We start from the raw sequence: 115,343 nt of genomic DNA on the forward strand, positions 1-115,343 counted from the left end.
GCCCACTATCTTGCGTGAGTACGCATCCGTCACCAGGCTCAGGTACAGCGGTCCGCTCCTGGCTGGCAGATAGGTGATATCAGCGACCCAGACCTGCTCCGGGGCCACCGGTGTGACCTGCTCTGGCCCCGCCTTGAGCAAGTTGGGATGACGGTAGAAACGGTGAAAACTGTGGGTGGTCTTGTGATACGCCCGCCTGGGCAGCACTAGCAGGCTGTGCTCGGCCAATATCCGAAACAGCCTGTCCCGCCCGACCTTGAGCCCGCCATCATCCTGACCCTGCAGCAGATAATGCAGCTTGCGAGTACCCACCCGAGGTTGTCGCAGTCGAACCTGACGCACAAAGCGCACCACCTGCAGCCCTTGAGCATGGCGCTCGTCGGCGACCCGATTGCGCTTGTAGTAAGCCTGCCGGCTTATCCCCAGAAACAGGCAAGCCCTGACAATGGTCAGCCTCTCGACTTGCCGCTGCGAGAGGACTTGCCGGGTCGCTTTTTTACGATGGAGACGCCGTAGTCATTCTTCAGTACATCGACGACGGCCTCAAAGAACTGGGCCTTCTGGCTCATCAGCGCCAGCTGTTGCTCAAGTTCCTTGATGCGCTGTTCGGGTGTCTGGTTGTCGGGGTCAGGCATGGTGATGCTCCTGCCGGCGCGCACAGAAGCCCCCTGGCTCCAATCTTGCCGACCATGTTTACGCAACCATACCAGAACGGTGGAGCGGCCCTGAATGCCATAACGCACCTGAGCCTGTTTGTAGGTGAGCTCGCCTTTTTCAATCTGCTCGACCAGTGACAGTTTAAAAGTCAGCGAGTAATCGCGCTGTGTCCGTTTCACACCTTGTCCCATCGGGTTCTCCATTTATTGGGGGAAAAGGTGTAAACCATATTCAGGACGGGACAGCAGGATCAAAAAAGGCCGATTAGTCGGCCTTTTTTCGTTTTACTGCCTGTGCATCCGCACAAACTTCTCCATCAGCTGATCTTCGGTCTCCACGTGGGCGGGATCCCAGATGATGCAGTCGATAGGGCAGACACTGATGCAGGTCGGCTTCTCATAGTGACCGACGCACTCGGTGCAGCGACTGGGGTCGATCTCGTAGATCTCCTCACCCAGGCTGATAGCCTGGTTGGGGCACTCGGGATCGCACATGTCACAGTTGATACACTTGTCGGTGATGAGCAGTGCCATTTCAGGCGGCCGAGTGGGGCTGACGAGTATCCTCGCGCTCGCCCAGATTGCGCAGCAGGATGCCGTAGTTCACATCCAGATCTTTCGGGACCGGCACATAGACCACGTGACCGTTGCCCGGCGCGGTATCGATAAGCTCGCCCTTGCGGTTCTCCATCTGCTCCAGATTGAAACGGACGTTGCCCTGCGGGGTCATCAGCTCCAGGTTGTTGCCCACCAGGAACTTGTTCTTCACCTCGACCTCGACCATGTCACCTTTGCGACCGGTGATCTCGCCGACAAACTGCTGAGTGTCGGAGACGGAGTAGCCGTAGTCGTAGTTCTGGTATTCGCTGTGGTTGTGACGGCGCAGGAAGCCCTCGGTATAGCCGCGGTGGGCCAGATTTTCGAGGGTGCCCATCAGGCTGCGGTCGAACGGACGACCCGCCACCGCATCGTCGATGGCCTTGCGGTAAACCTGAGCGGTGCGGGCGCAGTAATAGAAGGACTTGGTGCGCCCTTCGATTTTCAGGGAGTGCACGCCCATCTTGGTCAGTCGCTCGACGTGTTCGACGGCACGCAAGTCCTTGGAGTTCATGATGTAGGTGCCGTGCTCGTCCTCGAATGCGCTCATGTACTCGCCCGGGCGGTTGGACTCTTCCAGCAGCACCAGCGCATCGGTCGGTTTGCCAAGGCCCAGGGTGTTGTCCGGACGCACTGCGATGGGCTCCTGACGGTGGACGATCTGGCCCACGTCATCTTCTTTACCCTCGTGCACTTTATACTCCCAGCGGCAGGAGTTGGTGCAGGTGCCCTGGTTGGGGTCACGCTTGTTGATATAGCCGGAGAGCAGGCAGCGGCCGGAGTAGGCCATGCACAGCGCGCCGTGAACGAACACTTCCAGCTCCATCTCCGGTACCTGCATGCGGATCTCTTCGATCTCGTCCAGCGACAGCTCGCGGGAGAGTATGGCGCGGGTCAGGCCCATTTGATGCCAAAACTTCACCGTGGCCCAGTTGACCGCGTTGGCTTGCACCGAGAGGTGAATGGGCATATCCGGGAAGGCTTCACGCATCATCATGATAAGACCGGGGTCGGACATGATCAGCGCATCCGGCTTCATCTCCACCACAGGGCGCATGTCACGGATAAAGGTCTTGAGCTTGGAGTTGTGGGGCTGGATGTTGGCCACCACATAGAACTGCTTGCCCAGCGCATGGGCTTCGTTGATGCCCAGCTGCAGGTTTTCATGATCGAATTCGTTGTTGCGCACCCGCAGGCTGTAGCGGGGCTGACCGGCATAGACGGCATCAGCGCCATAGGCATAGGCATAACGCATGTTCTTGAGGGAACCTGCGGGGGAGAGCAATTCTGGTTTAAACATGGCGGACTCTTTATATCTGATTGCAAATCAGGACGATGCCACCTGATGGCATCGTAGTGGTTGAGTTGTGGTGCAAGATGCCCTCCGAGAGGAGGCTCAATGCAGCGCGACCCGATGACGGCATATCCGGGCCTATCTACAGACGATGCGCCGGATATTCGGGGTGCGAGATTGTACTCGCCCCCACGTCATCATGCAATTTGGCAGGAAATTGTTGGCTGCGCGAGCCGATAGGATGCCGAAATGAAACCGCCGCTCAGGCCCAACGGGAGAGGGGGGAGGGCATGGCGTAGGCGTAACCCTGTTGATAGTCACAGCCGAGCTGATCGGCAATCTCGATATGGGTCTGGTTTTCCACCCCTTCGCACACCACCTTCATGCCGAGTCGCTGCAGGTACTCCACCAGTCCGGTCAGCATGCGCAAGGCATGGCTACTCCTGGTCGCTTGCAGCAGCAGGGAGCGATCCAGCTTGATGACCTCGTAGGGGAGCGCCATCACTCGCTGAAAATTGCACTCCTGGGTGCCAAAGTCATCGCAAGCGATATGGGCACCGTGGCTGCGCAGTACCTCGATCAGGGCCAACTCCTTGCGCTCTAGCGGGGCATACTCCACCACCTCGAACCAGATTGCGATATCCAGCTTGCGGGCCTGCAAGAGAGTGAGCAACAGCAGGTTCTTATATGTAGGGCTCTCAAAAGCGGGGTTGAGGTTTATCGAGAGGGTACAAGGAGCATGGCGTGCCAGCGCGGTCAGATCACGCCAAATGGCTCTGAGCATAACGATATCCACATGCAGGGACTCTTCATCGCTGAGAGAGGGAAAGTCTATTCCCTGATAGCGCTGCTGGCGGGGTTCCCAGCGTCTGGCCAGCGCCTCAAAGCCGATGATCTGGCGATCCCGGTTAACGATTGGCTGATAAAAGGGCACGGCAATGTCCGCTGTCGTCAGGGATGCCACGTCACCGACCGGAAACTCTTCTTTAAACGCAAACATGTCACTTCCCTGCTGACTGAGATGATTTCGAATAATAGGGGAGGATGTTGAAAGCTGGCTGTAGGAATTGTCTGATTGTTTGCAGAAAAAATACTTTGGCAGTATCGGATTATTCCGATTAAGTCCGGTGCATGGATTATCTAGACTGACCTCAATGACGAATCGCTGAGCCAAATATGATAATTGGGCGATTTGCATATATGGAACCCATATATTTTTCGGAGCCTGTAATGAAGGCACCACTCTCTATTGTTTTTACAGTGTGATTATTATTCATGAATAAGGTTTTTACTGTGTTGCTGCTTATATTCAGCAGCAATATCTTGGCATCACCGGATATTAGCGTTGGCACCTTATATGACTATATGTCAGCAGAAAAAACTACGCTGCTCAAGCGGGTTAGAAATCTTGGCGATGAGACGGCCTTTGTCAAAATAACCTTAGCCGAAATTATATATGGTGCCGATGGCGTGCCGAAGGAGCAGGAGTTACCGGAGGAGGGCGTTCGCCAGCTGGTGACAAGTCCATCACGGTTGATTATTCCGGCAGGTGGCATCCAGGCTACCCGTTTTATCTATATGGGAGAGAGGGAGCACGAGCGTTATTTTCGGGTGCGCTTTGTGCCGGTCAAACCACAGGGGGATGAAATAACCGAGCTGCCCTTGAAGTCACATATCAGCGCCGGTGTCAGCATGCTTACCGGTTTTGGCACCATTTTGTTTGTAGCCCCCAAAGTGCCTCGTTATGACACCCGGATTGACCGCCATAATGGTGCCCTCTATGTGGAGAATCGGGGCAATGCCACCGTTATTCTCGATTATCTGGAGGTGTGTGACAAATCGTCATGCAGCCAACCGGAGAAGTTGCATCTGCTGCCCGGTGTTAAAAAGCGGGTCAGCCAAGATGCCGCCAGTTCGGTTCGTTTTGAACTGATCGAAGGAAAGCAATCGGTATTCAAGGAGTTCAAGGCCTGAATAGCGAAATGCCAATGAATATCATCAAAGAATAAGGAGTGGTTATGAAGAGGTTGTGGTTTGCCCCCGTACTGTTGCTGACAAGCGGTACCCTAATGGCGGCAGAGCGTGTTGAGCATGCAGTACAAGTAACAGCACAAGTTCCTGCATCAACCTTTTATGTTGAGCCCGTAGGTAACTGGCTAAATACTCCGCAGAAACTGGAATATGACCCTTTTAGCAAGAAGTTGGCAACGCTAACCAAGCAGTTTGACGTCAAGAGCACCATCGGGCCTGTCAAAGGCTACTTGAGCCATCCTGCAATAATGACAAGTGGTAAAGAGAGCATCAATCTGAAGGTCATGTTTGCTGGCGTTGAATTGACCTCCACGTCTGCGGAGCTGTTGAATCAGGCAGATGCCAATGCCGGCAAGCAAGTCGGATTGGAGATTATTCCCGTGGCGGCGCCAACCGAAGGCTACAAGCCCGGCAACTATCAGGGCGTTGTCAGCATGATCTTTGAATCTGAAGCACCGCCTGCCCAAGGTGGTTGACATGAATATAGGGGGCCATCAGGCCCCCTTTCATTGAGATGATAAGCATTGGGATTGTAAGCAATGGGCCATTTTCTTCTTCTCTTTTTTGGGTTGCTGCTCTCGTGTACTGTGATAGCGGTAGAGCCAGCACTGTTGCTGCAACAGGCGCGGCAATTGCCGGAAGGGTTTGAAGAGCATTTTTTTGGCGTCCCGCTGATGGTGCGAGTAACCGTTGACGGTCGCCTGCTGGGGGATGGGGAAGTGCTGCTCGGACGGGATAACTCGGTACAACTGCTCTCACTGATGGATGTGCAGGAGAGCGAGTTTGACGAGGGGGCGCGTGAACGCTGGCTGACCCGACTGGGAACCCGCCTGTCGCTCGGTGAGTGCGGCCGGGCCTGCCCTGAAGGCATAGTAGGGCTGCAATACAGCCTGGAGGAGTCCCAGCTGTCTGTATTGACTGATGAGGTGGAGCAGGCGGCTCGGGAGCAACGCTTTATGGCATTGCCTCAGGAGAGCAAGGGGTTGCTGGTCCAGAACCAGCTGAACCTGGTACAGGGCAGCCAGCGCAGCGGTCACTACAACCTGCAACTGGAGGGCAACTGGGGACAGTGGACTCCCTTTATGGAGGGGGATGCGACTTGGCAGGAGGGGCAATCGAGTGAAGTGGGCCTGGCTCAGCTTTATGGCGAGCGGCTCCATGAGGCCAATTTTTATCGCCTTGGTTTCTTCTTTCCCTCGGCTCAAGGGCTGTTGCGTCAGCCGAACTACTACAGTGGCGCGACCCCTACCGTACTCGGGGTGATGTGGGGCAGCTCGGATCTGCTGCGCCGAGAGCGCGGGGTGCCCAGCATGACACCCATTCAGGTGGCGCCGGCTCGGCCAGGTATGGTGGAGATATATCGCGACGATCGTTTGATCCAGTCCCAGCCGGTGAGTGCAGGCTTGCAGGCCCTCGACACCCGCTCGCTGCCCGGCGGCATCTATGAGGTGGAGTTGCGGCTGCTGGAAGATGGTCAGGAGAGCCGCCGCTGGCGCGAGATGATCTACAAACCCTCCAACTGGCAGACGCCGGAGGAGCCGTGGCGCTTCAACTTCTTTGCCGGGCGTCAGACCCGCTGGCTGGTACGACAAGGCGATAGCGATCTGGAAGGCGCCAGTGGTGGTATTGCCGTTAACCATCTGCTGCTCCCCTCGCTGGTTGTGGGGGCGGGTAACCAGTATGTGGACAAGCGTGCTCAGCACTCCCTCTCGCTCGACTGGGAGGCGACCAGCCAGCTCCACGGTTTTGCCTCCCTCAACCAGAGTGTTGGCATGGGGTGGGGTTACGACTTGCAGGGGATCTACTGGCAGGGCAATAGCAGTCTGGTGGCCAGCCATTCGCGCAATCTGCGCAAGCAGGGGGAAGCAACTGCGGTGTCCAGCCTGTCACTGCAGCAATCGCTGGAAAAATGGGGAACGCTCGGTCTCTATGTCTCTCACCAGTCCGGCCGCGGCAATGGCATGGATCTCGGATGGCACTACAGTGACAGGTTGTGGGGGCGCTGGGTGACCTGGGGCGTTACCCTGTTCGATCGCCCCGGCAGCGAGAGCACGGCGCAGCAGCGGGATCGCGGCAGTACGCTGAGTCTCACTATCAACTTGGGGGGGGATGATCGCCAGTTGTCGCTGGGGTTGGGCAGCAATACCTCACGCTCGGGTGGTGCCCAGCGCAGCGCCTATCTCAATTATCAGCAGGAGGTGGATTGGGGCCCGCTGCGTCAGGTCAGCGTGGGCAGTACCCACGACAGCTATGGAACCGGTCTGTCAGGCTATGGCCGTTTTGCATCGCCTTGGCTCGGTGGGGATCTGTTTGCCCAGCACTCCTCTTATAACGAACAGGTGACCGGCGGTGTCAATCTGGAGAGCGTAGTGGCACTGGGGCGTGAAGGGGAGTTGGCGCTCGGTTCTCGCGAGATGGGCAGTATGGGCAATGAGGCTGCGATGATCCTCGATATCGACGCCGATGATGAGGCGGCACGTATCCAAGTCAGCGATGATCAAGGAAGCCTACAGACTCTGGGACCCGGTCGCCATCTGGTCTCGGTGCCAGCCTTGCAAAGTGGCACCTTGCAACTGGAGATGGCCGACCACGAGGGGACACCGCTTACCATCAGGCCAACCGTACTCCCTTACCACCTTAATCGCGGTGGGGTAGGTTATGGCCAGGTCAATGCCGTACGCACAGTCACAGTGATTGGCCGACTGCTGGATAGACAGGGGCACCCCCTCAAGGGGGCCATGGTGCTGAACCATTCTGGCCGTACTGTCAGCGAGGCCGACGGTTTCTTTGCGCTGGAGATGAGTGAACGTAATCCCGCCATGAAGGTGGAGTATCGGGGGGCGCATCAGTGCGACTTGTCACTCAACACTGCCAGAGTTGACCGCCAGTCAGGTGTATTGCTGGTAGGCAATCTGGTCTGCGTTCCGATGACCTTGTCCAGCCAATAAATTTTTAAACGAGAATATGTGATGAAAATAGGGCGATATTATTGTGTGTTATTAATTATATTTCTTTGTAGTTTTCATGTATACGCGGCGACACTGCATATTACAGCAGAATATAACCCAGCGGCCTATGAAGCTGAGGGGGCTCAGTTTATTAATACAACCCCTTGCCTTCAGTTTCCTGGTGCTGAAAGTAATTTTTGGTGCAAAACAACACCGACGATTGATGTGCCACAGGCAGTTTATTTCAATATTGCCATGAGTCGAACGATAAACAGCTCTAAAAAAGAGAATTCATTGTTTTATGTAAAGTATCCTGGTCCTCGCGATGTATTCTTGACGAAACAGGGTGGGAATAAATCATTTAAGATGAGTTTTATCACCACTAATGTTGGCACACAAATGGACGTTGGTAATTATTATACGCAGAAACCACCAATACCAGAGCAGGGTGATTGTTTCGGTAGCAAGACATTTGCAACCTACACATCGCTTTTTCTATTTAGGAGAACAACGCAAGATGGAGTAGGGGGAGAGTGCTATGGTAACTCTATCAACCCTTCAATCAATAACAAATATATGAGTGTTAGTGCTATATATCTAGGGTATAAACTTAAAGCTCCAAATCCATACACGTTGGAAAATGGAACCTATACAGGTACATTAATGTTGGACATAGGCAGCCAAGGGGGATTTAACTTTGGCTCAGGTACTCCGAAAACTCAATTAATCATTACGTTTGAAATAAAGGTTCGCCATCAACTTAAAGTTTCTTTCAGGGCTGCCAGTGGTGAGCACGGTGTAAATTTGGAACCTCCAGGAGGATGGCGTGAATGGACGAATAGAGTTCCCCCCTTTATGAAAGCTTCTACTCCATACCAGATTTGGTTTTCATCAAGAATCAATGTTAGTAAAATTTGTGAGCACGGAATTGGTCCACTTTGTTATATTAGAAATATCAGAGACGGACATTTAGTTCCGATTGAGGTAAGTGTTGATAATTTGGCAGGTAACAGGTTAGTACTTAGCGGCCAACCTGTGGGCCTATATCCATCACAAATTCCCAGTACGGCGGGTGAGTTACATACACTAAATTTTAGCATAACAAGACAAGAATATTTGGAGCAGATGATGAAGCGACCAGGTGGGTTTTATATGGGATATGTAACGGTTATATTTGATGCATCAATATAACCAAGGCATTTAAACCAGTAATAAGGTAAACTCAAAGTAAACCATACTCCCTGGCATAGTGGAATAATTCGCTATCGCTATTTATCCCTAGTCTTGCCATAGCATTTTTCTTTTGGGTACTGATGGTCTTGACGCTGCGATGAAGGTGTTCCGCAACCTGGGTGACCGACATGCCGCTGGCCAATAGGCGTACCACCTCGCTCTCTTTTGGGGTGAGCGGAGTGATCTCGGTGTGACGGGATAGTCCGGCTTCGGCCAGTAAGGTTTTCACCGAATGGCCGAGGTAGGTGTGGCCTAGTAATACTTGACGCACGGCCTCTGACAATTCAGTAATAACGGATTTTTTCAGTATCAGGCCATCTACACCGAATTGCAGCAGGGCATGTAATATCGCATTGTTGTGCAGTTGGGTGAGCACGATGATGGCCAGGTGAGGATATTCCCGGCGCACCTGTTCCATCATCACCAAGCCGTCACTGCGATCATCTCCCGGCATGCTGAAGTCGGTGATCAGCAGATCGCACGGGTGTTGTTTTAATAACAAAAACAAATCAGATACATTATATGCTTCTGCCACTATGTCACAGCTTGGAGTTATTTTTTCAATCAGGCTGCGTATGCCAGCTAAAATCAATGGGTGATCATCAGCAATTATCAGTTTGAAAGACATGAATTAGCCTTTTATAAATCACAGAATAATATTAAGTCCATTAAATTTAGCACGTCTATACTACACTATGCACCCTTTTATAAGGGATGCTCTCATTTTGAAGCGGTATTTAACTCTGATGAATATATATTGCGTGGGGTTGTCGCGAATAAACCGGCTTATCCTGGCAACATGGATCATTTTGCTGATGCCCATTTCGTTGGCGGCAGCGGCGCCGACCCGCCCGACCATAGATGTCGGCATCATGGCCGGAGGGTGGGGAGCATTTCAGCAATGGGATGGTCAGGCACCCTCCGGTTTCAGTGTCGATCTGATGTTGCTGCTGGCGGCCAGGCTGGATTATCAGGTGGTCTGGCATGTCTACCCCAGCTGGCGCAAGATGTATCAGGACGCCTGCCGGGGCAAGGTGGATATCCTGCTCGATGCCTTCAATACCGACACCCGGCCATGTATCTCGTTCAGCTTACCCTATTACACTTCGCCGACCGTGGTGGTGGTGCGCCAGGACAGTGCCCTGTTTCAGGATGTTAGCCGTTTGCCACAGGCAAGCGTGGCCATCGAAAAGGGCTTCTTAACGGAAAAGCTGATCAGACTGCACTACCCGAATGTCTCTCCCTTGCTGGTGGTGGATACCCACAGCGCCTTGATGGCCGTTGAGCAGAGGGAAGCCGATGCCTATATCGGCAACCTGCATGTGGTCAATCTGTTTATCAAGAACCATCCGGGACTGGTTGTAGTGGCCCAGTCCCCCCTGTTGATGGAGACGCTGCATCTTGGGGTCAACCGCAATAAGCCCGGTTTGGCCATCCGGCTGAATACGGCCATCCAGTCGCTGACGGTTGAAGAGCGCAGTGCGCTGGAACAGCGCTGGTTAGGGGAGAGCATCAGCCCTCAATTTATGGGGCACAGCGGCTTTTTGCTGCGGCCTGACGAGCGAACCTGGTTGTCAACGCTCCCCCCCATGAAGCTTGGCCTGATCCCGGGGTGGAGCCCCTTCTCCATGCAAGATAAAGAGGGGGTATGGAGCGGGTTGATTGCCGATTATCTCTCGCTGCTGCGAGAGAAGCTGGGTTTGGCTTATCACAATGTGTCCGTGAAGAGCTGGCCCGATCTGCAGCAGTTGCTGCTGCACCACGAAATCGATATGACTGTGTTGCCTGTTCGGATTGTCGAGCGGTTGGCAGGATGGCACGGGAGTACTATTTTTACCGCTTTTCCAATGGTGCTGGTGACGGCTCGCGGTAGCATTCCGATCGGGGATCTCTCCGATCTGTCCGGTAAAGAGCTGTTGCTGACCGACAGCATGCTGATCCCCGAGCTGAAGGCATTGGTGCCCGACCTTAAACTGACCACGACCAAGAGTGCCAGCGAGGGGCTCGCCCAGGTTGCAGCAGGGCAGGGGGATGCCTATATCGGCAATCTGGTGGTGGTTTCCCGTCTTATCACCGAACAGTTTGATGACCGACTTCATATTGCCGCGCCCACCCCCTTCAAGGATGAGTTGGCCGTTGCGGTACGTGAGCCTTACGTCCCCTTGCTGCCCCTGGTCAACCGGGTGCTTGCCAGCATGAGCGACAAGGAGCAGCGCCAGATCCGCAACAGCTGGCTGGCGCTCAATTACAGCGAAGGTATCCCCAGAGCGAAGCTGGTGCGCACTCTGTTGCCCGCCGGGGGAGCGATTACGCTCTTTATTCTGGTGCTGTCGGTGGCTTACTGGCGGCTGCGTCAGGAGATAGTCCGTCGCCATCAGGTTGAGGCAGCACTCGCCAGAGCCAAGGCCAAAGCAGAGTCTGCCGCCACCCAGAAAGGGGAGTTTCTGGCCACCATGAGCCACGAAATTCGCACGCCCATGAATGGCATTATCGGTATGGCGGAACAGCTCACTTTTACCGAATTGACTCAGGATCAGCGCCAGATGGTGGAGGTTATCAACCGCGGTGCCCAGGGATTGCATGCGCTGATCGACAACGTGCTCGACTTCGCCAAGCTGGAGGCGGGCAAGATGCAACTCGAAGAAGCGCCGTTTCTTGTCCGCGAGCTGCTTGACAGCGTGCTGACCATGACGGTGAGCGAAGTACATCGCAAGGGGTTGCGCGTCTATCTCTGGGCGGATGCCGGTGTGGCGGCTCGGGTAAGTGGTGATGCGCTGCGTCTGCGCCAGATCCTCTTCAACTTTGTCAGCAATGCCATCAAGTTCACCGAGCGGGGCTTTATCGAGATTTCGGTGCAACTGCTGGTACAGGAGGAGGGGCAGCAGCAATTGCGCTTCGGCGTGCGCGACAGCGGCATCGGTATGAGCCCAGAGGCGCTTGGCCGGATCTTCAATGCCTTTGAACAGGCAGAGAGATCCACCACCCGCAGTTATGGTGGTACCGGCTTGGGCCTGAGTATTTGCCAGACCCTGGCCACCTTGATGGGTGGCGAGATCCGGCTGGAGAGTGCCCCTGGGCTAGGCACTTTCATCAGCCTGACGGTTACGTTGCCAGAGCTGGCACAGCGAGAGCCGGATCTCCGTCTCAATGGCGTGCAAGCCCACATCGATCTCCATGACGATAAGCTGTGCCACACCCTGTTGTTGCATCTTGATGCCTTGGGGGTAACACGAACGTTGGAGTCTGTTGATGCTCAGTTGCGTTTCACAGACCATGAGCTGGCAGGCAATGGGCTCATCCGGGTGCTGCCGCTGGCAACCCCCCTCGGTTATCGTTGTGATGAGGAGGGTTACACCCTCAACAGCAATCCCATGACCTGGCATGCGGTGCGGGAAGTCTGCTATCGCCAGCTTGGCTTGAGCGATGGGACGGCAACGAAAGCGATGCGAAAGAGCGCACCCATGCAGCCCTGCCGGGTATTGCTGGTGGAGGATAATCCCCTCAATCAGTCGCTGGTGATACGCCAGCTCAGGCAACTGGGGATGAACTGCGATGTGGCAGAGCATGGCCAGCAGGCTCTTGAGATGGTCGCGCAGCATCCCTATGAGCTGGTGCTCTGTGACTGTCAGATGCCGGTGATGGATGGTTATGAGTTCACGCGCAGGATACGGGCTGCAGAGAAAGGTGAGCGGCTACTGATCATCGCCATGACGGCCAATGTGTTGCCAGAGCAGTCTGAACGCTGTTCTGCCGCGGGCATGGACGATCTGTTGGGCAAACCGGTGCTGCTGGATACTCTGCGCCAGATGTTGCAGAAGTGGCAGATCTTACCCGCGCCAACCTTGATTGATATTGCGGCCATGGAGGCATTTTTTGGTCATGGTGAAAAGTTGCGGCAGATGTTTCCGCTTTTTCGCCAGGAGCTTGAACAGTCGATGGCGCAGGCGCCACTTGATGACAATGCATTGGCCAATTGGGTGCATCGTCAGGCGGGGACCATCAGCATGATGATGGCGCCGGAATTGGCGGAACAGGCATGGCGATTGGAAGAAAAAATCCGTCAATTTGGATCGCCAGCTTGTACAGATGAGCTGACACGCTTTCGTGCCCAATTACAGCAAATCATCGATGAATTGACGTTATTGAGCGAAAGAGAGGGGCATTCAGTTATCGAGGGAGAGCTGGAGTAAGGGGAACTGTTCGCTCATAAAATTGCGGGGGCTGTGGCCATTGCCTGCAGTGGCCAGCCACTCCCAATCCAGTTTTGGCGAGCCCGCTTTGAAGCGCTGATAGGCAACGCCCTGATGAATGGTCAGAAAGAGGGTCGTGGGGAGTCCCAGCTTGTTGCTGTAGCGCACCATCAGATCGCCCTGATAGTCGTTGCTGATTCTGACTTTGAGCGCCTGCAATGTCAGACCGGTGGCGTGACCATGCTCGTCCCAGACTTCAAACATGATATGAACACTCTGATGTCGATGATGCCACGATGAGCAAGATGGGATGCAATTGCAACTGTCAGATCTGACAAGGTCGGAAAAATGTGATGAGAATGGCAGAAAGCGAAAACCCGGCGCTAGGCCGGGTTTTCTTGAATGATGGTGGAGGGAGAAGGATTCGAACCTTCGAAGGCAGAGCCGTCAGATTTACAGTCTGATCCCTTTGGCCGCTCGGGAACCCCTCCACAGGGGCAAAGCAAATTGTATTCAGCCATTGCAATCAGGGAAATGGTGGAGGGAGAAGGATTCGAACCTTCGAAGGCAGAGCCGTCAGATTTACAGTCTGATCCCTTTGGCCGCTCGGGAACCCCTCCACGGGGTATTTCCTGATTGTCACTACTTTGCACTTGAATGGTGGAGGGAGAAGGATTCGAACCTTCGAAGGCAGAGCCGTCAGATTTACAGTCTGATCCCTTTGGCCGCTCGGGAACCCCTCCCCAAGTGCGAGGCGCATACTATCAGATCCAGAGGCTTTGTGAACCCCTTGATGAGGCATCTGGCAGTAAAAAATGACTGTTCGTCGATTTTTTGATACATCCAGCTCAAAATTCAAGCTTATCAGCAAGTTGTGCGCTGCTTTTCTGCACAAAACAGCATCCGTGCAATTTGGCGATCGCGCTGAAGAGAAGGCAGATAGCAGAAGACCGCCAGCGTTGGCGGTCTTCCCGGGCATCACATTTAGCGCTGGAACGGGTAGACCGAACCCAGTTTCAGGATCTGGGTCAGCTCGTCCAGTGCGCTGCGGGACTCCTGCACCAGTGCCGGATCCCGCAGGTCATCGAGGGTCAGGCGGTCGCGGTAGTGGCGATCGACCCAGCCATCGAGGCGGGCAAACTGGCTGTCGTTGATAAGGCAGGCCGGATTGACCGCTGCGAGTTCCTGATCGTTCATGGCAACCCGCAGTCGCAGGCAGGCCGGGCCGCCGCCATTGCGCATGCTCTGTTTCACATCCATATAGTGGACCGCCTTGATCGGGGTCTCCTGCGTCAGCAGCTTGCCAAGATAGGCAGAGACAGCCGGATTGTCGCGGCACTCGGTGGGGGCGATGATGGCCATCTCGCCGCTCGGCAGGGTGAGGATCTGGGTGTTGAACAGGTAGGATTTCACCGCATCCAGCACGGATACCTCGGCAGTCGGCACTTCGATAAAGTGCAGATCTCCCTCGCCAAACTTGCCGCTGATCTCGGCCAGCACCGCTTCGGTGTTGAGGAACGCTTGTTGGTGGAAGAAGAGCAGGTTCTGGTTGCCCACCGCGATCACGTCGTTATGGAACACCCCCTGATCGATCACCTCCGGGTTTTGCTGAATAAACACCACGCTCTCCTCGCCAAGGCCATGCAGGCGGGCGATGGCTTGGCTTGCCTCCAGAGTCTGGCGGGCCGGATAGCGCTTCGGCGCCGGGCGGGAGTAGTCAAAGGCACTGCGGCCATAGACGAACAGCTCGACACCCGCCTCGCCATAGGCGCGGCAGAGGCGGGTATGGTTAGCTGCCCCCTCGTCGCCGAAGTGGTCATTTTCCGGTAGATGGAGGTGGTGGCTGAAGTGGCGATCATTGTTGAACACTGCGCGCAGGATGTGACCTGTGACGTCCGGTTCCAGAGAGCGGTGAAACTTGTTGGTCAGGTTGGCGGGGGTGAAGTGAATGCGGCCATCTTGGGTATCGGCACTGGGGGAGACGGTGGCGGCGTTGGCGGTCCACATGCTGGAAGCCGAATAGCAGGCAGCCAATACGGCGGGAGCCTGTTTGGCGGCCTGCTCCAGCACCCGGGCATCGTTGCCGGTGAAGCCTAGGCGGCGGAGGGTGGCGAGGTCGGGGCGCTCTTGTGGCGCCAGTACCCCCTGGGTCATGCCAAGCTCGGTCAGCGCCTTCATCTTGCGCAGCCCCTGTTTGGCGGCCTCTTTCGGATTGGAAGCCTCCTGGGCATTGCTCTGGGAGGCAACATTGCCGTAGGAGAGGCCGGCATAGTTATGAGTCGGGCCGACCAGACCGTCGAAATTGACCTCGAAGTGCTTCATTGAGTACATCCTTTCGATTTTTATGATGGGTAGCGGTTCCTTCCGCGCGCAATGCGTCGGGGTTGGGCCATTATAAAGAGATTTTATGTCTTTGTAACAAGCTGGTAACCAGCAGACGTTTTTATGTCGTTTCAGATATAAAAAGAGGGGCGGTATGGCAGAAAATTGAAAAAGCGGTTGCGTCCGGCCTGTTGCCTTCGCATTAATAAATAAAGAAGCAATAAAAGAAGCCGTGTGGTTCGGGCTGGTCAGGCAAATTTGCTCACAAGATTGCTTTTTCGCGCCAAATCTCTTATACAGCCCCACAAAACCGCACACCAACCCCGTCGGGTGCAATGAGGATAATAGTTACAGCATGGGCAAATCACTGGTCATAGTGGAGTCTCCGGCCAAGGCCAAGACGATCAACAAATATCTGGGCAAGGACTACGTGGTGAAATCCAGCGTTGGTCATGTTCGCGATCTGCCCACCAGCGGCAGCGCCAGCACCGAGCCCAAGAAACCTGTCATTCGCGGCATCAAGTTGAGCGAATCCGAGAAGGCTGCCAAGGATCGCAAGGCCCTGTTTGCCCGGATGGGTATCAATCCGACCGCTGGCTGGCAGGCTAACTACCAGATTTTGCCCGGCAAGGAGAAGGTGGTCAGCGAGTTGCAAAGTCTGGCCGAGAAAGCCGACACCATCTATCTCGCAACCGACTTGGATAGAGAAGGAGAAGCGATCGCCTGGCACCTGCGCGAGATCATCGGTGGCGACGACAGCCGCTACAAGCGCGTGGTGTTCAACGAGATCACCAAGAGTGCCATCAAGGAGGCGTTCGCCCAGCCGTCCGAGCTGAATATTGACCGCGTCAATGCCCAGCAGGCCCGTCGTTTCCTCGACCGCGTGGTGGGTTACATGGTCTCCCCGCTGCTGTGGAAAAAGCTGGCTCGTGGCCTCTCCGCCGGTCGGGTACAGTCCGTTGCGGTGCGTCTCATCGTCGATAAAGAGCGCGAAATCAAGGCGTTCGTACCGGTCGAGTTCTGGGATCTCAATGCCGACCTGCTGACCGCCGACAAGAGCGATCTGCGGATGGAAGTGGTCAGCCGAAACGGTGCCGACTTCAAGCCGGTGACCCAGGCCGAGACCTTCGCCGCTGTCGCTGCCCTGGAAGGGGTCGACTACAAGGTCGTTAACCGGGAAGACAAGCCGACCGGCTCCAAGCCCTCTGCGCCGTTTATCACCTCCACCCTGCAGCAGGCGGCCTCTACCCGTCTGAGCTTCGGGGTCAAGAAGACCATGATGATGGCCCAGCGTCTCTATGAAGCGGGTTACATCACCTATATGCGTACCGACTCTACCAACCTCAGCAAAGAGGCGGTTGAGGCGGTGCGTGAATATATCGGCGAGCAGTATGGCGCGGCCTATCTGCCAGCCGAACCGAATCTGTATGGCGCCAAGGCCAATGCTCAGGAAGCGCACGAGGCGATCCGCCCCTCCAACGTACAGGTGACAGCCGAGATGCTGGAAGGGATGGAGCCGGATGCCATGCGTCTGTACGACCTCATCTGGCGTCAGTTTGTCGCCTGCCAGATGACCCCGGCTCAGTACGACTCTTCCACCCTGACCGTCAAGGCGGGTGAGTTCGAGCTCAAGGCCCGTGGCCGTACCCTGCGCTTCGCCGGTTGGACCAAGGCACTGCCGCCGATGGGTCGCAAGGGCGAAGATAGCCAGCTGCCTGCGGTCACCGTGGGCGAGGTGCTGAAACTGGTCAAGCTGGATCCGCGCCAGCACTTCACCAAGCCGCCTGCCCGTTTCACCGAAGCGGCGCTGGTGCGCGAGCTGGAAAAACGTGGCATCGGCCGTCCGTCAACCTATGCCTCCATCATCTCCACTATCGTCGATCGCGGTTATGTACGGGTTGAGAGCCGCCGTTTCTTCGCCGAGAAGATGGGCGAGATTGTCACCGATCGTCTGGTGGAGAACTTCGTCGAGCTGATGAACTACGAGTTCACCGCCAAGATGGAAGACAAGCTCGATGGCATCGCCGAAGGGAGCTTGGAGTGGAAGAAGGTGCTGGACGCTTTCTACGCCGAGTTTACCCAGGAGCTGGAGAAGGCTGACAAGGCGCCCGAAGAGGGCGGCATGCGTGCCAACCAGATGGTGATGACTGACATCGACTGCCCGGATTGCGGCCGCAAGATGGGTATTCGTACCGCCACCACCGGCGTGTTCCTTGGTTGCTCCGGCTATGCCTTGCCGCCGAAAGAGCGCTGCAAGAAGACCATCAACCTGGTCTCTGCCGACGAGTTTGTCTCCGCCACTGACGGTGAAGAGGCGGAAACCGAAGCGTTGCGCGCCAAGCACCGCTGCGGTGTCTGTGGCACTGCGATGGATGCCTACATCATCGATGACAGCCGCAAGCTGCACGTCTGTGGTCGCAACCCGGATTGCGATGGCTACGAGATCGAGAAGGGCCAGTTCAAGCTCAAGGGCTACGAAGGGCCGAGCATCGAGTGCGACCGTTGCGGAGCCGAGATGCAGCTCAAGAACGGCCGTTTCGGCAAGTACATGGGTTGCACCAACGAGACCTGCAAGAACACCCGCAAGATCCTGAAAAACGGCGACATCGCGCCGCCGAAGGAGGATCCGGTGCCGCTGCCGGAGCTCAAGTGCACCCAGTCCGATGCCCACTTTGTGCTGCGTGACGGGGCTGCCGGTCTGTTCCTGGCGGCCAGCAACTTCCCCAAATCCCGCGAGACCCGCGCGCCGCTGGTGGAAGAGCTCAAGCGCTTCAAGGATCGCATCTCCGCCAAGCACAAGTATCTGGCCGGTGCCCCGCTCACCGATCCGGACGGCAACCCCGCCATCGTGCGCTTCAGTCGCAAGACCAAGGAGCAGTACGTGATGAGCGAGGTCAACGGCAAGGCGACCGGTTGGACCGCTCACTACGACAACGGTACCTGGCAAGAGAGTTTGCCAAAGGCTAAAAAAGCCTGATGAAAAGAGGCCCCGACAAGGGGCCTCTTTGCTTATGGATAGCGGTATACTGAGACAGCTGCAAGGAGTGCAGCTGTCATCAATCGCGAAGTAGACAAGGAGGTTGAGATGGAGATAAACGAGATCCGGCCGGGCATGAGCTGCATGACTCGGGAAGGGGCGGCCTATGTGCTGGAGGTTGACCGGCAGAGCCTGCTGGTGCTGCTGCAGCGCGCGGATGAGACCATACCGGTGCAGGTGCGCAGCGAAGAGATCCTTGCGCCGCTGGAGTGATCCGGCCGTGACCCCCTCAAAACGGCAGTAGAAAAAGCAGCTCGGCCAAGTCGGGCTGCCATTGCCACTCCTTCATTCTGACCCGCCCCCCGATCACCACGACTCCCTCCTGCTGCAATCGTCCCGTCTGCTCGGCAAAGCCTGGCGATCCTTTGGGTAACGAGATAGTGCCCGCCGCGCCCAATACCCGATGCCAGGGCAGTACCTTGTCGGTTTCCCGCAGCACCTTGCCCACCAGTCTTGCCCGTCCGGGCAGCCCGGCCAGATCGGCCACCTGACTATAGCTGACCACCCGGCCTGCCGGGATCAAGGCGATGATCGCTTCGATACGGGCCGTTTTGTTCAATGGGGATGGACTTGGTTCAATGCTCATAGACCCGATTCGTCAAAAACAACAGAAGCGCCATTGTGGCGCTTCTGTCATGGGGCTGGCAATGATTCAGCCGAAGGTCTGGCTAAGCCCCTTCAGTTGCTTGGCCCGTTCCAGCAGAGCCTGACTGGAGTGATCGACATCCAGCATCTTCTGACTGTTGGCGTGGGAGTACTCGGAGATCTGGTGGATGCTGCGGCTGATCTCCTCCACGACCGCTTGTTGCTGCTCAGCAGCGGCGGCGATCTGGGTGGAGTGTTCGGTGACCAGCTCTATCTCTGCCAGCACGGTATGGAGGCTGCTGGCGCCCTGGCGGGTCATCTCGGCACATGTGCGGGTCTGTTGCAGGTTCTCCTGCATCATCCCCTTCCAGCGTCCCAGCGTGTGCTGGATCTGCTTGATGCTGACCTGGATCTGCTCGGTCGCCTTGTGGGTGCGGGTCGATAGAGTTCGCACCTCGTCTGCGACCACCGCAAAACCACGGCCCTGCTCCCCAGCGCGAGCAGCTTCGATGGCCGCGTTGAGGGCCAGCAGGTTAGTCTGCTCGGCGATGCCCTGGATCTCGCCCATGACACTGCCAATCCGTTCGGATTCGCTGGCGAGCTCTACCGCCGAGTTGAACGCCAGCTCTGCCTGTTTGGCGAGCTGTTCGATCTGTTGCTCGGTCTGGTTCAACTGCTGGTTGGTTTGTTCACAACGATTGCGAGCTTCGTTGACCTGACCGTTGGAGTCCTGAATGTTGCGGGCGATTTCGTGAGCTGTGTTGGCCATTTGAGTCATAGCCGTAGCCATCTGCTGGGTCTGGGCATCTTGCTCGTTGATATCGAGACAGGCCTGATGAGAGGCCTGCTTCAGATTGATGGCCAGGGTTTGCAGAGGTGCCGTGGCATCGTTGATCCGCCCCAACACGGTTCGGATGCGGGCCTGAAGCATCTTGATATGAAAATCGGCAATGGCGCCGGGGTTGTCACCGGAGTAGACCAGCCGGGTCAGACTGTCATATTCACGGCCCAGCTGCTGTAGATAGTGGGGCAGGGCAAAGAGCTCGCGCCAGTAGGCTCCGCCAAGAAGCAACAGGGGCAGCAGCATCAGCAGGACGGTCATGGCCCCTTGGCTGACGAAGGTCCAGCCCATCATGCCGAGCAGCAGCAGGGTAATGGCCGGGGTGCGCACTCTGGCAAGAGAGGGAAGGTTGCTGCTGTTGCCGCGCTCGGCCTTGAGCAGGGCTTGGTAGGTCTGAGCGGCGATGAGTTTGAATTGGGGCTCGGGCTTGCAGCGTACCGACTGGTAGCCGCTGATCCTGTTGCCTTCATAGATGGGGGTCACATAGGCATCTACCCAGTAGTAACGACCATCCTTGCAGCGATTCTTGACGATGCCGCGCCAGGGTTTGCCCTCCTTGAGGCGGGCCCAGAGATCGGCGAAGGCGGCCTTGGGCATGTCGGGGTGGCGTACCAGATTGTGGTTGTGACCGACCAGCTCGTCGGCGCTATAGCCGGCGATGGTGCAAAAAGCCGGATTGGCATAAGTGATCACCCCGCGCAGGTCAGTGGTGGAGACCAGTTGTACGTCGGCAGGAAACTCCACTTCGCTATCCAGGGTATGGACATCTCTGCGGGCCATAGGAATACGCTCCGATGTTCTTGTTGATAATGTTGTCGTTGTTATTGTGGCAGATCTGGAGGTGGCCGCAGGCTCGCGCCAGCAGGAGGCAGACCAGCTTCATTGGGGGCTGGATTTTGCCAATAATGGCGGATGAATGGTAGGGGGAAGTTGATGTTTTGTTGGCTAATCGTAAAAAAGGCGGCCGATTGGCCGCCAAAGTAGAGACAACATTACCTCTGTGGCATCCGGTAGCGCACCTGCAACTGATCGAGGATCTGCAGCTGACCCGGCAGGCGGGCGGCGAAGTGCTCCCAGCCCTTGTGGGCGGGATCGCTCCAGGCCACCTCGGCCGTGGCCAGCATGCGCGGGAACAACATGTAGTCGAGACGATCACGGCTGGTGATCAATTCTGACCACAAGGGGCTCAGCACCCCGAGGATGTTATCGTTGGCATGGAAATCTGCTGGGGCAGGATCGCAAGCATAAACCTGCTCCAGATTGAGGGTCCCCGCCCAGTAGAGGCCGGGTTCATGAATATCGGCGCTCCAGGCGAGATCGAGATAGAGGAACTGGGCGGGCGCCATCACCACAGGATAACCGGCCGCGGCAGCATCCAACCCCGCCTGAAAGCTGGTCCAGGCACAGATGGCCGCTTTGCGGCTCACCTTGTCGCCATGCAGGATCTCCTCCCAGCCGATCATCTGTTTGCCTCTGGCGGCCAGATAGCGCTGGCAGTGGCGCAGCAGATGGCCCTGCAGCTCGCGGCAGTCGGCGTAGCCCTGTTCGGTCATCAGCTGCTGGCAGGCGGGGCTGTCGGTCCAGACCCCGGTCGGCACCTCGTCACCCCCCATGTGGATCTGCGGACCGGGGAAGAGCTCGCACACCTCGTCCAGCACCGCCTCCAGGAAGCGGTTGGTGCCGGGCAGGGCGGGGTTGAGCACGTTGTCATCGAAATGCTGGACCGAGCGGTAGCGGGAGTGATCCGCCGTTTCGATCAGCAACTCGGGCAGCGCCTTGATGGCGGCGTGGCAGTGGCCCGGGATGTCGATCTCGGGAATGACGGTGATGCCGAGCTCACTGGCATAGCGCACCAGCTCCTTCACCTCGCTCTGGGTGTAGTAGCCGCCATAGGGTTCGGCACCGCCGCTGAGCTGGGGGTCGATCGCCAGATCGTGGCCGCGCCAGGCACCCACGTCGGTCAGTGCCGGGAAGGCCTTGATCTCGAGTCGCCACCCCTCGTCATCGGTCAGATGCCAGTGGAAGCGGTTGAACTTGTAGAGGCTCATCAGCTTGAGCAAGCGCTTGATGGTGGCCGGAGTGTGGAAGTGGCGGGCGCAGTCGAGAAAAATGCCGCGAAAGCCAAAGCGCGGGGCATCCTCCAGCGTGACGCAGGGCAGGCTCTCCCCATGTTGCAGATACCACTGGGCCAAAGTCACCAGCCCGTGGCGCCAACCCGTTTCGTCGGCGGCGGCAATTACCACCTCATGCGGCGTGATGGTGAGTTGATAGGCTTCGGGGGCCAGTTTGGCCTCGGTCAGCCGGATTTCAGCGTCGTGATCCTGCTCCAGCGCCAGCGACGTCAGCTCGTTAAAGTGGGCCAGCAGCTTCGGCACATCGCGGGGGGCGCTGACATGAGCCCGCTCGGCCAGCCGGAAGTTCCCCTCCAGCAGTACCAGATGGGCCGGTTGCGGCACTATACCGGGCTGGGGCTCGACATCCGGCAGGTCGGGGCGGGTTACTGGCGGGTTTTCCAGTCCGAGATCCTGAGCGGCCAGCGTCACCGGCAGCAGTTGGGCACCTGTGGCGGCCTCCGGCAGGCTGAGAAAAAAGCCCTGAGGCATGTCGGAGAGCTTCTTGATGGGCGTCTGGCGGCAGCAAAAGCGCAGCTCGCAGCTGCCAGCTTTTGGGACAATCACCTTGTAGCTGCCGCTCTGGCGCTCCAGCTCGCCCCCTTGCAAGGAGTCGGGGTCGATATGGCGAGCCAGACAGAAGTGCAGCTTCCACCGGGTATCCGGCATGTGGGAGAGGGTGAAAGTGAACCAGACATCCTCGCCGTCACGTCGGGCTACCTGGGTGTGGATCAGGGGTGTAGACATGGAAAATCCTCTGATTGGGCAAACAGGATGGCGCCATCGAGCGCATCTGCCTGGGGGGGGATCAGGTTGAGCTGGCCGAGACGGGGAGCGAGGCGGGTGCCAATCCCCCCCAGCAGGGCGATCTGTCTGGCACCCAGCTGGGTCATTCCCTCCAGCAGGATCCGCAGTTGTTCGCAGGTTTCGTCCAACAGCTGATTGGCGAGCTCGTCGCCATCGCTGGCGGCATCGAATACCCAAGGGGCAAAGTGGCCATAGTCCGCCGGAATGGCGCGGGCGGCCCAGCGAACCACCTCGGCCTGATCACGCTTGAAGCGATCCATCAAGCGGATGGCGAGGGTGCTGGGGGGCAGAATGCCGTCGTGGCAGAGCAGGGATTGCTGGATGGCGCGCAGCCCCAGCCAGGCGCCGCTGCCTATGTCTGAAATGGGGAAGCCGCGGCCGGAGCAGGTGCGGATCTGCCCCTCCTGATAGACTAGCCCCACCGAGCCGGTACCGGCGATGAGGATGGCCCCTTCACGACCTCCAAAGGCGCCGAGGCAAGCACCGAAGGCATCGGAGGTGAGCCTGACGCTGGCGAAGGGGAAGGGCATCTCGAGCAGGGCGTGATAGCAGTCGGCCAGCTCGGCGGAGGCGAGCGCCAGTCCGACCCCCATCTGCTGTTCACTCTCGATAGCGATCCCGGCGGCAAGGCGGGCGCTGGCGATGGCGGCCAGCACATTGGCGTGGGCATGGGGGATGCCCAGCTCCAGATTGGATCCTGCCGCGCGCCCCTCTCCGAGCAGCTTGCCCGCCCGATCCCGAATGCGGGCGCGGGTGTGGGTGCCCCCGCCATCGACGCCGACCCAGAACTCAATCATGGCGACCTCCATTTCCCTGCGCATTCAGCCAGGTGATGGCAAGGGCAAACCAGGCTGCGTGGGGGATCCACTGCTCTCCCCAGCGCCAGTTCTGATCCAGCCGATCCTTGTACTCCTCCGGAATAAAAGCCACCTCGTTTTCGTCATCAAACCCGGCGGTGATGCCGTTGCAGATCCCCCCCTGCGCATTGGGATACCCGGCGGTATAGGCGGGGTTGTTGATGCCGTGGCCCGCCAGCATGCAGGCGTTGAAGGGGTTTTGCCCGAGGATCCAGTCGAGCTGGCGCTGGCCATAAGTGAGCAGCGGCTGGCTCTGGCGGGGGAAGTGGCGGGCGCCAGCAAAGGCCATGGCCGCCAGAGAGGCGAGGCGGGAATTCTCCCCCTGCCACCAGTAACCGGATTCGTTGTTGTGGGGCATAAAGAAGCTGACGCGCGGCGCTTCATCCACCCCTTTGACATATTGGCGGGCGAGGGAGAAGGGGTTGCCCGCGCGGGCACAGAGCGCCAGCTCGGCGGCCAGCGCCTGTTCCACCACGGTCTGTGCTTGGGCCTTGTGCTCCTGCTCCGGCTCTACGCCCAGATATTCCAGCAGCGCCAGCACCGGCAGGCCCGCCTCGGCGGCGTGATAGTAGGGGCGCGATCCATCCTCGTTGGCCGACCAGTAGTGACCCAGCTCAGGATGAGGGCGCTGGCGGGCACAGAGCTTGCTGGCACGGACTCTCGCTTCATTCAGCCACTCGTTGCCGAAGGTGCGGGTCAGCTCCACCGCTGCCAGCAGGGCGCAGTAATCGTCGATGATGTTCTCGACCCCGTCATCGAGGTAGGCGAGGTTGTGTTCGCGCAGATGCAGGTAGCCGCGTTTGGCTGCCTCGGCGTAGCGGCTGGCATCGAAGTCGCCGCTGACGCTCTCGCGGGCGGCGCGGGCCAGCGCGGCGATGGCCATGCCGCCCCCTTGGCGAAAACCCGCCTGCCAGTTGGCGGACTTGAGCCCCTGCTGGGTGGCATAGGCGCACAGCTCGCGCTGGGCAGGGTCCTTGCTCCACTTGTCGAACAGGGTCATGTAGAAGAAGCCCGACTCATCCTGCATCCGGCAGAGGAAATCGGCGCCGTGCAGCGCCTCGTCATTGAGCCGCTTGCAGAGGTTCACCCCGTCGATATCGCGGCGCGGGGCCAGCAGTTCGCGGCACTTGAGCAGAGCCCACACCACCATGGGGGTCTGCTGGGGGTTGAGGTAGTTGGCGTAGGAGAGGTGGCTCAGGTACTTGCTCATGTCGCCGCTGGCATCGAACCAGCCGCCGTGCACATCTTTGTGCTGGTCGGTGCCAAACAGGCGGGCGCTGCGGTCGGCCCGATCGAAGGTGCCGCTGGCGCGTTGCCCCTTGAAGTAGTGGATGACATCGGAGAGACAGCGGCTGGCCAGCAGATCCTGGCCGATGGCAAAACGGGTTGAACGGACAATGCCTTGGGCAGTGATCGCCTCCAGCCGATAGTGGCCGGGCTCTTTGAAGGCGGAGAAGTCGGCGCGCCAGTAAGCGCGGCCCTGCCAGCCTGGGACGCTGCTAGCCGGTTGCAGCGGAGTTTCAAACAGGATCTGGCCATCATCGAGGCGTTGCAGCCTGACATAGCCGCCGAGATCAGGGGCGGGGGAGGTTTGCAACAGGGCGACCTTGTGTCCGTCGCACTCGTAGCCCACCTGATTGATCAAGAGTTCCATCAAGGTATTACTCCTGTGGTTCACCGCCGGGCGGTGAGGCACATCACGGGGCTGTGGCCGCCCCGTATCGAGGCATGGCCGGACAGGGTTGTCCGGCCGGTATCGGGTTCACCTTCACTCGTAGAGGTAGCAGCGCACGAAGTGGTTGTCGGCAAGCTTGGTGATAGGGGGGAGCGCCTCCTTGCAGCGGGGCATCGCCTGATTGCAGCGCCCGGCAAAGGGGCAACCGCAGGACTCCGGCGTCCAGAGCGGGATCTCCCCCTTGCGGCCACCCTCCAGCTCGGCGTGGATGCTCTTCTCGGGGTCGGGCACCGCCGAGATGAGCAGCTGGGTGTAGGGGTGCTGCGGGTGATGCAGGATCTCGTCCACCTCGCCCCACTCCACCATGTGCCCCACATACATCACCGCCAGATCTTCCGCCACATAGCGGGCGGTGGCGATGTCGTGGGTGATGTAGAGCATGGAGACGCCGAGCTCGTTCTTCATCTGCTCCATCAGGTTGAGGATGCCGATGCGAATGGAGACGTCGAGCATGGAGGTGGGTTCGTCCGCCAGCACCACTTCCGCCTCAACTGCCAGATTGCGGGCGATGTTGACCCGCTGGCGCTGGCCGCCGGAGAGCTGGTGCGGATACTTGGCCGCGGTCGCCTTGGCAGGAGTCAGGCCGACCTTCTCCAGCAGGGCGTAGACCATGTCGGGCAGATCTTTCTTGTCGATCACCTTGCTGTGCAGCAGCAGGGGGCGGGCGATATGGTGGTAGATGGTGTGGGTCGGGTTGAGCGAACCGAACGGATCTTGCCACACCATCTGCACGCTCTGGCGATAGTCCAGCAGGGCGGTGCCTTTGTTGAACTCCTCCAGATCGTGGCCGCGATAGAGAATGCGCCCGGCACTGAGCTTGTACATCTTGGCGATGATCTTGGCGATGGTGCTCTTGCCGGAGCCCGACTCCCCGACCACCGCCAGGGCGCGGCCCCGGTGCAGGTTGAAGGTGATGTCGGAGAGTGCCCGCATCTTGCCACTCTTGATGGCATTGGAGTTGATGGGGAAGTCCTTGTAGAGGTGCTGGACTTCGATGATGGGTGCATCGGTTTTGGCGATTTGCATGACAGACATCCTTAACAGCCAGCGGCCTTGTCCAGATAGATCACGGAATCTTGTTGCAGTCCCTGCTTCTCATAGAGGTGGCAGGCGGTCTGTTGCCCGGGACGGATCTCGGCCAATCTGGTGTACTCCTGACGGCAGCGATCGTGCACCTTGCCGCAGCGGGCCTGAAAGCGACAGCCGACCGGCACCTCCAGCAGGTTGAGCGGGGTGCCCGGGATCCCCTCCAGCACCTTCTTCGTCCCGTGCAGGGGCGGGAAGGAGTTGCCGAGCCCTCTGGTATAGGGGTGCAGCGGCGCGGTCAGGATCGCCTTGGAGGGAGCGACCTCTACCAGTTCACCGGCATACATGATGCCGATGCGATCGCAGAACTCCACCATCAGGGAGAGGTCGTGGGTGATGAACAGAATGGAGAAGTTGAACTTCTCTTTCAGGGCATAGACCTTCTGCAGGATCTCCCGCTGTACCACTACATCGAGCGCCGTGGTTGGCTCATCCATGATGAGCAGCTCAGGGTTCAGCGCCATGGCGATGGCAATCACCAGCCGCTGACGCATGCCGCCGGAGAACTGGTGCGGGTAATCCTTGAGCCGGCTCGGGTGGATATCGACGATAGTGAGCAGCTCCTGGGCGCGCTTGATCGCCTCGTAACGGGTCATGCCGGGGTTGTGGGCCAGCAGCACGTCGCAGAACTGCTCCTCCATCCGCAGCACAGGGTTCAGGGCGTTCATGGCGGACTGGAACACCACCGACACCTGTTGCCAGCGGTAGGAGCGCAACCGTTCGTCGTTGTAGTGGAGGATATTCTCCCCCTTGAACAGGATCTCGCCACCGCTGATGTAGGCGGGCGGCTTGTGCAGCCGGGCCACCGAGAAGGCGACGGTGGATTTGCCGCAACCCGACTCACCGGCGAGACCGAAGATCTCGCCCTGTCTGATATCGAAGCTCACCGAGTTGACGGCGCGCACGTCGCCATTTTCGGTGATGTAGTCGACGCAAAGATTGCGTACTGACAGCAGGGGATGCTTGTTCATGCTGTCTTCTCCTGTGCGGCAGAGAGTGGTGTTGCGACCGGTGTGGCAAGTTTCTTCCAGCGGTTGAGTCCTTTGTGGGAGCGCAGCTGCGGGTTGGCAATTTCGTCGATGGCGAAGTTGAGCAGGGCCAGACCGGCACCCAGAGTGGCGATGGCGAAGCAGGGAGCCAGGATCTCCCACCAGGCGCCGACCAGAATGGCGCTGGAGGTCTGGGCGTTGTAGAGCATGATGCCCCAGCTCACTACGGTCGGGTCGCCAAGGCCGAGGAACTCCAGAGTCGCTTCGGTGACGATGGCGTAGATGATGGAGCCGATAAAGCTCACCCCGATGATGGAGATGAGGTTGGGCAGGATCTCCACCAGAATGATGCGCCAGGCCGGCTCGCCCAGCACTTCGGCGGCGATGACGAACTCCTTCTCGCGCAGCGCCAGGGTCTGGGCCCGGATGACCCGCGCGCCATAGGCCCACGAGGTCAACCCTATTATCACGGCAATTACCGCCGGTGACGCCTCCCCGATAAAGCTCGCCAGCACCAGTAGCAAGGGGAGGTTGGGGATCACCAGCACCACGTTCATCAGGAAGGTGAGGCATTCATCCACCAGACCACCGAAGTAACCGGCGGTGATGCCGATGGCGACGGCCAGGGTGCAGACCAGCAGGCCTGCGCTGAAGCCCACCAGCAGCGAGATACGGGCGCCGTTGGTGAACTGGGCCCAGATATCGTGGCCCATGCGGGTTGAACCCATCACGAACTCGGCACTGGGCGGCTGGTGCGGGCGAGCCACCCGTTTGGTCGGCTCGTTGCTGGCCAGAATGGGGGCAAAGAGGGCCATCAGTACGAAGGCAACCACGATGGCGAGGCCACAGGCAGCCTTCTTGTTGCCCAGCAGGATCTTGAGAATGGTCGGCATACGCATCTTATTTGCCTCCTGTACGCAGACGGGGATCCAGGAAGACGTAGAGCACGTCGGCCAGGAAGTTGAAGCTGAGCATGGTGATGGTCATGATGAGCAGCTGCCCCTGAATGAGCGGGTAGTCGCGGGCCAGAATGCCCTGATAGAGGGTCAGGCCCAGGCCGGGATAGTTGAAGATAACTTCGGTGATGAGAGAGCCACCGATGACGAAGCCGAGCGCCATCGATAGGGCGGTGACGCTGGGCAGAATGGCGTTGCGGGCGCCGTAGTTGAAGATCACCCGGTTGCTGGAGAGCCCCTTGGCCTTGGCCATGGTGATGTAATCCTCGCCCAGCAGGTTGATCATGTTGTTGCGCATGGTGATAAGAAAGCCCCCCACCTGTACCACGGCCAGGGTCAGCACCGGCATGATGGCGTGGGTCATGATGCTCTTGATGTGCTCCCAGCCCCAGTCAGCCTTGATCTCCGGGCTGTAGGCGTAGCCGATGGGCAGCCACTCGAGGCTGACCCCGAACAGGAACAGGGCGAGCAGGGAGACCACCACCGGCGGAATGGCCTGCATCACCAGGGTGAGCGGGGAGAGAATGCTGTCCATCCGGCCACCGCGATACCAGGCGGCGAAGATGCCGACGATGGAACCGAGGGAGAAGCTCAGGATGGTGGAGGTGCCGACCAGAAACAGGGTCCAGCCGATGGCACGGCCCAGCACGTCAGAGACCTGCTGCGGGTAGAAGCGCACCGAGGTGCCGAGATCCCAGGTGAAGACACTCTTCACATAGGTGAGAAACTGGGTGCCGATGGGGCCGTCTACGAAGCCGAAGGTGGCTTTGAGGGCTTCCAGGGCGGCGGGTTCCATCATGGCGCCAGCGCGGGCAAACATCACGGAGACAGGATCCCCTGGCATGGCACGGGGTAACAGGAAGTTGATGGTGGCGGCTACCAGAAAGGCAACCAGATAGAAGGAAAAGCGTCTCAGTATGAATCCCATGATAGTACCTTTTACTGCAAGTCTGCCCCGCGTCGGGTATAGCTACCCCAACCCCGGCGGTGCCGGGCAAGAAAGGGGTTAACGGGGAAGATGGCCCCCCGCAGGGGGCCGGGATTGTTTAGCTGTTTGGCTTGAGGGACAACACGTGCAGCAGACGCTCAGGGGTGTCCGGGTGGAGCTGAGGTTTGGCTACCGGGTTATCAGCACTGAACCAGCCGTTGAAGCGCTTGGTGCTGTACTCGTACCAGGTCGGGTTGTTGAAGACCGGAATGATGGTCTGGTTGGCACCGACACGATCCTGGATGGCGAACATGATCTCCTTCTGCTTGGCCGCATCGGCGGTCTGGGTGAAGTCATCGATCAGCTTGTCGAGTTCGGGATCCTTGTAACGGGGCGCGGCGAAGCGGTTGCCACGGTCACCCATGTTGCGGGAGTGGAACGCAGTCTCGAAGTACTTGTGCGGGTTGGCACCGGCAAAGTAACCCTGCAGGGCGACGTCGAAGTCACCAGTGATCAGGTTCTCGGTCCAGACGGTCGCTTCCGGGGTGGCGGTCTTGGCATTCAGGCCCAATGCCTGCAGCCCTTCTACACCGATCTGTACTGTGTTGACCCAGTCGGTCCAGCCGTTCGGCACCAGAACCTTGAACTCGATCTTTTTGCAGCTCGGGGTGTCGAGGAACTTGTCGCCGTCACAATCCTTGTAGCCTGCCTCTTTCAGCAGGGCCTTGGCCCCTTCCAGATCGAACTTGTTGTACTTGCCGTACTTCTTGTCCACTTCCGGGTTGTTCCAGGAGTCAAAGGCTTTGCCCAGACCTGACGGGTACTCGTTGACGGTGGGGTAGCCGTAGCCTGCGATATCCACCATGGACTGGCGGTCCATCGCCATGGAGAAGGCGCGGCGGAAGTTGATGTCGTTGAAGGCTTCGTTATTGCCCGGGTTCTTGGTCTGGAAGTTGACGTTGAACGCCACGGTACCAGAGGCCGGGAACCAGTATTTGTTGTTCTTCGGATCGTTGCCGACGTAGAGGCGCTCGATATCCGGCACGAAGGAGCCGAACCAGTCGATGTCACCTTTCATGACAGCAGCCAGCACCTGGTCGTTGGTGGCCATCTGCGGCATACGCAGACAGTCGATGGCGAGGTTGGCGTTATCCCAGTAGTGCGGGTTGCGGCACTGGGTATAGAGCTGGGCGGAGAAGTTGTCCACTTCGGTGAAGGGGCCAGTACCAACCGGCTTGTCGTTGGTGAAGGCAACCGGATCTTTCACCGATTTCCACTGATGCTCCGGCACTATGGGGACCAGCACCAGATCATTCACCACGTTGGTGTTGACCTCGGTCAGGTCGAATTTGACCTTGTTGGGGGCCAGCTTCTCGACGCTCTTGATCTGGGTCCAGATTGAGCGCTCATCCAGCGCCTTGTTGGCCTTGACCAGATTGAAGGAGAAGATGATGTCATCGGCATCAAAGGCTTCGCCGTCAGACCACTTCACGCCGTCACGCAGATCGAAGGTGACGGATTTCAGGTCATCGCTGAACGCATAGTTGGTGGCCAGACGATAGACGGGTTTGCCCCCTTGCATATCGTTGAAGATCACCAGCGGCTCATAGATGAAGTGACGGGTGGTGTGCAGCAAGCCCGCTTGCAGGAAGGGGTTGAAGTTCTTGACCCAGGCGGTTTCCTGCTGTGCAACCATGGTCAGCACGGTTTTGTTTTCTGCGGCCATGGCGTTACCGGCGGCACCGGCAAGCATCATGGTTCCCAGCATTACAGCGGTAGAGATTTTGGATACTTTGGCAAGCATATGTTTTCCTTTCTTATTTTTTGGCATTCCCGAGGGTTCGCCTTGTTTTGTGTGAGCACCGGTTTCGCATGCTGATGAAATCGGCCCTCTGTGTTGGTCAGGTGTCTAACCTTTGTCGTTCTGTTTTCCAACGCCCTAAGCAAACCAGAATTAACAGGAAAACAACAACTATTGATTTCGTTGTTTTCGTAAAAATTGACGGTGTTACGTCAATCTCGTCAAAATGCTTTTTTATCTTTTTAGAATCATTGGTTTGCGTTATTTGCTCTCGCGCAGAAAGTGGCTGTGAAAATGGCGTATATGACAAATTTGTGAATTGGATCTGCTCTCGGTTTCGTGGTCGGGCGGGGCTTTGTTTTGCATAAAAAGAAACCAGATTGCCAATTGTGATCCGGCGCCCGTTTAGGGCGCCGTGTCACGGCTTGCGGTTGGCGAGTTGACGCAGGGTCTGGGCGCTGTGCTGCAACTGCTGGCGCTGGTGGTCATTGAGCGGGCAGTGGCCCAGCACATACTCGGTGGTGGCCACGACCGTCTTCCAGCGTGGCGACTTGGGCAGGGTGTCCAGACTCAGGTATTTGTCGAGGGTGCGGGTCTGCGGGCTGGATCTGTCCATATAGACCCGCCACAGCTTGCTCTTCTCCGCCAGCACGATTTTGCCCTTGCCGGTCCCCTGCTGCCAGGCATCCAGGGTGAGCTGCATGGTCTCTACCAGCGCACGGCGCAGCGGCTCGTCATCCTGCTGGCGAATGAGGTCGTCGGCCAGCGAACGGAACTCGCCACCCAGGCGGCTCAGCTCGCCCAGCAGCTGTTCATCTTCGATGATGGCTTGCCGCGAGAGGTTCTTGAGGGCGTTCTCCAGCGCCATTACCCGGTTCTCATCCTGACGCAGCTCGGTACTCAGAGTGAGGGCGAAAGCGGCCTGTCCTCCGAGCGCGATGGGCAGGGCACGGGCGTTGAGCACATCTTTTTGCCCGGCTACCAGAAACTCCAGATTGTGTTCCCGCTCGCTGGCAAGGTCGGGCCACTGCTGTTGCAGCGGGGTGGCGAGCCACTCATTGAGGGGCTGCCCCTCCATGGCTTCCGGCTCCTGCCCCAGCAGGCGTGCCATCACCCGGGAGGCAAACAGCACTGTGCCCTGCTCGTCGATAAAGATCATGGGGTCGGCCCCTTCGCCGAGCAGGGCCAGCAGGCGCTGCTGATCCTGATGCAGTCGATCCTGCAGGGTGAGGCGATGTTCGATCTCCTGCTTCAATAGCCGGTTCTCTACCAGCGAGGCGCGTCCGGCCTTGGCTTCCAGCAGTGCCTTGACCCGGGCAAACAGCTCTTCCTTGCAGAAGGGTTTGACCAGATAGTCGTTGGCACCGGCCCCGAAGCCCTCCTCGATATCCTTGGGCTGGTTGAGGGCGGTGAGCAGCAGCACCGGCAGCATATCTTTCGGGTGTTGCTGGCGCAGGCGACGGCAGACGTCAAAACCGGAAAGGGTCGGCATCATCACATCGAGCAGGATGAGGTCCACCTGCTCCTCGGCCAGCTTGGCCAGCGCATCGTGGCCGTCACTGCTGGGCAGGATGCGGTAGCCGCAGGGCTGCAGCAGATGGCGCAGGATGTGCAGGTTGATGGGCTCGTCATCCACCACCAGAATGAGCGGCGCATCCTCGGGGGGAGGGGGCAGATCGTCGCTCTCCCAGTCCGGCAGGATCAGCGGTTGCTGGCGCACCAGCTGATGCTCGATCTGGCGGCTGTCGAGAGTCAGATTGGCCGCTTTGCAGGTGGCAAGGGGCAGGGTAAAGGCGAAGGTAGAGCCAACGCTCGGCTCACTCTCGACGAACAGCTCGCCCCCCATCAGGTGCACCAGCTGACGGGTGATGGAGAGACCAAGGCCGGCTCCCTGCTTGCTTACCTCCGGGCTCATCTGCACCAGCGGCTCGAAGATGTGCTCCAGATGATCGGGGGCGATGCCGATGCCGGTATCGGTGACCTTGATGCGCAGGAAGTTGTTCTCGACGATGGCACTGAGCACCACCTTGCCCTGCGGCGTGTACTTGATGGCGTTACCCACCAGGTTGTAGAGCACCTGTTCGAGCCGCTGCTCGTCGGCCAGCACCGGCGGCAGTTCGGCCGGGCTGATATCCACCAGAGTGAGGGGTTTGGCCTGCACCAGATGCTGGCAGAGATCCAGCACCAACCGGATAACCCCCTTGGATGAGACGGGCTGGGAGTGGATCTCCAGCTGGCCGTAGCGCATCTGGTGGTAGTCCAGCAGATCGTCCACCAGACGGGCCAGGCCGTCGGCGCTCTTGATGATGAGGCCGAGCTGCTTTTGCTGCCCTTCGGTCAAATCCTGCTGACTGGCGAGCATGGACTCGGCCATCCCCTTGATGCCGTGAATGGGGGTGCGCAGCTCGTGGGAGGTGTTGGCCAGCAGTTCATCCTTGAGTTTATCCGCCTGCTGCAGGCTGAGGTTCTGCTTGTGGGTCAGCTTGACCTGCTGTTGCAGCTCCTGGGTCTGCTGCTCGATGAGCTCGATCTTGTCCTTCACCGAGCGCTGCATATGGCGAAACGCCTCGGCCAGCCTGTCGATATCATCACCGGTGCGCTCGATGGCGATGGGGTGATCCAGCGCGCCGTCGGCCACCTGCTCGGCTGCTTCGGTCAAGGAGCGCAGCGGCGCCGTGATGGAGTGGGAGAGCCAGCGGGAGAAGAGGATCAGCAGCAGTACCGAGCCCGCACCCAGCACAATCACCAGGGTTTCCAGCTGGCGGATCGGGGCATAGGCTTCCCGGGTGGAGATCTCGGCAATAAAGGCCCACTCGGTATCGAACACCTTCACCTGGGTGTAGGCGGCCAGCACCTCGTCATCCTGATAGGAGTGGAACAGCCCGACCCCCTGCTCGCCGGAGAGCGTCTTGGTGATGAGGGGTGTTTGCAGCGGCCGGAAGTTAGGGCTGAAGCTGTTCTCGACGCTGAACTCCGGCGCCAGCCAGGCATCGGCGCGCATCCGCTTGTCCGGGCCGATCAGGATGGTTTCGCCGGTCTCGCCCAGCCCCTCCCGCTCCGCCATGATCTGGTTGAGCTTGTCCGGCAACAGCTCGAAAATCACCACCCCGCGCACATAGTCGTACTGCATCACGGGCGCCGCCATGTAGGCGACCACCTGCCCGGTCAGCTCGTTGCGGCCAAAATCGGTGAACTCGAAGATCTGCTGCGGTTTCTGGCCGCCATCGAGGCGGCGTTTGATTTTGGCGAAGGTCTGGCCCAAGCCACTGCCCTGATAAGGTCCGGAGAGCAGATTGGTGGCAAAGTTAGGGTGCTTGGTGACCGAATAGACCACATCACCGTTGAGGTCCACCAGAAAGATGTCGCTGTAGTTGGACTTGCGCACCATGTCGGCATAGCCGCGATGAAAGCGCTGGTGCACCCGGCCATACATCTCGTCGGCGAGGATAAGCGCTGTGATGGAGGGTTCGATCTCTACTTGGCTGTCCGGTTTGCGCAGTTGATCCCAGGAGCCTGGCAGATAGCGGGCCTGGGCACGGCTGCGGGCCTCCTGCGGTGTGGTGCCCAACTTCTCGAAGGCGCCGGTAAAGCCATAGAAACGGCCGATACTGTTGCCGGCAAAATCCTGCTGGGAGAAGTTGATGATCTGCTCTTTGAGGTTGTTGAAGTAATCCTCGAGCTGACTCTTCTTGATATTACGAACGGAGACCAGGTGGTTGGAGGTCTGGGTGGTGAGATCCTTGCCGTGGCTGTATAGGAAGAAGAGGGTGATGACCAAAAAGGGCACCATGCCCAACATGAAAAAAGCCAGCATTAACTGCGGCCTGAGCCCACGAAGCGTGAAGATCCATTTCATCTTGTGATTTTCAATTGAGAATCCGGTTATTAAGCCGCTCAAGTCTCGAACGAAAGCGTAATCATTTCAACGACTTTATCCCAAATTCGCTTGGTGGGTCACAGCTGGCTGGAGAAAAATGCAGCAAGGCGTTTAAACCCTGAGCAAACAGTCTGCATCAGGGCTTAAATTGCGAAAAAGGGGTTGTGCTGGCGCTCGTGGTACGTATAATGCGCCTCGTTGTCAGGCAACTGGCACGAAAGCAGTAACGCGGGAATAGCTCAGTTGGTAGAGCACGACCTTGCCAAGGTCGGGGTCGCGAGTTCGAGTCTCGTTTCCCGCTCCAATTTTCCATCGCACCAACGATGGAACTCACTTTCAAGACAATCAGTCTTGTCAGCATGGCGCGTTAGCAAAGCGGTTATGCAGCGGATTGCAAATCCGTTTAGTCCGGTTCGACTCCGGAACGTGCCTCCATGTTCTCTCTGTTCATCTCAATCATTACTCTTCGAGTCTGAGCCTTGGTCAGTATCCTTGCTGTACCAGTAACTGTTCGCAGCCAGCCTGTTTCCACTCGCGCTCGAGATAGTGGCTCACATCCGCCATGTTTTGCCCCCGATATTGAAACTGCACCTCGGCGCTGTGCTGGTTGAGATCCGCAATCCGTTGCTTCAGTGTGCCGCATTGCCACAGGCTGACGGTGGGCACGCCCCGTTCGGCCAGCACGATGGCATCTTCCCGATTCAGTTGCCACTCCTCCAGTTGTGCCCGTGTCAGGGCAACCATCAGCACCAGCAGTGCCACTTCCGGCAGTTTCATGCGTGTCTCCCTACTGCATGTTTTTCCCCTGATAACTGTGGCAAAGCGCACGATTTTCGCAAGTTTGTTAACTGTTGGTTAATAACGTAACCCGTTTTCAGTATTTCCCGTTTTTCACCATTTTTTTATAAAAAAATGCGTTGGTGATGTAGTAATCCTACATAGAGTGGGGTAATCTTTGCTCAGTGGTCTTACCAGTAAGGAGTTACATCATGTTTCATCCCTTTTCCCTGACTCAGATTATTCTTCGTCGCATTTATGTATTGCTGGTGGGCATTCTGGCTTTCCCCTTGATGCTGTTTCGCAGCGATCGTGCCCGCTTCTACAGCTATCTGCACCGGATCTGGAACAAAACCAGCACCAAACCGGTGTGGCTCAAAATGAGCGAGCGTGGCGAGCGGATCTTCTACTAAACCCCATTCGCACCATGTGCAAAAAGAGACAGCCAAAGCTGTCTCTTTTTTTATCTGTTTGCCGCAACTCCTGGCTCCCAACACTACTCAGATTGTTTATTCCTGTTTCTTTAAAGTTGCATCCAGCCCTGCCTGTTGGCGGGGTTTTTTTATGTCTGACGCATCTCTTTTGATTGAAGCAGTGAAGAAGATTAACGGGATGAAAGCACCATATAGCACTTTCCTCGTTCATTAATGGGTGGTCGTCGAGAAATTTTCAATGATGAAATAGTTGTTTAAAATCAATTCATTGAGTGTTTGCCTTTGGGTTTTTTAACTCTTTTTGTGTTTTTTTTGAAAGGGAATATCCCGTTTGCCGGTTCTATTGCAGGTACCCGGTTGCGACAAATCGGGGATATCAGCAACATCCAACGACATCAAAAGGAACATGAACATGAATGTTAAAAAAAGCACTGCTATCGCCTCCGCCATAACCGGTCTGCTGGCGCTGGGCGCCCAATTTATCGCGGCACCAGCCATGGCTGCCGATGAAAAGGAGAAGTGCTACGGCGTGGTCAAGGCCAGCAAAAATGACTGTGCGACCAAGAGCAGCTCCTGCGCCGGTACTGCCAAGGAAGATGCTCAGGGTGATGCCTTTGTGGTTATGCCCAAAGGGCTGTGCGAGAAGCTGGTCGGCGGTTCGCTGCAACCCAAGTAAGAGACATCGGGCAGGGGATGGCCAACGGGTCGCCCCCTGCATCTTCTCTGATTGGCGAAAGCGAGTCTTGCGATGAACCCTTTGATTGGTATCGGATTACGCACTCCCCATTACGATGAGATCCGGCAAACCCTGCCGACAGTCGGTTGGCTGGAGGTGCACAGTGAAAATTACTTCGAACGGCACAGTCACGGTTTTCAGGTGCTCGCCGAACTGGCGCAGCACTACCCCGTCAGTCTTCACGGCGTTGGCATGTCCCTCGGTTCTGCCGACCCGCTCGATCCGCACCATCTGCAGCAGTTGTCGACACTGGCTGCGGCGATCAAACCGGTACGGATCTCCGAACATCTCAGCTGGGGCAGCATTGGTGGGCGTTACTTCAACGATCTGCTGCCGGTGCCCTATACCCGCGCCTCCCTGCGCAACATGAGCGACAAGATCCAGCAGGTACAACAGACTCTGGGTTGCCGCATGTTGATTGAAAATCCCTCCTCCTATCTGCAACTGCCCGGGGAGATGAGCGAGTGGGCATTTCTGGCCGAGCTGCAGCAGCGCAGCGAGTGCGGCATTCTGCTCGACCTCAACAATCTCTATGTCAGTGCCTTCAATCACGGTTTCTCTTGCGATGAGTATCTGGCGGCGATCGATCTCGCCACCGTCGGGGAGATCCATCTGGCCGGTTATACCGAGAAGCAGCTGCCGGAAGGCTCCCTCTATATCGATACCCACAGCGCCCCTGTGGTGGAGCCGGTCTGGGAACTCTATCGCCAGATCTGCCGCAAGCAGGCCATTCCCACCCTGATTGAGTGGGACCTCGAGATCCCGCCGCTGCCGGTCTTGCTGGCAGAGGCGGCGCAGGCCAGCGCCATTCTGGATGAGGCGTGCGCCATGAGTGCACCACGGGAGGTAGCCCATGGCTGAACTGGCACAACTGCAACAGCACTTTGCTGACGGTCTGCTGGGGGAGCCTGACGCCATTGCCCCTCACATCAGCTCCCGGCTCTTTCCTGCCGAATCTGTGCTGCAGGTCTATCGCAACCACTTCATCCTGAGCCTTGGCGAGGTGCTGGCGAGCAGTTATCCCGCCGTCAAGGCTATGGTCGGGGATGACTTTTTTGCAGCGGCGGCCCGTGGCTTCGTATTGGCCGAGCCGCTCAGGGAAGGGAGCGTCATGCACTATGGCGCCGGATTTGGCCAATGGTTGGCCCGCTTGCCGACTACAACCGGACTGCCCTGGCTGGAGGAGCTGGCTCAGTTCGAATGGCAGCTTGAGCGTGCCAGTCTGCTGCCGCTGGAATCACGCTGCTGGCCAGCCGAGCGTCTGGCCGCATTATCGCCGCAACAATGGGAGCGGCTGCGACTCTTGCCAGCCACTGATCTGCTGCTGGTTGCCAGCGATTATCCGGTGCTGGCCCTGTGGCAGATGGCGCTGCACGGTGGCGAAGCGGTGGAGGTGCTTGATGCCCCCGTCTGGTTGGCATTGAAGAAACAGCCGGATTGCCGGGTTGCCCCCTTGCCCCTGACGGCTGGTGAGTGGGCGCTGCTGCAGGGATGTCTCGCTGGTACGGCGCTAGTCGATCTGCTGGCGGCCGACCCTGCGGCCAGTGAACATCTCACTCGCCTGATAACCCTTGGTCTGCTGGTGGATATGGAGGTAATGCCATGATGGCAAACAAATGGCTGGCGCTGGCCAGCTCAAGTGGTGATTTGCCGCGCTGGAGCAGCGCTGGTGTGCTGTTGTTGGCGCGGCTGTGGGTCGCGTCGGTTTTTATCACTTCAGGCTGGCTCAAGCTGACGGCGTGGGATTCCACCCTCTATCTGTTTGAATCCGAGTATCAGGTGCCCCTGCTGCCCTGGTTGTGGGCTGCTTATCTGGGGACAGCGACCGAGCTGCTGTTGCCGCTCTTCCTGCTGGCGGGGCTTTTTACTCGCCCGGCCGCCTTGCTGCTGTTTGGCTTCAATATCATGGCGGTGATCTCCTACCCGACCCTCTGGGCGGGTGGCTTTTACGATCACCAGCTGTGGGGCTGGATGCTGCTGACCCTGATCATCTGGGGCGGCGGTGTGCTGAGCCTGGATTATTGGCTGACTCGTCGCAGCCATTGATTTATCAGTGATTTTCCCAATCACAAAGAGCGCCACAAGGCGCTCTTTGTCATAATGACGGCCGGCGAAATTTCCCATGAGAGAAAAGGAGCAGCCAATGATTATTCGTCAAGCAAGGGCCGCAGATATTCACGCACTGGTGGCGCTGCGCATGGAGCTGTTTTGTGAGGTCGGTGAGCTGGTGACGCCGCAGGCAGACCCGGCCTTGTGGCAGGCCACCCTTGACTATTTCACCCGGGCGATGAGTGAAGAGAGCGCTTTATCCTGGCTGGCTGAGGCCGATACCCAGGAGGGCGGCAAACAGATCGTGGCGGCAGGGACGCTGGCATTATTTGAACGGCCGCCCTATCCCGGCAATCTGGCGGGGATGGAGGGGTATCTGCTAAATATGTATACGCGGCCACAATGGCGCCAGCAGGGGATCGCCACGGCGCTGCTCGATGCCATAACGGCCTTCGCCAGAGCGCGTCAGCTGGGCAAGGTGTGGCTCCATGCCAGCGAGCAGGGGCGCCCTCTCTATGAGCGGATCGGCTTTGTCGCCAATCCGGCCTATCTGGAGTGGGACCTGGCACCTTAATCGATGGGCCCCGTTATCTCTATGGTTTCTCGTCTAAAGTTCATGCAGATGTGACGTAGTTGTAACCAGGTAACAGAGGGGCAGGGCAAGATGTTCAACTTCAAACTCAAAGCGGAATTACAAGCGTGTCAAATGCAGTTGGCCCAGGCCCAGGCATTTATTGATGCAGTAAAAGTCGGTGTCGCTACCATCAGTTTCACTCCAAGCGGCGAGATCCTGGAGGCGAACCCGCTGTTTCTGAGTGTGGTGGGCTATAGCGAGCAGGAGGTGATTGGTAAACACCACCGGATCTTTTGTGATGCCCACTACGCCCAGTCATCCTCCTATGCCCAGTTTTGGGAACAGTTGCGTCAGGGGCATTCCCACAGTGGCATCTACCAGCGCATTGACAAACATGGCAGGGAGTTGTGGCTGGAGGCTACCTACTTCCCGGTCAAGGTTGAGGGCAAGGTGGTCAGGGTCGTCAAGATAGCCTCCGATATCACCGAGAGTTATCAGCAGTTGAGTCGTCAGAAAGCGATCATCTCGGCACTCGATCGGGCGCTCGCCATTATCGAGTTCACCCCCAAGGGGGAGATTGTGACGGCCAATCAGAATTTCCTTTCCTGCGTCGGTTACTCCCTTTCTCAGCTCAAGGGGCAGCATCACAGGCTGTTTTGCGATGAGAGCTTCTATCGCGAGCAACCCCACTTCTGGGACGATCTGGCCCACGGCCAGCTCAAGTCGGGGTTGTTCAGTCGCCGTGACAGCCACGGCAACGAGATCTGGCTGGAGGCTACCTACAACCCCATCAAGGATGAGAGCGGCAAGGTGGTCAAGGTGATCAAGTTTGCCAGTGAGGTGACAGAGCGGATCAAGCGCGCCCAGGCAGTGAGCGAGGCGGCCAACATAGCCCAGACCATTTCGCAGGAGACCACCCGCTTTGCCGAAACCGGGTCTGAACTGCTGGCGGCATCGGTTGCCATCTCCAGCGCCATTTCCGAACAGGTGAGTCGCACTTCCGGCCTGATTGGCCAGCTCAATGAGCAGTCGAAAAGCATTGAAGCCATCGTCTCGACCATCAGCAGTATTGCCGAGCAGACCAATCTGCTGGCCCTTAACGCCGCCATTGAGGCTGCCCGGGCCGGCGATCAGGGGCGCGGTTTTGCGGTGGTGGCTGACGAAGTACGTCAGCTGGCTGCGCGCACCTCCCTCTCGACCGGCGAGATCGCCAGCGTGGTTCAGAAAAACCGCGAACTGACGGCCCAGATCACCGGCAACATCAATGAGGTGGCCACCAGTGCCCAGCGTGGCAAGGAGCAGATCGGCGAGGTGAGTGGCGTGATGTCACAGATCGAGCAGGGCGCCATCAATGTGACCGAGACAGTCTCCAATCTGGCCATCGGCTCCTGACGGTTATTGGTTGTTGAACAAGGCACCGGTCGGATGACAATCCTATCGGTGCTTATTTATTGCTCACTTGGTACGTCAATCTGAACCCCTCCTGTATCGTCCCGCCATTGTGAATTGTCCTCTTCTGGCCCCTTGATTAGGCTTGCCGCCTCATTTATTTCAGAGCAGGAACAGAACACGATGGCATTACAACAGAAGGGGCGGGCAATGGCCCTGCTGGTTATGGTCGCGAGCATGGGGCTGGGCGGCTGTATGGGGCAGATGGGGCTTTCCGGCATGGTCACCAAGGGCAACCTGAGCGTGGTGGATAACCGCTACGCTCGTGCCGGGGTCTTTATGCTGCTCTCCCCTGTCTACGGTCTGGCCGCGACCGCTGACCTGTTTGTATTCAATACCATCGAGTTTTGGTCTGGCAAGAACCCCATCACCGGCAAATCTCCGGCTGTGGTGGACATGAAAGCCGATCCGGTGATCAAGGTGAACCAGCATCTGGATCCGGCCCTCAAGACGGTGCCGTTGGCCATGCTGCCACAAGGGGTGCGCGAGGTGGAGATCAGCTACCCGGACGAGCATACCGCCCAGATGGAGGTGCACTATCTGGATGGTCGCCGCAGCATGATGCGTGGCGAAAAGCGTGGTGAGCTGATGGATATCTACTTCGATGGCCGCTTTGTATCTACCCTGAGCCGCGCAGAGCTGGAAGAGCGGGCTAATCAGGGTAAAGCTGCTGCCTAAATTCAACTGAATCCAGATCGTTCCAGCTTCAGATGGGGTATACCTAATCTGCTGGCAAAATCGCCATGATGTCTAAGGGAGTAGACTATGACGGTGAATGGATTGCGATTGGCGGAGTTGATTGGTTCCCTCAGTCATGCGCTCGATATGACTGAGGGGCAACCAAGAGGACACTGCATTCGCTGCTGCTGGATAGGTTCCCGTCTGGGAGAGCGGCTGGGACTGGACGCCCGGCTGTGCCATGATCTCTACTACACGCTCCTGCTTAAGGATCTTGGGTGCAGCAGCAATGCTGCCCGTATCTGCGATCTCTATCTCACCGACGATCTTCACTTCAAACGCGATTTCAAACTGGTGGATGGCTCCCTCTCCGAGGTAGTCAACTTTGTGCTGGGCCACACCGGCTTGCAGGCGGATCTGCTGGGACGTTTTCGCAGCCTGTTTCATATCTTTCGCAACGGTGACCAGATTGCCAACGAACTGATCCAGACCCGCTGTCATCGGGGGGCGGATATCGCTCGCCAGCTCCGTTTCAGTGACGAGGTGGCCGATGGCATTCTCTCCCTCGATGAACACTGGAATGGCAAAGGTCGGCCCCTGCAACTGGCTGGTGAGGCGATCCCGCTCTTCTCCCGCATTGCCCTGCTCTGTCAGGTGGTGGATGTATTTCACGCGGCCGCAGGCCCGGATGCGGCGCTCAAGGAGCTGCGCGAGCGCAGCGGCAGCTGGTTTGATCCGGCACTGGTTCGGGAATTTGAAGCGCTGGCCGACGAAGAGTTCTGGCAAGGACTGGCCGATCCCCGACTGACCGAGTGGGTGCTGGTCCACCCGGCCGGGCAAGGGGAGGTAGCGCTGGATGAAGATTATCTGGACGAAATCGCGGCGGCCTTCGGGCAGGTGGTGGACTCCAAAAGTCCCTACACCGCGGGTCACAGCGGCAGGGTAGCGCTCTATACCGACATTCTTGCCACCCAGATGGGGTTGTCCGAGCCGCGTCGACGCTGGCTCAAGCGGGGCGCCCTGCTCCATGATGTGGGCAAGCTCGGGGTGAGCAACGCCATTCTCGACAAGCCGGGCAAGCTCGATGCGCAGGAGTGGGCTGCGGTGCAGATGCATGCCGCCTACACCGAGGAGATCCTGAGCCGCATCGGTGCCTTCGAGGAGCTGGCGCAAGTGGCGGGCGCCCACCATGAGCGGCTCGATGGCAAGGGCTACCCCAAGGGGCTGAAAGGGGACGAGATTACCCTTGAGACGCGCATCATCACCACAGCCGACATCTTCGATGCCATCACCGCCAAGCGCCCCTATCGCGGCGCCATCCCTGTGCCGCAGGCGCTGGAGATGATGGCGGAGAATCTGGGCACCGCAATAGACCCTGACTGTTTTGCCGCCCTGCAGGCGGGTATTCAGGATTTCTCCCTCTACCTCACCACCGAGCAGCCGCTGGCCAATGCCAGTTAAGATTTGCTGCCTTCATGGCCCAAACGGCCAGTCAGACAGCAAAACGCCCCGCAGCTGCGGGGCGTTTTGCATTGGGTCTAGTCCGGCTGCTTGCGATGGGGCGGGGTGAGGATCAGCCCCAGCAGGCGGCGCAGGTGGGTGAGCTGCTCGGTCAGCTGGACGTTGAGCCAGAGGTAGCCATTGATGGCGGCCTCGGTATTGGGGGGGAGCGATACCTGGGTTGCTACCTCGTGCAGGCGGGCGATGGCGGCATCGGCGCCGCGACCATCGCCGGTTTGCATCATCAGGGCAAGCTGGTTGATCGCCTCCTCGGTGGCCAGATGGCAGGCTTGCAGAGCAGCCGTGCTCTGCATCAGGAAGTGGCTCTCCCGATCGTTCCAGTAGGTGTTGGCCAGCATCTCAAGAGTGCAGAGGGTGTTGCGCATGGTGACCTGCACCGCATCAAACAGGGCGACGCTGTGGCGCGTCTCCTTGGCCGCCGGGGCCAGCAGGGCCCGCAGTTTGCCGGTCTGTGCCAGCAACTGGGAGAGATTGTGCTTGAGGCGCGGGCGCTCCAGCACATTGGGGGAGAGGTGGGTGTGATAGAGCCGCCCCGACTGCTGCAGGATCTGGTGCAACTGTAGGCGCCAGTGGCTGTAGGCCCGCTGGGGGTAGATGCTGCAAAAGAGCAGCGCCAGCAGGGAGCCCAGTATCACGTCGGCACTGCGCCACAGCGCCGTCTCTATATCCCCCGGCATGGCCCCCATGGTGACCCCCAGGGTGATGCCGATCAGCAGCCCCACATAGGGGCGCTTGCCGAGGGCCAGATAGCCGCAGAGGAACATGATGCACCCGCACCAGATCAGGGTGAGCGGTAGCGAGTAGATCTCGAGATAGAGCGCCACTATCCCGCAGCTGGCGCCGAAGATGGTGCCCACCACCCGCTGCAGGGCGCGGGAGAGCACATTGCCCCAGAACGAGATGGGGCCCATCACCACCACCAAGGTTATCAGCGGCCAGGTGCTCTCCGGCAGTTTCAGCTCGCGGGTCAGCAGAAAGGTGAGCATAAAGGCGAGTGCAATGCGCAGGCCATGGACGATCCGGTAGCGGCCATAGACCAGCAGATCGAGTCGGGAGAGGGGGGCATCAAGACGCACGGTCTGCCTCCTGTCAGGTGGGTGACGGGGCGCCGTGCATCCGGCCGACGCCCCGCCGGGATTTAGGCCAGTCGTCCCTGCAGGGGGTGGATCCAGACCCGCTCGCCAATGGCGATCCCGGGTTGGTCCGGTACGATTTCGATCAGGCAGTTGGCATCGGCCATGGAGCTGAGAATGCCGGAGCCCTGTGGCCCTGTGGTGCGCACCCGCAGCTGGCCGTTGCGGTCCTGATGAAAGATGCCGCGCAGAAACTCGGTGCGCCCCGGGCGGCTCTTCATCTTCTCGTCTGCCAGTGCCGAGAGGCGCAGCGGCTGCCACCGCTTGCCTTGCAAGCGGGCGATGGCGGGCTCGACAAACTGCAGCACGCAGATCATCGCCGCCACCGGATTACCCGGCAGGCCGAAGAAGGGGGTCTGCCCCAGCTTGCCAAAGGCGAGCGGGCGACCCGGGCGCATCTGGATGCGCCAGAAATCGATCTGGCCGAGCTCCGCCAGCACCAGCTTGATAAAGTCGGCGTTGCCTACCGAGACCCCACCCGAGCTCAACACCAGATCGGCGCTGGCGGCGGCCTGCTCCAGCTGCTGGCGCAGAATGGTCTTGTCATCGGGAATGATGCCAAGGTCCATCACCTCGCAACCGGCGGCGCGGATAAGGGCCATCAGGGTGAAGCGGTTGCTGTCGAAGATATGGCCGGGGGCGAGCTGCTCGCCCGGGGCCTGCACCTCGTCACCGGTACTGAACAGCGCCACTTTCAGCGGGGTGCGCACAGTGAGACTGGCTTGACCGAGTGATGCCGCCAGCCCCAGCTGGGGGGCGCCAAGCCAGGTACCGGCCGGGATGGCGACCGCACCTTTGGCGAGATCTTCCCCGGCGAGGCGCACATTCTGTCCCGCCTGGATCGGTGCGGTGACCGTAACCCACTCACCTTCAATATGCGTCTCTTCCCGCATCACCACGGTATCGACGCCGGGGGGCAGCGGAGCGCCGGTCATGATCTGCACCGCCTGACCGGCCAGCACAGGCTCGTGGCGCTGCTGGCCCGCCAGCACTTCTCCCACCAGTTGCCAGCGGCCGGCGGCGAGATCGTCGCTGCGAAGGCCAATGCCATCCATCGCCGAGTTGGCGTGGGGCGGCACATTGATGGGGCTTATCAGATCGGCGGCCAGCACGGCGCCGTGGCACTGGGCCAGCGGTTTGTCGCTGCAGGCCGTGCTCGGGGTGAGGGCCGCCAGAATGGCGTTGCGGGCCGCCTCGACCGAGAGAAAGCCCTTGCCCGCCTCAGGCTCCTTGCTCTGGCAGCCGTCAAGCCAGCTACAGACGAAGTCGGCAATGGCCGCTAGATCGTTGATATCGAGGCGGGGCAGGCTTGTCTGCTGTTGTTCGCCACTCTGTTGGGGCTGATCGCTGGCCAGCGCGATGATGTCGTCGTCTTCGGGGAAGAGCAGCGGCTTGCCAATCTCGGCGCGGTGCAGCTCGATTTTCGGGAAGTGTTCGTGCTTGAACCCCTCGACCAGCAGCAGATCGAGGCTGGTTTGATCGAAGCTTGCCAGCAGCTGGCGAAAATCGGCTTCGGCCAGTTCCGTTTCAATGATACGAGCATGACGACGACGGGAGGCGACCATCATCTGCTGGGCACCCGCCTTGCGCAGGCGATAGCTGTCTTTGCCCGGTTGGTCGATATCAAAGTCGTGGTGGGCGTGCTTGAGCACCCCGATGCGCAGGCCGCGATCCACCAGCAGGGGGATCAACTGCTCCAGCAAGGTGGTCTTACCGGTGCCGCTCCAGGCGGCGAAGCCGAGCAGGGGAAGGGTGGGGGCCGGGGTCATGAGGTGACTCCTTGTTGGGGGGCGAGCAGACGGGCCTCGTAGGCGGCCAGCTCGGCAGGGCTATTGAGATTGATAAAGGCATCCGGCTGATCGGCAAAGCTCACCACCACCATATTATGGCGGGCAAACCAGATATCGATTTTGCGCTCACCCTCTGCCAGCGCGGCGGTGAGGGAGGGGAGCAGGGATTTGTGCAGCAGGGCTACCACGGGTTGCAGCCAGTCGCCATCGTGGGCAACTACCAGCTCGGTATCCGGGGTCAGGGCGGCGCGAAAGCGGCTCATCAGATCCAGCGGCAGGGCGGGGCCATCGCAGGGGACAAACAGCACCCAGTCGTGACGGGCGGCAGCAAGACCTGCTTGCATGCCCGCCAGCGGGCCGAGATAGTCGTTGTTGTCATCGCTGATGACCTGGGCCAGCGCCTGATAGCGGGCCTGACTGCGGTTGGCGTTGATCAGCACCTCATCCACCTGGGGGCGCAGGCGCGCCAGAACGTGGTCGATAAGAGGGCGTCCCGCCAGTGCTACCCATCCCTTGTCTTCGCCCCCCATCCGGGTGGCGCGGCCTCCTGCCAGGATCACTGCTGATACGGCAACGGGATCAGAGTGGCTGTCGCTTTTTGAAGTCATGTCGCTCGATGATTTTTAAAGGGGTCGTCTCTTGCAGCTGGCCACGGGCGAGGGTCCATTGCCGCTCGCACAGGTCGGTCAGGGCGTTGCTCTGGTGGCTGATGACGACCAGGCCGCTGCCATGTTCCCGCAGATCTTGCGCCAATGCGGCCATCAGGGCAACCGAATGTGTGTCCAGATTGGCGGTGGGTTCATCCATCAGCAGAAAGGCCGGTTGCAGCGCCCAGGCGCGGGCCATTGCCAGCCGTTGCCGTTCGCCACCCGAGAGAATGCTGATGTGCTCCCGCGCCAGCCCCTCCAGCTCGACCCGGCGTAGCGCCTCGAACACCCGGATCTCGCTGCCGAGCTGTTTATCGAGCGCCCAGGCCACGTTGTCGTGAACTGTGCGATCGAACAGATAGGGGGTCTGGTGCAGATAGGTGACCCGGCCCGGCCCCAGATCCCGCTTGAGCAGCCGGTTTAGCCGCTGCTGCCAGCGTCCCGGCAGATTGGTGTGGCCGCGGGTGGGGGCCAGCAGCCCCGCCAGGATCTTGAGCAAAGTGGTCTTGCCTACCCCGTTGGCTCCGTGCAGCCAGATGGCATCCCCCGGTGCGATGGCGAGCCGGTCAATCTCGAACAGCTGGCGCTCGCCAAAGCGCATCGTCAGCTGGTGGGCGGTCAGGGCCATGGGGTACTCCTGTTGGTACACAGTGGGGGCATGGTCAGTTCTTCAGATAGCTGTGGCCGCGACAGGCCGTCAGCAGCAGGTTGAGCAAGAGGGCGAGGGTGAGCAGCACTATGCCGAGCGCCACCCCTTGGGTGAAGGCCCCTTTCTGGGTCTCCAGCGCGATGGCGGTGGGGATATTGCGGGTAAAGTGCAGGATATTGCCCCCCACCATCATGGAGCAGCCCACCTCGGTGACGATGCGGCTGAAGGCGCCGATCACCGCTGCCAGCAGGCCAAAGCGGCACTCGTGCATCAACCCGAGCAGTGCCTTGGGCCAGGAGACGCCCAGGGTCAGGGCGGTTTCCCAGGCGCGCCGATCGCTCTGAACAAACGCCGCGTGGGCCATGGTGGCGATCACCGGGAAGGCGATCAGCATCTGCCCCACCACCATCGCCTGCTGGGTAAAGAGCAGCTTCCAGTCGCCAAAGGGGCCGGCCCGCGACAGCAGCATATAGAGCAAGAGGCCAATCACCACGGTCGGCACCGATTGCAGGGTATTGATGCAGGAGAGCCAGAGCCAGCGGCCGGGCAGCGGCAGATAGGCCAGGGCAAAGCCCAGCAGCAAGGCGGGCAGCAGCACCAACAGCAGGGCGATGCAGGAGACGGAGAAGGAGACCCCCACCACCTGCCACAGTTCGGTGTCACCACTGAACAGCAGGGCGAGAGCCGCCAATGTCGTGTCGATCAATGTCGGCATCAGACCTCTCTCTCATCGTGCAGGGCGAGGGCCGTCAATACGGTCGTGTCGAGCAGGGTCGGCATCAGGCGCCTCCCTCAGCGAACCGGGGGAGGGCCATCAAGGTCATCGCAGGGGTCAGGGTTGCCATTATTTCCCGTTGGCATCCGCTACAAACAGCGCCTGACCCGCCACCTTGAAGTCGCCGATCAGCTTCTGGCCATGCTCGGAGATCAGCCAGTTCTTCAGGGTGCGGGCCCCTTCGGTGTTGAGATCCGGGTAGCGCTTGGGGTTGACCAGGATCACCTGATAGGGGTTGAACAGGCGCTTGTCACCCTCCAGCAGTACGGCGAGATCCAGCTTGCTCTGGTAGGCGAGCCAGGTGCCGCGGTCGGTCAGGGTGTAGGCACCCAGCTCCGAGGCCATGGTCAGGGTCGGGCCCATCCCCTGGCCGATGGATTTGTAACCGGCAAACTCGGGTTTGACGTCAGCCGCCTGCCACAGGGTCTTCTCCTTGATGTGGGTACCGGACTCGTCACCGCGGGAGATAAAGGTCTGGCCCTGCTCCTTGATGGCTTGCAGCCCCTTGGCCGCGTCGTGCAGTTTGCCGAGACCCGCCGGATCTTTGGCCGGGCCGACGATGACGAAGTCGTTGTACATCAGGTGTACCGGCTCGATGCCAAAGCCCGCATCGACGAACTTCTTCTCGGCAGAGGGGGCGTGGGTCATCACCAGATCCGCGTCGCCGTTTTCGCCCATCTTCAGGCTCTGGCCGGTACCAGCCGCCATTACCTGCACCGGATAACCAGTCTCCTTGGTGAACTGGGGCAGCAGCCAGCCCAGCAGACCGGACTGCTCGGTGCTGGTGGTGGTGGCGAGGCGGATCGGCGCTTTTGTGGCATTAGTATCCGCTTCGGCGTGGGCAGCACCGGCGATCAGCAGGCTGGTAGCGAGGGAGAGGGCAAAACGTTTGAGGCTGGTTTTTATCGTCATCGTGATGCAACTTTTTCAGGGTGGCTGAGGAGAGGGCAAGAGTAAGCAAGCAGGGTGCCAAACCGTTCCTTTGCCGCTGCATTCACGGTTTGCCGTTTAAAAACAGAAGCTTATTAGAATCAATTAGGTGAGCTTGTTATCGCTTTTAATAATTGGTGTTGGTGCTTTTGATACGGTAAGGACAAAATGTCCCACTAAGGTTCCGGTTATCGGGACATTCACCGACCGTACGTGCATCCGAGGTACTTTTTTCCATGACACTCCCTCCCAGCCGCTGGTCTGCCCTCTCCCTGCTTATCGTTGACGATGAGCCCGGCATGCGCAGCTTTCTGGCCAAGGCGCTGGCCAAGCGTTTTGCCCAGATTGAGACTGCCGCCAGTGTGGAGGAGGCGGAAGCCCTGCGCTGCCGCCTTCACTTTGACCTTATCATCGCCGACATCCGGCTGCCGGGGCGCTCCGGTATCGAGTGGCACGAAGCCATCGACCCGGCCACCCGCCGCAGCGACATCATCTTCATGACCGGTTTTGGCGATATGGAGACCGCCCTCAAGGCGCTGCGCCTCGGCGCCAGCGACTTTATCCTCAAGCCCTTCAACCTCGATCAAATGGTGCAGGCGGTGGACAGAGTCATCGAGCGCCGCCAGATGGAGCGGGAGAACCTGCTGCTGCGCCGGGAGGTGAGCAAGCTCTTCCCGCCCACCCTGATCGGCGACAGTGCCAAGACCCGCGAGCTCAAGACGCTCATCGCCAGAGTGGCTCCCTCCAACGCCGCCGTGCTGGTGGAGGGGGAGTCCGGCACCGGCAAGGAGCTGGTGGCCCGCGCCCTGCATCAACTCTCTGGCCGGATGGGGGCCTTTGTGCCCCTCAACTGCGCCTCCATCGCGCCGGAGCTGCTGGAAAGCGAGCTGTTCGGCCATGTGCAGGGGGCCTTTACCGGCGCCCGCAAGGGGCGTGACGGCCTGTTTCGGGTCGCCCATCAGGGCACCCTGTTTCTCGACGAGATCGGCGAGATGCCGCTCGCCATGCAGGCCTCCCTGCTGCGGGCACTGGAGCAGAAGGCCATCCGCCCGGTCGGTGCCGAGCGCGAATTGGCGGTGGATGTGCGCATCGTCGCCGCCACCAACCGCAACCTCAAGGAAGAGGTGGAGGCGGGCCGCTTTCGCGAAGATCTCTTCTATCGCCTCAACGTGGTGGCGCTGCCGGTCGCCCCGTTGCGGGAGCGGATCGACGATATCCCCGCGCTGGTACACCACTTCACCCGCCAGCTCACCGCCGAGATGGGGATGGGTTCCTTGAGCTGGACCCACGAGGATGTGGTGGCGATGCAGGCCTACCCCTGGCCCGGCAACGTGCGGGAGCTGCGCAACCTCATCGAGCGCTGCCTGCTGCTGGGCAAGCCCCCGGCGGATTACTGGCAGAGCAGCAAGCCTGCCGAACAGGGGACGAGCGAGGAGGGTTATCCGCTGGCGTGGCCGCTGGCGGAGGTGGAAAAAGCCCACATCCTGCAGGTGGTGGCGAGCCATGATGGCAACAAGTCTGCCGCCTCCCGGGTGCTCGGGGTGGCGCGCAAGACGCTGGATCGCAAATTCAAAGAGTGGGCCATCGAATGAGGAAGGCTGATCGGATGGGGTGGCGATGAAACTGACCCTGCTCTCCCGCTGCATGCGCGCGCTGTTGCCCCGTTGCGTGCGCACCAAGGTGCGCTGGCGCCTGCTGCTGCTCACCTCGGTACCCATCATGCTCACCCTGGTGGGCATGATTGCGCTCACCCTCTACTGGACCCTCACCTACAGCTGGCAGAACCTGCTCACCACGGTGCGCAGCGATCTCGGGGTGGCCCATCACGCCATCACGGTGCAGCAGCAGCGCCAGACCGAGCATCTCGAGCATCTGCGCGATGCCTGGGCCTTTCAGCTGCGGCTGCGGGAATCGCCGGATCAGCTGCATGACTGGGTGATGCCGCTGGCGGCCAACTATGGTCTCGATTTTCTGCGCTTGCGCCGTGGCCCCGAGCTGGATCAGCTGACGGCGCAGGAGCGCGCCGCCCTCACGGCCGGGCGCAGCGTCAGCCACTTCGTGGTCTGGTCGCAGCAGGAGATGCTCGCCCTCTCCCCGCAACTGGCCAAGCGGGCCGTGTTGTGGCAGCGGGATGGCACCAAAGCGGTGGAGAACCGGGGGCTGATCAGCCTGTCACTGACCCCTGTGATGGGTCGCGACGGATCGCTCTGGGCGGTGCTGGAGGGGGGCGAGCTTGTCAACGGCAGCACCCGGCTGGTGGATGAGCTCAAGGGCCAGGTGTTTGCCAAAAATACCCTGCCGGATGGCAGCGTCGGCACCGTCACCCTGTTTCTCGACGATCTGCGGGTGAGCACCAATGTGCCGGTCAGCAGCCGCCGTCAGGTGGGCCGGGCTGTGGGCACCCGGGTCTCGCCGCCAGTGCGCGAGCAGGTGCTGGGGCGGGGGGAGATGTGGGTTGACCGCGCCTTCGTTCACGACGCTTGGTATGTCTCGGGTTACGAGCCGCTGCTGGGAGCCAGGGGCGAGCGGCTCGGCATGCTCTATGTGGGCTTTCTCGAGTGGCCCATTATCCGCACCTACCTCACCAATCTGGTGGAGTTGGGCTCCGGCGTGGTGCTGCTGTTGCTGCTCTCCGGCCTGCTGGTCTATCGCGGCGCGCGGGATCTCTTCTCCCCTATCGAGCGGATGCACAAGGTGGTGCGGCAGGTGCAGGCCGGGGAGTCGGCTCGCATCGGCCCGCTGGCGCTCGATCCCGACCACGAGCTGGCCCAGCTCGGTCGCCAGTTTGACGCCATGCTGGACAGGCAGGAAGCGCACCAGCAGCAGATGGCCCGTAGCGCCGATGAGCTGGAGCAGAAGGTGGCCGAGCGCACCCAAAGTCTCGAGCTCAAGACTGCCGAGCTGGAAGATCATATCCATATGCTGACCGAGGCGCGCCAGCAGCTGCTTATCAGCGAGAAGCTGGCGGCCCTTGGCGAGCTCTCGGCCGGGGTGGCCCACGAGATCAACAACCCGCTGGCGGTGATCCTCGGCAACGTGGAGCTGATGAAGCTGGAGCTGGGGGAGGCGGCCGAGCCGGTCAGCGAGGAGCTGGCGCTGGTGCTGGCCCAGATCGAGCGCATCCGCGCCATCACCCGCAGCCTGCTGCAATACTCTCGCCCCGGCGACTATGAGACGGCGCCTGTGTGGCAGCACCTCAATCCCATCATCGAGGAGAGCCTGACTCTGGTGCGCTCCGCCCTGCGCCAGCAGCAGGTGGAGCTGGTGGCCGATCTCAGGGCCCAGCAGCCCATCGAGGCGGATCGACAGCAGCTGCTGCAGGTGCTGATCAACCTCCTGGTCAACGCCAGCCACGCGCTGGGAGAGAAGGGGGAGATCCGGGTCGAGAGCCGCGACTGGGTCGATGAACTGGGTCATCTGCGCGGGGCCGAGGTGCGGGTGATCGACAACGGTAGCGGCATCGAGGCGGCCATTATCGACAAGATCTTCGATCCCTTCTTCACCACCCGCGCCACCGGCACCGGACTGGGGCTGGCCCTGAGTCACCGCATCATCAGCCGCTGGGGCGGCGAGCTCTTGGTGGACTCCACCCCGGGGCAGGGGAGCTGCTTTACCGTGCGGCTGCGCAGCCACGCCCTGCTGCCAAGCGGCAGCGAGCCCGCGAAACTGGAAGGGTGGCGCATCGCCCTCAATGCCGAGGGGCGTGAGACAAGCGATTGATGCTGTTATAAAAAGGCCCGTGATAAAAACAGCCCGTCAACATGGTTGGCGGGCTGTTTTGTCGGTGGGGGAGTGGTTCTTTACTGCGGACTCCATACCAGCTTGCCGCTCTGGGTCAGGTCATAGCCGCCGAGGCGAGCCGCCAGCTCGCGCCCCTCGGGGGATTGCAGCCAGCCGATCAGCTGTTGCAGCAGGGTGCGAAAGAAGACCCCCTGCGGCATCACCAGATCGAAGCACTCCTGCGACAAGGGCATAAAGCCGAGGCCAAACTCGGTGGCGGTGCTCTGGGCGCCGGGCCCGACATCCGCATCGCCACGGCTGATGGCGGCGGCCAGCTCCCGCTCGCTGTTGACCTCGAGGGTGCGCTCCAGCCGGGTCAGCGACTCCCCCTGGGTTTGCAGCCACTCCTGCAGGGCGCGCTGGCTGCCAGCCCCCTCCTGACGCATGGCCCAGCGCCAGTCGAGCGCCTCTTTCGCCTCCCTGGGTTGCAGCCCTTGCCGCAGCACCAGCCCCTGCACCCGCCTGAATCCATGAACGATCACCCATTGCCGGTGGCCCTGATACTGCTGCACCAGCGCCGGGTGGCGCAGGTGCGCCTCCTCGGCCTGCCCCCAGTGGATGGCGCAGAGATCCACATGGCCGCGCGCCAGCATCGCCAGCCCCTGACGGGTGCCGCACGGGGTGTAGCCCACCAGTGCCTGGGTGCCGAGCTGCTGTGCCAAGCGGCTGCTGGCGTAGTGCAGCAGCACGTCGTCCGAGCCTGCCAGCAGCAGCCGGTCGTTCATCACCCCCTCGTGGCAACTGCCGAGCAGCCAGCGGTCGAGCAGGGAGCGGGGAAACAGCCACTTGCCGGTCGCCTTGGTGGCGGGGATGCGCGCCTCGTTGGCGAGCTGGTAGACCTTCTTCTCGTTGAGATCGAGGTATTCCGCCACCTGCTTCACATTCATAAATTCGTTCATGACTTAATCCCGCATCCCGCGACCAGCCGGACTGGGCGCCAGCACCGGCGGCTTCTCGTCCAGCACCATATGGTCGTGGCCGCTGAATACCTCGAAATGGCGCCCCTTGGCGCGGGCAATCATGGTGATGCCGAGCTGGCGGGCCAGATCCAGCCCCATCTGGGTGACGCCGGAGCGCGACAACAGCACTGGAATGCCCATCTGCGCCACCTTGATCACCATCTCCGAGGTGAGTCGCCCGGTGGTGTAGAAGATCTTGTCGTGGCCACTCTCGCCGCGCATCCATAGCTCGCCCGCCAGGGTATCCACCGCATTGTGGCGCCCCACATCCTCGACAAAGGAGAGGATCTCCGCGCCGCGGCAGATGGCGCAGCCATGCACCGCACCCGCCATCTTGTAGGTTTCGTTATGGGCCGACAGCGCCTTGAGCAGGGCGTAGAGGGTGCTCTGTTTAAGCTCGGGCGCCGCCAATACCACCCCTTCGAGCTTCTTCATCACGCTGCCATACATGGTGCCCTGACCGCAGCCGGAGGTGACCGTCTTCTTCTCCAGTGACTTGTCGAGATCGGCGGCCTGCTGGCTGCTTACCACGGCGGCGGCCTCGCTCTCCCAGTCGACGATCACCGACTCGATGGCCGAAATATCCTCGATAAAGCCCTGATTTTTCAGATAACCCAGCACCAGCGCCTCGGGGCGGGCCCCCAGCGTCATCAGGGTCACTATCTCCTTCCAGTTGAGGTAGACCGTCAGTGGCCGCTCACAGGCGATTTGGCGGGTGTTCATTGTGCCCTGTTCATCCATCACCTCGACGGCCATGGTGAGCTGGGCGGCAGCATTGCTTTTGATAAAGGTCGGTGTCATGGGCCCCTCGCGACCGGTTGCCGGGATCTAAGGGGAGGGATACAGCAAGTTTTGTTCCAGATTACTTTTGGGTGAGGTTCTCTTTTTATGGAGTTGAGTAGGTTCGAATAGCGAAGCGTATTCGGACGATCGCGATATTTACGATCTTGAACAGGTGCGTATACTGCCGGATCGTGACGGTATGCTTGGTTTTTCGGCTGTAAAAAGGGAAAGGGGGTGATCGATTGGCCTTATTCTACAGTTCATCATTACGCAGCAAGCGGTATCTCCCCACCGAATTGGTGCGGCATGATTGACCAGTCTCGACAGAAAATAGAGTGACCGGCTAACGGATTTATCGTTTAGCCGTCGGAATGACCGAATCAACCAGTCGTCCGATACTCGATCGTCCGAATACGCTCCGCTATTCGAACCTACGGCCCTCAATCTTATGACGACAGCCCCTAAGGTGTGAGCAACGCAATACCGAAGCTCCCGCATACCACCTTAAACACTAAACGCAACGCATAGTAAAAATGCCACGCGTTGCGAATCACTCTTAAACAGTTTGTTATGTTTCTTGCTCCATACACTCATCAGCATGACTTGTAATAGCGCCCACGTAACCATTGATTAACCTGTAAATTACATTGTAAACACCCAACAGATAGCCTGAAGTAATTTCTACAGATTCACCATCAGAAACCCCACCATGGTGCGTGAATAAATTCCTTTGCTCTAATAATTTTTCCGTATGAGCTTGCTTTAATACTGGCATCTTTAGCCCAAATAATAGTGCTGCAATATTGGCGATTTGGATTGGGTCATGTAAGGTTACTTTTTTGAGTCGTTTCTTCAAGCTATCTTCAGACATACCAACTTTCAGTCTTAAATAATTCTTGTCCTTATCCCCTAATTTGTCGATATTCAATGCAGCTTTGGCAATATATTCTTGCTTAGTACAGCAAATATCGAAAAAGTCATGAACAAAACTTTCATAAGAAGAAACTACACCAATAAGCAAGATGCCATTTAAAAAGCGTCTATTTTTCTGCTGTTCAGCACTTACTATACCCTGATATAAAGATTCCATATTTTCATTGAAAGTTGTCAGTTTATCCTCAAGCTCAAAGAAGACATCCATCCACTCAAATGCTTCATCCATTTTTTTGTTTAGCTCATCAAACTCTCGCTGATCATCTTCCCACTCTTTCTCTAACGCTTCCCAATCAGAATCTTCAAACTCGTCAAGATCTTCCATCATATACAACCTACTTTTATCACTCAATAACTTATGAAAGGAACACTGAAACATCACGCCACAATAAAAGGCGAGCGGCAGCGAGTCCAGCCCACGCATTTTGTGGGCGATTTTTGATTGCCTTGTTAGGCATTTAGTTACTCTACCATTTCTCTAATGGGCAATACATCTTCAAAAAACAACTTGAAAGAAAGATGCAACTCGCTGATCCAATTTTCACTTTCCTCTAATTCCAAAAATTTCATCGCTTTTTCTGAGATTGCTTTTTTTTGATAGTGAAAAGTAGCGTTTCTAAACAATCTTAACGCATCGACAAACTCTTCTTTGGCCAACAACATATCAACTTTTGGATTATCTATTTTGAGCTCTTTATACCCCTCAATAACAACGTATATAAGACCGTATAAAACAGAGAGGCGTGCAAATGATGAGTGCATTTCAGCCAAATTGCGGATCTGTTCAGGTAGATTAGAGTCTCCTGCAACTTTCATTGCAACGACCTGCTTTAGGGCATCAGCATTTATCCAATGTTTATGTAATGAAACGAGTTTCTCCATGCTCCGCATCCTGATGCCTAACGCCCGCTTAAGGGGCAGCCAACGGTATTACCAAGCTTCCGCATAACACCGTAACCACAAAAATTAACGCATGGTAAAAATGCCACGCGTTGGCTGTCCCTCTTGACGCGTTTGTTATGATGCTATTTTAATGAGTGATTTTCTATCTGCTTCACTTATAGCTTTACTGAAAGTGGATAGATTAGACTTGACTACAGCGCCTGACTCAGTGTTAGCGTAAACTTGTCCTTTAAGCCCACCTAACTCATAAAACTCTGCGATTGCATGGCTATCACCACGTAACCCGTCGGAGGAAATGAGTGTCACTTGGACTGTTGTTCCTGGAGAAACATTAACGTAATTAGTTGATGTTGCGCTCTTTTGATATTGTTCACTTCTAACTAGATCAACGAATGGAACTTCCTTTTTTGAAATCTGTTTCTTAGTATTTTCTAGAACTATTGATTTCGTTTTTTCACCGAACTCTAATTTCACAGCAAAATAGGGTTTCAGGATAACTGGTGTTTGACCAGTATTGGATATAGATACAGATAAGCTCAATTTCGAATTGTCAATCAAATGCTTACGAACTTCCACCAATAGTTTTTGGTAATCATAAACTTGTGATCCAGCATAGCTTGAAAATGTTTCATGAAGCTTTAACATATTGGCGCCATTGCCACGACTTACGCTGTAAATTAACTGCTCAATTTGTGGATATATATCTTCTGAATATTCCTCTTTCTTAAAAGACATTTCGAAGTTACCGCAGTGAACAGAGAACCTTGATTGATTAATTTCAACAGGAAACAATTCATTTTGCTGTTTGAGATCCGCTAATGATGTTGGCAGCTCTGGCATTTCTCTTCTTCTTAACGAGCCTCTAAAATACCCACCAAAAACTTTGAGATCAGCTAGTGCTGGAGAACGCATCATTTGACCAATAGAAAAGTTTATCGCCAAACCATCTGAGTTGAAATTTTCCAACCACTCATCAACATTCTCTTTTTCTTGCTGAAGTGCAGCTGATGCTTGAGCAATATGTACTTCAAAGTCTTTCAATCCTTCGTAAGAAATATAACGGTCGATATTTGGTGACCAGTCACATCTGCGCGTTAACCTTTGAATCTCATCACTAACTTCGACAACATCTCCTTCAAATGTTAAAGATGTTACGTTTAGTGTTGGCTTCGCTCTCGACAGGTAACGCTGAATATATAAGCCCGCAACGCCAGAAATTGCACTAGCAATTAAAGTAATTACTATATCGGTTGTCATTGACTTTCCTTATAGTTGGTAAATTTTAAATTAGGGTATTTGTACCATAAAACGCCCCATTATATGAAACTAACTTATCACTTCCGATTGCATCATAACAATTTATTATGTGGAATGTTTCCGCATAGAAACATATCGCTGTTCCGCATATCCTGACAACTTTTTTGTATCACATTAATGATATTTTCAATTTTTTCAATGTATTACATCAACATTTTTCGCATTAACCGTAGGATAAATGGGCGCGCTTCCCCTATATCTAACCTAGGGCTCCACTAGCATCTACGCTGTATGCAAATACAGTTAACCCAAGAGATCTCGTATGTTGGGCTAAATCGTAGGTTGGTGCTGAACGAAGTGAAGCCCAACGTTTACCGCGAAATATTTCAAAAGCAATAATCGGATAATCCGGTGTTATTCGATTATTGCCATCCCCTCGTTCCAGCACAGGTTGATGGGTTTTACGCCGCCTGTTGGGCTTCGCTGCGCTCAGCACCAACCTACGCTCAGCACCAACCTACGCTCTGCACCCACCTACGCTCCGCGCCAACCCATATCCCGCACAACGCGCCAACCCGCATCAAAGCCCCCATCGGCTACCCAGGGCGGGAGCACACTTTGTTAAAAATTATCGAAAGCATAAATATCGAACAATCCAGACAACATTAATGCTAAAAAATCAAACTGCTGACTAATTGCGTTAATGCAAAAGAGAACCATAAGTGGTCGATATCTGTTCTATTTGTGTGTTTGTTATTAAATTTAACAAAGTGTGCTCCCGCCCTGATCGGCTACCAAGCCTGCCTTGGCCCCACTCTTGCTAAGTCTTATCCCATTGATGGCCGTGGCAGCCCTGAATCTCCTGCTGTAACCAGCCCCGAACGGGGTGGATCACGGGGGAGGGCGGCCCGGCAGAGACCTTCTGATGGGAGCCGTGACAGTGCAAGACACCACCAATACCTTGCCCCCGCAGCGCTGGCTGCAACTGGAGTTAAAGGCCATCGACAGCCAGGTTGGCCGCTGGCAGAGCCGCCGTTTCGAGATTGCGGCGCTTCATCCCGCCGAGCCCGAGGCTGCCGGTGCCTTGCCTCTTACCCTGTTTCGTGACGAGCGGGGGGATTATCGCTTCAATCTGAGCTCCGGCTCGCCTCGCCTCTTTGTCACCGGAAGCCGCGTGGACAATGGCTTTGTGGCCGATGGTCTGACCCTGAGCCAGACCGTGGCCGCCGCCTATATGGATGGCGAGCGGCAGGTGCTCTCCTGCCCGCTGCCCGAGGCGCTGCAAGCCTGGGTGGAGGCCTTTATCGGTCGTCACGGCGAGCTGCTGGAGGCCCGTCGCAAGGGCAAGAAGGGCAAGGGACGGGCGCAGGATCAGCTTGGTGTCGATACGGTAGATCAAGCCAGCTGTGGCGCCGTGAAAGCCACCGGCCCCGATGGCCGCGAGCGTGACAGTGACGCAGGAACCTGTGCCGTAAACAAGACCGGAAACAACGCCCATGAGTGAGTTCCTCAAACGTTGGTCGTCTCGCAAGCATCAGGTATTGCAGCCAAGGGAAGAGGTCATTTCCGAGGTGGTTGCTACCCCCATCGAAGGCAGTGGCGAAGGTGAAATTCCAGATACTGCGCTGGATTGCCCCGTAGTCAGCACTGACAAGGGGAGTAGTGAACCGCGTGCCGTGGAGGGGGCTGGGAGTGGCGAACCGCCGCTAACAACAGCCCAGCCGGGCAAGGCCAAACTCCCCGACAAGGAGGCGCTGCGGGCCATGTTTCGCAGCCATAAACAGGATGGGCTCGACGACTACACCCAGGATTTCAGCCAGCCGGAATTGCTGCCCGCGGCCCTGACCGCCGGGCTGCGCAACTGGTTGGTGGATCAGGTGACCGCCCCGGAGAGCGAATCGGCCAATCCGGCCAGCGGATCTGCTGAACCGGTGGCGGTTGTCAGCGAACCTGCCGACGAGCCGCACGGGTTGGCTGATAACCATTCTCAAACCCACACCGACGATCGGGACATTTTGGTTTCCTCTGGTGGACAAAATGTCCCAACCAAAGGTGTGGGAATGGAACCCTCAGGATCCTGACTCCCTGTCAGTCACTTTTTTTCCGGGGGAGTTGGCTCGCCTCTTGCTCTCTCGGCTTACCAACAAGCGCCCATCCCATGAGGTGGCGCGCGCAGGAGTGTATGTGAGCACTGAACAAACATTGCCAAATCTGAGCCCAAATCTGGCCCACGGGGCGGGGGCGGCCGAGCATAACGCGCGCGCTCGCGCCTATGCGCTGCAGCATACGGTCAAGACCGACAACTTGATCCCGGCCACTGTCTCTTACCAGAGTCAGGGGCGCCTGCTGCTGGTCGGCCCGGAAGATCGCATTCGCCGTGCCGCCAGCCTGCTGCCTGCCGGGGTGAAGCCCACCCTGCTGGTGACCGAAGCGGTGCATGACGCCGAGGCAGCAGATCTCGAAACCATTTTCGATGCCACCGCATCCCTCGCGGCCCTGACCCTGCGCGAGCCGAGCCTGACAGGGTATCTGGGGCAGTTCCAGCTCATTGGCCTCAATGGGCAGGGGGATCGGGTTAATCTGGCTGCGCTCTGTTTTCCACAACAAGCGACGGTGGGGAACGAACCGCGCTTCGATCTGGTGGCCGATCTGGGCCGTGCCCCGCTCTTTGCGCTGGAGCGCCCGCCGGTCGGCTATCTGCATCTTGCCGATGACCAAGAGCTGGCCGAACGACTCGCCGAGCTCTGTGCGCTGACCGGTATTTTCGACAAGCCGCGCTATTTTCGCCTCGACCCCGAGGCCTGCGCCTTTACCGCCCGCGGCGTGCCCGGTTGCAGCCGCTGCCTCGATGTCTGTCCGACCGATGCCCTCAAGCCCATCAATGGTCGCATCCAGATCGATCCCCATCTCTGTCAGGGCTTTGGCAGCTGCGCCTCTGCCTGTCCGACCGGGGCGATTGCCTATCACCAGCCCGATGCCAACACCAACAGCGACTACCAGTTCCGATTGCTCAAGCATTATCGGGAGGCGGGCGGCGAAGCGCCTCGACTGCTGATCGCCGGCGAAAGCGAGCGCGAATGGGTGGAAACGGAACTCACCCGCCTGCCCGCCAACTGGCTGCCGGTCTGGGTGGAGGAGAGCGCGAGTTTAGGCATCGAGAGCTGGTTCGCCGCACTCGCCCATGGCGCCAGTGCGGTGCGCATTGCGCTGGGCGACGATGCCCCCGAAAGCGTCCGTGCGCTGGTTGAGCGGGAGCTGGCGAGCGCCGCCGTGCTGCTGGCGGGCGCCGGCCTTGCTGCCGATCGCATTGCTCTGTTTGACGCAGATGCTGGTGAGCCTGTTTCCGGCCAGCCGGCCGTTGCCTTGCTGGAGAAGCCGCTCAAAGGAGACAAACGGGAGAACCTGTTTGCCGCCTTCGACGCCCTCTGGCAGGCCAACGAAGGGAGCCGCGAGCCGCTGGCGGTGCCTCACGGCGCCCCATACGGTAGCGTGGAACTCAAAGAAGCAGACTGCACCCTCTGCATGGGCTGCGTGGCGGTTTGCCCGAGCCGCGCCCTGCATGCGGTTGGGCACACGCCCGGCCTCAACTTTATCGAGCAGGACTGCATCCAGTGCGGCATGTGCGAAAAGGCGTGCCCCGAGCAGGCCATCGTGCTGGTGCCCCGCTTGCAGCCTGTGCCCGAGGCGCGCCGCGCCGTGCAGAGCCTGAAAGCCGAAGAGGCCGCCTGTTGTATTCGCTGCGGCAAGCCGTTCGCGCCCGCCTCGATGATCCGCCGCATCCAGCAAAAACTGGCTGGTCACTCCCACTTCCAGAACGAGGCCGCACAGCGGCTGCTGATGTGCGAGGACTGTCGGGTCAAGGATGTGTTTGCGACGCTGGCGGCGGATCCCGTCTCCCAGCTCAAGGTATGAGGGGCCAGTGATGAGTGAACAACATAACGAAAAGGCTGGCGAACTGACCATGACCGAACTGGAACAGAGCAGCGCCGATCTCTACGCCCTGCTGGCGAGCCTCTGGCGTGCCGCTCCCCATGGTGAACAGCTCGCCTGGCTGCAAGGGTTGCAGCCGATGCCGGGCCCCTTTGCCAGAGGGCTGGGGCTGGTGCAGCTGGCGGCCAGCAGCCACCACGAAAACGAGCTTGCAGAGGAGTATCAGGATCTCTTTATCGGGCTGGGGCGCGGGGAGATCGTGCCGTTTGCCTCTTGGTATCTCACTGGCTCCCTGATGGAGCTGCCGCTGGCGGTGCTGCGCGCAGATCTGCAGTCTCTCGGTTTCGAGCGCAAGAGCGGAGTGTGCGAGCCGGAAGATCATCTCGCCGCCCTCTGCGAGGTAATGGCGGTACTGATTGGCGAGCAGCACCCGGAGCGCAACCGCTTCTATGAGCGCCACCTTGCCCCCTGGGTACTCGCCTGCTGCCGCGATCAGCAACAGGCGAAAGGGGGCAGCTTCTACCGGGCGGTCGGCGCCCTTGCCGAAGATTTCTTCAAGCTGGAAAACGAATTGCGCCTGCCGTTTGGCGCCTGCGTGGATAAGGGTTGATCACCCTTATCCACCCACAACAAAACGAACAGACGAGATATCCCATTGGACGCGAAGCTGGCGCGCAGGCGCCAGCAAGAACAACAACAGAGGTCACAAGAATGAGCGATGAACAGCTGAAAGACCCGTCCCGCCGCAATCTGATCAAGGGAGTTGGCGTGGTCGCCACCATAGGCGTATTGGCCGGTGCCACCGGTCGGGTGGTGGGCAAAGAGGTGCTGACCCACGACACCGAGCCTGACAAGGGCTATCGGGAGACCCCCCATGTTCACGACTTTTATCGCACCCTGCGCGGCACTGACTGAGCCGGATCAGTGAAGGAGAACTCATGAAACTGACAAAACGTGCCGAGCAGCCCCAGGCGGGCGAGCAGGGCAATGAGGCCATTCGCGGTCAGGGGCTGACCCGTCGCGCCTTTATGGTCAACTCCGGTCTGGTGGCCGGTGGCGCCGTGGCCGCCGGTTGGCTGGCGCCAGCCATGATGCAGCGGGCCGAGGCCAAAACCGTGGCGGCCGACGTGCCGGTCGAGGTGAAGCGCACCATCTGTTCCCACTGCTCGGTGGGCTGCGGCGTTTATGCCGAGGTGCAGAACGGCGTCTGGACCGGTCAGGAGCCGGCCTTTGATCACCCCTTCAACCTTGGCGGTCACTGCGCCAAGGGGGCGGCCCTGCGCGAGCACGGCCACGGTGAGCGTCGCCTCAAGTACCCGATGAAGCTGGTGGGCGGCAAGTGGCAGCGCATCAGCTGGGATCAGGCCATCGAAGAGGTGGGCAACGAAGTGCTGCGCCTTCGCAAGGAGTCCGGCCCCGACAGCGTCTACTGGCTCGGCTCCGCCAAGCACTCCAACGAGCAGGCCTACCTGTTTCGCAAGATGGCGTCGCTTTGGGGCACCAACAACGTGGATCACCAGGCGCGGATCTGCCACTCCACCACGGTCGCTGGCGTCGCCAACACCTGGGGCTACGGCGCCATGACCAACAGCCTGAACGACATGCACAACAGCAAGTCGATCATGTTTATCGGCTCCAACCCGGCGGAGGCCCACCCGGTCGCCATGCAGCACATCCTGCTGGCGAAAGAGCGCAACGGCTGCAAGATTTTGGTGGTCGACCCGCGCCGCACCCGCACTGCCGCCAAGGCGGACATGTACCTCTCCCTGCGTCCGGGCACCGACGTCGCCTTTATCTGGGGCATGCTCTGGCACATCTTCAAGAACGGCTGGGAAGATAAAGAGTTCATCCGCACCCGTGTCTACGGCATGGATGAGGTGCAAAAAGAGGTGGCGCGCTGGACTCCGGCGGAAGTGGAGCGGGTAACCGGCCTCAACGAACAGCAGGTCTATGGCGCCGCCAAACTGCTGGCCGACAACCGCCCCGGCTGCGTGGTCTGGTGCATGGGCGGCACCCAGCACACCACAGGCAACAACAACACCCGCGCTTACTGCATCCTCGAACTGGCCCTCGGCAACGTGGGCAAGAGCGGGGCGGGCACCAACATCTTCCGTGGCCACGACAACGTGCAGGGGGCCACCGACTTTGGCGTCACCTCCGACTCCCTGCCCGGCTACTACGGGTTGGAAGAGGGCTCCTGGAAGCACTGGGCCCGGGTGTGGGATGTGGATTACGAGTGGATCAAGGCCCGTTTTGACAACAAGGCCTACAACGGCAAGCTGCCGATGAACAACAACGGCATTCCGGTCTCCCGCTGGGTGGACGGGGTGCTGGAGAACGCCGATCTGATCGAGCAGGGCTCCAACATCCGTGCCATGTTCTACTGGGGCCATGCGGTCAACTCCCAGACCCGCGGCCCGGAAATGAAGAAGGCGATGCAAAAGCTCGACATGATGGTGATTGTCGACCCGTATCCCACAGTCGCTGCCGTCATGAACAACCGTACCGACGGCGTCTACCTGCTGCCGGCCACCACCCAGTTCGAGACCTATGGTTCCGTCACCGCCACCAACCGCTCCATGCAGTGGCGCGACAAGGTGATCGAGCCCCTGTTCGAATCCAAGGTCGACCACGAGATCATGTATCTGCTGAGCAAGAAGCTCGGCTTTGCCGACCAGTTGTTCAAGCACATCAAGGTGGAGAACAACCAGCCGCTGTTGGAAGACATCACTCGCGAATATAACCGCGGCATGTGGAGCGTGGGCTACACCGGCCAGAGCCCGGAGCGGCTCAAGGCGCACCAGCAGAACTGGCACACCTTCCACAAGACCAACCTCAAGGCCGAAGGGGGCCCGGTCAGTGGCGAAGTGTACGGTCTGCCGTGGCCCTGCTGGGGCACCCCTGAGATGAAACACCCCGGCAGCCACATCCTCTACGACACCAGCATTCCGGTATCGGAAGGGGGCGGTGGTTTCCGCGCCCGTTTCGGCATCGAGTATCAGGGCGTCTCGCTGCTCGCCGAAGACTCCTGGCCGAAGGGAAGCGAAGTAGAAGATGGCTATCCCGAGATCACTGCCGACCTGATGAAACAGCTTGGCTGGTGGGATGAGCTGACCGAGGCCGAGAAGAAAGAGGCCGAGGGCAAGAACTGGAAGACCGATCTCTCCGGCGGTATCCAGCGGGTCGCCATCAAGCACGGCTTCGTTCCTTACGGCAACGCCAAGGCGCGCTGCGTGGTGTGGACCTTCCCGGATCAGGTGCCCAAGCACCGCGAGCCGCTCTACACCCCGCGCCGGGATCTGCTGGCCGACTACGCCACCTGGCCTGATTCGAAGAGCCTGTGGCGCCTGCCGACCCAGTACGCCTCGGTGCAGGAGAAGGATGTCAGCAAGGAGTTCCCGATCATCCTCACCTCGGGCCGTCTGGTGGAGTACGAGGGGGGCGGCGACGAGACCCGCTCCAATCCTTGGCTGGCCGAGCTGCAGCAGGAGATGTTCGTCGAGATGAACCCTGCGGATGCCAACGATGTCGGGGTGCGCGACGGTCAGGATGTGTGGGTGGAGGGGCCGGAAGGAGGCAGAGTGAAAGTGAAGGCGCTGGTGACCCCGCGGGTCAAACCGGGGCTCGCCTTTATGCCGTTCCACTTCGGCGGCCACTTCGAGGGCAAGGATCTGCGATCCAAATATCCGGAAGGGTCTGACCCCTATGTGCTGGGGGAGTCGGTCAACATAGTCACCACCTATGGTTATGACCCGGTCACCCAGATGCAGGAGACCAAGGTCACCCTGTGCCGTTTTCGCAAAGTAGGAGCCTGATCCCATGGCCAGAATGAAATTCATGTGTGACACCAAGCGCTGCATCGAGTGCAACGGCTGTGTGACGGCGTGCAAGAACGAGAACGACGATGCCCTCGAGTGGGGCATCCAGCGCCGCCGGGTGGTGACCCTCAACGACGGCCTGCCGGGGGAGACCTCCATCTCGGTCGCCTGCATGCACTGCACCGACGCCCCCTGCATGGCGGTCTGCCCGGCCGACTGCTTCTATCACACCGACGACGGCATCGTGCTGCACAACAAGGATCTCTGCATCGGTTGCGGCTACTGCCTGTTTGCCTGCCCGTTCGGGGCGCCCCAGTTCCCGAAGACCGCCGCCTTTGGCGATCGGGGCAAGATGGACAAGTGCACCTTCTGCGCCGGTGGCCCGGAAGAGGATCACAGCGAAGCGGAGCGCCAGAAGTACGGTGCCAACCGCATCGCCGAGGGCAAGCTGCCCATGTGTGCCGAGCTCTGCTCCACCAAGGCACTGCTGGCGGGGGATGCGCAGGTGATCTCCGATATCTTCCGCGAGCGGGTTGCCTATCGTGGTGCCAAGGATGCGGCTTGGGGTAATGGCGATGAGCTGTTCCACGATGCCAGCAAGCTGAACAAGCAGGGAGGGGCGGCATGAAAACCTGGCTAATGGCCCTGTTTGCTGCTCTGCTGCTGGTGAGTACCGCAAGTTTCGCCGATGCCGAGAAAGAGGCGGTTGGCTTTGCCGGCGCCGATTACTGGCGGGCGGTGAAGGATGGGCAGGAGGGGGTGACCACCTCCCGCTCGCCGGAGCACGGGGTACTGATCTCGGTGCCGGGCCAGCTCTGGTTCGAGGTGAAGACCAAGTGGGTGTCGCCGCTCGGTGCCATCGCCATCTTCGGATCCTTGGCCATGTGCGGTCTGATGTACCTGGTGGTGGGGCAAACCAAGCTCTCCAAACCGCGCACCGGGCGCAAGCTCAAGCGCTGGAGCAGGCTGGATAGGGCGCTGCACTGGACCACGGCGGCCATGTTCCTGACCCTCTCCGGGTCGGGGCTGGCCATCATCTACGGCAAGTACTTCATCAAGCCGGTGGTGAGCCTCGGGGTGTGGGAGAACTGGATCTGGTTTGCCAAGGTGTTCCACAACTACGTGGGGCCGCTCTTCTTCCTCTGCCTGATGGGGGTGCTCATCAAGTGGTTCCGCCACAACATCGTCAACATGGTGGATGTGCAGTGGTTCATGAAGTTTGGCGGCATGCTCGGCAAGCACAAGGGGAGTCACCCCTCGGCGGGCTTCTCCAACGGTGGCGAGAAGGCGATCTTCTGGCTGCTGATCTGGTTTGGCGGCATTGTGGTGGCGACCGGGCTGTTCCTCGACTTCCCCATCTTCGGCCAGCTGCGCCGTCAGATGGAGTGGGCCAGCTTCATCCATATCGTAGGCGCCTTGATCCTTATCTGCGGCTTTATCTTCCATATCTACATGGGTCTGTTCCAGCTGGAAGGGGCGCTGGAGGGGATGGTGACCGGCGAGGTGGACGAGACCTGGGCCAAGGAGCATCACGACCTCTGGTATGAAGAGGTGAAGCACACCCTCGATGAGCCCAAGGCGGGCAAATCAAGCTGATGGTCGACAAAGAGGAAAGAGAAGGGGCGCTGCGGCGCCCCTTTTGATGGCGGGTCGATGGTGATGGCAAATTGATTGAGCGATGCCGCAAACGGCGATGGTTTTTTGGGCCACCTTGAGCAACAGTAACAGGGGTTCCATTCACACAAGGGATGACAAATGATGAGAAAAGCATGGCTGGCAGCGGTATGTGCATCTGCGCTCTTCGGTGGTATTGCGGGCGTGGCGCAGGCGGCTGACGGGATCAAGACTCAGCAGGTGCAGTTCAAGAAGGGGGAGTCAGGGGCGACTATCAACGGCACCATTCAGGGTAGCCAGACCCTCGATTACAAGCTGACGGCCAACAAGGGCCAGAGCATGGTGGTGATCCTGACCGGCAAGCCCTACTTCAATATTCTGCCGCCGGGCAGCAAGGGGGAGGCGATGTTTATCGGTTCTACCGAAGGGAACAACTTTGAGGCAACCCTGCCCGCCAAGGGCACTTATACCATTCGGGTCTACCAGATGGGGGCGGCCGAGAGCAGCAAGGCCAAGACGCCGTTCAAGCTGGAGGTGGGCATCAGCGGCTAATGCCAGCAGCTGACAAGCATCATGGCGGTGGCGGCCACAAAGGGCCGCCACCGTTGTTTTATCCTCTCTGTTTTTGCCTCGCCAAGGTTAATAGTCCCCGCGGGCCAGCCGTTCGAAGTAGCGCTGATAACGTCCGCTGGCGATGGCCTGCTGCAACTGCTGATTGAACTGATCCCGCAGTTTGGCTGAATCCGGCATCTTGCGCGGGAACATCACGAAGCTGTCGTTGCGCAGAAAAGGGGTCTGACTGTGGGTGATGAGTGCCGCGCTGGCGGGGTCGAGCTGGCTCTGCAACTCGGCCAGACCGACTCGCAGTTCTTGCGGATAGAGGTCGATCCGTCCGCGCAGCAGCTTGCCGAAATTCTGTTTCACGTCGGTGACTTTCTGTTGGGTTACCTTGCCATCGGCCACCATTTTGTCCAGCTCGGGCCCGTAGCTGTAGGCGATATCGCCCCCCAACCGCATGCCGATGATCTGCTCAAGGCGCTCGGCCCGCAGCTGCCGTGATTTGAGGGAGAAGAAGACAAACTGCTCCTGCAGCACCGCTTCGCTGAACTGAAAATCCAGCTCCCGCTCCGGTTTGTGCATCCAGACGGCGGTGGCGTCGTAGAGCTGGCTGTTGGCCGCCAGCGAATAGACCCGGCCCCAGGGGGCGAAGTGGAACTTCACCTCATAGCCCGCTTCCTTGAACAGATCGCTGATGAGGTGGGCCACGGGACCGTGCTGTTTTGACTGCTCGGAGACGAAAGGGGGCCATTCACCCACGATGATGTTGAGCACCCGACCCGGTGCGGCGAGAGCCGACTGGCAGGCCAGAAACAACCACAGTGCAAACAGCGGGATCAGGCGCATGGCAGGAAGAAGGGGGAGCAGGCTGGCAGAGGTGAGGGCATCAGATCACTCCCGGCTGTGATGCGGTGAAAGGGGCTGGGTTGCCCGCAATGCTAACATGAGTCTCATTCCTTGCCGTGGATATTTGTCTCGCCGGGGTCGCCGGGCGCCTATTTTGGCCGCAGGGTATGCCCAAGCTCACAAAACCGATCGAGTAAACGTCATATGATTGATTTCATTATGAGTCTTGCTCTCCTGCCGAACGGCAATTTCACGTAAATCAAAGAGAATGACTATGGCTACCGGACAATATCTGCTGTGGAAAGATGCACAGGGACAGGATTTTCGCCCCGTTGCACTGACCGGCACTGATCTGCTTAACAATCGATACCTCAACAAGGGCACGGCCTTTACCGAACAGGAGCGGGCCGATTTTGATCTCGATGGTTTGCTGCCGCCTCAGGTGCAAACTTTTGAAGCCCAGCTCGAGCGAGTGTATGAGGGGTTCAAGAGCGCTTGCAGCGATATCGAGAAGTACCAGAACCTGCGTGCTCTGCAGGATCGCAACGAAACCCTGTTTTATGCCCTGTTGTCACTCCATGTGGAGGAGATGACTCCCTATATCTATACCCCGACCGTGGGCAAGGCGTGTCAGGAGTTCAGCCACCGCTTCCAGAAGCCGCGCGGCCTCTACATCACCCCGGACAACGTGGATGACATGGGCAGTCAGGCCCGTCACTTCGATGCCAAATCGATCCGCATCATAGTCGTCACCGACAGCCAGGGCATTCTGGGGATCGGCGACCAGGGGGTCGGCGGCATGGGTATCCCCATCGGCAAGCTGGCGCTCTATACCCTGGGTGCCGGTATTCACCCCGCCTGCTGCATGCCCATCGCGCTGGATGTGGGCACCGACAACCAGAAACTGCTCGATGATCCCATGTATCTGGGCCGCCCCCACAAGCGTATTCGCGGCAAGGAGTACGAAGAGTTCATCGACAAGTTCGTGCAGGGGGTCAAGCGCCACTTCCCCAACGCCGTGCTGCAGTGGGAAGACTTCAGCAAATCCAATGCCTTCAACAATCTGGCCCGCTACCAGCAGTCACTGCCGTCATTCAACGATGATATTCAGGGCACCGGTGCCGTGGTGCTGGCCGGTATCATCGGCGCGGTCAAGGTCAAGGGGGAGACCCTGGGCCAGCAGAACTATCTGGTCTACGGCGCTGGCGCCGGCGGGGTTGGTGTCGCGGATCAGATCTGCGCGGGGATGATCCGCGAGGGGATGGATCCGCAGGCGGCCCGCGATCGCATCTACATTCTGGATACCCAGGGGCTGGTGTGCGACAACCGGGACGGGCTCGACGAGTACAAGCGTCGCTACGCCAAACCGGGGCTGCTGCTGGCAGGCTGGGATACCGAGGTACCCGGCAAGGCCAATCTGGCCGATGTGCTGCGTCATGTGCCCATTACCGTGTTGCTGGGTACCAGTGGCTCGGGCGGTGCCTTCCAGGAAGAACACATCCAGCTGATGCTGCAGCATTGCGAGCGCCCCATGGTGTTCCCGCTCTCCAACCCGACCGCCAACTGTGAAGCGCTGCCGGAAGATATCTACCGCTGGAGCAAGGGCAAAGCCATTGTCGCGACTGGTAGTCCGTTCAAGGATGTGAGCTACGAGGGGCAGGATTTTCGGGTCGGGCAGGGCAATAACGTCTTTATCTTCCCCGGTGTAGGTCTGGCGGCCATCGTCAGCCAGCTCCGCGAGATCACACCCGATGTATTCACTACTGCCGCCTTTGCGCTGGCCGAGTGCGTGAGTGAGGTGGACCTGGCGAAAGGGGCCGTCTATCCCCGCATTCGCGAGCTGCGCAGCATCTCGGTGCATGTGGCGACCGCCGTGCTCAAGGATATCGTGCGCCGGGATCCCTCCCACCCGCTGATCGGTCAGGATCTGCAGCAGCATATCCTCAACCACATGTGGGAGCCGGTTTACCTGCCCTATCGTCGGGTATAACCGCATATTCACCGCCCGGATAACGGGTCGGAAATGATGACAAGGGGGTAGCGCTGCTACCCCCTTTCGTTTATCCCCTGTGGCATTCACTAAGTTCGCAATGGCCGCCAGCGCCCTTGCTGATTGCGACAGGCGGTATCCTGCCACTGCTGGCTCGCCTTGCCGATATAGAGTTGCTCGCGATAGTCGCGACACCACTCCCCGCCGGGATGGCGGAAGGTGCGTAGCGGGGTGACGCTACCCGAGTGACGATTAGCCGGATTGAACCAGGTGAGGCTCTGCCCTTTGGTGCGGGTTTCCAGCGCCTTGGCAAGGGCCTGATTGGCCAGTTGAACATCAGCCTTATCCATCTGATGGTAAAGTGGCGGAGTGTCGACCGTGGCGCAGCCAGCGAGGCCGAGCAGGAGGAGTGTTAGCAGATAACGCATCATGGTTGCCCCTGTTGGCGAAAACCGTTGTTGAGCAGCGCCCGCTCCTGCTCATCGGTAAGCACTTGCTGGCGATCATCGACCGTGCCATCACCTCTTAGTTTGTTGCCGTTGGCATCGACAGCATCCACACCGTTGTCATCGACCGAGCCATCACCTCTTAGTTTGTTGCCGTTGGCATCTACAGCATCCACGCCGTTGTCATCGACCGTGCCGTCACCTCTGAGCTTGTTACCGTTGGCATCGACGGCATCCACACCGTTGTCATCGACTGTGCCATCGCCTCTGAGCTTGTTGCCGTTGGCATCGACGGCATCCACACCGTTGTCATCGACTGTGCCATCGCCTCTGAGCTTGTTGCCGTTGGCATCGACGGCATCCACGCCGTTGTCATCGATGGTGCCATCACCTCTGAGCTTGTTGCCATTGGCATCGACCGCATCCACGCCGTTGTCATCAACGCCATTGCCAAACCCGCGGCCACCACCATGGCGTTCTCCCCCTGCATGTTTTTCTCCACCAGCATGCCGTTCACCTCCACCATGCAGCTCTCCGCCGGCATGCTCGCCTTGGCCGCCACTGTCATCGCTGCCCCCATCGCTGTCGCTGCCACCGCCGCTGTCGCTGCCTCCGCCGCTGTTGCTGCCTCCGCCGCTGTTGCTGCCTCCACCGCTGTTGCTGCCACCGCCGCTGTTGCTGCCACCGCCGCTGTTGCTGCCTCCACCACTGCTACCCCCACTGCCACCATCGCCATCTTTGTTGTGAACGATCAGCTCATTGGCGATGTAGCTGTGGCTGCCATCGAGCAACAGATTGAAGAGTGCGGTAGTGGGAGACGCCTCGATCCAGCAGAGTGACTCAACCAGCAGTAATTCCGGCTGGGATTGCAGGGCCAGATTGCCCGTCACCATAACAGGTGCGGGGCGACACATTATCTGCATGCCGGTAAATAGCGGCAGCACCGCCAGTTGCGGGTTTTCGGTTCGGGTCATGGCCGGCGAGATGGCCGCCCAGCCCCGAGTGGTCAGTAGAGGGTGTTCTGCGGTAAAGAACGGGGGCAGATCATTGATCCCGTAGAGTCTGCGCTTGCCCAGTATGACCCGCTCGACCGCCAGGATCCGGTTACTGCCGCCGTGCTGATCCAGCACCCGTTCACCGACCCGGATCGTCTCTATGGGGCGGGTGGAGCCATCGGCCATCGTGATGCGAGTGCCGGCGATAAAGCAGGACTTGGCATAGGCCTGATTCATTTGCCACTCATTGTGGGCGAAATCATAACTGAACGGGTTTGCAAACAGGGCGAGTGCGATGGCCGAGCCAATAAGCAATCTGCGCTGGCTGGCCTTGAATGGGGGCTGTGACATGGGGACTCCTTGTCCATCTTGATTCACAGGATCCATTATAGAGCGCCCCCTGGTGCGGCATTTTTGACCATAAACACAATAAACATGATGGAAAAACGATTGGCGTTCGTCACAATAATGCGTAAAATCGCATACTCGATGCTTGTAGCAACGAATCCCGCCTAAAAAGCCAGTTTCATGCCCTTCCCAAGCAGTAAAAGGTAACAAGTGATGCATTTGTGTTCATTTTGTGCCTTGGAAAAGTCTTGTGATGACTGAAAAGTGATAAATATCCCCATCAGTTATCAAAAAATTAAGGACATCCATGTTTTCCTTAGTCAAGCAAAGTGTCGCCGGGCTGCAAATCCTGTTTGTCGCCTTCGGTGCCATGGTTCTGGTGCCCCTGCTCACCGGACTGAACCCCTCCATGGCCCTGCTTGGCGCCGGTGTGGGCACCCTGTTGTTCCAGTTCTGCACCCGCCGCCAGGTCCCGATTTTCCTCGGTTCCAGCTTTGCCTTCATCGCTCCCATCATCTACGCCACCCAGACCTGGGGATTGCCATCCACCATGTTTGGCCTGTTTGCCGCCGGTTTCATGTATTTCATTCTGGCTGCGCTGATCCGGGCAAAAGGGATGGGGTTTGTGCACAAATTGCTACCCCCGGTGGTGATTGGCCCGGTGATCATGGTGATCGGTCTTTCTGTGGCGCAGGTTGCCTGCAACATGGCGATGGGCCGTGCTGGTAGTGAGCAGGTAGTACCAGCGGGGACTGCGCTGACGCTGGCTGGTATCTCGCTGGCAGTCACCCTGATTGCAGCTGTGTTCTGCAAGGGGTGGATCAAGCTGATCCCCATCCTGTGCGGCGTGATTGCTGGTTATGTCTCGGCGGTATTCATGGGCCAGGTGAGTTTCGATGGTATGGTGAACGCCCCCTGGCTGGCGCTGCCCCACTTCGAAACCCCGGAGATCAACTGGGCTGCTGCGTTGTTCATGTTGCCGGTAGCCATCGCCCCCTGTATCGAGCATATCGGTGGCGTGTTGGCGATTGGTGGCGTGACTGGCAAGGATTACACCAAGGATCCGGGTTTGCACCGTACGCTGGCCGGTGACGGTATCGGCGTCTGCTTCGCCGGTTTCATCGGTGGCCCACCCGTGACCACCTACGCCGAAGTGACCGGTGCCGTGATGATCACTCGCAACTTCAATCCGGTCACCATGACCTGGGCTGCGGTGTTTGCCATCATTCTGGCCTTCTTCGGCAAGTTCAATGCGCTGCTTACCTCCATCCCGATGCCGGTGATGGGCGGTATCATGCTGCTGCTGTTCGGATCCATCGCTGCCATCGGTCTCAAGACGCTGGTGGAATCCAAGGTGGATCTGGGGCTGTCACGCAATATCGCCATCGTTGCCGTGACTCTGACCGTCGGTGTCGGCGCGCTGGAGATGAAGATTGGCGACTTCGCGCTGGCCGGTGTTGGCCTGGCCTCCGTTGCCGCCATCCTGCTCAACTTGATCTTGCCTGCGCACTCCGAAGAGGGTGTGATGGACGCGGCCAAGGACTGAGTTTCACCAGACGTTCATTGTTGATTTGGAGAAGGCCACCTCGCGGTGGCCTTCTCATTTTCGGGTATCTCGCGCCACTTTGTGGCTCGACGGAGCTCATCTGGAATCTAATTTGGAAGCAGATGAGGGGGTTAGCATTCTCATTTGACGTATCTCTTTTCGTGACCTTAGCTAAAGGACAGGTTTGGCTCTGAGGTCTCCTCGAGCAGTATGGGAAAATGGATGTTGGCGTTTTCTATCATTTCTCTCCCAGACCCCTGTCATAAAACGATGCGCTTTTTCTTTGCCACGGCGCTGTTGTATGGCAGAGGCTTATCCGCCCCACTCCGCACTCCCCTTATGCTGCACTGGCATGTTTCCACCTCGATTTGTTGTGAGCCTCCCTCGCCGGTTGCGTTTCGTTGCGCACAGGCAAAATCCGGATCTGTTTGCTGCTGCACATGGGTGGGCGGCGAGCCGTGAAAGCCGGCATGACCCCAGCGGGTCAGACGTGCACCGCCATCGGTAACGGCGGATGTTCAGGGATGAATGGCAAGCAAAGCGAGGTTGCAATGAACTATCAACAGCTGTGGAAAAGTGCAATTTTTTCAGTCTCTTCCATGATGGCAATAAGCGCAGTTCAGGCTGCGCCACTGAATGTGATGACCGAGGATTACCCGCCATTCAACATGCAGGGAGAGGGGGGCAAGATTGTCGGGCTGTCGACCGAGGTGGTCGAAGAGCTGTTCAAGCGTGCCGGGGTCGAATACAAGCTGACCCTGATGCCCTGGAAGCGGGCGTACGAAGATACCCTCGGCACCCCCAATACCGCCCTCTACTCCACGACCCGCACTCCGGAGCGGGAAGCACTGTTCAAGTGGGTAGGGCCGCTGGTCAATAACAACTGGGTGTTTTTCTCCAGCTCGACCGCCAATATCACGGTCAAGTCACTGGAAGATGCCAAGCAGTATTCGGTGGGTGGCTATAACGGCGATGCGGCCGCCGAATATCTCAAAGCCCAGGGATTTGCCAAGTTGCAGCTGGCGGCCAACGACACCGCCAACGTGAAGAAACTGGAGGCAGGTCGCATCGATCTCTGGGCTACCGGCCAGTATCTGGCGCCCTATCTGGCCAGCAAGGAGAAGGTGGCCTCACCCAAGCCGGTCTTCGTGTTCAAGGAAACCCAGATGAGCTTGGCGTTTAACAAGGATACGCCCGATGAGCTCATCACCAAGCTCAATGAGATCCTCGCTGCCATGAAGGCGGATGGCACCATCGACAAGATCAATGCCAAGTACCAGTAAGTTGTACTGTTCCTGCTGCCGTTAATACCGGGAGGAAGTCATGGATTGGAAAAGTCTGAAGTTCAGGATTGCCGTACTGACTTCCCTCTCGGTGAGTCTGCTATTGGTACTGTTTGGTGGTTATAACTACAGCTCGGTGAGGGAAGAGAGCTACAGCAAACAGGCTCAGCTGGTCGAGCAGGCGATCAAGCGACTGCAGCTCTCCTTGCCTGGCCCTTTGTGGAATTATGAGTCGGCCTTTATCGAGGCATCGCTCAAATCCGAGCTGGCGGCCGATATGCTCAGCACACTGCTGGTGGTCAACAAGGAGAAGCTGGTGGCCGGGTTTGCCCGCGATGCCGCGGGCACTATTTCCCCTGTAACGGCCATACCCGCCGATACGGCGGCCTATGGGGGGTATGATCTGGTCTACGACGACAGCGGCCAGAAAAATACCGTGGCCAGATTGCTGGTCGAAACCAGTGATGCTGCCATTCAGGCCCAACTGCGGCAGCAGTTGATCACCACCGTCTGGCAGATCCTTGTGCTCGATCTCTGCATCATCGCGCTGCTGATGGTGCTGATTCATCGCAATGTGCTCAGGCCGCTCCATCAGATGAATCAGGCGGTGTTTGATCTGGCCAAAGGAGAGGGGGATCTGACCCGGCGTCTGAAGATCAGCCGTCAGGATGAGATGGGCGCGCTGGCCACCAACATCAACCACTTTATTGCCAAGTTGCAGGAGATGGTGGCGGAGATCAACGAGCTCTCTGCCGGTGTGTTGCAAACCGCCGAACTCTGTGACTCCCTTTCGGCAGATACCCGGGTAGGCAGTGACGCCCAGCAATCCGAGCTGGATCAGGTCGCTACCGCCATCACTGAGATGAGTCAGGCTGTGCAGGAAGTGGCTGGCAATGCGGTGAAAACCTCTGGCGCTACCGATGAGGCCAACCTCTATGTGGAGCAGGGTTACAATCTGGCGGGCCATGCCAATGAGGCCATCCATCAACTGGTGGGGGAGGTGGAGCGAGTCGCCACCCTGATGCGCACCCTTTCGACCGAGAGCAGCAGCATTGGCACCATCATCGAGGTGATCAACGGCATTGCCGAGCAGACCAATTTGCTTGCCCTCAACGCGGCCATCGAGGCGGCGCGGGCGGGGGATCAGGGGCGCGGTTTTGCGGTGGTGGCGGATGAGGTGCGCACCTTGTCGGGCCGTACTCGCCAGTCGACGGAGGAGATCAGCGCCAGTATCAAGCGGTTGCAGCAAGCGACCCAGAATGTCGGTGCCGGCATGCAACAGAGTCAGGATAAGGCATCCCGCGCTGGCATCGAGGCGGCAGATGTGCAGACATCGGTGGAGAAGATTAAAAATCAGGTCAGCCTGATCCGCGAGATGAACATGTATATCGCCCAGGCATCGGAAGAACAACACTCGGTGGCGGAGGCGGTCAGCCACAGTGTCAACCGGATTGCGACGCTCAACAGCGAGAGTGCAGCCAGAGTGGCACAGGTTGCCGAGGCCAGCAGTGATCTGCGGCAGCTGTCGGCCCAGCTCGACACCCTGCTCAAGCAGTTTCGGGTCTAGTCAGTTCACTTCGCCCCGTTGGATCATCCTGCGGGGCAGGCCGGTTCCCATTATTTTGAGACGCGGCGAGATGTCGTGAGGGGCAAGGGCCTTGTCCTGCAGCGCTTTTCGTCATGCCCATGTCACTGTTCAGCTGAGATTGGCGTGATCGTGATAGGCGAAACTCGCAGCATCATGCTCTGCCCGATACGCAGTCCGACAGCGCTGGACGCATATTTTCATTTTCCCCGCTCATGCCTGCCTGCATCTATTGTGCCGCTGATCTCGACCCTTTAGAATTTCGTTTAATTACAGCGAGTCCTGAGCCGCCATCTGGCTTTATCAGGTGTGGAATCCCATCTTCTTCATGATGAATGCAAATAACAGGTGGTTGGTATGACGGGGGTTGCGCCAGGCAATAACATATCAGCCTATCACTTCGGTGATTATGTCTTTGATGTCAAAAGGCGAGAGCTGATCTTCTGTGCCGACAAGGACAACTTGCAAAGCGCCCGGGTGGTGCGCTTGTCATCCGCAGAGAGCCTCATTTTCAGCTATCTGCTCGATCACCATGACGAGGTGTGCGACAAGGATCTGTTGCTTGATATCGGCTGGTTGGGTCGCCCCATCAGCCCCAACTCCCTGAACGTGGCCATCGCCAATATTCGCCGCCACTTCGCCTCATCCCCCCAGACGCTGGATATCAGAAGTACCCCGAAAAAAGGGTACTCCCTGCATCTTAACTGCAAGATGAAGAGCTATTTCGGCAAGGCACTGCCAACAGAGAGTGAGCCCTTGCCCGAGCCGATGAGCGAGCCCACGCCTGCAGCGGCTGCGCAGCCACCGTCGACATCACCAAGCTCCGACCACGAGGTCATCAAAGAGCCTGCTGCTCCCCGTACTTTTGGTGAGCGCGCCAAACTTGCCTTTCTCAGCGGTATCGGGCGGCCAATGCTGGCAAGGGGCCTGATATACGTCAATCTGCTACTGGCTGTGCTGGTGGCGTTTGTCGCCAGCTATCTCCATTTCGAGTGGCTCCATGTGCACTGCACCGACTCGCCGACCGGCGTTGTTTGCCAGATGGAGGCACGGAGCGATGTGCCACCAGTCAAACCGGCATCGCTGGTGCTGGTCTCCGGCCACCAGGTTCGCGTGCTTTCCTATAAAGAGCTCGAAAAAACGCTGTAAGGGATCTCTGATGAAACGAACGCTGAAAAATACCTTGCTGCTGTTGCCACTGCTTGTCGTGCTGCTGTTTGTGGTCGGGATGTTTATCAACAGTCTGGGCTGCCATTACGACCTGAAAATGTCGGCCAATGGAGTTAACTATCACGGGGTGTGCCGCTGGGGCAAAATCACCGTGATCGAAGAGGAGGAGGCGACCAGGGAGAAGTGGCGGGTGACCGGTTTTCAACTGACCTTCTTCAACCAGCTTGTCTACCTCATCGACAGTCGTACCCAACTGCACGAATCGGGTAACGATGACTCCTATCTCAATGAGTACAACCTGATCCAGTCGCAATATGCGCTGGTCAACTATGCCTGGGTGCCGCTGACCGAAAACAAGGTGGCGATCTTCCAGCGCGATCCGGTGCATGAGGTTGTGATTGCCCAGCGAGATGGCTGGTTCGATCTCTACCGCTGGTTCTTCCCCCCGGCACCGCTGGTGCCTGTTCAACCACAAAGCGTAGTTGCCGGGCGTCCCGCTAGCTTCTAAGCAACTTGCACCAGGGGCCGGTGACCTCGCAGTGGCCTGTCTCATCACTGTTTTGCCAGCCCAGCCGATGGTAGAAGGCTACTGCCGCCGTGTTGCGGGTCGCAACCTTGAGCGAGCCGTGCGGCGAATCAGCGAGGCCCCGCTCCAGCAGGGCGCGTCCTATCCCCTGACCGTGCCAGTCGCTTGACACATAGAGGTGATGGACGAAGTGATCGGGCTGCCAGATGGCGATAAAGCCGCAGATATTGCCCCCCTGTTCGGCTACCCACACCCGTTCACCTTTGGTCTGTTCCTCGAAATCCTCGAGTTGGAAACGGGCGGGATCGACCCAGTGAAAGGTGTGGCGGCGGCTCTTTAAAAACAGCCGGGCCAGTTGGGGAATGTCGTGTTCTTCCATGAGCCGGATCATGATGTCCTCCCGGATCAAGCCAATGTTCATTGAGGCAGCTGCACAGCGGCAGGTTAATCGATGCAAATGACAAGGGTGTGATTAAGCACTGTCCATTGTATTTGCCATGGGGCTATACTGCCGGAGTCCCTTGTATGGATGGCTTGAGGATCGCTGATTTATGGACAATAAACTGATTGAAGGCAACATTTTTGTTCCGGCGCACATAGACGATGTCTGGCACGCCTGGACTACCGAAAGCGGTCTGCGCAGTTTTCTGGCTCCCGAATGTTTGATGGTGGCCGAACCGAATGGTCCTTTCGAGATCTACTTCAGGCCTGATGCCCCGCTGGGTGAACGTGGCAGCGAAGGGTGTCGGGTCATGGCCGTCATGCCCTATGACCTGCTCAGTTTCAGCTGGAATTTCCCGCCCAGCCTACCCCATATCCGCCAGCAAAAGACCCAGGTTTGCCTGCGCTTTGTGCCGGAAGGGCAGGGCACTCGCCTCTACTTCCTGCAGAGCGGTTGGGCCAATGATCCGGATTGGGATCTGGGTTATGCCTATTTTCGGGAAGAGTGGCTGGAGACCAGCCTGCCACGGTTGCAGTACCGTTTTACCCACGGTCCCATCGACTGGAACAATCCTCCCGACAAGGCGCAGCTGAAGGCGCTGGCCCAGTAATCCCGGATATCAGACATAAAAAAAACCGGCCAAAAGGCCGGTTGAAACAGTTCAGGCTTGTCAGGTGACAAACGTATCCAGCGGATGAGAGTCGCTTTCCACTCCTTGTGAAGCACAACACTCTTGGTTACGTGCGGCTACTTTATGCCATTCACACTGAATCGAGGCTGAACCATGGATGATCCCGCCTCGTTCCCCTCTTCAATCAGATAGTGATCCCCATTGACTGGCGCAAGTAAGCGCCCGCACCGAGTAGCCCCGGCCCTTCATGGGTGATCAGAAACACCGGGATCTCCTTGAGGTAGGACTTGAAGCGCCCCTTGTCTTCAAAGGCGACCCGGAAACCGGAACCGGTAAAGAACTCCTGGAAGCGCGGCACTATGCCACCTGCGATATAGACGCCGCCAAAGGTGCCCATATTGAGGGCCAGATTGCCGGCAAAGCGGCCCATCAGCACGCAGAACAGGCTCAGGGTGCGACGGCAATCGAGGCACTCCCCGGCCAGTGCGCGCTCGGTAATGTCTTTGGGGGCAAGCGGCTCTGGCTCACGGCCATCGGATTTCACCAGCCCGCGATAGAGATTGACCAAGCCCGGGCCGGAGAGGAAACGCTCTGCCGAGACATGGCCCAATTCGCCTCGCATCACCTGCAGCACTGCATCTTCCTCTTCGGTGTTGGCAGCAAAATCCACATGACCACCTTCACCCGGCAGGCTCAGCCACTGCTCACCCGCCTTGACCAGATGGGCGACCCCAAGGCCGGTGCCCGCACCATAGATGGCGATGGGCTTGCCCGCTACCGGCGCGGCGCCGCCCAGCTGGATGCGATCCGATTCAGCTAATACCGGTACCGCCATCGAGACCGCAGTAAAGTCGTTGATCACTTGCAGGCGTGCCAGCCCGAGATTGCTCTGCATCTCGCTGATGGAGAACTCCCAGCTGTGGTTGGTCATGGCAACCCAGTCACCGTTGATGGGGCAGGCGATGGCGATGCAGGCTTCAGCCACCTGAACCTTTTGTTCCTCCAGATAGAGGCGTACCACGGCTTCAAGGCTGGGATGGGCCAGACCTGAGTAGGTCTTTGCCTGAGAGATAGTACCGGTGGCCAGCTCACACAAGGCCAGACGCGCATTGGTGCCGCCGACATCGCCGACCAGCGCATGGGTATGCTGCATAACAACTCCTTCGTTACAGGATGGGGACGACTCTGGTGTCCCGAGATTATTTTTGGATTATGACGGCCCATTCTATCCGAGCTCGTGCTCACTCACCCGCCGGATCGATACAAACGTGCGCCTGCTCACAGTGTTGTTGCTTTGCAACATTTGTAAGCGCTTTCATGGCAAGGTGACGTTTTGTAACGAAAAGTACGAAATAATTAGAGATGAGTCATACTTTGTATGGCAGGCGTTAGTTGCGATAACCGCTTGTCTTGTATAGTCCTTAGCTTGAATGGAAACTTGCTTAGCCGTAGATTGAGTGCAAAGACACTGAAGCTAAATTACAAAAACGCCTGGTGGTGATGATGAATACCCTTGATAAAATTACGAACAACTTGGAAAGTTTCAGTAAATCAGAACGCAAGGTTGCCGAGGTGATCCTGGCGTCTCCCCAGACCGCCATCCACTCCAGCATCGCCGCTCTGGCCAAGATGGCCGACGTCAGTGAACCGACCGTCAACCGCTTTTGCCGCCGTCTCGATACCAAGGGCTTTCCTGATTTCAAACTCCATCTGGCCCAGAGCCTGGCCAATGGCACCCCTTACGTCAATCGTCATGTGGAAGCGGAAGATGGGCCGGATACCTATACCGCCAAGATCTTCGAATCCACCATGGCCTGTCTGGATGCCGCCAAAAACAGCCTGGATATCTCTGCCATCAACCGCTGCGTCGATATCCTGACCCAGTCCAAGAAGATCAGCTTCTTCGGCCTTGGCGCCTCCTCCGCCGTTGCCCGCGATGCCCAGAACAAATTCTTTCGCTTCAACATTCCGGTAGTGAGCTTTGACGATATCGTCATGATGCGCATGAGCTGCATCAACAGCAGCGAAGGGGATGTAGTGGTGCTGATCTCCCACACCGGTCGCACCAAGGCGCTGGTCGAAATCGCCGCGCTGGCCCGCGAGAACGACGCCACCGTGATCGGCATGACCGCCAAGGACTCCCCGCTGGCCCGCGAGTGCAATCTGGTGCTCTCCATGGATGTGCCGGAAGATACCGATGTCTATATGCCGATGGCATCCCGCATCGCCCAGCTGGCGCTGGTGGATGTGCTGGCGACCGGTTTTACTCTGCGCCGGGGGATGAAATTTCGCGAAAATCTGAAGAAAGTGAAAGAGGGATTGCGCGAATCCCGCTTCGAAACCCCGCACTCTTCCTGAACCGTCGGGGGCTCCGGCCCCCGACTGTCTATGCCACCCGCCTTGGTGTAGTATTGTAATTTAATAACAAAAACCACCCAGATGGTTTGCAAACGGGTGCATCGAGCCATGGGCTTGATGGGGCAGAATCTCAAGTCATATCAACTTCATATTGGAGTCTTTCATGCCTAGACGTACAAAGATTGTAACCACACTCGGTCCGGCTACCGACCGCGAAGGGATCCTCGAAGGGATCATCCGCGCCGGGGCTGACATGGTGCGGATGAACTTCTCTCACGGCACTGCTGAAGACCATATCCTGCGCGCCAATCAGGTGCGTGACATTGCTGCCAAGCTCGGTCGTCACGTCGCCATCATGGGGGATCTGCAAGGCCCGAAAATCCGTGTTTCCACTTTCAAGGATGGCAAAATCTATCTGGCCATCGGTGACAAGTTCATTCTCGACGCGGCGCTCGGCAAGGGTGAAGGTTGTCAGGAGCAGGTCGGTATCGACTACAAGAGCCTGCCAGACGATGTGGTACAGGGCGACATCCTGCTGCTGGACGATGGCCGTGTGCAACTGAAGGTCGAGCAGGTTGAAGGCACCCGCATTCACACCACGGTGACCGTGGCCGGGCCGCTCTCCAACAACAAGGGCATCAACAAGAAAGGGGGCGGTCTCTCCGCTCCGGCCCTGACCGAGAAAGACAAGGAAGACATTAAGACTGCTGCCCGCATGAATGTGGACTATCTGGCTGTCTCCTTCCCGCGCTGTGGCGATGATCTGCGCTATGCCCGCGAGCTGGCCCGCGAAGCCGGTTCCAATGCCAAGATCGTGGCCAAGGTTGAGCGCGCCGAAACCGTCGCCACCGATGAGGCGATGGAAGACATCATCCTCGGTTCCGATGCTGTGATGGTCGCCCGTGGCGATCTGGGTGTCGAGATCGGTGACCCCGAGCTGGTTGGCGTACAGAAGAAGCTGATCCGCCACTCCCGTCGTTTGAACCGTGTGGTGATCACCGCTACCCAGATGATGGAGTCGATGATCAATGCGCCGCTGCCGACTCGTGCAGAAGTTATGGACGTGGCCAACGCGGTGCTGGATGGTACCGATGCGGTGATGCTCTCCGCCGAGACTGCTGCCGGTCAGTTCCCCATCGAGACAGTGACCTCCATGGCGAGCGTCTGTGTCGGTGCCGAGAAGCACCCGAGCCTGAACGTCTCCAACCACCGCATGAGCTACACCTTCACCTCGGTAGAAGAGGCGGTGGCCATGTCCACCATGTACGCGGCCAACCACCTGGAAGGGGTGAAGGCGATCGTGGCGTTGACCGAGTCCGGCACCACGCCGCTGCTGATGTCCCGTATCAGCTCCGGTCTGCCGATCTTCGCCATGTCTCCCCACAACAAGACCCTGGCCTGGACCAACCTCTACCGTGGCGTCACTCCGGTGATGTTTGACGGTGACGAGACCAAACCGGTCTACGAAGTGTGCCGCGACGCGCTGGCCGTGCTCAAGGAGAAGGGGCTGTTGCAGAGCGGTGACATGGTGCTGCTGACTCACGGTGACAAGATGGAAACCGTGGGCAGTACCAACACCTGCAAGGTGATGATGGTCGAATAAGCCCGTCCGGTTTTACTGTGCTTAACAAGGCTGCTCCTCTTTGATGAGCAGCCTTTTTGTTAACTGCTGTCGGGCTGTTGCGGTATAAACAGGACTCAATGATTGCTTAACCGGATTCCCCTTCCGATAATGCGGGAGTGATTTTCAGCGGGTAGCCCGTTGTAGGTGATCGCACCAGGTAACCCAGACACTCGACAATACGGGAGTGAAAAAATGAACAAGCGTAACTGGTTGCTGGCCTTGTCACTGAGTCTGGCCTTCTCACCCTGTTATGCCGACTGGGCCAAGCTCAAGGCCGCAGCGTCCGATCTGGGAGCGGCAGTGAGCGAGACCAGCAAGGAGGTGTGGCAGGATGTCAGCGATTTTTCCAAAAAGAGCTGGGCTTCCATCTCGGCCTGGGGGGAGGATGCCTTCAATACCGCCGGGGTCTGGACCGACAAGAGCATTGCGACCGGCAAGGAGTGGCTGAAGGCGGCCGACAAGGAGCTCAACGAGATGCTCAACCCCAAGACGGCGAAAGAGGCGAGGATCGCGCTCAATACCATGGCCGACACTGCGCTGATCCGGTTGTTCAACGAGCAGCCATCAGCCAAGTTGTTGTTTGACAAGGCTTATGGCTATGCAGTGTTCGATTCGCGCAAGTTCTCCCTGATGCTGCATACCAATCAGGGGGCCGGGGTAGCAGTCAATCGCAAAACCGGCAAGCACACCTATATGAAGATGTTTGGCGCAGGTCTGGCGGCCGGGATTGGTGGCAAGTTCTATCAGCAGGTGATCCTGTTTGAAGACAAGGCCAGATTTGATGCCTTCGTGACCCAGGGTTGGGAGGCCACCTCCGAAGTGGGCGTGGTGGCCGGCAAGGAGAGCGCCGAACTGACCGCCAAATACAACGGCGGCATGGCCATCTACCAGATTGGCGAGAAGGGCCTGCTGCTCGATGCCAATATATCCGGCTCCAAATACTGGATTGACAAGGACTTGACTGAAACGAGCCGCTAATCCCGCCGTTATCGGTTGCTCACTGCACGTCATGCGCTTGTCGTGATCTTGCCAACAGGCCCGCAGTACGGGCCTGTTTGTTCTCTCGGTGTCAGTGGGCTGAATAGATCTGCTTGCCCTTGAACATGGTCCAGAGCACCTTGGTCTCCTTGAGCTCTTCGCTTGCTACCTGTTCCAGATTGCGATCCAGCAAGATCAGGTCAGCACTCTTGCCCGCGCTGATGGAGCCAATCTCTTTCTCCCGTCCAATTACCTTGGCGGCGTTGAGGGTATAGGCCTGCAAGATGGCCTGACGGCTGATCTGCTCGCTGGCGGGGGGCAGCAAGCCAAGCTCCCCTTGACGAGTGATCGCGGTATACATGGCGAGGAAAGGGTTGGGGCTGGAGACCGGCCAGTCACTGGCACCGGCGATAATGGCGCCGCTTTGCAGCAAGCTGCCTGCCGGATAAAGGCGGGCTAGCAGTGCCGGGGGCACTTTTCCTTCAAGCAGCAGGGTGGTCGCCACGTTTTTCCCGGCCCATAACAGTTGCATCGATGCGGCCACATTGAGCGGTTTGAAACGGGCAATACTGGCCGGGCTCACCACCTCCAGATGGGTGATGCTGTGCAGCAGGCGGTGATCCTGATTGTGGGCCCGGGCATAGGCGATGGCATCGAGGGATTCACGGACGGCCCGATCGCCGATGGCATGAAAGTGAGCGATAAGTTGATGGGCATCCGCGGTGCGGATCAGCTCGTTGAAACGTTGTTTGTCCAGATCGTCCTTGCCGCTGTAACCGGGACGGTTGAGGTAGGGCTCGCTCAACTTGGCGGTCTGGGATGGATACTCGATGACACCATCTTGCAGGATCTTTATCCCCACCAGTTTAACGTCCGGGGCATCTTGAAACTGCTGTTGCAGCGCCAATACGTCATCAATGATGGCGGGTGATGCATGTATCCCCACCAGTGCCAGTGCGGATACATGTCCGGTCAGCTTTCCTTCCCGGGAGAGCATGCTGTACGCCGGCAGCAGGCCGGTATCGCGGCGATCCGGCTCGGCGTTGAAGATGGGGGCGAGGGGGCGAATGTTGCTGATAGGGTCCATCCAGGCGGTAATGCCCACCTGATTGAGCTGTTTGGCGGCGGTCATGATAGCACTGGCAATCGTCTCGTCGCTGACGGGGGGCAGCGCCTTGAGGATGGCATCCCAGCCGCCTTCCGAGGCAAAGCCATTGAGCTTGCCGGATGGGGTGAGGCCAAAATTGCCTTTCAGCGGAGCATAACGACCGGCAAGGGTGTCGGCATCAATGCCAGCCTTGCGCAGCATGGCCTGATTGGCCCAACCGGTGTGGGCATCCGAACCGGCCAGTACTACCGGGATCTGCCGGTATTGCGGGCCATTGAACACCTGATCGAGCAGGGGAAGCTGATGCCAGTAGTCGAGGGAGACATTGCTGTATAGCTCTACATCGCCCAGTGTCAGGCGGGGATCATCTTTGCTGCGGGTCAGAAATTGCTGCACCTGCTCAACCTCACTCATGGCATCGGGAAAGTTAACTGTCATCCCCTGAAAACCGGCAAATGCCGCATGAACATGGCTGTCGATGAGCCCTGGCATCAGGTACTTTCCTTTCAGATCAAGACGCTTGGCATGGTTGCCGAGGCGGGCGCTGACCTCCTGATAGCTGCCGACTGCCACGATCTTTTTACCTTCAATGCCGACCGCTTCCGGGTGAGGGTTCGCCGGATCACCACTGTAGATGGTGCCGCCAAAGATCAGCGTCTGGCTCTGTGACTGGGCATTGGCGGCAGCGGGAAGCGTTACCAGCAGGCTGGCTAGAAACAGCGTTTTGATATTCATGGGCATGACTCCGTCGCTTCGGTGCCCGAAGGCACCGAAGTGGGTAAATGGAAATGAGGTATCGGCTTATCGGTTGATCAGCGGGATACAGATATCAAACACGTAATGCTCCCGGTCGGGGTCCGTGCCTGCGTGGTATTGCTCGTAACACGGGCGATCGTCGCAGTTCAGCCCTTGGCCCACTACCCAGCGAAACGCCGTTTCCCAGCAGGCAACCAGTTGATCGCCGCGAGCGATAAACTGACAAACCGCATAGGGGCCCGCGGCGATGGTCTGGGTGGTTAACTGGCGCCCAGCGGGGATCTCTGGCCCCAGCTCGATGCAGACGTCAGTACGGCAACGGGTCTCATCGGTGATATCGGGGATATCCCAATAGAGACTCAGGGTACCCGCCGGTGTCATCGCCTCGTCTGAGGCGAACAGCGCGAGCAAATCCCGATGAGCTTGCTCGCAGGTCTCTTTGCCATAGGGACCCAGGCGGCGCATGTACGCCACGCGCCTAGCGGGCATCTGCCTGACGCTTGCCCCCTGCAACAGACCCGGGTGTTCGGTGACCGGGTGCATGACCAGGCCATCATAGGTGTCAAAGGGAAGGGGATCGTTTCCAATCTTGCTTTTCCAGTTTCCCCCCTGCTGCTGGCGGTATTCCGAAGGGCTCATGGCGAAGTGCAGGCGAAAGGCCTTGGCGAAATTCTGGGAGCTGGAGAACCCGGCGGCCAGTGCGAGGGTGGTGATATCGCTCTGGGGGGAGGCGAGCAAGCGACGGGCAGCGCGCTCCATACGCAGGCGCCGGGTAAATCCGGCAATGGTCTCGCCGACCATCGTCTTGAAAATACGGTGGAAGTGGAAGGTGGAGATGGCTGCCGCCGCTGCGACCTCATCCAGGCCCGGATTGTCATCCAGATGGTGGCTGATGTAGTCCATCGCCTTGAACACGGGTTTGCGATAATCCAGAGCGGACTCCTTGCCAGCCAGCAAAAGTGGGCGTCAGAGTCGGATTTAATCAGAGCCACCTGCCGTTGTCGAACCCGTCCGGCCTGGTCTGGCCACTCATCCTCGTCGCGTTTTTAACGCATTGGCACTCTAATTGCTTATTGCATGCCAGCGTCAATGATTTGTCTGGGGATGGAAAATGGAAATTAGTGCAAGCAGCCTGATGCAAGAGATGCAGGCGCTCAAGATCGAAGCAGGCGCAACGCCGCTGGCACAACCCGGTCGTCAGGTAACCTCCGACTTTGGTCAGCTGCTGCAACAGGCGCTTGGCAACGTCAACGAGCTGCAAGGGGCCGCCAATGATCTGCGTACCCGTTTCGATATGGGCGACAAGTCGGTGGATCTGGCCGAGGTGATGATCGCGGGCCAAAAATCGTCCATCGCCTTTGAAGCCACGGTACAGGTGCGCAACAAGATGGTCGATGCCTACAAGACCATCATGAACATGCCGGTATAAGCGACCCCAATAAACCATGACGACTGAACATCATGAACATGTCAGCAATAAGGACATAAATCGTGGCTACTGACCAAAACGGCGATCTGCTGATAAACGATGAGGGCACCGCCGCCCTCGATGAAAATGAGCAGAAGAGTTCGGCGCTGGGCTTCCTGTCCAACACCGATGTGCTGCGGCAAATCACCCTGATCCTGGGGCTTGCCATCTGTCTGGCCATTGCGGTGTTTATCCTGCTGTGGGGCAAGGAGCCGGATATGCGTCCCCTCGGCACCTACACCACCCAGGAGCTGGTGAAGACTCTCGACTTCCTCGATCAGCAGAAGATCCCCTACGAGGTGGATGGCAAGAGCGTGCTGGTCAACGCCGAAAGCTACCCTACTATCCAACTGGCCCTGACCCGTGCCGGTCTTGCCAATGCCACCGATAGCAGCATCGGTGGTGAAGATATCCTGCTCAAAGATTCCAGTTTCGGCGTCAGCCAGCGGATGGAGAGTGAACGTCTGAAGCTGAGCCGCGAGCGCCAGCTGGCGAGCGCCATCGAGCAGTTCCAGAATGTGGCCAAGGCCCAGGTGCTGCTGGCTATCCCGAAAGACAACGTGTTTGCCCGCAACGAACGCAAACCCAGTGCCACAGTGGTGCTCAACCTGAAAGGGGCGGCGCTGGGGCAGGGGGAGGTGGACTCCATCGTCGATATGGTGGCCTCCGCCGTACATGGCCTTGAGCCGACCCGCGTCACCGTCACTGACCAGAATGGCCGTCTGCTCAACTCCGGCTCGCAAGACCCGATCTCGGCCCAGACTCGCAAAGAGTTTGCCATGCAGCAGAAGCAGGAGCTGGAGTACAAACAAAAAATTGACGCCATCCTGATCCCGGTGCTGGGGGCCGACAACTATACGGCGGAAGTGGATCTCTCCCTCGACTTCTCCCAGCAGGAGCAGACCCGCAAGACTTACAACCCTGACTTGCCTGCTGTGCGCTCCGAGATGACCATGGAAGAGAACAGCGCCAGCGGCAGCAACGGTGGTGTGCCCGGCGCCCTCTCCAACCAGCCCCCTGCCGCCTCCAATATTCCCGAGGAGGCGACCGGTGGTGATGGTGCCAGCGCTGCTGCTTCTGGCCGTTCCCGCAAAGAGGCAACCCGCAACTTCGAACTGGATACCACCGTCAGCCATACCCGTCGCCAGATGGGAGGCATTCGCCGCATGACCGTCTCGGTTGCCGTGGATTACAAAGCGGTAGCCGGTGCCGACGGGGCTGTGACCCGTGAGGCGCGCACCCAGGCAGAACTCGATACATTGCGCCGTTTGCTGAGCGGTGGCCTTGGCTTTGATGTGACCCGTGGTGATACCCTTGAGGTGGTCGCGATTCCGTTCAATCGCCCAGAGCTTGATACCGTGGCCGAGGTGCCGCTCTACGATCAGCCCTGGTTCTGGCGTGCGGTGCGGATTGCCGCCTCGGTACTGGTGATCATCGTCTTGATCGTCACCGTGGTTCGCCCCATGCTCAAGCGACTGCTCTATCCGGATGCCAAACCGGAAGGGGAAGTGGATTTCGACAACCACACCGTACTGGGTGGCGACGACGAGTTGAGCCTGCTGTCAGCACAAGTCGAGAACGATCAGGTATTTGGTGTACGCGATGGCCAGCTGAAACTGCCGGATCTGCACCGTGACGAAGACTTGCTCAAGGCGGTACGTGCGCTGGTGGCGAACGAGCCGGATCTGGCCGCTCAGGTCATTAAAGAATGGGTAACGAACAAAGATGCCTGAAGAAAAGAAGAGTCAAGTCACCGGCAATGACATCACCGACAGTCAGCGCCAGATCCTCGACCAGATGTCGGGGATGGAGATGGCTGCGGTGCTGATGCTGAGCCTCAATGAAGAGGATGCCGCCCAGATCTTCCGTCATCTCGAGCCCAAGCAGGTGCAGCGGCTCGGTATGTCGATGGCCTCCATGTCTGACTTCAGTCACGATCGGGTGGCGGCGGTGCACCGTCAATTCATCGACGATATCCAGAAGTACACCAACATCGGTATCGGCAGCGAAGACTTCGTGCGCAAGGCGTTGGTGGCGGCCCTTGGCGAGGACAAGGCGAGCAACCTGGTGGACCAGATCATTCTCGGTTCCGGCGCCCGCGGCCTCGATTCGCTCAAGTGGATGGATGCCCGTCAGGTAGCCAGCATCATCCAGAATGAACACCCGCAGATCCAGACTATCGTGCTCTCCTATCTGGAGCCGGAGCAGTCCGCCGAGATCCTGAGCCAGTTCCCGGAGCAGGTGCGCCTCGATCTGGTAATGCGTATCGCCAACCTCGAAGAGGTACAACCGGCGGCACTGCAAGAGTTGAACGACATCATGGAGAAACAGTTCGCTGGTGCGGCCGGTGCCCAGGCAGCCAAGATGGGCGGCCTGAAGGCTGCCGCCAACATCATGAACTATCTGGATACCAATATCGAAGGCCAGTTGATGGACTCCATCCGCGAGTCGGACGAAGAGATGAGTCAGCAGATCCAGGATTTGATGTTCGTGTTCGAGAACCTCATCGATGTGGACGATCGCGGCATCCAGACCATGCTGCGGGAAGTGCCGGGGGATCTGCTGCAACGTGCCCTCAAGGGCTCCGACGATCAGATGCGCGAGAAGATCTTCAAGAACATGTCCAAACGGGCGGCCGAAATGCTGGCGGACGATCTGGAGGCCATGGGGCCGATCCGGGTCTCCGAAGTGGAAGCGGCCCAGAAAGAGATCCTCTCCATCGCCCGTCGTCTGGCGGATGCAGGCGAAATCATGCTGGGCGCCGGTGGCGGCGAGGAGTTCCTCTAAGCCATGGCCCATAAACAGAACCGCGATGCCAAGCCCGCATCAGGCAGTGGTGAGGAGCCGCGCAAAGCATGAATAACAAACTGCGTGGTTATGTGCGCCCTGAGGGCGATGATGCCCGGGTAGAGACCTGGGGCTGGCCCGAGATGGAGGTCGAGGTAGAGGCGGGAGCGCCTACCAATGCTCTTGGCCTGGCCCCTGACTGGTATCAGCAGGAAGAGGAGGTGGTGGAGCCGGAGCCCGAACAGGAGCCGACCCCCAGCATCACCGCCGAAGAGCTTGACGCGATCCGTCAGGCCGCTTGGGAAGAGGGGATGGCTGAGGGGCGCGAGTCCGGTTATGCCAAGGGGATGGAAGAGGGCAAGCTGGAAGGATTGCAACAGGGCCACTCTGCCGGTCTCGAACAGGGGCGCGAGGAGGGGCTGGCCATGGGCCGCGAGCTGGTGGAGCAGGAGATTGCCCACTGGCAGGGGCTCGCCGCCCGCCTTGCCAATCCGCTTAACGAGCTGGATCAGGCGGTGGAGCAGCAGTTGGTCTCGCTGGTGATGCAACTGGCCCGCGCGCTTATTCGTCACGAAGCGGAGACCTCCCCCCGCATTCTGCTGGAGGCGCTTAAAGAGGGGCTGGCCTTGCTGCCCGCCGCCGAACAGGGGGTAACTCTGATGCTCCACCCCGACGATATCGCGCGAATCGAGCAGGCATTTGGCGCCGAAGAGTGTGCCAAGCGCCATTGGCGATTGCAGAGCGATCCCACCCTCTCCCCCGGCGATCTGCAACTGGCGACCGAGCTCTCCAGCATCGATCTGACCCTCTCCGGGCGCATCGATCAGTTGCTGCGCAACTTCTTGCGGGACAATGCGTCACAGAAACCGGCTTCGCAGGACTCACGCCCATAACCGATGCCGGACGTTGCCGTCCGGCTGCACTTTTTAGCTCTCAGGAGGCCAGATGAGCGGCTCGCTACTGAACCGGTTGCAAGGGTACAAGGTTCGCGACAGCGCCCCCAAACCGCCGGTTGCCGGCAAATTGACCCGGGTGGTGGGGCTGACCCTCGAAGCCATCGGCTGCCGTGCCGCCATCGGTGCCCTCTGTCGCATCGATACCCTGGATGGGACGCTGGAGGCTGAAGTGGTCGGTTTTTCTGGCGATCGCCTCTATCTGATGCCGAGCGAGCAGCTCAAGGGGGTGATCCCCGGTGCCCGGGTGGTGCCCATCACTGAAGAGCATGGTATTCCGGTCGGTATGAATCTTCTCGGTCGGGTCATCGACGGCATTGGTCAGCCACTCGATGGGCTCGGCCCCATTCTCTCCTCCCAGACCGTGCAGTTTGCCCAGCACCGCATCAACCCGCTCTCTCGCCGCCCGATCCATCAGCCGATGGACGTGGGGGTACGCGCCATCAACGCCGTGCTGACGGTCGGTCAGGGCCAGCGGATGGGGCTGTTTGCCGGTTCCGGTGTCGGTAAATCGGTGCTGCTGGGCATGATGACCCGCGGCTCGGTGGCGGATGTGGTAGTGGTCGGCCTCATCGGTGAACGGGGTCGGGAGGTGAAAGAGTTTATCGAAGACATTCTGGGAGAGGAGGGGCGAGCCCGCTCCGTGGTGGTGGCGGCTCCCGCCGACGCCTCGCCGCTGATGCGGCTCAAGGGGTGTGAAACGGCGCTGGCCATTGCCGAGTATTTCCGCGATCAGGGGCTTAATGTGTTGCTCTTGATGGACTCCCTCACCCGTTATGCCCAGGCCCAGCGTGAAATAGCGCTGGCGGTGGGCGAGCCGCCTGCAACCAAGGGTTATCCACCGTCGGTATTTGCCAAATTACCGGCGCTGGTGGAGCGGGCGGGCAACGGCAGTGACGGCCAGGGCTCCATCACCGCCTTCTTCACCGTCCTGACCGAGGGGGATGACCTGCAAGATCCCATTGCCGATGCGGCGCGGGCGATCCTCGATGGCCACATAGTGCTGTCGCGCGAGCTGGCCGATGCGGGTCACTATCCGGCTATCGATATCGAGAAGTCCATCAGCCGGGTCATGCCCATGGTGACCTCGCCGGAACATATGGATCTGGCGCGCACCCTCAAGCAGTTCTACTCCCTCTATCAGCAGAACCGGGATCTCATCACCATCGGCGCCTACAGTCAGGGGGCCGATCCGCGCATTGACCGCGCCATCATTCAAAAACCCTATCTGGATCAGTTCTTGCAGCAGGGGATGCGCGAGGTTATTCACTACGATGATGGCCTGCAAGCCTTGCAGATGGTGGCGATGCCATTGATGCGCTGATGATGGTCGGTAACAGAGAGGTCGACGATGAGTAAAGGGTTGGTATTGTTGGCCGATCGACTGGTGGAGGCGGAGCAGCAGTGTGCGCTGGCGCTGGTGAAGGCGCAGCAGGATCTCAAGCTGTTCATGGATCAGCAAAATGCCCTCAACCAGTACCGCCAGATCTATCACCAGCAGTGGACCGATCGCGGCCTGCAGGGGATTTCGCCCCAGCAAAATACCCAGTATCACGCCTTTATCAACAAGCTCGAACAGGCAGCGACCCAGCAGTACGAAGGGGTGTTGCAGGTGCGTCAGGCGCTGGAACAGCGCCGTGAAGAGTGGCTGGCGGCCCAGCAGCGGCGCAAGGCGGTAGAGCTGTTACTGGAGAAGCAAGCGAGCCGCGAGCAGCAGAAAGCCCAGCGTCAGGAGCAGAAGATGCTGGATGAGTACGCCATGTTGCGACGCTTTCATCAATCTGGCCTGTAACTTGCTTTGATCTGGACATTGTCGGCGGCCATCTCTTTGGGGGCCACCAGAATTCAGGGATCCCATCATGATGCAGACACTGTTGACACAAACGCCTTCGGCTGCGGCCAACGGGTTGGACAAAGCGCCTCTGAGCGGTTCCGTCGAGAGCAAAAGTATCGATGGGGGAACCGGTAGCGACAGCAAGGGTGATTTCGCCACCCTGATTGCCAAGGCCCGGAACAGCGAACAGGGCGCCGCCGAGGCCACTCAGGGCGGTAACCATGTCCGATCAGCCAAATCTTTGGCGACCGAGAGCGCCTCTCCCAAAGAGGAGACCGGCAAGGAGCAGGATCCTGACGCCGACAACAAGGTGGAGGAGGTCCCTGCCACCGACTTTCTACTGCGCCTGCAAGACTCCCTCAAGCTCGATACCTCGCTAGTGACTCCCCAGCTGGCGGTGGCGGCCCAACAGACCGCCACTGCGGTAGACGGCAATCCGTTGCCGCAAGAGGGTGAGCTGGAGGGGATTGCGCTTGATGAAAGCGAGCAGACCCCAGCCGCAGCCAGGATTGCCCAACAGCTTGCTGGTCAGACCGGGGCGCAGTCGCCGTTGGCGACGACCGCCAACTCGACTCTTGATACCACGGTATCGTCCTCAGCGGCGCGAGTGGTGGCGAAGGGCGATGCCTCTGCTGCCGTTCTCTCCTCTGAAGGTGAAGATGCCGCCACTACTGCGGATGGGCAGGCCGGGGAGAAAGCCTCTGCCAAGGGCGAAACCCTCGGAGCAGATGGCAAGCACTCCAAGCCCCTCACGGGGGCCGAGCGGATGGCTCAGCTGGCCAAGGTGCTGCCGGTCGATGAGTCGGCAAACACCGCCAAATCCGCGGAGTCTCTCGCTGCAAAAGAGGCTGGCGACAGCAAATCCGATCCCGCCGCCAGCAATGCTTTGACTAACAAGGGGCAGGCGACGCAAGCCGCGACTCAGGGGGCTGCGCTCAAGGCCTTCAGCGAGGGGCTCAAGCAGTCTGAGGCGGGCGCTGCAACTACTTCAGCAACTGCGGATGGAAGTGGGGTAGCTGGCAAGGGGGCAGAAAAGAGTGTTGCCGAGGGAAGCCTGCAGCCAGCCACCGCCGCCAATCAAGGTTCGGCGCCCGTGACGACGGCGCAAAGTGCCGCAGAAAGTGCCGCAGCCCAGAGCAGCGTAACGGCAACTGCGACGGCTCAGAGCGATAGTGCTGCCGCCCCCGTGATGGTGGCGCCGCAGCAGGTGTTGGCACAGGCTGAATCTCAAGGGCCGCAAGCGCCGCTGTCGACCATTTCAGCCGGCATCAAGCAGATGGAAGTGACCGGCACCGACGAGGTGCGCAAAGCGGTTTCGCTTGAGGTAAAACCGAAGGCCGGTGAGGCGGAGAAGAGCCTGGTTGCGGCGACATCGAGCGGTGAGAGCAGCCAGAACCAGACTGTTCAGCATGGCCAGAACAGCCAAACTCAGCCACAGGTAGCCGATAGCCGGGCGCCCGCCGCTGAGACAACGCTGCGCCGTGAGCCGCAGAATTTACCCCATTTGAAACTGGCCAGTCAGGAAGCGCCTGCCGAATTACACCAGAAGGTCAATGTGATGCTGGCCGAAAAACTGCAACAGGCGGAAATTCAGCTCGACCCCCTCGGCCTTGGCAAGATGAAGATCCAGATCCATATGGGGTCCGACAGCCAGGCCAACGTCCATTTTGTGGTACAACATGGACAGACCCGCGAGATGCTGGAGCAGGCGATGCCCCGGCTGCGTGACATGCTGGCAGGGCAGGGGATCCAGCTTGGTCAGACGCAGGTGCAGCAGCAGTCGCAACAACAGCAGCAACAGGGCCAGCCCACCTCTAACGGGCAGGGGCAGAGTAGTGGTCAGCCGCGGTCCGGTAACGGGCTGGTTGAAGGGGAGCTCACCACATCCAACCCCAGTTTGCTGGTGGAATCGACAAACGGTTCCGGAATTGATTTCTATGCTTGATGCAATCCCGAGTAAGTTTATGATATCGAACAAGTTTGAGACTAGGGTGGACAAGGGATGGCTGACGATAACGAGTTGACGCTAAAAGACCCGGCTGCGGGCAAGAAAAAGAAGCTGATCATTATCATTGCCCTGGCGGTAATTTTGCTGGGCGGTGGTGGTGCTGGCGCCTTCCTGATGCTCTCCGGCTCCGATAAACCGCCCGCTGAAGCGGCGGAAGGTGCCGAGGCTGCACCCAAGGAGGAAGCGCCTAAACCTTCCCTCTATGTCGGTATGCCGCGCCCCTTTGTCTTCAACGTTGCAGGTGCCCAGCGAGATCGACTGGTGCAGATCAAGATCCAGCTGATGGTGCGCGGTACCGCCGACGAGACGCTGGCCAAACAGAATATCCCCCTGATTGAAGGCACCTTGTTGCGGGTATTCAGTGCAGCCAGTGCCGAACAGCTGATGACCTTTGAAGGCAAGGAGAAGCTGCGCAAGGATTCACTGGAAGAGTGCCGTCGGGTGCTCAAGGACCTGGTCTCTTCCCCCGTTATCGAACAAGTGCTGTTTACCGGCTTTGTAATGCAGTAGGTGAAGCGTGAGCGATCTGTTAAGTCAGGACGAAATTGATGCCCTCTTGCACGGTGTCGATGATGTCGAAGAGGAAGAGATAGGCGGCGCTGGAGACCCCGGCGTAGCCCAGTTTGACTTCTCCTCCCAGGACCGCATCGTCCGTGGTCGCATGCCGACGCTGGAGCTGGTGAATGAACGTTTCGCCCGCCATATGCGGATCAGCCTGTTCAACATGATGCGTCGTACCGCTGAGGTCTCCATCAACGGCGTGCAGATGCTCAAGTTTGGCGAGTATGTTCATACCCTGTTTGTGCCGACCAGTCTCAACATGGTGCGCTTCCGCCCGCTCAAGGGGACGGCACTCATCACCATGGAGGCTCGACTGGTCTTCATCCTGGTAGAGAACTTCTTCGGTGGCGATGGCCGTTATCACGCCAAGATTGAAGGGCGCGAATTTACCCCGACCGAACGGCGCATTATCCAGATGCTGCTCAAACTGGTGTTTGAGGATTACAAGGATGCCTGGGCGCCGGTGATGGACGTGGGGTTCGAGTATCTCGACTCCGAAGTGAACCCGGCGATGGCCAACATCGTCAGCCCGACCGAGGTGATCGTGGTCAGCTCGTTCCACATCGAGCTCGATGGTGGCGGCGGCGACTTCCACGTGGCGATGCCCTACTCCATGCTGGAGCCGATCCGTGAGCTGCTGGATGCCGGTGTGCAGAGTGACAAGGGGGATACCGACGTACGCTGGAGCAAGGCGCTGCGTGACGAGATCATGGACGTCAAGGTGGAGCTGCGCGCCAAGCTGCTGGAGACCGAACTCACTTTGCGTGAGCTGATGGAGCTGCGACCTGGCGATATCATTCCGGTCGATATGCCGGAAAATCTGCTGGTTTTTGTCGAGGACTTGCCCACTTTCCACGCCAAGATGGGCCGCACCAAGGATAATGTGGCGCTCAAGATCACCGACAAGCTCAAACGTCCGGAAGGGGTCAAGACGGAGATGCATCTGGTGACCCGGGGCGGGGTACGAATTGATGGCGAGGCCGAGCTGGAAGAGCTCGAGCGCAGTATCGAAGATCAACAGCGATAATTGACGGTTTATTACGGTAAACGGTCACGAAGTAGCATAAGGAAACAAGATGAGCGGAACTGAGGAAGAGGATCTGATGGCTGATGCCTGGGCTGCGGCTCTGGAGGAGCAGGTGACGGCGGAAGCCAAGCCAGCCCCGCTGGAAGAGTTGAAAGATGATGCCCCCATCAGTGCCGAGGAGCGTCGCAAGCTCGACACCATTCTCGATATTCCGGTCACTATCGCCATGGAGGTGGGCCGCAGCCAGATCAGCATCCGCAACCTGTTGCAGTTGAACCAGGGCTCGGTGGTGGAGCTGGATCGGGTTGCAGGCGAGCCGCTGGATGTCTTGGTCAACGGTACCCTGATCGCTCACGGCGAGGTGGTGGTGGTGAACGACAAGTTCGGTATCCGCCTGACTGACGTCATCAGCCAGATTGAACGGATCAAGAAGCTCAAATGATGCGCCTCCTGTTGTTATTGCTGCCTGTTCCGGCCTTTGCCGAGACAGCGGCATCTGCCAACGTGCCTAGTCTGAGCTCCTGGTTGCTCTCCAGTCTGATGGTGATTGGTCTCATTCTGGTGCTGGGCTTTCTGCTCAAGAAGAGCAAGCTGGCGACCGCCATGGGGGGCGGCCAGATGCGGGTCATCGCCTCGTTGCCGGTGGGTTACAAAGAGAAGCTGCTGGTGGTCAAGGTGGGCGAACAGCAACTGCTGGTCGGCGTAACACCGCAGCAGGTCAACTTTCTCTACCGGCTGGAGGAGCCGCTGGACGAAAACCAGCCGCAGGCGTTTTCCCAGCAGCTTGGCAAATTGATGGGCAAGCATGAAAAAAGCTAACGGCTTATGGCTGAAAACGGGGCTGCTGGTCAGCCTGCTGATACCACTGTTTTGCTCCTGGCCTGCGCTGGCACAGGACGCCATGTCGGCGGTGACCGTCAAGACCATGGGGGATGGCTCTCAGGAGTACAGCCTGACCCTGCAAGTACTGGCGCTGATGACCGCGCTCTCCTTCTTGCCGGCCATGGTGATCATGATGACCTCGTTTACCCGCATCATTGTGGTGTTGGGTATCTTGCGCCAGGCGATCGGTCTGCAACAGAGTCCCTCCAACCAGGTGTTGATCGGCATCGCCCTGTTCATGTCGTTCTTCATCATGTCGCCGGTGCTGGATCGCATCAATGATGAGGCGTTGCAGCCCTATCTGGCCGAGACCATTCAGGCAAAGGAGGCGCTGGAGCGGGCCGAGTTGCCCATCCATCAGTTCATGCTGGCCCAGACCCGGATCAAGGATCTCAACACCTTTATGGAGATCGCCAACGTGCAGGTGGAGAAACCTGCCGATGTGCCGCTACGGGTGCTGATCCCGGCGTTTGTCACCAGCGAGCTGAAAACCGCCTTCCAGATTGGTTTTATGCTGTTCTTGCCATTTCTGGTCATCGATCTGGTGGTCGCCAGTATTCTGATGGCGATGGGGATGATGATGCTCTCGCCGATGATCGTCTCGCTGCCCTTCAAGTTGATGCTGTTCGTGATGGTGGATGGCTGGAATCTCATTCTGGGGTCGTTGGCCAACAGTTTCGGACTGGGTGCTGGTTAGCCGGTCGAGCGCAAGGAGCCCGAACATGAGTCCTGAAACCTTTGTCGACGTCTTTCGCGAGGCGCTCTGGCTGGTCAATATCATGGTCAGCGCCGTGATCCTGCCCAGCCTCGCTATCGGGCTGGTGGTAGCCATTTTTCAGGCGGCCACCTCCATCAACGAACAGACCCTGAGCTTTCTGCCCCGTCTTATCGTGACCCTGCTGGCCCTGGGAATTGGTGCTCACTGGGGAATGCAGAGTCTGATGGACTTCTTCATACTGATGGTCAATCAAATTCCCGAGGTGGTGGGATGACCTACACAACCGCTCTGATCATGGAGTGGTTGTCTTCCATCCTCTGGCCGCTGGCGCGGGTGAGCAGCCTGCTGATGGTGATGGCGGTGTTCGGCAGCCGCCTTGCTCCTGCGCGGGTACGGATGGGGCTGGCTTTGGCCATCACCTTTCTGATTGCCCCGCTGCTTCCGAAAATGCCCCCCATTGAACTCTTCTCGGTCGGCAGCTTTCTGGTATTGGGCCAGCAGCTGCTCATCGGTATTGCCCTCGGCCTGATGACCCAGTTTCTGATGGAGAGCTTCGTGATGGCCGGTCAGGTCATCGCCATGCAAACCAGCCTCGGCTTTGCCACCCTGGTGGATCCGATGAATGGCCAGTCGGCCCCCGTGGTGGGTCAGTTTTATCTGATGCTGGCGACCCTGGTGTTTCTGGCGCTGGATGGTCATCTGGTGATGCTGAGGCTGGTCATTCTTAGTTTCGAGACACTGCCTGTCTCCGAGCACGGCCTCTCGGTTTCATCCATGAAAACCCTGAGTGCGTTTCTGGGTGTGATGTATCAGGCTGCTTTGGTGATGTCGCTTTCAGCCATCGTCGCCTTGCTCTTAATCAACTTCGCCTTTGGTGTCATGACCCGGGCGGCGCCGCAACTCAACATTTTCAGTATCGGTTTTGCGGTCAGCATGATGTCGGGTCTGCTCATCCTCTGGCTCACTATCGGCGGGTTCCTCGGCCACTTCGACATCATGTGGGAGCGGGTGCAGGAGGTCAGCTGCGAGCTGATCAACACCCAGTGCTTCGGGGGCGCTCATGGCTGATACCGACCAGGAACGTACCGAACAACCCACGGGCAAACGACTGCAACAGGCCCGTGAAAAAGGGCAGATTGCACGTTCAAAAGAGTTGGGAACCGCCAGCGTGTTGCTCTCGGCGGTCTTGGGCCTGTTGATGCTCAAGGGCTCGCTGGCGACTGCCATGATCAAGGTAGTCACCATGGGCTTTACCCTGGACAGGGAGCAGGCTTTCGATCCCAATGCCATGATCGCTATGGTGCCGGCGCTGCTGGGGGAACTGGTGCTTCCGCTGGGACTCTTGTTTGCGCTGGTGGCGATTGCCGCTTTTATCGGCAACACCCTGATGGGGGGGATGAACTTCTCCACCGAAGCCATGATGCCCAAGATGAGCAAGCTGAGCCCGCTCAGCGGCCTCAAGCGAATGTTCGGGGTGCAGTCGCTGATTGAGCTGGTCAAATCCATCGCCAAGGTGGTGTTCATCACCCTGTTTGCCTGGTGGATGTTATCAAGTCAGTTTAATCACCTGCTCAACCTATCCATGGAGGGTTTCCCCGGCGGTATTATCGATGCGCTGGAGTTGTTTCTCTGGATGTTGATCATCCTCTGCTGCGCCCTGCTCCCCATCGTGGCCATCGATGTGCCGTTCCAGCAGTGGAACCACATGCGTCAGCTCAAGATGACCAAGCAGGAGGTCAAGGACGAGTTCAGGGACAGCGAAGGCAAGCCCGAGGTAAAGGGCAAGATCCGTCAGTTGCAGATGCAGATGGCGATGCGCCGGATGATGGGGGATGTACCCAAGGCCGATGTGGTGATCACCAACCCGACTCATTACTCGGTAGCGCTCAAGTATGATGCCGGCAAGCCCGGTGCCGCGCCCAAGGTCGTGGCCAAGGGCACCGATGAAATTGCAATGAAGATCAGGGAGATCGCCAGAGAGTACGAGATCCCCATCATGCCGTCACCAGCCTTGACCCGGGCTATTTACCACTCAACCGAGTTGGGCCACGAGATCCCGGAAGGACTGTTTGCGGCGGTTGCCCAGGTGCTCGCCTATGTCTTCCAGCTCAAGAAATTCCGCCGTGGTCAGGGGCGCCGTCCCCAGCCGCTGGCTAAAGATCTCCCCATTCCGACCGAATATCGCAAATGACAAAGTTCTGACGTAGTCAAAATAAATCCATTGTATTTCAATGTCTTGCATTGTTGGCTTGATGTTTGCTTTAATCTGGTACCAGCAGGTTGAAATTGAGAAGCGCGATGGAATTCAAGGCAGTATTGGGCCAGTTCAAAGAGTACCGGGGAGTTTTGGGCAAAGGCCTTGGTACCCCTCTGCTGGTATTGGCCGCGCTCGGCATGGTGGTGTTACCCATCCCGCCGCTGATGCTGGACGTGCTCTTCTCCTTTAACATTGCCCTCTCCATCGTGGTGCTGCTGGTATCCGTTTATACCCGCCGTCCCCTCGAATTCGCTGCCTTCCCGACCGTACTGCTGCTCGCTACCTTGCTGCGGTTGGCGTTGAACGTCGCCTCGACCCGGGTGGTGTTGCTGGAAGGTCACAATGGTAGTGCGGCGGCCGGCCATGTGATCGAGGCGTTCGGTAATGTGGTGATCGGCGGCAACTATGCGGTCGGCATCATCGTTTTCACCATCCTGATGATCATCAACTTTGTGGTCATTACCAAGGGGGCCGGACGGATCGCGGAAGTGAGTGCCCGTTTTACCCTTGATGCGATGCCGGGCAAACAGATGGCCATCGATGCCGATTTGAACGCCGGTCTCATCAATCAGGAAGAGGCGAAGAAGCGTCGTCAGGATGTAACCCAGGAAGCTGACTTCTACGGCTCCATGGATGGTGCCTCCAAGTTTGTCAAAGGGGATGCCATTGCCGGCATCATGATCCTCTTTATCAACATCATCGGCGGCTTCATCATCGGGATGATGCAGCACCAGCTGACCTTCAGCGAATCTGCCGAGATCTATACCCTGTTGGCCATCGGTGACGGTCTGGTGGCGCAGATCCCCTCCCTGCTGCTCTCCATCGCCGCCGCCATCATAGTGACCCGTCAGAATACCGATCAGGACATGGGAACTGCGGTGCTGGGTCAGCTGTTTGACAATCCCAAAGCCCTGATCATCTCCGCCGGTATTCTGCTGATGATGGGACTGGTGCCGGGGATGCCGCATTTCGCCTTCCTGAGTCTGGGGGCTCTCGCCGCCGCCGGCGCCTGGTGGTTGCTGCGCCGCGAGAAACTGGCGGCCGCCAAAGCAGCCAAGGGAGAGCTGCTGCCTGCTACAGCTGAGCAGCCTCATGAGCAGAAAGAGCTGAGCTGGGACGATGTGATGCCGGTGGACATCATCGGGCTGGAAGTGGGTTATCAGCTGATCCCGCTGGTAGATCGCAATCAGGGTGGCGAACTGCTCAACCGGATCAAAGGGGTGCGCAAGAAACTCTCGCAAGAGCTGGGCTTTCTGGTCCCTGCCGTCCACATTCGCGACAACCTGGATCTGGCGCCAAACCAATACCGCATCACCTTGATGGGAGTCAGTACCGGCGAGGCCAATGTCTACCATGATAAGGAGATGGCCATCAATCCGGGGCAGGTGTTCGGCCAGATCCAGGGAATAGCGACCCGGGATCCCGCCTTCGGACTGGAAGCGGTCTGGGTTGCCAAGGAGATGGTCTCTCAGGCACAGACGCTGGGGTATACGGTGGTAGATACCGCGACCGTGGTGGCGACCCATCTGAGCCAGATTCTGACCAACCATGCAGCTCTGTTGCTGGGCCATGACGAAGTACAACAACTGCTCGATATGATTGGCAAACATCAGAGCAAGCTGGTCGAAGGGTTGGTGCCGGAAGTGATCAGCATGGGTAACCTTGTGAAGGTATTGCAGAATTTGCTCAATGAAGGCGTGCCAATCCGCGATATGCGCACTATCCTGCAGACCCTGGTTGAATACGCGCCGCGCAGTCCGGATCCGGAAGTGCTCACGGCCGCTTGCCGGATTGCCCTGCGTCGCCTGATTGTGCAGGAGATTGCAGGCCCCGATCCCGAGCTGCCGGTGATTACCTTGGCGCCGGAATTGGAACGTATATTGCATCAATCCCTGCAGGCTGGTGGCGGTGATGGTGCCGGTATTGAACCGGGTCTGGCTGAGCGGATGCAGCGTTCGCTGGTGGAAGCCACTCAACGACAAGAATTGGAAGGCCAACCGGCCGTGCTTCTGACATCGGGGATCTTGCGCAATACCCTGGCGAAATTTGTCAAGAATGCCATTCCTGGATTGCGCGTTCTGTCTTATCAGGAAGTGCCCGACGACAAGCAGATCCGCATCGTCAGTGCGGTAGGGCAGAACTAGTTAGCGGAGACGACGGGTGAAGATTAAGCGGTTTTTTGCCAAGGATATGCGAACGGCTCTGGCCGAGGTCAAGGAGACTCTCGGGCCTGACGCCGTCATCATGTCCAACAAGAAGGTCACCGGAGGGGTAGAGATAGTCGCCGCAGTCGATTATCAATCCCAGGTTCCGGGGCCCAAAGATGCGCCGGTTCGCCGTCAGCTGAACGATGAGAGCGTCAATATTTCGTCTGCTGCACGGCAGATGATCCGCCCCGAGCCGACGCCGGCGAAGGAGCAAAACGAACATTATGCCGATACCCTGGCCGCCTTGCTGGCGCGCCAGCAGAAGCTCAAGCCGGGCAATGGGGCGCCAATGGGCAATACCCAATCGGCCGGTTTGGCTGCTGCCAATGCAGCGCCCAGAACATTGGCCGAGCAGGGGCAGTGGGGCGCCGCTCCGGAACCTGCCAAGCCCAAGGCCCGGGTTGCCTCAGGCCAGCGCGCCCCTCAACCTGCCCAGCGGGATCAGGAGATGGAGGGGATGCGCAAGGAGATGGCCAGCATCCGCAAATTGCTGGAGCACCAGATCTCCGGGCTGATGTGGCAAGAGGTGGAGCGCCGCGAACCGATGCGGGCCCTGTTGATCAAGGAGCTCAAGAAGCTCGGCTTTGATGATGCCTTTGCCGATCAACTGGCGGGACTGATCCCCGAAGATATGTCCATCCATCAGGCGATGGCCCAGTTGGCCGAGGTGCTGACTGCCCAGCTCAAGATCAGTGAGGACGAGATCATGCGTCAGGGCGGCGCGGTTGCGCTGCTTGGTCCGACCGGGGTGGGCAAAACCACTACCATCGCCAAGCTGGCTGCCCGTTTCGCCATGAAGTATGGCGCCGAACAGGTGGCGCTGATCACCACCGACAACTACCGGATTGGTGCCCATGAACAGCTGCAGACCTATGGCCGCATCATGGGTTGCCCGGTACGGCAGGTGCGTGATGCCGAAGAGCTGGCCAATGCCCTTTATCAGTTCCGCCACCGTCGGCTGGTACTTATCGATACGGCCGGGGTGGGCCAACGGGATATCCGGTTGACCGAGCAGCTCGATACCCTGGTCAAGAATGCCAAGGTACGGATCCGCAGTTATCTGGTGATGTCGGCAACTTCCCAGCGTCGGGTGATGCAGGAAGCGGTTGACCATTTCCGGCGTATTCCATTAAGCGGCTGCATACTTACCAAATTGGATGAAAGTCTGAATCTTGGCGAAGTGATTAACGTGTGTATCCAGAATTCATTGCCCATCAGCTATATCACTGACGGACAAAGGGTTCCGGAAGATATTCAGGTTGCCAATGCGGCGCAGCTCGTCGGGGCTGCCATGGGCTCGCTGGAGCGAGAAACAGAGGAGCCCTATTTCTGGGGCGCAGGCTTTGGCGAGGCCGAAGATTCGGAGTTTTATGAGTAACATGTATATGGATCAGGCGAGTGGTCTGCGCAAAATGCGTCAAAACAATCGAGTAAAAGTAATCGCCGTTTCCGGTGGTAAAGGTGGCGTGGGCAAGACCAACGTGACCCTGAACGTGGCCGGAGCCATGGCCGCCCAAGGCAAGCGGGTGATGGTGCTGGATGCCGACCTGGGTCTGGCCAACGTCGACGTCATGCTGGGGCTGCGGGTTCATCGCAATCTCTCTCATGTCCTGGCGGGTGAATGCACCATCGACGATATCATCGTTGAAGGCCCTTACGGCATGATGATCGTGCCTGCGACCTCGGGCACCCAGTCCATGGTCGAGCTTTCTCCGGTGCAGCATGCCGAGCTTATCCGTGCCTTTAGCGAGATGAAAACCCAGGTCGACATCCTGCTGGTGGATACGGCTGCGGGGATCTCCGACATGGTGCTGAGCTTCACCCGAGCAGCTCAAGACATCATGGTGGTGGTCTGTGATGAGCCGACCTCCATCACCGATGCCTACGCCCTCATCAAGATCCTCTCCAAGGATCACGGCGTGTTTCGTTTCAAGGTGGTGGCCAATATGGTGCGCAGTCTGCGTGAAGGGCAGGAGCTCTTTGCCAAACTGACCCGGGTCACGGATCGTTTCCTCGATACCTCCCTGGAGCTGGTCGCCTGTGTACCTTATGACACCAATCTGCGTGCCGCCGTGCGCAAGCAGAAGCTGATTGTCGAGGCGTTTCCCAAGTCGCCGGCCGCACTGGCGTTTCGGGCCCTTGCCAACAAGGCGGCGAGCTGGCCGGTTCCCAACCAGCCGGGCGGCCATCTGGAGTTTTTCCTGGAAAATTTGTTGCAGAAACCGGCCACAACACAGGAAGGTTCCCGTGAATAAAGCCCAAGCGTACTTGCGTCATCAGGATTCCTATGTGCTGGTGGAGCGTCATGCTCCCCTGGTCAAGCGAATTGCCCAGCATTTGTTGGCTCGCCTGCCCAGCAGTGTCTTGCTGGATGACCTGATCCAGGCAGGTATGATTGGGCTGCTTGAAGCTTCCCGCAATTTTGACGGTAGCAAGGGGGCCAGCTTCGAGACGTATGCCGGGATCCGCATCCGTGGCGCCATGCTGGATGAGATCCGGCGTGGTGACTGGGTGCCCCGTTCAGTGCATCGCAATAGTCGCGCTATTGCAGAAGCGATCGAGAATGTCGAGCAGACTCACGGGCGTGACGCGCGAGATACCGAGGTTGCTGCCGAGATGGGGGTCTCCATCGCTGATTACCATGCGATGCTGCAAGACGTCTCTTGCGGCAAAATTATCGGTATCGAGGATCTGGGGGTCAGCGAGGATGTGATCGGCAACCCCGATGATGCTCCTTCAGGCTCGGGATTCGATGAATTGGCTGCCGAGCGATTTCAGATTCAATTATCCGAGCAAATTGGTCGTCTACCAGAGAGAGAAGCTTTGGTTCTCTCTCTTTACTACGATGAAGAGCTGAATTTGCGTGAAATTGGCGAGGTTTTGAATGTCAGCGAGTCGCGTGTGAGCCAGATCCACAGTCAGGCAATGCACAGATTGCGTGCTCGTTTGAGAGATTGGCATCTATAAGTGTTTGTACTGGCTACACTGAGATGAAACTCTAAGGCATAATCCGCACGACACAACCCGTTTTTAGCATCATGTAAGTGAGCCACTCTGGTGGCTATTTAGGAGGGAATTTTGGACAAGAACATGAAAATCCTCATTGTTGACGATTTTTCAACGATGCGCCGGATTATCAAGAACTTGCTGCGCGACTTGGGATTCAACAATACCCATGAGGCGGATGACGGCAATACAGCGCTGCCGATGCTGAAAAATGGTGATTTTCAGTTTGTAGTTACCGACTGGAACATGCCTGGCATGCAAGGTATTGACCTGCTTAAAGCCATCCGTGTCGATGAGAAGCTCAAGCATCTGCCGGTACTGATGGTAACCGCTGAAGCCAAACGTGAGCAGATCATTGAAGCCGCCCAAGCTGGCGTCAATGGTTACATCGTCAAGCCCTTCACCGCAGCAACGCTCAAAGAAAAACTCGACAAAATTTTCGAACGAATTGGCTAAGGAGCTGCAGGGATGATGGCCAAAACGAGAGCAATGATTTCGCTCGACCAGGCAAGGATGCTTGTTGCTCATCTGGAGCAAGGCGAATTTGAGCTGGCCGATGAACTGCTTGCCGAAGTATGTGCCCCCAACGCAGCCGATCTGTTTGAAAAAGTAGGTCAGCTGACCCGACAACTGCATGATTCACTTCAAGAATTTCGCCTTGATCCCCGTATTCCCGATTTGGCTACTCATGATATTCCCGATGCTCGGGAGCGCTTGAGCTACGTTATCGATATGACCGACAAAGCGGCCAATCGCACAATGGATGCGGTGGAAGCCAGTTTGCCGATAGCGGATCGCCTGAATGACAATATCCAGCTGGTGATGCCGAACTGGAATGCCCTGATGTCTCGTGACATGAGCGTGGGGCAGTTCAAATCCTTATGTCACCAACTTGATGATTTTATTAAGGCTTCAGAGTCTGATGCCGATAAATTACGGCAACTGCTGACAGAAATCCTGATGGCACAAGATTTTCAGGATTTGACAGGTCAGATGATCCGCAAGGTCATCAAGCTTGTTCAGGAAGTTGAAACAAAATTAATAGAAATGCTGACCATGTTTGGTGAGGCTTCTGCTGAGCATTCAACTCGTAGTATTCCTGTCAACGGGATTGAAGCAGAGGGCCCTATCATGAACCCCGAGGCTCGTGCCGATGTGGTCAATGGTCAGGATGATGTGGACGATCTGCTGTCTAGCTTGGGATTCTAATGGAGTGACGCATGGCCTTCGAAGTTGATGAAGACATACTGCAAGACTTTCTGGTCGAAGCATCCGAAATATTGGAACAGTTGTCTGAACAACTGGTCGACTTGGAAAAGCGGCCCGATGACAAGAACCTGTTGAATGCTATCTTTCGCGGTTTCCATACCGTGAAAGGGGGGGCAGGTTTTCTGTCGCTCGGTGAACTGGTTGATGTATGCCACGGTGCGGAAAACGTGTTCGATATCTTGCGTAATGGCAAGCGAACCGTTACTGCGGAGCTGATGGATGTGATCCTGCAAGCGCTGGACGCCATCAATGTCATGTTCGCCCAGGTTCAAAATCGCGAAGCCCCCAGCCCTGCGTCAGATGATTTGCTTCATGACCTCCATGAGTTGTGCAAGCCAGAAGGGGAAGAGCAACTGCGCACTGCTACCAGTGCGGCTGCGGCTGTAGAATCTGAACCTGCAGCACCGGTAGTTGTTGAAGAAGTTGCTCCAGAAGTTGTTGAACCCGCAGCCACCAGCAGCGAGCCTGCTCCTGTCAATGGCGGCGGCTCGATAGATGAAATTTCTGCAGACGAATTTGAACGCCTGCTGGACGAGCTCCACGGCGTGGGTGGGGCACCGACCAAGACGGTTGCAGCAGCGCCTATCGCTGGTGGCTCTGGCGATATCACCGATGATGAGTTTGAGGCCTTGCTGGATCAACTCCATGGTCAGGGACAGCACATGGGGGCGCCAGAGGTGAATCCTCTGAAATCGGTGCAAAAAGAGGTGGACGAGCTTATCGATGATGATGAGTTTGAACGCCTGCTTGATGAATTGCATGGTCGTGGTCAAGGGCCTCAGAGTACTATGGCACCTGCCGCACCTGCCGCACCTGCCGCACCTGCCGCACCTGCCGCACCTGCCGCACCTGCCGCACCTGCCGCACCTGCCGCACCTGCTGCGGTGACTCCGCCCAAACCGGCCACTCCTGTTGCCAAACCAGCACCGGCAGCCCCCGCAAAACCCGCTGAAGCAGCCAAGGCACCAGCGCCTGCCGCCAAGGCTGCGCCTGCGCCAGCAGAAAACAGTGCCGTGCAAAGCGATACGACGGTGCGGGTGGATACCAAGACCCTCGATGTCATCATGAACATGGTAGGTGAGTTGGTACTGGTTCGTAACCGGCTGGTGAGCCTGGGTATTGCCAGCAATGATGAAGAGATGTCAAAGGCTGTTGCCAATCTGGATGTGGTAACGGCTGACCTGCAAGGTGCGGTGATGAAAACCCGCATGCAGCCAATCAAGAAGGTATTTGGTCGTTTCCCGCGCGTGGTGCGTGACCTGGCCAGAACCCTCAAGAAAGAGATTGAGCTGGTGATGGTGGGGGAAGAGACCGATCTTGATAAAAACCTGGTAGAGGCGCTCGCCGATCCTCTGGTTCACCTTGTTCGCAACTCATGCGATCACGGGGTCGAAATGCCGGATGTGCGAGAGAAAGCGGGCAAGCCGCGGCAAGGGACAATCACCCTTAGCGCCTCCCAGCAAGGTGATCATATTCTGCTTTGCATCGAGGATGATGGGGCAGGGATGGATCCTGAGAAACTCAAGTCTATTGCCATCAGTCGCGGTGTTCTGGATGCAGATACTGCCGCTCGCATGAGCGACAACGATGCCTATAACCTGATCTTTGCCCCGGGCTTTTCAACCAAGGCCGAGATCTCTGATATCTCTGGCCGTGGTGTCGGAATGGATGTGGTTAAAACCAGCATTGTCAGCCTCAATGGGTCGGTGCATATAGATTCCACTTGGGGGAAAGGTACCCGTCTTGAAATCAAGGTTCCGTTGACGCTAGCCATTCTGCCGACTCTGATGGTGGAAGTGGGTGAGCAGACCTTCGCACTTCCCCTTGGTTGTGTGAACGAGATTTTCCATCTGGATCTGAAAAAGGCCAACATGGTTGATGGCCAGCTCACCATCATTGTGCGCGAGAAGGCGATACCGCTCTTCTATCTGCATAAATGGTTGATTCGTGGCGCCAACAAGCGTTCACGTCAGGATACCGGACATGTGGTGATCGTGCAGATTGGCACTCAGCAAATCGGGTTTGTGGTAGATAGCCTGATTGGTCAGGAAGAGGTAGTGATCAAGCCACTTGATAACCTGCTGCAAGGTACCCCTGGCATGGCTGGGGCGACCATTACCAGTGATGGCGGAATTGCTCTTATTTTGGATGTGCCGAGTCTGCTCAAAGCATATGCGCGTAGACATTAATAGCTCAGGCCCAAGGAGTTAGAAAAACAACAATGGCAGTCAAGGTATTAGTTGTCGACGATTCGAGCTTCTTTCGCCGTCGGGTGAGCGAGATCATCAATCAGGATCCCATGCTGACGGTGATTGATACGGCCCAGAATGGACGTGAGGCGGTGGACAAGGCGATGTCGCTGCGCCCTGATGTGATCACCATGGACATAGAGATGCCCGTGATGGATGGCATCAGTGCGGTGCGGGAGATCATGGCCAAGTGCCCAACCCCCATTCTGATGTTCTCCTCCCTGACCCATGAAGGGGCCAAGGCTACGCTGGATGCGCTGGACGCCGGAGCCCTCGACTTCTTGCCCAAGAAGTTTGAGGACATTGCCAGAGACAAAGATGAAGCGGTCAGACTGTTGCAACAGCGGGTAAAGGAGATCTCCCGCAAGCGCTTCCTGATGACATCCGCTGCTCGCCCCAAAGCACCTGAACCGGTTGCTCGTGCTCCGCTAGGTAGCACTGCGCTCAGAACTTCAGATCGTCAGCCTGACCTGCAACGCACTGTGCCAAGTGCCTCATTCAAGCGCAGTGGCAAGAGTTATCAGTTGGTGGCGATCGGGACTTCTACCGGCGGACCTGTTGCTTTGCAAAATGTGCTGACCAAGTTGCCTGGGGATTTTCCCCATCCCATCCTGCTTATCCAGCATATGCCAGCCACTTTTACTGCCGCGTTTGCTGCCCGTCTCAACGGGTTATGCCAGATTGGCGTCAAGGAAGCGGAAGATGGCGATGTGCTTAAACCAGGGCATGCCTACCTTGCTCCCGGTGGCAAACAGATGCTGCTGGAAGGTCGTGGTGCAGGAGCCCGCATTCGCATCGTGGATGGCAACGACAAGGTAAATTACAAGCCTTGTGTGGACATCACCTTTGCCTCTGCGGCAAAAACCTATGCCGACAAGGTATTGGCGATTGTGCTGACCGGTATGGGGGCTGATGGCCGTGATGGCGCCAGACTGCTGAAAGAGCAGGGATCAACCATCTGGGCTCAGGATGAGGCTTCCTGCGTGGTATATGGTATGCCCCAAGCAGTAGCCAAAGCGGGGATTGCCAGCGAATCACTCCCTCTGGACAAGGTGGCCCAGCGTATTCTGGTTGAGTTGGGGCGCTAATCATGGGCTTGCTCGGTCTGCTCCTGGCATTGGGGGCTATTGCCATTGCCCAACTGTGGCATGGCGGCTCCCTGTTGACGCTGGTGGACGGCCCTGCTTTTTTGATCGTGCTGGGCGGTACCGTCGGTGCCGTCACGTTGCAGACTCCAGCCAAGTACATATTGCTGGCGTTGCGCCAGCTGTTATGGATTTTTACCCCTCCCCGCCAGGATCTCGCGACGCAGGCCGAACGGTTGCAGTCATGGGCCGTCTTTGCGCGCCAGCAAGGGCTGCTGGCCCTTGAAAATCAGGCCGAGCAGGAGGAAGACAACTTTACCCGCCAAGGGCTTGGTATGATTGTCGATGGGGTCTCCACGGAGGATATTCGCATGTTGCTCGAAGCCGATATCGATATCGAGCAGGAGCGCAATGAGCATGCCGCCAGGGTATTTGAAGCCATGGGGGGGTACAGTCCGACCATCGGGATCATCGGTGCCGTGCTGGGCCTGATCCAGGCCATGTTTCATCTCGAAGACCCGTCAGCACTTGGGGCGGGGATCGCAGTGGCATTTGTGGCAACCATCTATGGAGTGGGGTTTGCCAACCTCATCTACCTGCCTATCGCCAACCGGCTACGCGCATTTCACTATCACTATGCACTCTTTCAGGAGATGACCCTGGAAGGGCTGCTGGCTATAGCCCATGGTGAAAACGGCTTGCAGGTTGAACGCCGGCTCAGGTCCTATTTGAAAGGAGAGTAGCCATGCGCAAGCGCTATCGGTTGCACTTGCAGGGTCGCGAGCATCTTGACCGCTGGCTGGTCTCCTATGCCGATTATATGACGCTGATCTTTGCCTTGTTCGTGGTGCTCTACTCTGTTGCGCTGGTGAACAAGGACAAGTATCGCGCGGTGATTGATGGCATGAGCCAGGCGTTCAGTGTCATGCAGTCTGGCGGCAATGGCTTGCTTGAAGGGCAGGGTAATTCCCTGCTGGATAATGCGGTATCTGCCTCTCCATCGTTGCTGGAAAGCCCAGCATCCCCCTCTCCTTCACTTGCTCCCATTTCTGGTGTGCCAGTGCTGCAAGATGGCGCGACACTTGCAAAACTCGATATGCAGTTGCAACAGAGCATGGGCTCGCTGGTGGATGCCGGTATCGTCAAACTGACGCAAGATGAGAACTGGCTGACGGTTGAACTCAGTTCCGGCTTGTTGTTTGGCAGCGGCAGTGCCTTTTTGGGACCAAACGCTGCACCGGTCATTAATACTCTTTCAAGTATTCTCAAACCGGTCGATAACTATGTAAGGGTTCGGGGTTATACCGATAACCAACAGATAAATAATGAAATTTATCGTTCTAACTGGGCGCTTTCTGCTGCTCGGGCCGAAGCGGTACTCAATGGTTTGATTGCAGATGGGATCGCCCCCCAGCGTCTGGCGTTTGAGGCATATGGCGAGTTTTCCCCCTTTGCTGACAACGGCAGCGAGCAGGGCAGACTGCAGAATCGCAAGGTTGTGGTCGCTATCTCCAAGTTTGCCTGGGTGCCGCCAGCACCTGTGGTTGCAACGCCTACGGTAGTTGCCGAACCGGTTCCTGCTGTACAACAGGCGGTGGATGCAGGAGAGATAAAGGTGATCACCTTGCCCGGTGGTGGCATACGCATAACAACAAGGCAGGATTGATACAGTGATTGTTTGGACGGTTGCCAACCAGAAAGGTGGAGTGGGTAAAACCACCACAGTGGTCTCGCTTGCGGGGATCCTGGCCCAGCGTGGCCAGCGGGTGCTGTTGATTGATACCGACCCCCATGCTTCGCTGACTGCATATCTTGATTTTGATTCAGATCGCCTGGATGGAACCCTCTATGAGTTGTTTCAAGCTGTCAAACCGACAGCCGAGCTTGTCAATAAACTGACGCTCAAGACCAAGTTCGAAAATATCAACTTACTGCCAGCATCTATTACCTTGGCGACCCTTGATCGGGTGATGGGCAATCGTGAGGGGATGGGACTGGTACTGAAGCGGGCACTGCTGCGCATTCAGGATCAATATGATTACGTGCTGATCGATTGCCCGCCAGTACTGGGGGTGATGATGGTCAACGCGCTGGCTGCCTGCGATCGCATTCTGGTGCCTGTCCAGACAGAATTTCTGGCCCTCAAGGGGTTGGAGCGGATGATGAAAACATTCGAGATCATGCAGCGTTCCAAGCGTGACAAGTTCCGTTATACCGTGATCCCGACCATGTTCGACAAGCGCACCCGTGCCTCTCTGATGACCTTGAAGTCGATCAAGGATCAATATGGAGATTCAGTGTGGAATGCGGTGATCCCTATTGATACCAAGTTTCGGGATGCCAGCTTGCTGCATATCCCCCCGTCTATCTATTCTCCCGGGAGTCGTGGAACCTATGCATATGAAACGCTGCTCAACCATCTTGATGCCCTTGAGCGGCAACGGGTTCATGAGGTGACGGCATGAGAGATACCATTCAAGTTCGGGCGATGGATGACTATTTCCACTCCCTGCTGCTCGATGAGCCACTGGTGCTGGATGAGGTGGAAGAGGTTCAATCTGCCCCTGTTTTACAGTTGCAACGTCAACCCCAAAGCGTCCCCGAGGTAGTCGCCGCACCTTACCTCGAAAGCGATCCACGGCTTGCCCAGCTCGGTGAGCTGTTGGCTCAGGTAGGACAAGTCCAGTTTGAGAATGACGCCTTCACCCAGGAGATAACACTCACCGCACCGCTGGAGATTGTGGCGGAGGAGTCACTGTTGCCGGTGGAGCCTGAGTGGCCTGCGGAGGTGCTGCTCCCCGAGGTTGCGGAGCCCCATACTACTATCCTGACCGAGACAGCGCTGGAGGTTGCTCCGGTAGAGGCCAGTGAACCGGTTGCCTGGGAAAATATCGATACCGGTAAAGAGTTTCAGGCCCTTTTCTTTGAAGTCGCGGGCGTGACGTTTGCGGTGCCGTTGACCGAGCTGGGTGGTATTCATCAGCTGGGCGAGATCACCTCCCTGTTTGGCCAGCCTGGCTGGTACAAGGGGATCATGACCTCTCGCGAGCAGAAGATGAATGTGGTCGATACTGCCCAGTGGGTCATGCCGGGTCAGCATCTCGAGATGGATGATTACAAGTATCTGATTATGCTTGGTGAATCGCCGTGGGGATTAGCCTGTCACCATCTCAAAGGGACTGAATTGTTACACCGTGACCAGGTGAAATGGCGCCATCAGGAGGGCAAGCGCCCTTGGTTGGCGGGCATGGTTAAAGAAAAAATGTGTGCCCTGTTACACGTCCGCGAACTGCTCCTGTTGCTGGAGCGTGGGGTTAACATAGAAGGTCGCTGATAACTTCTGCAATCGAGCTGTTTTATTGCTAGTTTTAGCAGTAGACGTTTTCATAAAAGGAATAAAAACATGACAGAAAAGCGCAATATTGCACAGAATCTGGCCGAAGATGAAGTGCTGCAATGGGTGACCTTCCAACTGGAAAACGAAACCTACGGCATCAATGTGATGCAGGTTCAGGAGGTGTTGCGCTACACCGAAATTGCACCGGTGCCGGGTGCGCCTGAGTACGTGCTGGGGATCATCAACCTGCGTGGCAATGTGGTGACTGTTATCGATACCCGTTCCCGTTTCGGTCTGCCTTCCGGTGATGTGAGTGAAAACTCCAGGATCGTGATCATCGAGGCCGAGAAGCAGGTGATTGGCATCATGGTCGACAGCGTGGCAGAAGTGGTTTATCTGCGCTCTTCCGAAATCGATGCGGCACCTGCGGTCGGTACTGAAGAGAGCGCCAAGTTTATTCAGGGGGTGAGCAACCGTGATGGGCAACTGCTGATCCTGGTTGACTTGAACAAGCTGCTCTCCGATGAAGAGTGGGAAGATATCGGTTCCCTCTGATAAGTAAGGTGATGTTTTGATAATCGAGATGGTTGCCTTGGGGATGTCCCTGATTGCCTTGGCGTTTGCCTCTTATATTTGGTTCAAGAGCAAGCGCAGCAAGCAGGAGTCCGAGGCCAGTGTGGCAACCCTGCAAGGTCAGTTGGAAAGCTTGCGCAAGCAGATGATGGAACTCCATATCGGCGCTATTGGCATGGGGCAGCGTCTGCAGTCGGTGGAAGGGACGATGCAGCAGGTCAATGAGCGCCAGCAAGAGCTGACCATGCAGGATCCCGAACGCAGGCTCTACAGCCGAGCGGCAAAGATGGTCGAACTGGGCGCCGATCTTGATGAAGTCATGAGTGAGTGCGAGTTGCCAAAGGCAGAGGCAGAGCTCTTGATATCGTTGCGAAAAGGTCGCTCTTGATGATTCAGGAAGGCAATTGCCTTCCTGAATTTTATGGCGTGCAGCCGCTTGCCCCCCGGCTGCGTTGAGCGGATGGTTTCTACCGCATTTTCTTTGTGATCCCGGTCCCCAGTCAGTTCAATTGTTGCATCTTTGAAAAGACGTATTCCAATACTGTGTTAAGATGCAGACCGCTTCATTTTCTCTGAAAAAATCCCCATGCTGCTTCAAGTTAACAATCTGAGCTGCGTGCGCGAAGATCGCACTCTGTTTGAACACCTCTCTTTCTCTGTTGCGCCCGGCGATCTGGTGCAAATTGAAGGGCCCAACGGTGTTGGCAAGACCAGCCTATTGCGGTTGTTGACCGGGCTGTCGCAGCCGTTTGCCGGTGAGGTGTGCTGGAATGGGGAGAATATTCGTCACTGTCGCGATGAGTATCATGCCAATCTGCTCTATCTCGGTCACCAGCCAGGTGTCAAAGCGGCGCTGACCCCTTTTGAAAACCTGAAGTTCTACCAGCAGTTACATCACCCGCAGCAAACAGAGACTGACTTGTGGCAGATAT

Annotated in this window: 102 protein-coding genes, 5 tRNA genes and 2 pseudogenes (1 of these 109 running past the window's edge); 69 read left to right on the forward strand and 40 right to left on the reverse strand. The window is 58.2% G+C overall.

Annotated features, from left to right (window positions below):
- From ACB035_RS00005 to ACB035_RS00020, 4 genes and pseudogenes are all read right to left on the reverse strand, one after another.
- A pseudogene (locus tag ACB035_RS00005) lies at nt 1–848 on the reverse strand (IS3 family transposase); the annotation flags it as partial.
- A gap of 93 nt (nt 849–941) precedes the next feature.
- Entirely contained in the window at nt 942–1,190 is a 249-nt protein-coding gene (locus tag ACB035_RS00010; RefSeq protein ID WP_005334896.1) for a YfhL family 4Fe-4S dicluster ferredoxin, read from the reverse strand.
- Nucleotide 1,191: 1 nt separating this feature from the next.
- Nucleotides 1,192–2,553 (reverse strand): tRNA 5-hydroxyuridine modification protein YegQ, encoded by a 1,362-nt coding sequence (gene yegQ / locus ACB035_RS00015; protein WP_227095057.1) that lies wholly within the window; start codon nt 2,551–2,553, stop codon nt 1,192–1,194.
- 256 nt (nt 2,554–2,809) lie between these two features.
- Nucleotides 2,810–3,547, reverse strand: a complete 738-nt coding sequence (locus ACB035_RS00020; protein ID WP_371166376.1) for an EAL domain-containing protein — start codon at nt 3,545–3,547, stop codon at nt 2,810–2,812.
- 275 nt (nt 3,548–3,822) lie between these two features.
- On the opposite strand from ACB035_RS00020, the gene ACB035_RS00025 reads away from it, so the two are divergent.
- The 4 genes from ACB035_RS00025 (at nt 3,823) to ACB035_RS00040 (ending at nt 8,717) form a co-directional block, all read left to right on the forward strand.
- On the forward strand, nt 3,823–4,521 hold the full coding sequence (locus ACB035_RS00025; protein WP_371166377.1) for a hypothetical protein: 699 nt from the start codon (nt 3,823–3,825) through the stop codon (nt 4,519–4,521).
- Nucleotides 4,522–4,565: 44 nt separating this feature from the next.
- Complete coding sequence (locus ACB035_RS00030) at nt 4,566–5,054, forward strand: CS1 type fimbrial major subunit (protein ID WP_371166378.1); 489 nt, start codon at nt 4,566–4,568, stop codon at nt 5,052–5,054.
- A 111-nt stretch (nt 5,055–5,165) separates the two neighbouring features.
- Complete coding sequence (locus ACB035_RS00035) at nt 5,166–7,526, forward strand: CS1-pili formation C-terminal domain-containing protein (RefSeq protein ID WP_371166379.1); 2,361 nt, start codon at nt 5,166–5,168, stop codon at nt 7,524–7,526.
- A 21-nt stretch (nt 7,527–7,547) separates the two neighbouring features.
- On the forward strand, nt 7,548–8,717 hold the full coding sequence (locus tag ACB035_RS00040) for a hypothetical protein (RefSeq protein WP_371166380.1): 1,170 nt from the start codon (nt 7,548–7,550) through the stop codon (nt 8,715–8,717).
- Nucleotides 8,718–8,748: 31 nt separating this feature from the next.
- On the opposite strand, the gene ACB035_RS00045 is transcribed toward ACB035_RS00040, so the two are convergent.
- Nucleotides 8,749–9,387 carry a response regulator gene (locus tag ACB035_RS00045; RefSeq protein WP_371166381.1) on the reverse strand — a complete coding sequence of 213 codons (639 nt, stop codon included), beginning with the start codon at nt 9,385–9,387 and terminating at the stop codon, nt 8,749–8,751.
- Between the two features lie 187 nt (nt 9,388–9,574).
- Between ACB035_RS00045 and ACB035_RS00050 the strand changes: the two genes are divergently transcribed.
- Nucleotides 9,575–12,949 (forward strand): ATP-binding protein, encoded by a 3,375-nt coding sequence (locus ACB035_RS00050; protein ID WP_371166382.1) that lies wholly within the window; start codon nt 9,575–9,577, stop codon nt 12,947–12,949.
- Here ACB035_RS00050 and ACB035_RS00055 read toward each other — a convergent pair.
- The 5 genes from ACB035_RS00055 to astB all read right to left on the reverse strand — a co-directional run bounded on the left by ACB035_RS00055 (nt 12,923) and on the right by astB (nt 15,271).
- Nucleotides 12,923–13,213 carry a hypothetical protein gene (locus ACB035_RS00055; protein ID WP_042082561.1) on the reverse strand — a complete coding sequence of 97 codons (291 nt, stop codon included), beginning with the start codon at nt 13,211–13,213 and terminating at the stop codon, nt 12,923–12,925. The genes ACB035_RS00050 and ACB035_RS00055 overlap by 27 nt on opposite strands.
- Before the next feature lie 142 nt (nt 13,214–13,355).
- Nucleotides 13,356–13,440, reverse strand: a tRNA-Tyr gene (locus ACB035_RS00060).
- Nucleotides 13,441–13,484: 44 nt separating this feature from the next.
- Nucleotides 13,485–13,569, reverse strand: a tRNA-Tyr gene (locus tag ACB035_RS00065).
- 38 nt (nt 13,570–13,607) lie between these two features.
- Nucleotides 13,608–13,692, reverse strand: a tRNA-Tyr gene (locus tag ACB035_RS00070).
- A 241-nt stretch (nt 13,693–13,933) separates the two neighbouring features.
- On the reverse strand, nt 13,934–15,271 hold the full coding sequence (gene astB / locus ACB035_RS00075; protein ID WP_371166383.1) for an N-succinylarginine dihydrolase: 1,338 nt from the start codon (nt 15,269–15,271) through the stop codon (nt 13,934–13,936).
- 355 nt (nt 15,272–15,626) lie between these two features.
- Here astB and topA point away from each other — a divergent pair, with 355 nt between their 5' ends.
- Nucleotides 15,627–18,248 (forward strand): type I DNA topoisomerase, encoded by a 2,622-nt coding sequence (gene topA, locus ACB035_RS00080; RefSeq protein WP_005362158.1) that lies wholly within the window; start codon nt 15,627–15,629, stop codon nt 18,246–18,248.
- A 108-nt stretch (nt 18,249–18,356) separates the two neighbouring features.
- Nucleotides 18,357–18,521, forward strand: coding sequence for a hypothetical protein (locus ACB035_RS00085; protein ID WP_317103706.1), 165 nt, complete (start codon nt 18,357–18,359; stop codon nt 18,519–18,521).
- Between the two features lie 16 nt (nt 18,522–18,537).
- Here ACB035_RS00085 and ACB035_RS00090 read toward each other — a convergent pair whose 3' ends face one another.
- The 11 genes from ACB035_RS00090 to ACB035_RS00140 all read right to left on the reverse strand — a co-directional run bounded on the left by ACB035_RS00090 (nt 18,538) and on the right by ACB035_RS00140 (nt 34,860).
- Complete coding sequence (locus tag ACB035_RS00090; RefSeq protein WP_371166384.1) at nt 18,538–18,894, reverse strand: MGMT family protein; 357 nt, start codon at nt 18,892–18,894, stop codon at nt 18,538–18,540.
- Nucleotides 18,895–18,960: 66 nt separating this feature from the next.
- Complete coding sequence (locus tag ACB035_RS00095; protein ID WP_371166385.1) at nt 18,961–20,514, reverse strand: methyl-accepting chemotaxis protein; 1,554 nt, start codon at nt 20,512–20,514, stop codon at nt 18,961–18,963.
- A 212-nt stretch (nt 20,515–20,726) separates the two neighbouring features.
- Nucleotides 20,727–22,592, reverse strand: coding sequence for a beta-N-acetylhexosaminidase (locus ACB035_RS00100; RefSeq protein WP_371166386.1), 1,866 nt, complete (start codon nt 22,590–22,592; stop codon nt 20,727–20,729).
- A complete protein-coding gene (locus tag ACB035_RS00105; RefSeq protein ID WP_005347722.1) occupies nt 22,577–23,449 on the reverse strand; it encodes a BadF/BadG/BcrA/BcrD ATPase family protein in 873 nt (290 codons plus the stop codon). Before ACB035_RS00105 ends, ACB035_RS00100 begins: the two co-directional genes overlap by 16 nt.
- The gene (locus ACB035_RS00110) at nt 23,442–25,163 is read right to left on the reverse strand and encodes a glycoside hydrolase family 9 protein (protein WP_371166387.1); all 1,722 of its coding nucleotides are present in this window, start codon (nt 25,161–25,163) and stop codon (nt 23,442–23,444) included. Before ACB035_RS00110 ends, ACB035_RS00105 begins: the two co-directional genes overlap by 8 nt.
- Before the next feature lie 114 nt (nt 25,164–25,277).
- On the reverse strand, nt 25,278–26,270 hold the full coding sequence (locus ACB035_RS00115) for an ABC transporter ATP-binding protein (protein ID WP_005362145.1): 993 nt from the start codon (nt 26,268–26,270) through the stop codon (nt 25,278–25,280).
- An 11-nt stretch (nt 26,271–26,281) separates the two neighbouring features.
- Nucleotides 26,282–27,301: an ABC transporter ATP-binding protein gene (locus ACB035_RS00120; protein WP_371166388.1), complete on the reverse strand. Its 1,020-nt coding sequence runs from the start codon at nt 27,299–27,301 to the stop codon at nt 26,282–26,284.
- Nucleotides 27,298–28,218 carry an ABC transporter permease gene (locus ACB035_RS00125; protein WP_076491356.1) on the reverse strand — a complete coding sequence of 307 codons (921 nt, stop codon included), beginning with the start codon at nt 28,216–28,218 and terminating at the stop codon, nt 27,298–27,300. The genes ACB035_RS00120 and ACB035_RS00125 overlap by 4 nt, the downstream gene beginning before the upstream one ends.
- 1 nt (nt 28,219) lies before the next feature.
- Nucleotides 28,220–29,203, reverse strand: a complete 984-nt coding sequence (locus tag ACB035_RS00130; protein WP_005334871.1) for an ABC transporter permease — start codon at nt 29,201–29,203, stop codon at nt 28,220–28,222.
- A gap of 118 nt (nt 29,204–29,321) precedes the next feature.
- Nucleotides 29,322–31,007, reverse strand: coding sequence for an ABC transporter substrate-binding protein (locus ACB035_RS00135; RefSeq protein WP_005362139.1), 1,686 nt, complete (start codon nt 31,005–31,007; stop codon nt 29,322–29,324).
- 415 nt (nt 31,008–31,422) lie between these two features.
- Nucleotides 31,423–34,860: an ATP-binding protein gene (locus tag ACB035_RS00140; RefSeq protein ID WP_371166389.1), complete on the reverse strand. Its 3,438-nt coding sequence runs from the start codon at nt 34,858–34,860 to the stop codon at nt 31,423–31,425.
- Between the two features lie 249 nt (nt 34,861–35,109).
- Between ACB035_RS00140 and ACB035_RS00145 the strand changes: the two genes are divergently transcribed.
- Nucleotides 35,110–35,185: transfer RNA gene (locus ACB035_RS00145), tRNA-Gly, on the forward strand.
- Nucleotides 35,186–35,242: 57 nt separating this feature from the next.
- Nucleotides 35,243–35,316, forward strand: a tRNA-Cys gene (locus ACB035_RS00150).
- Between the two features lie 48 nt (nt 35,317–35,364).
- Here the strand turns inward: ACB035_RS00150 and ACB035_RS00155 are convergent.
- Nucleotides 35,365–35,658 carry a hypothetical protein gene (locus ACB035_RS00155; protein ID WP_005347702.1) on the reverse strand — a complete coding sequence of 98 codons (294 nt, stop codon included), beginning with the start codon at nt 35,656–35,658 and terminating at the stop codon, nt 35,365–35,367.
- A 212-nt stretch (nt 35,659–35,870) separates the two neighbouring features.
- On the opposite strand from ACB035_RS00155, the gene ACB035_RS00160 reads away from it, so the two are divergent.
- The 9 genes from ACB035_RS00160 to ACB035_RS00200 all read left to right on the forward strand — a co-directional run bounded on the left by ACB035_RS00160 (nt 35,871) and on the right by ACB035_RS00200 (nt 43,039).
- Nucleotides 35,871–36,071 carry a YbfA family protein gene (locus ACB035_RS00160; RefSeq protein ID WP_371166390.1) on the forward strand — a complete coding sequence of 67 codons (201 nt, stop codon included), beginning with the start codon at nt 35,871–35,873 and terminating at the stop codon, nt 36,069–36,071.
- 433 nt (nt 36,072–36,504) lie between these two features.
- Nucleotides 36,505–36,768 (forward strand): DUF2282 domain-containing protein, encoded by a 264-nt coding sequence (locus ACB035_RS00165; RefSeq protein ID WP_139437569.1) that lies wholly within the window; start codon nt 36,505–36,507, stop codon nt 36,766–36,768.
- A 72-nt stretch (nt 36,769–36,840) separates the two neighbouring features.
- Entirely contained in the window at nt 36,841–37,689 is an 849-nt protein-coding gene (locus ACB035_RS00170) for a DUF692 domain-containing protein (RefSeq protein ID WP_371166391.1), read from the forward strand.
- Nucleotides 37,682–38,434: a putative DNA-binding domain-containing protein gene (locus ACB035_RS00175; protein WP_371166392.1), complete on the forward strand. Its 753-nt coding sequence runs from the start codon at nt 37,682–37,684 to the stop codon at nt 38,432–38,434. The genes ACB035_RS00170 and ACB035_RS00175 overlap by 8 nt, the downstream gene beginning before the upstream one ends.
- A complete protein-coding gene (locus ACB035_RS00180) occupies nt 38,431–38,874 on the forward strand; it encodes a DoxX family protein (protein ID WP_128814774.1) in 444 nt (147 codons plus the stop codon). Before ACB035_RS00175 ends, ACB035_RS00180 begins: the two co-directional genes overlap by 4 nt.
- Nucleotides 38,875–38,971: 97 nt before the next feature.
- On the forward strand, nt 38,972–39,451 hold the full coding sequence (locus ACB035_RS00185; RefSeq protein WP_371166393.1) for a GNAT family N-acetyltransferase: 480 nt from the start codon (nt 38,972–38,974) through the stop codon (nt 39,449–39,451).
- Nucleotides 39,452–39,541: 90 nt separating this feature from the next.
- Nucleotides 39,542–40,843 (forward strand): PAS domain-containing methyl-accepting chemotaxis protein, encoded by a 1,302-nt coding sequence (locus tag ACB035_RS00190; protein WP_270660335.1) that lies wholly within the window; start codon nt 39,542–39,544, stop codon nt 40,841–40,843.
- A gap of 180 nt (nt 40,844–41,023) precedes the next feature.
- Nucleotides 41,024–41,578, forward strand: a complete 555-nt coding sequence (locus ACB035_RS00195; RefSeq protein ID WP_075114839.1) for a DUF3332 domain-containing protein — start codon at nt 41,024–41,026, stop codon at nt 41,576–41,578.
- Nucleotides 41,579–41,665: 87 nt separating this feature from the next.
- Nucleotides 41,666–43,039 carry an HD-GYP domain-containing protein gene (locus ACB035_RS00200; protein WP_371166394.1) on the forward strand — a complete coding sequence of 458 codons (1,374 nt, stop codon included), beginning with the start codon at nt 41,666–41,668 and terminating at the stop codon, nt 43,037–43,039.
- Nucleotides 43,040–43,116: 77 nt separating this feature from the next.
- On the opposite strand, the gene ACB035_RS00205 is transcribed toward ACB035_RS00200, so the two are convergent.
- The 6 genes from ACB035_RS00205 to ACB035_RS00230 form a co-directional block, all read right to left on the reverse strand.
- Nucleotides 43,117–44,175 (reverse strand): FUSC family protein, encoded by a 1,059-nt coding sequence (locus ACB035_RS00205; RefSeq protein WP_371166395.1) that lies wholly within the window; start codon nt 44,173–44,175, stop codon nt 43,117–43,119.
- A 62-nt stretch (nt 44,176–44,237) separates the two neighbouring features.
- Entirely contained in the window at nt 44,238–46,001 is a 1,764-nt protein-coding gene (locus tag ACB035_RS00210) for a bifunctional molybdopterin-guanine dinucleotide biosynthesis adaptor protein MobB/molybdopterin molybdotransferase MoeA (RefSeq protein ID WP_371166396.1), read from the reverse strand.
- Complete coding sequence (gene mobA / locus ACB035_RS00215; RefSeq protein WP_100645363.1) at nt 45,998–46,630, reverse strand: molybdenum cofactor guanylyltransferase MobA; 633 nt, start codon at nt 46,628–46,630, stop codon at nt 45,998–46,000. The genes ACB035_RS00210 and mobA overlap by 4 nt, the downstream gene beginning before the upstream one ends.
- Entirely contained in the window at nt 46,602–47,297 is a 696-nt protein-coding gene (locus ACB035_RS00220) for an energy-coupling factor ABC transporter ATP-binding protein (RefSeq protein WP_005362120.1), read from the reverse strand. The genes mobA and ACB035_RS00220 overlap by 29 nt, the downstream gene beginning before the upstream one ends.
- Nucleotides 47,298–47,331: 34 nt before the next feature.
- Nucleotides 47,332–48,033, reverse strand: a complete 702-nt coding sequence (locus tag ACB035_RS00225) for an ABC transporter permease (protein WP_371166397.1) — start codon at nt 48,031–48,033, stop codon at nt 47,332–47,334.
- 129 nt (nt 48,034–48,162) lie between these two features.
- On the reverse strand, nt 48,163–49,005 hold the full coding sequence (locus ACB035_RS00230) for a substrate-binding domain-containing protein (RefSeq protein ID WP_266134263.1): 843 nt from the start codon (nt 49,003–49,005) through the stop codon (nt 48,163–48,165).
- Nucleotides 49,006–49,259: 254 nt separating this feature from the next.
- Here ACB035_RS00230 and ACB035_RS00235 point away from each other — a divergent pair, with 254 nt between their 5' ends.
- Together ACB035_RS00235 and ACB035_RS00240 are read left to right on the forward strand one after the other, a co-directional pair.
- Complete coding sequence (locus ACB035_RS00235) at nt 49,260–50,615, forward strand: sigma-54 dependent transcriptional regulator (RefSeq protein ID WP_266134262.1); 1,356 nt, start codon at nt 49,260–49,262, stop codon at nt 50,613–50,615.
- 25 nt (nt 50,616–50,640) lie between these two features.
- On the forward strand, nt 50,641–52,743 hold the full coding sequence (locus ACB035_RS00240) for a cache domain-containing protein (RefSeq protein WP_371166398.1): 2,103 nt from the start codon (nt 50,641–50,643) through the stop codon (nt 52,741–52,743).
- 80 nt (nt 52,744–52,823) lie between these two features.
- Here ACB035_RS00240 and ACB035_RS00245 read toward each other — a convergent pair whose 3' ends face one another.
- The 5 genes from ACB035_RS00245 to ACB035_RS00265 form a co-directional block, all read right to left on the reverse strand.
- Complete coding sequence (locus ACB035_RS00245; protein WP_270905930.1) at nt 52,824–53,690, reverse strand: helix-turn-helix transcriptional regulator; 867 nt, start codon at nt 53,688–53,690, stop codon at nt 52,824–52,826.
- Nucleotides 53,691–53,705: 15 nt separating this feature from the next.
- Complete coding sequence (locus ACB035_RS00250) at nt 53,706–54,563, reverse strand: formate dehydrogenase accessory sulfurtransferase FdhD (protein ID WP_182963479.1); 858 nt, start codon at nt 54,561–54,563, stop codon at nt 53,706–53,708.
- Nucleotides 54,564–55,113: 550 nt separating this feature from the next.
- Entirely contained in the window at nt 55,114–55,806 is a 693-nt protein-coding gene (locus tag ACB035_RS00255; RefSeq protein WP_371166399.1) for a hypothetical protein, read from the reverse strand.
- Between the two features lie 134 nt (nt 55,807–55,940).
- Nucleotides 55,941–56,360 (reverse strand): hypothetical protein, encoded by a 420-nt coding sequence (locus ACB035_RS00260; protein WP_139424275.1) that lies wholly within the window; start codon nt 56,358–56,360, stop codon nt 55,941–55,943.
- A gap of 135 nt (nt 56,361–56,495) precedes the next feature.
- Entirely contained in the window at nt 56,496–57,638 is a 1,143-nt protein-coding gene (locus ACB035_RS00265; RefSeq protein WP_335865638.1) for a hypothetical protein, read from the reverse strand.
- A 925-nt stretch (nt 57,639–58,563) separates the two neighbouring features.
- Here ACB035_RS00265 and ACB035_RS00270 point away from each other — a divergent pair.
- From ACB035_RS00270 to ACB035_RS00310, 9 genes are all read left to right on the forward strand, one after another.
- Nucleotides 58,564–59,142, forward strand: coding sequence for a DUF3305 domain-containing protein (locus ACB035_RS00270; protein WP_371166400.1), 579 nt, complete (start codon nt 58,564–58,566; stop codon nt 59,140–59,142).
- Nucleotides 59,135–59,719, forward strand: coding sequence for a DUF3306 domain-containing protein (locus ACB035_RS00275; protein WP_371166401.1), 585 nt, complete (start codon nt 59,135–59,137; stop codon nt 59,717–59,719). Before ACB035_RS00270 ends, ACB035_RS00275 begins: the two co-directional genes overlap by 8 nt.
- Nucleotides 59,720–59,822: 103 nt before the next feature.
- Nucleotides 59,823–61,550: a 4Fe-4S dicluster domain-containing protein gene (locus ACB035_RS00280; RefSeq protein WP_371166402.1), complete on the forward strand. Its 1,728-nt coding sequence runs from the start codon at nt 59,823–59,825 to the stop codon at nt 61,548–61,550.
- 10 nt (nt 61,551–61,560) lie between these two features.
- Nucleotides 61,561–62,178 carry a molecular chaperone gene (locus tag ACB035_RS00285; RefSeq protein ID WP_371166403.1) on the forward strand — a complete coding sequence of 206 codons (618 nt, stop codon included), beginning with the start codon at nt 61,561–61,563 and terminating at the stop codon, nt 62,176–62,178.
- Between the two features lie 101 nt (nt 62,179–62,279).
- Complete coding sequence (locus ACB035_RS00290) at nt 62,280–62,483, forward strand: transcriptional initiation protein Tat (protein ID WP_005303194.1); 204 nt, start codon at nt 62,280–62,282, stop codon at nt 62,481–62,483.
- A gap of 23 nt (nt 62,484–62,506) precedes the next feature.
- Complete coding sequence (locus tag ACB035_RS00295; RefSeq protein ID WP_371166404.1) at nt 62,507–65,383, forward strand: formate dehydrogenase subunit alpha; 2,877 nt, start codon at nt 62,507–62,509, stop codon at nt 65,381–65,383.
- Between the two features lie 4 nt (nt 65,384–65,387).
- Nucleotides 65,388–66,014, forward strand: a complete 627-nt coding sequence (gene fdh3B / locus ACB035_RS00300; RefSeq protein ID WP_005334799.1) for a formate dehydrogenase FDH3 subunit beta — start codon at nt 65,388–65,390, stop codon at nt 66,012–66,014.
- On the forward strand, nt 66,011–66,982 hold the full coding sequence (locus tag ACB035_RS00305) for a formate dehydrogenase subunit gamma (RefSeq protein ID WP_005334792.1): 972 nt from the start codon (nt 66,011–66,013) through the stop codon (nt 66,980–66,982). The genes fdh3B and ACB035_RS00305 overlap by 4 nt, the downstream gene beginning before the upstream one ends.
- 159 nt (nt 66,983–67,141) lie before the next feature.
- Nucleotides 67,142–67,552 (forward strand): hypothetical protein, encoded by a 411-nt coding sequence (locus ACB035_RS00310; RefSeq protein ID WP_013723543.1) that lies wholly within the window; start codon nt 67,142–67,144, stop codon nt 67,550–67,552.
- An 87-nt stretch (nt 67,553–67,639) separates the two neighbouring features.
- Here ACB035_RS00310 and ACB035_RS00315 read toward each other — a convergent pair whose 3' ends face one another.
- The gene (locus tag ACB035_RS00315; RefSeq protein ID WP_371166405.1) at nt 67,640–68,404 is read right to left on the reverse strand and encodes a substrate-binding periplasmic protein; all 765 of its coding nucleotides are present in this window, start codon (nt 68,402–68,404) and stop codon (nt 67,640–67,642) included.
- Between the two features lie 274 nt (nt 68,405–68,678).
- Between ACB035_RS00315 and ACB035_RS00320 the strand changes: the two genes are divergently transcribed.
- On the forward strand, nt 68,679–70,394 hold the full coding sequence (locus ACB035_RS00320) for an NAD-dependent malic enzyme (protein WP_371166406.1): 1,716 nt from the start codon (nt 68,679–68,681) through the stop codon (nt 70,392–70,394).
- Between the two features lie 89 nt (nt 70,395–70,483).
- Here the strand turns inward: ACB035_RS00320 and ACB035_RS00325 are convergent, their stop codons facing one another.
- On the reverse strand, nt 70,484–70,825 hold the full coding sequence (locus ACB035_RS00325; protein WP_371166407.1) for an RT0821/Lpp0805 family surface protein: 342 nt from the start codon (nt 70,823–70,825) through the stop codon (nt 70,484–70,486).
- The gene (locus ACB035_RS00330) at nt 70,822–72,186 is read right to left on the reverse strand and encodes a hypothetical protein (RefSeq protein ID WP_371166408.1); all 1,365 of its coding nucleotides are present in this window, start codon (nt 72,184–72,186) and stop codon (nt 70,822–70,824) included. Before ACB035_RS00330 ends, ACB035_RS00325 begins: the two co-directional genes overlap by 4 nt.
- A gap of 304 nt (nt 72,187–72,490) precedes the next feature.
- On the opposite strand from ACB035_RS00330, the gene ACB035_RS00335 reads away from it, so the two are divergent.
- The 5 genes from ACB035_RS00335 (at nt 72,491) to ACB035_RS00355 (ending at nt 78,275) form a co-directional block, all read left to right on the forward strand.
- Nucleotides 72,491–73,729 (forward strand): uracil-xanthine permease family protein, encoded by a 1,239-nt coding sequence (locus tag ACB035_RS00335; protein ID WP_371166409.1) that lies wholly within the window; start codon nt 72,491–72,493, stop codon nt 73,727–73,729.
- Between the two features lie 551 nt (nt 73,730–74,280).
- Nucleotides 74,281–75,012: a substrate-binding periplasmic protein gene (locus ACB035_RS00340; protein ID WP_371166410.1), complete on the forward strand. Its 732-nt coding sequence runs from the start codon at nt 74,281–74,283 to the stop codon at nt 75,010–75,012.
- Nucleotides 75,013–75,052: 40 nt separating this feature from the next.
- Complete coding sequence (locus ACB035_RS00345; RefSeq protein WP_371166411.1) at nt 75,053–76,579, forward strand: methyl-accepting chemotaxis protein; 1,527 nt, start codon at nt 75,053–75,055, stop codon at nt 76,577–76,579.
- A gap of 375 nt (nt 76,580–76,954) precedes the next feature.
- On the forward strand, nt 76,955–77,746 hold the full coding sequence (locus ACB035_RS00350; protein WP_371166412.1) for a transcriptional regulator: 792 nt from the start codon (nt 76,955–76,957) through the stop codon (nt 77,744–77,746).
- Nucleotides 77,747–77,756: 10 nt separating this feature from the next.
- Nucleotides 77,757–78,275, forward strand: a complete 519-nt coding sequence (locus ACB035_RS00355; RefSeq protein ID WP_236375430.1) for a hypothetical protein — start codon at nt 77,757–77,759, stop codon at nt 78,273–78,275.
- On the opposite strand, the gene ACB035_RS00360 is transcribed toward ACB035_RS00355, so the two are convergent.
- The gene (locus ACB035_RS00360) at nt 78,265–78,684 is read right to left on the reverse strand and encodes a GNAT family N-acetyltransferase (RefSeq protein WP_005353700.1); all 420 of its coding nucleotides are present in this window, start codon (nt 78,682–78,684) and stop codon (nt 78,265–78,267) included. The two genes, ACB035_RS00355 and ACB035_RS00360, sit on opposite strands and share 11 nt — an antisense overlap.
- Nucleotides 78,685–78,844: 160 nt before the next feature.
- On the opposite strand from ACB035_RS00360, the gene ACB035_RS00365 reads away from it, so the two are divergent.
- The gene (locus tag ACB035_RS00365) at nt 78,845–79,345 is read left to right on the forward strand and encodes an SRPBCC domain-containing protein (protein WP_158109531.1); all 501 of its coding nucleotides are present in this window, start codon (nt 78,845–78,847) and stop codon (nt 79,343–79,345) included.
- A gap of 205 nt (nt 79,346–79,550) precedes the next feature.
- Here ACB035_RS00365 and glk read toward each other — a convergent pair.
- Nucleotides 79,551–80,522, reverse strand: a pseudogene (glk, locus tag ACB035_RS00370) (glucokinase); the annotation flags it as partial.
- A gap of 344 nt (nt 80,523–80,866) precedes the next feature.
- Here glk and ACB035_RS00375 point away from each other — a divergent pair.
- From ACB035_RS00375 to ACB035_RS00385, 3 genes are all read left to right on the forward strand, one after another.
- A complete protein-coding gene (locus ACB035_RS00375) occupies nt 80,867–81,724 on the forward strand; it encodes a MurR/RpiR family transcriptional regulator (protein ID WP_005347620.1) in 858 nt (285 codons plus the stop codon).
- Between the two features lie 163 nt (nt 81,725–81,887).
- The gene (gene pyk / locus ACB035_RS00380) at nt 81,888–83,327 is read left to right on the forward strand and encodes a pyruvate kinase (protein WP_005362071.1); all 1,440 of its coding nucleotides are present in this window, start codon (nt 81,888–81,890) and stop codon (nt 83,325–83,327) included.
- A gap of 213 nt (nt 83,328–83,540) precedes the next feature.
- On the forward strand, nt 83,541–84,326 hold the full coding sequence (locus tag ACB035_RS00385) for a hypothetical protein (protein WP_005353696.1): 786 nt from the start codon (nt 83,541–83,543) through the stop codon (nt 84,324–84,326).
- A 91-nt stretch (nt 84,327–84,417) separates the two neighbouring features.
- Here the strand turns inward: ACB035_RS00385 and ACB035_RS00390 are convergent, their stop codons facing one another.
- Nucleotides 84,418–86,169 (reverse strand): amidohydrolase, encoded by a 1,752-nt coding sequence (locus tag ACB035_RS00390; RefSeq protein ID WP_371166413.1) that lies wholly within the window; start codon nt 86,167–86,169, stop codon nt 84,418–84,420.
- A gap of 66 nt (nt 86,170–86,235) precedes the next feature.
- Nucleotides 86,236–87,147, reverse strand: coding sequence for a GyrI-like domain-containing protein (locus ACB035_RS00395; protein WP_005362065.1), 912 nt, complete (start codon nt 87,145–87,147; stop codon nt 86,236–86,238).
- A gap of 154 nt (nt 87,148–87,301) precedes the next feature.
- On the opposite strand from ACB035_RS00395, the gene fliE reads away from it, so the two are divergent.
- From fliE to ccmA, 30 genes are all read left to right on the forward strand, one after another.
- Nucleotides 87,302–87,619 (forward strand): flagellar hook-basal body complex protein FliE, encoded by a 318-nt coding sequence (fliE, locus tag ACB035_RS00400; protein WP_005362062.1) that lies wholly within the window; start codon nt 87,302–87,304, stop codon nt 87,617–87,619.
- A 62-nt stretch (nt 87,620–87,681) separates the two neighbouring features.
- Complete coding sequence (fliF, locus tag ACB035_RS00405; protein WP_371166414.1) at nt 87,682–89,391, forward strand: flagellar basal-body MS-ring/collar protein FliF; 1,710 nt, start codon at nt 87,682–87,684, stop codon at nt 89,389–89,391.
- Entirely contained in the window at nt 89,384–90,445 is a 1,062-nt protein-coding gene (gene fliG / locus ACB035_RS00410) for a flagellar motor switch protein FliG (RefSeq protein ID WP_005334749.1), read from the forward strand. Before fliF ends, fliG begins: the two co-directional genes overlap by 8 nt.
- Nucleotides 90,446–90,513: 68 nt before the next feature.
- Nucleotides 90,514–91,338: a flagellar assembly protein FliH gene (gene fliH, locus ACB035_RS00415; RefSeq protein ID WP_258721747.1), complete on the forward strand. Its 825-nt coding sequence runs from the start codon at nt 90,514–90,516 to the stop codon at nt 91,336–91,338.
- Between the two features lie 52 nt (nt 91,339–91,390).
- The gene (gene fliI / locus ACB035_RS00420) at nt 91,391–92,722 is read left to right on the forward strand and encodes a flagellar protein export ATPase FliI (protein ID WP_042054465.1); all 1,332 of its coding nucleotides are present in this window, start codon (nt 91,391–91,393) and stop codon (nt 92,720–92,722) included.
- Between the two features lie 27 nt (nt 92,723–92,749).
- Complete coding sequence (gene fliJ / locus ACB035_RS00425) at nt 92,750–93,190, forward strand: flagellar export protein FliJ (RefSeq protein ID WP_005334746.1); 441 nt, start codon at nt 92,750–92,752, stop codon at nt 93,188–93,190.
- A gap of 67 nt (nt 93,191–93,257) precedes the next feature.
- Nucleotides 93,258–95,177 carry a flagellar hook-length control protein FliK gene (locus ACB035_RS00430; RefSeq protein ID WP_371166415.1) on the forward strand — a complete coding sequence of 640 codons (1,920 nt, stop codon included), beginning with the start codon at nt 93,258–93,260 and terminating at the stop codon, nt 95,175–95,177.
- A gap of 57 nt (nt 95,178–95,234) precedes the next feature.
- Nucleotides 95,235–95,750, forward strand: a complete 516-nt coding sequence (fliL, locus tag ACB035_RS00435; RefSeq protein WP_005334744.1) for a flagellar basal body-associated protein FliL — start codon at nt 95,235–95,237, stop codon at nt 95,748–95,750.
- A 7-nt stretch (nt 95,751–95,757) separates the two neighbouring features.
- Nucleotides 95,758–96,828 carry a flagellar motor switch protein FliM gene (gene fliM / locus ACB035_RS00440; RefSeq protein WP_005334736.1) on the forward strand — a complete coding sequence of 357 codons (1,071 nt, stop codon included), beginning with the start codon at nt 95,758–95,760 and terminating at the stop codon, nt 96,826–96,828.
- 49 nt (nt 96,829–96,877) lie between these two features.
- Nucleotides 96,878–97,270 carry a flagellar motor switch protein FliN gene (fliN, locus tag ACB035_RS00445; protein WP_005298791.1) on the forward strand — a complete coding sequence of 131 codons (393 nt, stop codon included), beginning with the start codon at nt 96,878–96,880 and terminating at the stop codon, nt 97,268–97,270.
- Entirely contained in the window at nt 97,267–97,647 is a 381-nt protein-coding gene (gene fliO, locus ACB035_RS00450) for a flagellar biosynthetic protein FliO (RefSeq protein WP_005362049.1), read from the forward strand. Before fliN ends, fliO begins: the two co-directional genes overlap by 4 nt.
- The gene (fliP, locus tag ACB035_RS00455) at nt 97,634–98,407 is read left to right on the forward strand and encodes a flagellar type III secretion system pore protein FliP (protein WP_005334729.1); all 774 of its coding nucleotides are present in this window, start codon (nt 97,634–97,636) and stop codon (nt 98,405–98,407) included. Before fliO ends, fliP begins: the two co-directional genes overlap by 14 nt.
- Before the next feature lie 25 nt (nt 98,408–98,432).
- Nucleotides 98,433–98,702: a flagellar biosynthesis protein FliQ gene (gene fliQ / locus ACB035_RS00460; RefSeq protein WP_005334727.1), complete on the forward strand. Its 270-nt coding sequence runs from the start codon at nt 98,433–98,435 to the stop codon at nt 98,700–98,702.
- Nucleotides 98,699–99,496, forward strand: a complete 798-nt coding sequence (gene fliR / locus ACB035_RS00465; protein WP_058055733.1) for a flagellar biosynthetic protein FliR — start codon at nt 98,699–98,701, stop codon at nt 99,494–99,496. The genes fliQ and fliR overlap by 4 nt, the downstream gene beginning before the upstream one ends.
- Nucleotides 99,489–100,619 (forward strand): flagellar biosynthesis protein FlhB, encoded by a 1,131-nt coding sequence (gene flhB, locus ACB035_RS00470; RefSeq protein ID WP_371166416.1) that lies wholly within the window; start codon nt 99,489–99,491, stop codon nt 100,617–100,619. The genes fliR and flhB overlap by 8 nt, the downstream gene beginning before the upstream one ends.
- Nucleotides 100,620–100,726: 107 nt before the next feature.
- Nucleotides 100,727–102,829 (forward strand): flagellar biosynthesis protein FlhA, encoded by a 2,103-nt coding sequence (gene flhA, locus ACB035_RS00475; protein ID WP_005353675.1) that lies wholly within the window; start codon nt 100,727–100,729, stop codon nt 102,827–102,829.
- A gap of 16 nt (nt 102,830–102,845) precedes the next feature.
- Nucleotides 102,846–104,270: a flagellar biosynthesis protein FlhF gene (gene flhF, locus ACB035_RS00480; protein WP_069529541.1), complete on the forward strand. Its 1,425-nt coding sequence runs from the start codon at nt 102,846–102,848 to the stop codon at nt 104,268–104,270.
- Nucleotides 104,271–104,304: 34 nt separating this feature from the next.
- Nucleotides 104,305–105,147, forward strand: a complete 843-nt coding sequence (locus ACB035_RS00485; protein ID WP_370510289.1) for a MinD/ParA family protein — start codon at nt 104,305–104,307, stop codon at nt 105,145–105,147.
- Entirely contained in the window at nt 105,140–105,859 is a 720-nt protein-coding gene (locus ACB035_RS00490; protein ID WP_019444723.1) for an RNA polymerase sigma factor FliA, read from the forward strand. Before ACB035_RS00485 ends, ACB035_RS00490 begins: the two co-directional genes overlap by 8 nt.
- 111 nt (nt 105,860–105,970) lie before the next feature.
- On the forward strand, nt 105,971–106,354 hold the full coding sequence (gene cheY, locus ACB035_RS00495) for a chemotaxis response regulator CheY (RefSeq protein WP_013723552.1): 384 nt from the start codon (nt 105,971–105,973) through the stop codon (nt 106,352–106,354).
- Nucleotides 106,355–106,366: 12 nt separating this feature from the next.
- Nucleotides 106,367–107,107 (forward strand): protein phosphatase CheZ, encoded by a 741-nt coding sequence (locus tag ACB035_RS00500; protein ID WP_005353668.1) that lies wholly within the window; start codon nt 106,367–106,369, stop codon nt 107,105–107,107.
- An 11-nt stretch (nt 107,108–107,118) separates the two neighbouring features.
- The gene (locus tag ACB035_RS00505) at nt 107,119–109,356 is read left to right on the forward strand and encodes a chemotaxis protein CheA (protein WP_371166417.1); all 2,238 of its coding nucleotides are present in this window, start codon (nt 107,119–107,121) and stop codon (nt 109,354–109,356) included.
- 32 nt (nt 109,357–109,388) lie between these two features.
- Complete coding sequence (locus tag ACB035_RS00510; protein WP_100645386.1) at nt 109,389–110,504, forward strand: chemotaxis response regulator protein-glutamate methylesterase; 1,116 nt, start codon at nt 109,389–109,391, stop codon at nt 110,502–110,504.
- 2 nt (nt 110,505–110,506) lie between these two features.
- Nucleotides 110,507–111,244: a flagellar motor protein gene (locus tag ACB035_RS00515; protein ID WP_043820924.1), complete on the forward strand. Its 738-nt coding sequence runs from the start codon at nt 110,507–110,509 to the stop codon at nt 111,242–111,244.
- Nucleotides 111,245–111,246: 2 nt separating this feature from the next.
- Nucleotides 111,247–112,167, forward strand: coding sequence for a flagellar motor protein MotB (locus tag ACB035_RS00520; protein WP_021229886.1), 921 nt, complete (start codon nt 111,247–111,249; stop codon nt 112,165–112,167).
- Between the two features lie 4 nt (nt 112,168–112,171).
- Nucleotides 112,172–112,966 carry a ParA family protein gene (locus ACB035_RS00525; RefSeq protein ID WP_005334696.1) on the forward strand — a complete coding sequence of 265 codons (795 nt, stop codon included), beginning with the start codon at nt 112,172–112,174 and terminating at the stop codon, nt 112,964–112,966.
- Nucleotides 112,963–113,835: a chemotaxis protein CheW gene (locus tag ACB035_RS00530; RefSeq protein ID WP_042054452.1), complete on the forward strand. Its 873-nt coding sequence runs from the start codon at nt 112,963–112,965 to the stop codon at nt 113,833–113,835. Before ACB035_RS00525 ends, ACB035_RS00530 begins: the two co-directional genes overlap by 4 nt.
- A gap of 69 nt (nt 113,836–113,904) precedes the next feature.
- Nucleotides 113,905–114,393, forward strand: a complete 489-nt coding sequence (locus tag ACB035_RS00535) for a chemotaxis protein CheW (RefSeq protein ID WP_005298836.1) — start codon at nt 113,905–113,907, stop codon at nt 114,391–114,393.
- Between the two features lie 28 nt (nt 114,394–114,421).
- The gene (locus ACB035_RS00540) at nt 114,422–114,799 is read left to right on the forward strand and encodes a DUF2802 domain-containing protein (protein ID WP_371166544.1); all 378 of its coding nucleotides are present in this window, start codon (nt 114,422–114,424) and stop codon (nt 114,797–114,799) included.
- Nucleotides 114,800–114,997: 198 nt separating this feature from the next.
- Nucleotides 114,998–115,343, forward strand: the 5' portion of a protein-coding gene (gene ccmA, locus ACB035_RS00545; protein WP_005353659.1) for a cytochrome c biogenesis heme-transporting ATPase CcmA. It continues 299 nt past the right edge of the window; the window shows 346 of its 645 coding nt (coding positions 1–346); the start codon lies at nt 114,998–115,000; its stop codon lies off the right edge, out of view.

Origin of the sequence: Aeromonas sp. S12(2024), assembly GCF_041402305.1 — a bacterium.
GTDB classification, from domain to species: domain Bacteria; phylum Pseudomonadota; class Gammaproteobacteria; order Enterobacterales; family Aeromonadaceae; genus Aeromonas; species Aeromonas veronii.

Coding starts and splice junctions, on each gene's coding strand:
- ACB035_RS00040 (WP_371166380.1), top strand. CDS start 7,548: ATGAAAATAGGGCGATATTATTGTGTGTTATTAATTATATTTCTTTGT.
- ACB035_RS00190 (WP_270660335.1), top strand. CDS start 39,542: ATGTTCAACTTCAAACTCAAAGCGGAATTACAAGCGTGTCAAATGCAG.
- ACB035_RS00530 (WP_042054452.1), top strand. CDS start 112,963: ATGAGAGATACCATTCAAGTTCGGGCGATGGATGACTATTTCCACTCC.
- ACB035_RS00045 (WP_371166381.1), bottom strand. CDS start 9,387: ATGTCTTTCAAACTGATAATTGCTGATGATCACCCATTGATTTTAGCT.
- ACB035_RS00265 (WP_335865638.1), bottom strand. CDS start 57,638: ATGACAACCGATATAGTAATTACTTTAATTGCTAGTGCAATTTCTGGC.
- ACB035_RS00295 (WP_371166404.1), top strand. CDS start 62,507: ATGAAACTGACAAAACGTGCCGAGCAGCCCCAGGCGGGCGAGCAGGGC.
- fliR (WP_058055733.1), top strand. CDS start 98,699: ATGACCTACACAACCGCTCTGATCATGGAGTGGTTGTCTTCCATCCTC.
- ACB035_RS00050 (WP_371166382.1), top strand. CDS start 9,575: ATGCCCATTTCGTTGGCGGCAGCGGCGCCGACCCGCCCGACCATAGAT.
- ACB035_RS00230 (WP_266134263.1), bottom strand. CDS start 49,005: ATGACGATAAAAACCAGCCTCAAACGTTTTGCCCTCTCCCTCGCTACC.
- ACB035_RS00335 (WP_371166409.1), top strand. CDS start 72,491: ATGTTTTCCTTAGTCAAGCAAAGTGTCGCCGGGCTGCAAATCCTGTTT.
- ACB035_RS00200 (WP_371166394.1), top strand. CDS start 41,666: ATGACGGTGAATGGATTGCGATTGGCGGAGTTGATTGGTTCCCTCAGT.
- ACB035_RS00235 (WP_266134262.1), top strand. CDS start 49,260: ATGACACTCCCTCCCAGCCGCTGGTCTGCCCTCTCCCTGCTTATCGTT.
- fliQ (WP_005334727.1), top strand. CDS start 98,433: ATGAGTCCTGAAACCTTTGTCGACGTCTTTCGCGAGGCGCTCTGGCTG.
- ACB035_RS00500 (WP_005353668.1), top strand. CDS start 106,367: ATGATGGCCAAAACGAGAGCAATGATTTCGCTCGACCAGGCAAGGATG.
- ACB035_RS00165 (WP_139437569.1), top strand. CDS start 36,505: ATGAATGTTAAAAAAAGCACTGCTATCGCCTCCGCCATAACCGGTCTG.
- topA (WP_005362158.1), top strand. CDS start 15,627: ATGGGCAAATCACTGGTCATAGTGGAGTCTCCGGCCAAGGCCAAGACG.
- yegQ (WP_227095057.1), bottom strand. CDS start 2,553: ATGTTTAAACCAGAATTGCTCTCCCCCGCAGGTTCCCTCAAGAACATG.
- ACB035_RS00240 (WP_371166398.1), top strand. CDS start 50,641: ATGAAACTGACCCTGCTCTCCCGCTGCATGCGCGCGCTGTTGCCCCGT.
- ACB035_RS00355 (WP_236375430.1), top strand. CDS start 77,757: ATGAAACGAACGCTGAAAAATACCTTGCTGCTGTTGCCACTGCTTGTC.
- ACB035_RS00130 (WP_005334871.1), bottom strand. CDS start 29,203: ATGGGATTCATACTGAGACGCTTTTCCTTCTATCTGGTTGCCTTTCTG.
- ACB035_RS00385 (WP_005353696.1), top strand. CDS start 83,541: ATGAACAAGCGTAACTGGTTGCTGGCCTTGTCACTGAGTCTGGCCTTC.
- fdh3B (WP_005334799.1), top strand. CDS start 65,388: ATGGCCAGAATGAAATTCATGTGTGACACCAAGCGCTGCATCGAGTGC.
- fliN (WP_005298791.1), top strand. CDS start 96,878: ATGAGCGGAACTGAGGAAGAGGATCTGATGGCTGATGCCTGGGCTGCG.
- ACB035_RS00320 (WP_371166406.1), top strand. CDS start 68,679: ATGGCTACCGGACAATATCTGCTGTGGAAAGATGCACAGGGACAGGAT.
- ACB035_RS00110 (WP_371166387.1), bottom strand. CDS start 25,163: ATGGAACTCTTGATCAATCAGGTGGGCTACGAGTGCGACGGACACAAG.
- ACB035_RS00520 (WP_021229886.1), top strand. CDS start 111,247: ATGCGCAAGCGCTATCGGTTGCACTTGCAGGGTCGCGAGCATCTTGAC.
- ACB035_RS00245 (WP_270905930.1), bottom strand. CDS start 53,690: ATGAATGTGAAGCAGGTGGCGGAATACCTCGATCTCAACGAGAAGAAG.
- ACB035_RS00350 (WP_371166412.1), top strand. CDS start 76,955: ATGACGGGGGTTGCGCCAGGCAATAACATATCAGCCTATCACTTCGGT.
- ACB035_RS00270 (WP_371166400.1), top strand. CDS start 58,564: ATGGGAGCCGTGACAGTGCAAGACACCACCAATACCTTGCCCCCGCAG.
- ACB035_RS00250 (WP_182963479.1), bottom strand. CDS start 54,563: ATGACACCGACCTTTATCAAAAGCAATGCTGCCGCCCAGCTCACCATG.
- ACB035_RS00175 (WP_371166392.1), top strand. CDS start 37,682: ATGGCTGAACTGGCACAACTGCAACAGCACTTTGCTGACGGTCTGCTG.
- flhB (WP_371166416.1), top strand. CDS start 99,489: ATGGCTGATACCGACCAGGAACGTACCGAACAACCCACGGGCAAACGA.
- ACB035_RS00315 (WP_371166405.1), bottom strand. CDS start 68,404: ATGCGCCTGATCCCGCTGTTTGCACTGTGGTTGTTTCTGGCCTGCCAG.
- pyk (WP_005362071.1), top strand. CDS start 81,888: ATGCCTAGACGTACAAAGATTGTAACCACACTCGGTCCGGCTACCGAC.
- fliH (WP_258721747.1), top strand. CDS start 90,514: ATGAATAACAAACTGCGTGGTTATGTGCGCCCTGAGGGCGATGATGCC.
- ACB035_RS00330 (WP_371166408.1), bottom strand. CDS start 72,186: ATGTCACAGCCCCCATTCAAGGCCAGCCAGCGCAGATTGCTTATTGGC.
- ACB035_RS00360 (WP_005353700.1), bottom strand. CDS start 78,684: ATGATCCGGCTCATGGAAGAACACGACATTCCCCAACTGGCCCGGCTG.
- flhA (WP_005353675.1), top strand. CDS start 100,727: ATGGAATTCAAGGCAGTATTGGGCCAGTTCAAAGAGTACCGGGGAGTT.
- ACB035_RS00285 (WP_371166403.1), top strand. CDS start 61,561: ATGAGTGAACAACATAACGAAAAGGCTGGCGAACTGACCATGACCGAA.
- ACB035_RS00095 (WP_371166385.1), bottom strand. CDS start 20,514: ATGGCCCGCAGAGATGTCCATACCCTGGATAGCGAAGTGGAGTTTCCT.
- ACB035_RS00155 (WP_005347702.1), bottom strand. CDS start 35,658: ATGAAACTGCCGGAAGTGGCACTGCTGGTGCTGATGGTTGCCCTGACA.
- ACB035_RS00220 (WP_005362120.1), bottom strand. CDS start 47,297: ATGGCCCTGACCGCCCACCAGCTGACGATGCGCTTTGGCGAGCGCCAG.
- ACB035_RS00275 (WP_371166401.1), top strand. CDS start 59,135: ATGAGTGAGTTCCTCAAACGTTGGTCGTCTCGCAAGCATCAGGTATTG.
- ACB035_RS00510 (WP_100645386.1), top strand. CDS start 109,389: ATGGCAGTCAAGGTATTAGTTGTCGACGATTCGAGCTTCTTTCGCCGT.
- ACB035_RS00180 (WP_128814774.1), top strand. CDS start 38,431: ATGATGGCAAACAAATGGCTGGCGCTGGCCAGCTCAAGTGGTGATTTG.
- ACB035_RS00255 (WP_371166399.1), bottom strand. CDS start 55,806: ATGATGGAAGATCTTGACGAGTTTGAAGATTCTGATTGGGAAGCGTTA.
- fliE (WP_005362062.1), top strand. CDS start 87,302: ATGGAAATTAGTGCAAGCAGCCTGATGCAAGAGATGCAGGCGCTCAAG.
- ACB035_RS00430 (WP_371166415.1), top strand. CDS start 93,258: ATGATGCAGACACTGTTGACACAAACGCCTTCGGCTGCGGCCAACGGG.
- fliI (WP_042054465.1), top strand. CDS start 91,391: ATGAGCGGCTCGCTACTGAACCGGTTGCAAGGGTACAAGGTTCGCGAC.
- ACB035_RS00535 (WP_005298836.1), top strand. CDS start 113,905: ATGACAGAAAAGCGCAATATTGCACAGAATCTGGCCGAAGATGAAGTG.
- ACB035_RS00090 (WP_371166384.1), bottom strand. CDS start 18,894: ATGAGCATTGAACCAAGTCCATCCCCATTGAACAAAACGGCCCGTATC.
- ACB035_RS00055 (WP_042082561.1), bottom strand. CDS start 13,213: ATGTTTGAAGTCTGGGACGAGCATGGTCACGCCACCGGTCTGACATTG.
- ACB035_RS00115 (WP_005362145.1), bottom strand. CDS start 26,270: ATGCAAATCGCCAAAACCGATGCACCCATCATCGAAGTCCAGCACCTC.
- ACB035_RS00030 (WP_371166378.1), top strand. CDS start 4,566: ATGAAGAGGTTGTGGTTTGCCCCCGTACTGTTGCTGACAAGCGGTACC.
- fliG (WP_005334749.1), top strand. CDS start 89,384: ATGCCTGAAGAAAAGAAGAGTCAAGTCACCGGCAATGACATCACCGAC.
- ACB035_RS00160 (WP_371166390.1), top strand. CDS start 35,871: ATGTTTCATCCCTTTTCCCTGACTCAGATTATTCTTCGTCGCATTTAT.
- ACB035_RS00020 (WP_371166376.1), bottom strand. CDS start 3,547: ATGTTTGCGTTTAAAGAAGAGTTTCCGGTCGGTGACGTGGCATCCCTG.
- ACB035_RS00210 (WP_371166396.1), bottom strand. CDS start 46,001: ATGACCCCGGCCCCCACCCTTCCCCTGCTCGGCTTCGCCGCCTGGAGC.
- ACB035_RS00085 (WP_317103706.1), top strand. CDS start 18,357: ATGGAGATAAACGAGATCCGGCCGGGCATGAGCTGCATGACTCGGGAA.
- ACB035_RS00390 (WP_371166413.1), bottom strand. CDS start 86,169: ATGAATATCAAAACGCTGTTTCTAGCCAGCCTGCTGGTAACGCTTCCC.
- ACB035_RS00170 (WP_371166391.1), top strand. CDS start 36,841: ATGAACCCTTTGATTGGTATCGGATTACGCACTCCCCATTACGATGAG.
- ACB035_RS00225 (WP_371166397.1), bottom strand. CDS start 48,033: ATGCCGACATTGATCGACACGACATTGGCGGCTCTCGCCCTGCTGTTC.
- fliL (WP_005334744.1), top strand. CDS start 95,235: ATGGCTGACGATAACGAGTTGACGCTAAAAGACCCGGCTGCGGGCAAG.
- ACB035_RS00340 (WP_371166410.1), top strand. CDS start 74,281: ATGAACTATCAACAGCTGTGGAAAAGTGCAATTTTTTCAGTCTCTTCC.
- fliP (WP_005334729.1), top strand. CDS start 97,634: ATGAAAAAAGCTAACGGCTTATGGCTGAAAACGGGGCTGCTGGTCAGC.
- ACB035_RS00365 (WP_158109531.1), top strand. CDS start 78,845: ATGGACAATAAACTGATTGAAGGCAACATTTTTGTTCCGGCGCACATA.
- ACB035_RS00125 (WP_076491356.1), bottom strand. CDS start 28,218: ATGCGTATGCCGACCATTCTCAAGATCCTGCTGGGCAACAAGAAGGCT.
- ACB035_RS00375 (WP_005347620.1), top strand. CDS start 80,867: ATGATGAATACCCTTGATAAAATTACGAACAACTTGGAAAGTTTCAGT.
- ACB035_RS00185 (WP_371166393.1), top strand. CDS start 38,972: ATGATTATTCGTCAAGCAAGGGCCGCAGATATTCACGCACTGGTGGCG.
- ACB035_RS00310 (WP_013723543.1), top strand. CDS start 67,142: ATGATGAGAAAAGCATGGCTGGCAGCGGTATGTGCATCTGCGCTCTTC.
- ACB035_RS00515 (WP_043820924.1), top strand. CDS start 110,507: ATGGGCTTGCTCGGTCTGCTCCTGGCATTGGGGGCTATTGCCATTGCC.
- ACB035_RS00010 (WP_005334896.1), bottom strand. CDS start 1,190: ATGGCACTGCTCATCACCGACAAGTGTATCAACTGTGACATGTGCGAT.
- ACB035_RS00140 (WP_371166389.1), bottom strand. CDS start 34,860: ATGAAATGGATCTTCACGCTTCGTGGGCTCAGGCCGCAGTTAATGCTG.
- fliO (WP_005362049.1), top strand. CDS start 97,267: ATGATGCGCCTCCTGTTGTTATTGCTGCCTGTTCCGGCCTTTGCCGAG.
- ACB035_RS00305 (WP_005334792.1), top strand. CDS start 66,011: ATGAAAACCTGGCTAATGGCCCTGTTTGCTGCTCTGCTGCTGGTGAGT.
- ACB035_RS00485 (WP_370510289.1), top strand. CDS start 104,305: ATGCGTCAAAACAATCGAGTAAAAGTAATCGCCGTTTCCGGTGGTAAA.
- fliJ (WP_005334746.1), top strand. CDS start 92,750: ATGAGTAAAGGGTTGGTATTGTTGGCCGATCGACTGGTGGAGGCGGAG.
- ACB035_RS00120 (WP_371166388.1), bottom strand. CDS start 27,301: ATGAACAAGCATCCCCTGCTGTCAGTACGCAATCTTTGCGTCGACTAC.
- ACB035_RS00260 (WP_139424275.1), bottom strand. CDS start 56,360: ATGGAGAAACTCGTTTCATTACATAAACATTGGATAAATGCTGATGCC.
- ACB035_RS00505 (WP_371166417.1), top strand. CDS start 107,119: ATGGCCTTCGAAGTTGATGAAGACATACTGCAAGACTTTCTGGTCGAA.
- astB (WP_371166383.1), bottom strand. CDS start 15,271: ATGAAGCACTTCGAGGTCAATTTCGACGGTCTGGTCGGCCCGACTCAT.
- ACB035_RS00290 (WP_005303194.1), top strand. CDS start 62,280: ATGAGCGATGAACAGCTGAAAGACCCGTCCCGCCGCAATCTGATCAAG.
- ACB035_RS00345 (WP_371166411.1), top strand. CDS start 75,053: ATGGATTGGAAAAGTCTGAAGTTCAGGATTGCCGTACTGACTTCCCTC.
- ACB035_RS00195 (WP_075114839.1), top strand. CDS start 41,024: ATGGCATTACAACAGAAGGGGCGGGCAATGGCCCTGCTGGTTATGGTC.
- ACB035_RS00540 (WP_371166544.1), top strand. CDS start 114,422: ATGGTTGCCTTGGGGATGTCCCTGATTGCCTTGGCGTTTGCCTCTTAT.
- ACB035_RS00025 (WP_371166377.1), top strand. CDS start 3,823: ATGAATAAGGTTTTTACTGTGTTGCTGCTTATATTCAGCAGCAATATC.
- ACB035_RS00135 (WP_005362139.1), bottom strand. CDS start 31,007: ATGCTTGCCAAAGTATCCAAAATCTCTACCGCTGTAATGCTGGGAACC.
- ACB035_RS00105 (WP_005347722.1), bottom strand. CDS start 23,449: ATGATTGAGTTCTGGGTCGGCGTCGATGGCGGGGGCACCCACACCCGC.
- ACB035_RS00100 (WP_371166386.1), bottom strand. CDS start 22,592: ATGTCTACACCCCTGATCCACACCCAGGTAGCCCGACGTGACGGCGAG.
- ACB035_RS00325 (WP_371166407.1), bottom strand. CDS start 70,825: ATGATGCGTTATCTGCTAACACTCCTCCTGCTCGGCCTCGCTGGCTGC.
- mobA (WP_100645363.1), bottom strand. CDS start 46,630: ATGACTTCAAAAAGCGACAGCCACTCTGATCCCGTTGCCGTATCAGCA.